The following is a 115,343-nucleotide window of genomic DNA, read 5'->3' as shown; positions in this document are numbered from 1 at the left end:
GGGCTACGCCACCGAGTGCCTGGTGCGCGAGCCCTTCGTGCTGGCAGTTCCCAGCAGCCATCGGCTGGCCAATGCCGAGACGGTCAGCGTGCACGACTTGGACGCCCAGCCCTTCCTGATGTACGCCCACTCGGCCTACCCGCCGTTCAACGAACTGCTCACCGGCCTGCTGCGCTCAGCGCGCGTGGCGCCGGAGTTTGTGCAGTGGCTGGGGTCATCCCTGACCATCCTCGCGCTGGTCAATGCCGGCATGGGCCTGGCATTGGTGCCACGTTGCGCCAGCAGTGTGGTGTTCAAGAACGTGGTGTTCCGCGATATCGACTTGGGCGAAGGGGCGCAGAGTGAGCTGCATTTGATCTGGCGCGAGAACAACGACAACCCAGCGTTTGCAATGTTGCTGGACGGAATTCGCAGTGCGGTCCGTCAAGAATGGGATCAGGCACGCTAGCTCAATCCTCTTGAATACTTGCCTGATCCTCCGACTTCTCGGATTTCGGATAGATAGCCCTTGCACCGTGGTCTAGAGTTCGACAATAAGCGGCCGCCGCAAGCTCATACTAAAAATGGCCGCATACACCGATGATCAGCAGGTGAGCCATGGAATTACGAATCAACCAGAAAACCTATCAGGTCGAAGCCGACGCTGACACGCCACTGCTGTGGGTGATCCGCGACGACCTGGGCCTGACCGGCACCAAATACGGCTGCGGCCTGGCCCAGTGCGGGGCCTGTTCGGTGCTGGTGGACGGTAATGTGGTGCGCTCGTGTGTCACGCCAGTGGCCGGAGTGGTCGGGCGTGAAATCACCACCATCGAAGCGATTGAAGACGATGAGGTGGGCAAGCGCGTGGTCGCGACTTGGGTCGAGTATCAGGTGGCGCAATGCGGGTATTGCCAGTCCGGGCAGGTAATGGCCGCGACTGCGCTGCTCAAACACAGCCCCGCCCCTAGCAAAGCGCAGATTGATGCGGCAATGATCAACCTGTGCCGTTGCGGCACCTATAACGCCATCCATGCGGCGGTCGACGCACTGGCCAAGCAGGAGAGCGTCTGATGAACATCCTCAATGAACTGCTCGAGGCACCGGTAAACCTGTCGCGCCGCCGCTTCTTGGCGAGCACGGCGGTGGGCGCGCTGGTGATCGGTTTCGGCCTGCCGCTTGGCTCGTCGAGGGTGCAGGCGGCCACGGCCAACGCCGCAGAACGGGGCACTCAGGTGCCAGCGTTTCTTGAAATTCGCCCGGACGGCACGGTGCGCCTGCTCAGTCCGTTCATGGAAGGCGGACAAGGCACCCACACCGCCATGGCGCAGATTGTCGGCGAAGAGCTGGATGCCGACCCCGCCACGTTCATCGTCGAAGCCGCGCCACCCGGCGAAGCGTATGTGGTGATGGACGACGGCCTGCGCATCACCGGCGGCAGCATGTCGGTGCGCATGAGCTACCCGACCATGCGCCGCCTGGGCGCCCTCGCCCGCGCGATGCTGCTGCAAGCCGGTGCCGCGCAGTTGGGTGTACCGGTTGCCGAACTGACCACCCAGCCTGGCCGGGTGGTACATACGGCTTCCGGCCGTTCGTTGGGCTACGGCGAATTGGCCAGTCGCGCTCTGGACATGCCAGTGCCCGACCCGGCCAGCGTCACGCTGCGCGACCCAAGCCAGTTCCGCTGGATCGGCAAGCCGGTCAAACGCCTGGATGCCTATGACAAATCCACCGGCAAGGCGCAATACAGCATCGACCTGAAAGTCGACAACATGCTTCACGCGGCGGTCCAGCATGCGCCACGCCTGGGCATGACCGTGGGCAGTGTGCGTAACCAGCCGCAAGTGGAAGCCATGAAAGGCGTGCATTCGGTGCACGTGCTGCCCGGCGCCGTGGCGGTAGTGGCTGAACGTTGGTGGCACGCCAAGCGTGCGGTTGAAGCGGTCCAGGTCGACTGGCAAGAAGCGGCTGCGGACTCGACACTGCGCGTCATGCCGGCAGACTTCTCCAGCGACAAGCACCGCGACTTCCTCGCTGCCCAGCAAGGCCCGGCCCGTGACGACGAAAACGAAGGTGACGTGGCCGCCGCCTTGTCAGGCGCCAAGACCAAAATCGAAGCGACGTATCACAACCAATACCTCAACCACGCCCAACTGGAGCCGCCGTCGGCACTCGCACGCTTCAACCCCGATGGCACCCTGGAGATCTGGCTGCCTAACCAGGCGCCTGACATGTTCCGCGCCGACATCGCCAAGCGCACCGGCCTCGACCTCGACAAAATCACCCTGCACTCGCCACTGCTGGGCGGCTTTTTTGGGCGACACTTTCTGTATGACTCCGCCAATCCCTTCCCCCAGGCCATTGCGCTGGCCAAGGCCGTGGGGCGTCCGATCAAGCTGATCTGGAGCCGTGAAGAAGAATTCCTGCGCGACGTGCTGCGCCCGCTGGCCGTGGTCAAGTTCCGCGCTGCGCTGGATGACAAAGGCTTCCCGGTGGCCATCGAAGCGGTCAGCGCGACCGAAGGCCCGACCGAAGCGCTGGCCGGCAAGCAGGGCGATAAAATCGACCCCACGGCCCTCGAAGGGTTGTCGGGCAAGCCCTACACCATTCCCAACAAACGCATCGCGCAGATCTACGTCAAAGGCGCGCCCATGCTCGGCTACTGGCGTTCGGTGGGCAACTCGCTCAACGACTTCTTCTATGAGTCGTTTCTCGACGAACTGGCGGACAAAGGCGGACATGATCCCTATGAGCTGCGCCTGCATCTGCTGCGCGACAACCCACGGCTGACCACGTTGCTGCGAGCGGCGGGTGAATTGTCCGGTGGCTGGAAGCGTGGCCCCTTCACCGCCGAGGACGGCACCCGACGCGCTCGCGGCGTGGCCATGGCCTCACCGTTCGGCTCCCACACGGCAGCGATCGCCGAAGTGTCCATCGAGAATGGAAAGGTCAAGGTGCACGATATCTGGCAGGCCATCGACCCGGGCAGCATCGTCAACCCGGCGATTGTCGAGGCGCAGGTCAATGGTGCCGTGGCGTTGGGCTTGTCCCAGACCTTGCTGGAAGAAGCGGTGTACGTGGATGGAAAACCACGGGCGCGCAACTACGACCTGTACCCGATCCTGGCGCCCGCACAGATGGCGCGGGTGCATGTACGGGTGGTCGAGAGTGGCGAAAAAATGGGCGGTATCGGCGAACCGCCGTTGCCCGCCGTGGCACCGGCCGTGGCCAATGCGGTGGCGCAGTTGACGGGCCAGCGCGTGCGCAGCCTGCCCTTGAGCCGACACACTTTCAGCTGACCCTCAGGAAACGCCCATGAACAACCGTCGATTCGCAAGAACCGCAGGCTGGCTGGCGCTGCCCTGCCTGGCTGCCGCAGGCCTGCTGGCCTGGTATGTCACCCGTGAACCTGCTACTGCGTTCGAACAGGAACAGGCGGGTGCCAGCTTCGAACCCGCCTTGGTCAGCCGTGGCGAGTATGTCGCCCGCCTCAGCGATTGCGTGGCCTGCCACAGTTTGGCAGGCAAGGCACCGTTCGCCGGGGGGCTGGAAATGGCCACGCCGTTGGGGGCGATTCACGCCACCAACATCACGCCGGACAAAAACACCGGGATCGGCACTTACAGCCTGGCTGACTTCGACCGCGCAGTGCGCCATGGCGTGGCGCCGGGTGGGCGACGGCTGTACCCGGCCATGCCCTACCCGTCCTACGTAAAACTCAGCGATGACGATATAAAAGCGCTGTACGCGTTCTTCATGCAGGGTATACAGCCGGCCAACCAACCGAATATCCCCAGCGATATTCCCTGGCCGCTGAATATGCGCTGGCCGATCGCGCTGTGGAACGGCGTGTTCGCCCCAACCGCTACTTATGCAGCCAAGCCAGACCAGGACGCACTGTGGAACCGTGGTGCCTATATCGTCCAAGGCCCCGGCCACTGCGGCAGCTGCCACACACCACGCGGCCTGGCCTTTAACGAAAAAGCCCTGGATGAATCCGGCAAGCCGTTCCTCGCCGGCGCCCTGCTCGACGGCTGGTACGCACCGAGCCTGCGCCAGGACCCCAACACCGGGCTGGGACGCTGGACTGAGCCGCAGATCGTGCAGTTCCTCAAGACCGGGCGTAACGCGCATGCAGTGGTCTATGGCTCAATGACCGAAGCCTTCAACAATTCCACGCAGTTCATGCAGGACGACGACTTGGCCGCCATCGCGCGCTATCTCAAGTCGCTGCCTGGCGACCCGCAGCGCGACGGCACGCCCTGGCAGTATCAGGCGGTGAGCACGAACCAGGACGTCCCCGGCGCCCGCACTTACGCGACCCGTTGCGCCTCGTGCCATGGCCTGGACGGCAAGGGCCAGCCCGAGTGGATGCCGCCACTGGCCGGCGCCACGTCGGCACTGGCCAAGGAAAGCGCCTCCGCGATCAACATCACCCTCAACGGCTCGCAACGTGTGGTCGCCGCCGGCGTTCCCGACGCCTACCGCATGCCGGCGTTTCGCGAGCAATTGTCCGACCAGGAAATCGCTGAGGTGCTGAGCTACGTGCGCGGCACCTGGGGTAATAACGGCGGTGCGGTTGAGGCGAAGGCGGTGGGCAAGTTGCGCGGGCATACCGACCCGGCGAGCAGCAGCCCGATCATCCTGCATATGCGCTGAATTCAGGACTTCAGGTTCTTCACGCTGGCAAACGTTGCCTCGCCCCGCGCCTGCTCCAACACGTTCATGGGCGCGGGCGCAGGCAACGTGTGCAGCACCGGCTTGAGCACGACGGATCGCTCGCTGTCCGTGACTGAACGCTCATCGCTGGGCGGTACGCCGAAGTATTCGCGGTAGCACTTGGAAAAGTGCGGTGTGGACACAAAGCCACAAAGCACGGCCAATTCCACGATTGAAATGGGTGTCTGCTTGAGCAACTGCCGCGCACGGATCAGCCGCAGCCTGAGGTAATAGCGCGAAGGCGAACAGTGCAGGTACTTCTGGAACATGCGCTCAAGCTGGCGACGCGACAACGCGACATACGCGGCCAGCTCGTCCAAGTTGATCGGTTCCTCCAGGTTCGCCTCCATCAATGCCACGATTTCCTGCAACTTGGGTTGCTGGGTGCCCAGCATATGCTTGAGGGGCACGCGCTGATGGTCCTGCTCGTTGCGGATCCGCTCGTACACAAACATGTCGGAAATGGCCGCCGACAGCTCATGCCCGTGATCCCGACCGATCAAGTGCAGCATCATGTCCAAGGGCGCGGTACCGCCCGAGCTGGTGAGACGGTCCCGGTCGAGGCTGAACAGGCTGGAACTGACAGTCACCCGTGGGAAGGCCTCCTGCATGGCGGCCAACCACTCCCAATGCACGCTGCATTCATAGCCATCCAACAAGCCGGCCCGCGCCAACACAAAGCTACCGGTACAAATACCGCCCAATCGCTTGGCGTAACGCGTCTGGCCGCGCAACCACTTGACCAGTTCGCCAGTCACGGTGCCCTGGATGCCGATGCCGCCACAAACAATCACAATGTCGGCGGGCAGCACGCCGAGTATCGAACCGTCAGGCGTGATGGGCACGCCGTCACTGGCCCACACAGGGTTGCCGTCCGGGCTCGCGGTATGCCACTTGTAAAGCTCCTGGCCAGACAGCTGATTGGCCATGCGCAACGGCTCGACTGCAGCCGCCAGTGACATCAAGGTGAACTGGTCCAGCAGCACGAAAACGATGCTGCTGACAGGACGGGCACTCATGGCTGCGAAGCTGCGGCCACTGTTTTTTGCGCGCGTTCAGGCTGCCGCGCGGTGAGCAAGCCGATCAGGGAAATTATCAAGGCCAGGCCGATTGTCGAGGACACTTCAGAACGGTGCTCGGGGGTCACCAGCATCACCGTCAATGCGGTACAGATGAACGCAATGACCAACCAGGTCAGCCACGGAAACAGCCACATCTGGAAGGTCAGCGTGACGTTGCGCTGTCGTAGGATCTTGCGCATGCGCAACTGGGAAATGGCGATCACCAGGTACACCAGCAAGGCGATGGCGCCCGAGCTGGCCAGCAGGAACTGGAACAACCCGGCCGGCGCGAAGTAGCTGAACAGGGTCACTCCCGCGCCCAGGATCGTGCTGGCGATCACCGCCGCCCTTGGCACGCTCGCCGCCGAGGTCTTCCTCATCAGCTGGGGTGCGTCGCCCCGCTTGCCCAGGGAAAACAGCATGCGCGAGGCGATGTAGATGGAGGAATTCATACAACTGGCCACGGCGATCAACACCACCCCATCAACCAGCAGTTTGGCGTGGGGAATGTTCATCAGCTCCAGTGCCCGTTGATACGACCCTACAGACGCCAACAGCGGGTCATTCCATGGCACCACGGAAATCACCACGAAAATCGACAACAGATAGAACACGCCGATGCGCCACATCACCGAGCGCGTGGCCCGGGCGATGTTCTGCGCCGGGTTACTGGATTCGGCCGCCGCGATGGTAACCGCTTCGGTACCGATGAAACTGAACATGATCGTGATGAAAGCCCCGACCACTGCCGACAGCCCGTTGGGCGCGAAACCGCCATGTTCCTCCATCAACCGGCTCAACCCACTGGCCTCCCGCTCGGGAATCCAGCCCATCAAAACCGCGAAGCCCAGACCGATGAAGCCGATGATCGCAATTACCTTGGCCATGGCGAACCAGAACTCGAACTCACCGTACTTGGACACGCTGAACAGATTGGTGACCACCAACAAAAAGATCGACAGCAAGGCAAACAGCCAAGCGTCGATCTGTGGGAACCACTGGTTGAGAATATGCCCGGCGGCCAGGGCTTCGATGGGGATCACCAGCACCCAGAACCACCAGTACAACCAACCGATGGTGAACCCGGCCCAGCGGCCGATGGCCTGGTCGGCATAGGTCGAGAATGACCCCGTATCGGGGTTGGCCACCGCCATCTCCCCCAACATGCGCATAACCAGCACCACCAGCGTGCCGGAGAACAGATAGGCCAGCAGCACCGCCGGCCCAGCCGCGGCGATCGCGTGTCCGGAACCGACGAACAACCCCGCGCCGATAATGCCCGCAATGGAAAGCATGGTGACATGACGCGGCTTGAAGCCCTGCGCCAACTGGCCGTTCGAATCGTTGGAATTCAGGCTATTCATTGTTTTTGTTGTTCTCGGTGATCGACGCCAGGGCGTACTGACTGAAGGGTCAGGCGATCATCATTTCTTAATGATGGGTCACCTTACGCGGCCTGACTTCACTGAAAACAGCCTGAAAGCGGCAGGGATTGGTCTGATATCGACATCGGTAAGCGCAGGCGATGATGTCAACGACGCCGATAACTTTTTTGCCCGGAAGGCGTGAGGCAGTAAACCCCACCCCTTGGTCCGGTGCAGTAAGCACCACTGCCGCAGCCGCAGCTATCTTTAAGATCTTGCAGCGGTTGCAACGCGGGCCGTGCCTGGCGATTGCCGATGTAGGCCGGACAACTTTTTTTCGAAGCACTGATGGAGCCGTCGTTGCACAGGAACGCGTCACCATCACAGCCCGCAATCCCACCCTTGCGACCTGAACAAGGCGTATTGGCAGCCAGGGTGATCGTGCTTGATAGCATCAAAACGAGGCCCAGCATCACTCTACGGTTGTAAGAACGAGACATTGCGGACACTCAAAAAGGGTGGCTTGATGCTATCAACCTTTGCCTGGCTTTAAAAATAGTCCGTTGTTCTATAAGACGCCTAACAGGTGAAATGGCTCAGATACTGCTTGCGACTGACGGCGTTTACAAAAAAGACACTTAAGCGTCTATTTCATAAATCGCAGGCAAAAAAAGCCACTCACCAGAGTGGCTTTTCTTGCCGGAGCAGGAAATCATTTAATTCTGGACGTGCTTTCGGAGCATCTCAAGGCCAAAAAATTGATCGAACAGCAGCCTTCGTGATGCCTGAACCCGTCGGCGCGACTGGATGCTCATCCCCCCCATGCAGTTATCAACGGACAGATAAGCTCAGGATTAACGTTTAGCCTTCAAAAGAACAGCCACACCGAGGACAGCGGAAAGAATAGAGCCCATAAGCACGCCAACCTTCACCTCATCGACCAAATGCGGGTTATCCGGGAAGGCCAGCGCCCCGATGAACAGGCTCATTGTGAAACCAATGCCGCACAGCAGCGCTACACCGTACAGCTGAGACCAATCACATTGCTCAGGCAGCTTGGCCAGCCCTGCGCGAATCGCCAGCGCAGCCAAACCAAACACGCCAATTTGCTTGCCTAACAATAGCCCAAGCGTTACTCCCAGAGGTACCGGGTCGATCAGGTTATTGGGCGAGATACCGGCAAGAGAGACACCCGCATTGGCAAAACCGAAGATGGGCACAACGGCGAAAGCGACCCACGGGTGCAGCTTTTCTTCCAAGTGGATGAGCGGCGATTTGCGCTCGCTGCTCGCCGCCCGCATCGGAATGCACAGTGCGAGAATGACACCTGCCAGGGTCGCGTGGATACCCGACTGAAGCATAAAGAACCACAGCAGACCGCCCGCTATCAGGTAAGGCCAGAGCCGGGTCACACCGAATCGGTTGAGCATCACCAGGAACACAATAACGCTCAGTGAGGCCAGCAACATGCTGACCGACAAGCCGCTGGTGTAAAACAGGGCGATGATCAGTACGGCGCCAAGGTCATCAAGAATCGCCAGCGCGGATAGAAAGATTTTCAACGAAATGGGCACACGTTTACCGAGCAGCGACAGTACGCCCAAGGCAAACGCGATATCGGTCGCTGCAGGAATAGCCCACCCCCCCAAGGTTTCGGCATTGCCCCAGTTGACCGCAATGTAGATCAAAGCAGGCACCAGCATACCGCCTACCGCGGCGAACCCTGGAAGTGCGCGCTGGCTCCAGCTCGATAATTGGCCAACCAGCATTTCACGCTTGATCTCCAACCCGACCAACATGAAAAAGACAGCCATCAGGCCATCATTGATCCAGTGCTCAATCGAGAGGCCAACGACTTTTACGTGCAGTGACGAGAAGTAAATGTCTGCCAACGGGGAGTTGGCGACGAGGAGTGCTATCGAAGCAGCGGCCATGAGTATCAGGCCACCCGCGGATTCCGCGGCCAGGAATCGGGAGAAAAAAGCACGCGTGTCGCGTGATTCACGATGGCCGTGGGTTTTATCCGGACGTGAAGATTTCAAGCTCATAGGCACAGCCACTCCGCGCGGCGGCCCGACCTGCGCTGAATTAAACCTGCCCTCCCGCGTTTTGCGGTGACACCCATGGGCGTATTCTACATGATACGTTCGTGCAAGCCCGCCTATCGGTTGTGCGCGTGCGCAACTGCCGGTTAGTATCCTGTGGTCTATCGACGACACGCCAAAGGAGTTACCTTGCCCCGTTCCAACTGGCTGCCTACGCCGCCATAGCGCACCGCCCCCTCGCACGCCCCTGACCGCCTCCTAGCTGCGGTCGTATTTTGCCGCGCCCGCTTTTTTGGCCGCAGCCACTCCACAACTCAATTGAAGACAGATACACACGCACTGCTCAGCGCCCACCGCTGCGCGGGATGTGGTACCTGCCATGGGTGAATCAATGTTTGAAAAGTTCAAAGTCGCTTGGCTGTCGAATATCCGAGCCGATGTTCTCGCGGGCCTCGTTGTCGCACTGGCCCTTATTCCAGAGGCTATTGCCTTTTCTATTATTGCCGGCGTCGACCCAAAGGTTGGCCTTTATGCCTCTTTCTGTATCTGCACTGTGATCTCGTTTGTTGGGGGGCGTGCGGCAATGATCTCGGCGGCCACCGGCGCCATGGCATTGCTCATGGTCAACCTGGTCAAGGATCACGGCCTTCAGTACCTCCTCGCCGCCTCGCTGACATGCGGCGTACTTCAAATCATCGCGGGCTATTTGCGGCTGGGCGAGCTGATGCGCTTCGTATCGCGATCAGTCGTCACAGGTTTCGTTAACGCCTTGGCGATCCTGATTTTCATGGCGCAGCTGCCAGAACTCACCGGGGTAACCTGGCCTGTTTACGCCATGACTGCTGGCGGACTGGCGATTATTTACCTGTTCCCAAGGCTGCCGGCCGTAGGAAAACTGCTCCCCTCGCCGCTCGTATGCATCATCGTGCTGACGGCGATTTCGATCTACATGGGCCTGAATATACATACGGTAGGCGACATGGGTTCGCTGCCTGATAGTCTGCCGATATTCTTGTGGCCAAGCGTGCCGCTAAACCTTGAAACACTGATGATTGTACTGCCGTACTCTGCCGCGCTGGCAGTGGTCGGTTTGCTGGAGTCGATGATGACAGCAACCATCGTCGACGACCTGACAGACACGAGCAGCGACAAGAATCGTGAATGCAAAGGCCAGGGTATCGCCAACATCACCAGCAGCCTCATTGGCGGCATGGCAGGGTGCGCGATGATCGGGCAGTCGATGATCAATGTTAAATCTGGCGGACGAACCCGCTTGTCTACGCTGAGTGCAGGCGTTTCACTGCTGATCATGATGATCTTCATGGGCGACTGGCTCGCCCGCATACCGATGGCCGCGTTGGTCGCCGTGATGATCATGGTCTCCATCAGCACCTTCAGTTGGGACTCCATCCGCAATCTCAAAGACTATCCGCTCTCAACGAACATCGTGATGCTGGTCACTGTGGTCGTGGTCGTCGCGACCCATAACCTGGCCTACGGCGTTGTCGCAGGCACCTTGCTGGCCGCCATGTTCTTCGCCAACAAGATCGGACATTACCTGGAGGTCACTTCTCAGCGTGACCCCGCACATGCCCATCGCACTTACTACGTCACAGGCCAGGTGTTTTTTGGCTCAGCGGACAGGTTCACTCATTCGTTCGACCTTAAGGAACGGCTGGAGACCCTGACCATCGATCTTCGAGAGGCCCACTTTTGGGATATCACTTCAGTCGCTGCGCTCGACAAGGTCGTGCTCAAGCTACGCCGAGAAGGGGTTCACGTGGATGTCATCGGGATGAACCAGGCTACGTCCACGATCGTGGATCGCTTTGGCGTTCACGACAAACCCGATGGCATAAATAAGTTGATGGGGCATTAAGCGGGCCCGCGCAAACCTGTTCATTGCACTCAAGCGAATAGATTGCAGCCGACAAAGACGTCATGTGGCGGTGACATATTCGATCGAAGGGCTATGCAATTGGCAGGTTTTGGCGGTTTTGTTCTAAAAGCTTGTTAGGATAACGGCGTTTATATCTCGTTTTACCATAGGAACAGCGGGGATAATCACAACTACACGTTAAGACGTGCCAACAACAAGGAGATTCTTATGGTTGAAAAGCCTACGGATGATCGGCCTAACACCCCTCACATTGCCAGTGAGGACGGTATTCCGGCTCCAAGTGGAGCTGCCAATCTGATCGACACCGACTATGTTATTGGTCAAGACAATATCAAGGGAGAGTTTTCGTTCTCGCTCGATATCCACGGCAAAGTCTTCATCATTTCAGCGGCCACCATCCTGCTGTTTGTGATTTTGACACTGGCCTTGCAGAATGAAGTAGAACCCCTCTTCAGCGCTATCCGGAACTGGTTAACCAGCCACCTCGCCTGGCTCTTCATGAGCATTGCGAACGTTTTTGTGGTGCTGTGCATTGCGCTGATTTTCTCCCCGCTGGGGAAGGTGCGTTTGGGCGGCAGAGATGCCAAACCCGATCACTCCTACGTCGGATGGTTTTCAATGCTGTTTGCCGCGGGCATGGGCATCGGCTTGATGTTTTATGGCGTCGCCGAACCCATGTCGCATTACGCGGCGTCCATGGGAGGCGTGACAGTCGATGCGAGCGGCGTGCGCACGGACTGGGCGCCGTTGGGCGGTGCAGCAGGCGATATGAAAGCATCCGCCGACTTGGCAATGGCCGCTACGATCTTTCACTGGGGACTTCATCCCTGGGCGATCTATGCCATTGTGGCGTTGTCCCTGGCGTTGTTTTCTTACAACAAGGGCTTACCGCTTTCGATACGCTCGATTTTCTATCCACTGTTGGGTGAGCGCGTTTGGGGCTGGCCGGGGCATATCATCGATATCCTGGCGGTATTCGCCACGCTATTCGGGTTGGCAACCTCTCTGGGCATTGGTGCAGAACAGGCTGCCGCGGGGATTGAATACCTCTTCGGGATACAATCGACGAACCTCAGTAAAGTCGTGCTGATCGTTGGCATTACCTTGATCGCGCTGTGGTCAGTCCTTGCCGGTTTGGACAAGGGCGTCAAAATGCTTTCCCAGATCAATATGGGACTCGCATTGCTCTTACTGGTGTTTATCATCGCAGTGGGACCGACCTTGGCCATCTTCACAGGGTTCTTCAAGAACCTGGTGACGTATGCTGAATACCTGCCGGCACTGTCAAATCCATTCGGCCGCACTGACACCCAATTCACCCAGGGCTGGACGGCCTTCTACTGGGCGTGGTGGATCAGTTGGTCGCCGTTTGTAGGCATGTTTATCGCGCGCGTCAGTCGTGGTCGCACCGTCAGAGAGTTTCTGATCTCGGTCTTGCTCGTTCCCTCAGTGGTGTCTGTGCTGTGGATGACAACGTTCGGCGGAACCGCCATTGACCAAACGACTTTACAGGGCCTGGTGGGCGTCAAGGACGCTGTGCTGGAGCTGAAGTTGTTCGCCATGCTGGGAGAGCTGCCGCTTAAAGAGATCACCTCCTTCCTGGGCATCGTTCTGGTCATTGTGTTTTTTATTACCTCCTCGGACTCAGGCTCCTTGGTAATCGACACGATCACCGCCGGCGGCAAGGTGGATGCGCCTGTGCCTCAGCGTGTGTTCTGGGCGGTCATCGAGGGCGTGATTGCGATTGCCCTCTTGTTGGGCGGCGGTCTTGTAGCACTGCAGGCAATGGCAGTGTCCACAGGGTTGCCTTTCGCAATCGTTTTAATGCTGGGATGCATATCCCTCGTGAAAGGACTGATGTCTGAGCCTCGTTAGCACTTAGGGCTTTCGCTGTCAGCGCACAGCAAACACACCCGTGACGCCATCGCCCGGGGCGATGGCGTCCGTCTGAGCAGGCGGGTATTAACGACAGAAAAAACCACCCCGGTAAGAACTTGGTACATGCATGCATGAACGCTCACGTTCTGGTTGTCAGCAGCGTTTGGTATTAGACACTTAAACGTAGCGCAGCACTTTAGTGCATCGACTGATGCCCGCAGACGACTGAGCAGAGCACCTATAGCGAGAGGCCAGATTAAGTTTATTACCGTCAGGTCGATAGACTGGTTACCTAGATCATTCCCTCGCGTTAGGAAGTTCGCATGAACCTTAGAAACCTCAACGTAGCACCCCGAGCTTCCTTGTTTTTCGCGTCGATCATTGCATTGGTCTTTGTGCTCGGCGCGGTCGCTGCTGTGCAAATGGGCAAGCTGCAGGACGCCGAAAAAGATGTCGAAAACAATTGGCTTCCAAGTATCCGACAAACGGCGTTGATGAACGTTGGCGCAATGCGGCTCAGACTTGAAACCCAGCGTGCACTTGCTGACCCTCAAGCAGTTCAATCGACGGTTGCGTCCTTCCCAGGCTACCGGAAGGCGTTCGCGGATGCGGTGCTAAATTATGAACCTCTGATCACGGGTAACGACGAACGCGCGCTTTATCAAGTAGTGACAGCGTCCGCCGATGCGTACGCCAAACAACTGGATATCCTCGAACCGTTGATGGCGCGCGGTGACATACCTGCCGCCGTCAACCTCGTGAGTACAGGTATACGGCCGTTGACGAATAGGATGGAGGGTGAAATCAAAGCCCTGACTGACTTCAACAACGACGGCGCCACAGCGGCTGGGCAATACGCAACCAATACTTACTCCGAAGGCATCTGGACAATCATTGGCCTTATTACCGTCGTCGTCGTCCTGACTGTCGGGTTGGCAATACTTCTGACCAAGAGCATTACGACCCCAATCGGTGCAGCGTTATCTGTGGCAGAACGCATCGCCGGCAGTGATCTCTCCAAAGAAGTGCACGTCAGCGGGAAGGATGAAGCCGGACGCCTGTTAAAAGCGCTGGCCCAGATGCAAGAGAACCTTCGCCGAACCATCATGCAAATCGGCGACTCATCTACACAGCTGGCCTCAGCCGCAGAAGAAATGACAGCGGTCACTGAGGAATCCAGTCGAGGTCTCATCTCCCAAAATGATGAAGTCAACCAAGCGGCCACTGCGGTAACTGAGATGAGTGCGGCGGTTGATGAGGTGGCCCGTAATGCGGAGTCGGCCTCGGAAGAGTCGCGTCGCACCCAGGGCTTCACTGAAACCGGTTTAGAGCGAGTCTCTCAAACGTTGAAGTCGATTGAAAAACTCAGCGGCAATGTTGAAGCCACGAGTGACAAGATTCAGGTTTTGTCACAGCGGGCTCAAAGCATCAACAAAGTCGTCGAAGTGATTCGTGCAATCGCAGAGCAAACTAACCTTCTGGCGTTGAACGCAGCGATTGAAGCTGCCAGGGCTGGTGAGCAAGGCCGCGGCTTTGCAGTCGTTGCTGACGAGGTCAGGGCGTTGGCGCACAGAACGCAGTCTTCCACTCAAGAGATCGAACAGATGATCTCTGCAATGCAGAGCGATTCAGCTGAAGCAGTGGAAGCCATGAGTAAAAGCAAAGAGCTGGCAACCCAATCCCTCGATGTGGCACAGGAGGCCAGCAGTTCACTCGATCAGATCGCCAAGGCCATTACGCAGATTAATGAGCGAAATATGTTGATCGCAACGGCGTCTGAAGAGCAGGCCCATGTTGCACGAGAAGTTGATCGTAATCTCGTCAGCATTCGAGAGCTTGCCGTGCAGAGTTCTGCGGGCGCCAGTCAAACAGCCAGCGCGTGCGGGGAAATGTCAAAGTTGGCGGTTGACCTTAATAGGATGGTGAATCGCTTCGTCGTTTGAAAAAATGACGCAGGACACGCGGTGTGTGCCTGGCGCGATGAGGGCTCTCAAACGGATCATGAGACACGCTGAGTGCTTGACTGGACGTCTTTGCAAGCTCAATGGCCGAGGTAATGGCAGCCCGCGCTTGCGGGCTGTTCCTCCCGCACATCGGTCCGGTTAGGGCCGATGCCTGAGCCAGGATGTCACAAGCATTCACCGCACTGAGTACCGCTGGCGAGTCAATGCGCACAGGAATATCGGTCGGACAGCCGTTAGCGTTTCACTATCAAGCGGTCACTCAGTTCCATAGCTCGCCAACAGGCGTGGACGCTGAGTAATAAGTCGCTACCTGCGCCTGCAACAGTTCTGCGGTTGCCAGGGCATCGGTTAATGCATGGTGCGCGTGATAAGCCGGAAGGCCAAGGCGCGCTCGGCTATCTGCCAGCCTTATGGACGGTTGTGAGCGCCCCATAAGTCGGGCGAACCACCCGCGCTTTTGCCGGTGCAGTCGGGCTTCCAACTGCATCGTATCGATGACCGGGAACTCAAACCCTTCCCCTAAATGCCTGCGCACTGCCTGATCCAAAAAGGCCCGTTCAATATTCCGATAATGGACCACCATCACTTTGCCTGCCATGGCCTCCAGCAATGGAGCCAGCACCTGCTCAAAGGTGGGCGCATCTGAAATTTCAGCATGGGTTATGTGATGAAACGTCACCGACTTTTCATTCAGCTCGGACGCTGGTTTTATTACCCAGTAAAGCGAGTTCCCACAATAAATGCGCTGCAGCGTAAACGGCATGACCCCGATGCTCACAACGCTGTCAGCTTGTGCATCAAGGCCGGTGGTTTCCACGTCCATGGCCAGCAGTTGCACGCTGTCAATGGAGGCCTGTGCAGAGACCGCGCCGGCTTGATAGAACTGTCGCAAGCGGCTGTTAACGGCATTGTCTGCCAGGGTCTCGAACCTCGAAGACCACTCCAGCATTTTATGATCGGGCTGCGCTTTCACGTGTTTCATGACGGCAGGCGACCCTTTGATGGATAGCGGAATCTTAAGAAATTCTGGCCATTACTCAAAACCTGAAACGCCTCTTTCAGGTTATGTCGCTCACTGCTGGAAAAGCGTTCCGGTTCGACGTAATTATTGAGCGCAGCGCCCTGCTCCAGTGCGTCAACCTGATGTCGAATTCGCACCATCGACAGGAACTCCAGCGCGTATCGCAGTTGCTTTAATGCTTCAGGCGGAATGACGTTGCTCTTCGCGATGGCATCCATGCGATCAAATGAATTCTGCGCGGTACTGCCACACGCGAGCGCATGAATGCGGATCAGGTCCGTCAGCGGTGCGGTGCCTCGACCCTTGAGGTTGATGATCCGTTTGTGCTGCCCGTCTGTCTCAACGACAAAAGTACGGAAAAAGCCCAATGGCGGCGTCCGGTTAAGCGCAATCCGAGCCATGGCACTCAAAAAAACAGGATGTGCGCTGGATTTTCGAGCGCACAGCACCTTAAGCTCTTGTACCAGTTCCACTTGGCCAAACACGCCGTCCAGGTCGAAAAAAATACAACTATTGAGCAACGTCGTCGGGTTAGGCTTTTCGATCCACTGATCAAAATAACTTCGCCATACCTTCAATGGCTGACGCCACTGGTCGTTCGTCGCCATGATCCCGCCTTTGCAATAGCTGTAACCGCACGCGGCCAGGCCATCACTCACAAACGTCGCCAACGCTCGGAAGTAAGCATCGTGCTGGAGCGGATCGAAGCCGTCGTCGAGCACCAGGGCATTATCCTGATCAGTCACCAATAACTGCTCATCACGCGCCATGGAACCCAGCACCATGAAGCAGTAAGGCACCGGAGGTGGCCCCAGCTTTTTCTCTGCCAGTTCCAGCAAACGCTGGGTAAAGGCACGGCCAATGCCGGAAATCGCGCTACCAATCATGTGCGCCGTCGCGCCGTCACGCACCATGCGGATGTAGGTGCCGCGCAGGTCACGCAAAAGCGATTTCAGACCGTCGACCGACGTCTGGTTAGAGATTCTGTTGACCAGGTACAGACTGCTGTGTGACTCGTAGCGGATGATATCCGACAGGTTGATCAGCCCGATCGGATGGCCATGGTGGACCACCGGCAGATGGTGAATATTACGGCGCAACATCACCAGCATCGCTTCAAACACTGAGTCGTCGGCGCCTATCGTTACCGGCTCGGCCGTCATGATGTCTCGGGCAGCCGTTTCGCCAGCGTTTCGGCCGGCCGCGACAACGCGTGTGCGAAGGTCCCGATCCGTCACGATTCCCTGGATTTGAGCCGCCTGCAAGCCCGCTGATGACATCACTAGCACGCAAGAAACGCTTTGTTCTGTCATGATTTTTGCCGCGTCGCCAACGCAGGTATCCGACGTGACCCATACCAAAGGCCGAGAGATAAGGCCGCGGCATTTGAGCTGAATAAGCTCACTCGCACGCCCCTGCGCCTCAACGGCAGTCTTGAGCCTGGAGTGCCCCTCAGCTTCAACGAAGTCGGCGAACGCATCATGCTGCGCACACAGGTCGGCGAAGACGTCGGCGGGTATGTAATAAATCAGGCTATCTTCCAAGGCTCTGGCGGGAAAACGCACCTTGTTACTGCGCAACAAACCGGCCTGACCGAAGAGGTCGCCTTCGACAAGTCGGTTGTAGAGTTCGCCATTGCGCCGGTAAATCTCCACCGCACCACTACGCACATAGTGCAAGTCATGAATGATCGCGCCCGCTTCAAGGATGTCACTGCCGGCCTTGAAATAACTCACTTCTACCCGCCGAGCGATGGCGTCTACCGATTCCTTTGGCAGCGTATCAAATGGAGCGAAACGGTAGAGGTGGTCGCTAATCTCCTGTAACTCGATTTGCATGAAACCTCGAAATGCTGAAAAGAATTAAACTTGCGAGCGCCCTACATCGCAAAGGGCAGTGGTCTTTCTGTGTCGCCCACCACATCACATCCCGATACGAGGAGCAAGCGCCACGTCTGATCTACGCTATGAGTGGCAACAACTGCTGCGTAACGGCTGGCCGTCATATTTACACTCCCGGCAGGCGCGGCATTCACTGAATGCACCGCGCAGGCGGCGGTTATTTCTGAACGCTCAGAGGTATTTGCGATCTGCATTGCCTAGGGTGCTTTCCTCATCCTGTGTTTTTGGAGCGGGTCAATGCTGAACATTATTGCGATCTTCCTTTGCATCACAGCAGTACTCGCCTATCTCAATCGGCGCTACGTCGGCCTGCCATCCGCCATCGGTGTAATGGGCATTGCCTTGGGCCTGTCACTGTTGAATATGGCATCCGATGCGCTGGGCTTTCATGCCTTGCATACCCTTGAGCAATCGCTGGTGGAGTCCATCGACTTTTCCGAACTGCTGATGCAAGGCATGTTGTCATTGCTGCTCTTTGCTGGCGCGTTGCATGTGGACCTGTCGGAGCTGCGGGCCTACAAATGGCAGGTTGCATCCTTGGCCGTGGTAGGGACAACGCTCTCGACATTGTTCATCGGCTTTGGGCTCTGGGCGCTGTTGTCCCTTACCGAACTGCAGCTACCGTTAGCTTATTGCCTGGTGTTTGGCGCGCTGATCTCCCCCACCGACCCCATCGCCGTGATGGGTATTCTGAAATCTGCCGGCGCGCCAAATAGCGTGGAGCTGGTCATTTCCGGTGAGTCACTGTTCAACGACGGTGTGAGTGTCGTGCTGTTTTCGCTGATCGTCGCAATGATTGCCAGCGGGGAGGCACCGTCGGTTAGCGGCGCATCGCAGCTGTTACTGAAGGAAGCCGGGGGCGGTGCCCTGTTAGGCGCCTGCGTGGGCTATATCACTTACAGAATGCTCAAGAGTATCGATAGCTATCAGGAGGAGGTGCTCATCACCCTGGCCGCGGTTCTCGGCGCCTATGCAGTCGCCACTCAGTTCCATGTTTCGGGCCCATTGGCGATGGTGGTGATGGGACTGATTGTGGGTAACCAAGGACGCTCCCATGCCATGTCCGAGCAGACTGAAAAAAACCTGGACATGTTCTGGGAACTGATCGATGAAATACTCAACGCAGTGCTGTTTGTATTGATCGGCTTGGAAGTCGTTCTGATCCAGTTCTCCAACCCATTGCTCACCACGGGCCTGCTGGTCATATTGCTGACGTTGTTATCACGATTGTTGACTGTAGGGGTTCCCATTGCGGTATTGGGTAAACGCTTCCGCCTACCGGAAGGTGCCTGGAGTGTGATGACCTGGGGCGGCCTGCGTGGCGGGATATCGGTGGCATTGGCGTTGTCGCTGCCCCCAGGCGCAGCTCGCGATATCGTGGTTTCCCTGACGTACCTGGTGGTCGTTTTTTCTATCCTGATCCAAGGCATGTCGATCGGTAAATTGGTCAAGCGAGTCATTCCTTGTGCAGCAACCAAAGACGCTGGATGAACCCTTGGCCCGGCAGAAGACTCCATTAAGGATAATCAACTCACCGCCTTCGTTTCCCTGAATCCTTGCGGTGGGTTCCATCGTGTTATTTGCAGAAGGGATAAAAAATGCTCGCACGCTGGCGCTGGGTGCTACACCAATTGACCAAACGGCTGTGGTTCAGGGCGAGTCTGTTTTCCTTGCTGGGCATTGCGACCGCGTTACTCGCCGTTGTCTTCAAGGACTACATTCCCGAGTCGTTGCCCGCCCGCATCGGTGCCGACGCCGTCGATAAGATATTGGGCATCATTGCCTCAAGTATGCTCGCGGTGACGACCTTTTCGTTAAGTACCATGGTCAGCGCTTACGCTGCAGCGAGCAGCGGCGTGACGCCGCGCGCCACTACACTGGTGATGGAAGACACCACGACACAAAATGCCCTGGCCACCTTTATCGGCTCATTCCTGTTCAGCCTGGTTGGGATCATTGCGCTGAGTACCGGCGCCTACGGTACAAAAGGGAGGGTTTTGCTATTCGCGGTAACCATCGCCGTGGTCATTCTGATTGTCTACACCCTTTTGCGCTGGATCGATCATTTGTCCAAGCTTGGCCGGGTGGGAGAAACCATTGACCGTGTCGAGCAGGCAACCATTGATGCCATTAACAATCGAGTCCAATGGCCGCATTTGGGGGCAGCCGCCTACCCTTGCGAGTCAGTGATCCCCCGTTCTGCGCTGATCATCACAAGCCTCCACACGGGGTACGTCCAGCACATTGACGTTCAGGCGTTAGGCGCGATCGCCAAAGCAGACGAGATACAGATATTTATGGACGTCCTACCGGGAAGCTTTGTGCATGTCGGCATGCCGCTCGCAAGAACCGTCAGCTTGAACAAGGCACGCGGGGAAGAACTGGCGTCGAGCAACGAAAAAATCATCGCTACCCTGGCTATAGGCGTGCGTCGAACGTTCGAACACGACCCCCGGTTCGGCTTGTCAGTGTTGTCGGAGATCGCCTCCCGCGCCTTGTCGCCGGCCGTCAATGACCCCGGCACCGCCATTGACGTCATTGGGCGCGGTGTCAGAAGCCTGACATGTTGGGGTAAACCTAAAGAACCCGCCGCGAAAATCGACGCTGACTGCCAACACGTTTACCTGAGCGGTTTGACCGTGGATGACCTGTTCGATGACTTCTTCGCACCGATTGCCAGAGATGGCGCGGGCCTGGTGGAGGTCGACCTGCGAATGATGAAGGCCCTTGTAAGCTTGGCACAGATAAACCCGACGATGTTCAGGGGTGCCTGTACCCGGCACGCAGAACGGCTGCTCAAGCACGCGAACACTGCGCTTGTACTCGAAGAGGACCGGCACACGCTCAGCGCAGCGGCGCGACCGCTGCTGCACTGACACTCTCTACGTGTTGGCTTTTTGCGCGGCGGCGCCACTGCCGTCCGATTGCAGAAAGCCACGCGCCAACTGCTGATAGAGCTCGGGGCCCATCCTGGCACTGACTGCTTTGGCAATCAGCGCAACAGCCATCAGACTGATGACCATGCCATGGCTGTCGATCATCTCCATCACGATGATTGCAGAAGTGATCGGCGATTGCGTGACTGCTGCCAGAAACCCCACCATGCACAGTGCAATGATGGGCTGTGCCGCCAGGGCGAAGTATTCAGCAACATTGGCCCCGACAGCAGCGCCTACCGCCAAAGAGGGGGCAAAAATACCGCCCGGTATACCGGAAAAATAAGTCACGACGGTCGCCAGAAAACGCGTAATCGGCGCGTGCCACGGCAAACCGACATCAGACACGATGATCTGGGAGGTGATCCCGTAACCGCTGCCAAAGGACATGCCACCGCTGAGCCAACCGAGAATCGCCACGATCATGCCGCAGCCACCTGCAAACCAGACTGGATGCAGGCGGCGCCATTCCCAGACGACAAAACGGCGATAGCGCTGTGGCCACAGGAGCATCCGACTGAACAATCCCCCCATAAGGCCACAGCCAATACCAATCGTCAGTATCGGAAGAACGATATCGAGATTGGCCTCTTGTACGTCGAAGTGCCCGAAATAGTTGTAGTTGCCCTGCAAGGCAATCGCGACCATCCCCGACAAGATGATCGTGCTGAGCAACACCCCGCTGGTGCGGGTTTCCAACTTGCGCCCCAACTCCTCTACCGCAAAGGCCACACCGGCCAAAGGCGTATTGAAGGCGGCGGCAATACCCGCTGCGCCACCGGCCAGGATGAGGTCTTCAGGGCGAATGATGCGTGCGTTGGGTAGGTAACGATGAAAGAAATGCATGATTGAAGCGGCGACTTGCACCGAAGGCCCTTCACGCCCCGCTGAAAAGCCACCGGTCAGGGCCAGGGTACCGAGGCCTATCTTGGCGAAGGCCAGACGCAATGACACCAACGTATGCACAGGCTTGCCTTGGTGGGCCAACCGTGTGGCGGCGATCACCTGGGGAATACCGCTGCCTTGGGCCCCTGTAAAAAAACGCGAGGTCATCCACACCACAAACATGCCGATCAGCGGCGTGTAGATAAACGGCAGCCACGGCCGGGCGGCGGCCTGTTGGGCGAACTGCATCAGCGCCAGGTCAGCCAGCCGGGCGAACATCACAACCAGCAACCCTGCGAGGGTAGCAGCAGCCCAGAGCGTCACTCGAGTACGCCATCGGATCGAGGCAAAACGACGACGTATCAGCAATATCGGTTTGATCACCCGAGCGGATTCCCCTTGTTGATATTCAATAAAATGTAATAACCAGATTAACGGGTTAAACGGTCAGGTCCAACCGGCAGTGACCCGATCACTACAACTCCGGCTCGCGTCTAACCGCTCGCTCGGCACCCTCACCCAGCCATTCTGATACATAGTATGACTGTCCGCTCGCCACTGCGGTGATCAATCAACTACAGTTGAGTCGCTCTGAATAAAAACAAGACAAGCCGGAGAGATTCCCATGCGAGTAAAGAACCGCTTCATCCTGCTGGCAGCCGCCGCAACCCTGACACTCACCACCGCGACACAGGCAGCCCCGGTATTCATTAACATCCTGACAGGCGGCACCAGCGGGGTGTATTACCCGATCGGGGTCGGCCTCTCCCAGATCTACAATGAAGGCATCCCCGGCGTAAAGACTTCGGTTCAGGCCACCAAGGCCTCCGTGGAGAACCTGAACCTGCTGCAATCGGGTCGAGGCGAGTTGGCACTGGCGCTGGGTGACTCGGTGGCGGATGCCAAGAACGGCGTCGAGGAGGCAGGCTTCAATACACCACTGACCAAGTTACGCGCCATTGCCGGCGCGTACCCCAACTACATTCAAATCGTGGCCAGCAAAGAGTCGGGGATCAAGACGCTGGCGGACCTTAAAGGCAAGACTATCTCAGTCGGAGCGCCGAAATCGGGTACCGAGTTGAACGCACGGGCGATTTTCAAGGCGGCGGGCCTGACCTACGCAGACATGGGCAAGGTGCAATACCTGCCCTTTGCCGAGTCAGTTGAGCTCATCAAGAACCGGCAACTGGATGCCACGCTGCAGTCTTCCGGACTGGGCATGGCCGCCATCCGCGACTTGTCATCGGTGATGCCGCTGAACTATGTGGCGATCCCCCCGGAAGTGGTGGCGAAAATCGGCAACGCGGCCTATCACAGCGCGGTGATTCCGGCCAACACCTATGATGGCCAACCTGACGCGGTGCCGACGGTTGCGATCACCAACATTCTGGTGACCCGCTCGGATGTACCCGATGAGCTGGCCTACCAGATGACAAAATTATTGTTCGAAAACCTCCCCCGCCTCGGTAACGCTCATTCGGCTGCCAAGGACATCACCCTGGAAAACGCCACCAAGAACCTGCCGATTGCACTTCATCCGGGTGCCGAACGCTACTACACCGAAAAAGGCGCGCTCTAGCCACGCACGGCGCAGCGGCACCCGATCGCTGCGCCAACGGTCCGCCCTTTTTCCATGCAGTGAGGCAGGCAGCTAATGAGTGAAGATCATCACGGCATCTCTGCGAACCCGCGAGACTGGCCAAAAACGCTGTTTTACGTCGCGTTGTTATTTTCGATCTTTCAGATCGTCACGGCAGCGTTTTCACCCTTTTCAAGCCAGGTACTGCGCGCGATACACGTCGGCTTTCTATTGTGGGTGGTTTACCTGAGCTATCCGGCCTATGGCAACAAGCGCCCCTGGCAACCATTGGCCTGGGTTCTCAGCCTGGCAGCCATTGCCACCGCCTTCTATCAATGGTGGTACGAGGCTGACCTGATCCAGCGCTCTGGGGACCTGACAACCGCGGACACGGTGATCGGCATTGTGCTGGTGGTGCTGGTGTTCGAAGCCGCGCGACGGGTGATGGGCATTGCCCTGCCGATCATATGCGGGTTGTTCCTGGCGTATGGTTTGTTTGGCGAGTATCTACCGGGTGAACTGGCCCATCGAGGTTATGGCTTCGACCAAATCATCAACCAACTGTCTTTTGGCACCGAAGGGCTGTACGGCACGCCCACCTATGTTTCGGCGACCTACATCTTCCTGTTTATCCTGTTCGGCGCATTCCTCGAACAGGCAGGCATGATCAAACTGTTCACCGACTTTGCGATGGGCCTGTTCGGCCACAAACTGGGTGGGCCGGCCAAAGTCGCCGTGGCCTCATCGGCGCTGATGGGCACTATTACCGGCTCGGGGATCGCCAACGTGGTGACCACAGGGCAATTCACCATCCCGCTGATGAAGCGCTTTGGTTACCGGGCTGCCTTTGCCGGCGGGGTGGAAGCGACCGCCAGCATGGGCAGTCAACTGATGCCGCCGGTCATGGGCGCCGTCGCCTTCATCATGGCCGAAACCATCAACGTACCGTTTGTGGAGATCGCCAAAGCGGCATTGATCCCCGCCATCCTGTATTTCGGTTCGGTCTTCTGGATGGTCCACCTGGAAGCCAAGCGCTCCAACCTCAAGGGGTTGCCCAAGGATCAATGCCCCAGTGCGTTGAACGCTGTGAAGGAGAACTGGTACCTGCTGATCCCACTGCTGGTATTGGTCTACTTGCTGTTTTCAGGGCGTACGCCGTTGTTTTCCGGCATGGTCGGACTGGCACTCACGGCTATCGTGATTCTCGGCTCGGCGATCATCCTGAGAGTACAAAGCTTTGGCTTGCGCTGCGCCTTCTGGATAGCGCTGGGCATCCTCTGTACCGGTTTTTTCCAACTGGGAATCGGCGTGATCTTTGCCGTGATTGCAGTGCTGGTGGCGGTCTGTGGGTTCATCAAGGGCGGGCACGAAACCCTGACCATTTGCCTGCACGCGCTGGTAGAAGGTGCACGCCATGCTGTACCGGTTGGCATCGCGTGCGCCTTGGTGGGCATCATTATCGGCGTGGTTTCACTGACGGGCGTCGCTTCGACGTTTGCGGGGTATATCTTGGCGATCGGCCGAGATAACCTACTGCTTTCGCTGATCCTGACGATGATTACGTGCCTGGTGCTGGGCATGGGGATTCCCACCATTCCCAACTACATCATCACCAGCTCGATCGCAGCGCCTGCCCTCTTGGAATTGGGCGTGCCGTTGATTGTGTCGCACATGTTCGTATTTTATTTCGGCATCCTCGCCGACCTGACGCCCCCGGTCGCCCTCGCCTGCTTTGCCGCGGCCCCCATCGCTAAAGAGACCGGGTTCAAGATCAGCCTGTGGGCGGTGCGAATTGCCCTGGCGGGGTTTGTCATACCGTTTATGGCGGTCTACAACCCGGCATTGATGCTGCAAGGTGGTAATTTGTGGATGACCGCGTACATGCTGATCAAGACCCTGTTGGCGGTCGGGCTCTGGGGAATGGCGTCCACCGGGTATTTGCAGCGCAAAATGCCCTTATGGGAGCGATTGCTGTGTGTGGTTGCTGGGGCCTTGCTGGTGGTGGCGTTACCGCTGACCGATGAATTGGGCTTCGCGCTGGGGATCGTGGTGATATTCCAGCATATCTGGCGGTCCCGTCGTGCCGAGCCAGCCCTCCCATGATCGGCGTGTGCCTGGGCCTGACGGGTGTGGTGTGGGCCCAGCTGTCGATTTCCCACTTCACGCTGGCCTGGGATCACACCATTGAAAAGATCCGCTGGGAGGAAGACTACCGCGTGACCGAGCAAGGGCTAGTGCTGGAAGAAGCACGTGTACGCGGCAACGGCGCAGGGATGGAGGTTCCAGACGACGCGCGACTGGAAAATGGCAGTTGGCACTACCGGCGCCTAGTGCCACCCTTGCAACCCTTGCGCCTGGGGCGAACACCGGAGGCTGGTGATTACCAGCTGTGTGTTGATGGCCAGTGTTCCGCCCTGAGTCATTGGGTGGGCGCGCCAACCACTCGCCATCCGTTCATTCAACTGTGGACGTGCAAAACCGACTGATGGCCGGATGACCACGTTCACCCTCATTTCCGCTCATCTCAGCCAACACGTTAGGGTGTTATCAGGAATATATCCATGTTGGCGAGGTGGGAAGGTTAAGGTGGGTTAAGAAATAGTTAGTGTTCGCACGCGCCTTAGATCAATAGGGTTCGCTGGCACTGGGTGTCGGCATTGAGTCGGGAACACCGAAAAACAGGTTCAAAGGGAGGACATCATGAGTAATGCGTTGGTCATAGAGGATGACCAAGTAACGGCGGAAATCATCGTCGCCGAACTCCAGCGCCACGGCTTCAGCTCAAAGTGGGCGGCCACCGGGCGCGACGGGCTGGCCCTGGCGATTGCAGGCGGCTACGACGCCATCACGCTGGATCGCATGCTGCCGGACTTTGACGGGCTGACGATTGTGAGCACCTTGCGCAGTCTTGGGATTCAGACGCCGGTCCTGATGATCAGCGCTCTTTCGGACGTGGATGAGCGCGTTCTGGGACTTCGTGCGGGCGGCGATGACTACCTGACCAAGCCCTTTTCGGCCGTCGAGATGGTCGCGCGCCTTGACGCATTGCTCAGACGCACCGCCGCAGACCCCAGCAACCCACACCTCAGTTGCGGCAACCTGCGACTGGACTTGGTGGAGCACAAGCTGACGCGCAATGACGAAGACATCCAGTTGCTGCCCACCGAGTTCAAACTGCTCAACTTCCTGATGCGCAGTGCCGGCCAACTGGTCACTCGCACCATGCTGTTTGAAGGCGTCTGGGGCTATCACTTCGACCCCGGGACAAACATCATTGATGTGCACATCGGTCGGCTGCGTAAAAAGCTGGAAAGCGACAAAGACTCACCTGTGATCCATACAATACGCGGTGCCGGCTATGTCCTCGCTACCAAAAAATGAGGAATGGCGCTCGTCCGGTAGTCGATTGATCGGGTTTTACGCGGTGTTCTTCGTGGCCTGGGGAGCACTCTTTACCGGTGTGCTGTACTGGGAAATCTCCCACTATCTGGGCACGGTTGCCGAGCGTACGTTGTTGCAACGCGCCCACTACTATCAAAAGGTCGACGACTCGAACCTGCTTGCTGAGTTGGCGGCGAGTGAGGCTTACTCGACCCCCGGGATCGACGCCTACGGGTTATTTGCACCCGATGGCACCCATGTCGCCGGCGACCTGCTGAAGCTGCGCTCCAACCTGCCCGACGATGGCCAGGTTCATTACCTTGAGCGCGGCTTGAGCATTGCGTTACCCAACACAGAAACCCGAAGCAGCTATGCCTTGCTGGCACGGCGCGCCGACGGGCATATCCTGATTTTGGCACGTGACGGCGGGTCGATTTCCGCCGTGGGTGGCATTATTGAGCAGGCCCTGATGTGGGGGTTGTCATTAACCCTTATCCCCGGTTTGATTGGCTGGCGCTTACTGCGACGTCGCCCATTGCGCCGTGTCAAACGCCTGCAGCTGTGTACCGAAAGTATCGTTTCGGGCAACCTGGCTGAGCGTTTGCCGTTGTCAACACGCCGCGATGAACTGGATATGCTGGCCAACGCTGTCAACACGATGCTCGATCACATTGAGCAGTTGATGCACGAGGTGAAAAGCGTCTGCGACGGTATTGCCCATGATTTGCGCACGCCCTTGACACGCTTACGCGCACGGCTCTATCAGCTCCAGAAATTGCCGCTGGCCCGTGAACATAAGCGGACCTTGAACCAGGCGTTTGAGGAGAGCGAGTCGATCATGGTGCGCTTTCAAGGACTGCTGCGGGTCGCCGAGCTTGAGGATATTCGTCGCCGTTCTGCCTTTGCGCCCTTCCCGATCATGACGTTGTTGAAACAGGCGCATGAGTTTTACGAGCCGATGGCACTTGACCGCGCCCAAACGCTTTCGCTGGACATTCCCAGCGATTGCGCCCAGGTGTATGGCGACTCTTCGTTACTGTTCGAAGCGCTGGTCAATCTGCTCGATAACGCCATTAAGTTTACTCCGGAGGGCGGCCATATCGAATTGCGGGGGAGCATCAAGGACTCAGCTGTCATTATTGAAGTCGTGGACGATGGTACCGGCATCCCCGAAGCTGACCGTACGCATGTCATTCGCCGGCTCTATCGCGGCGAGGGAAGCCAGATAAACCCAGGCCACGGCTTAGGCCTGTCATTAGTCGCCGCCATCGTGAAATTGCACGGATACACACTGGATATCCACCCTGGTGCCTCAGGCAGGGGAACACGCGTATTGATTCACTGCCCGATGTTCAGCGGTCAAGCCACGGATCGATTTGTACCTCAACATTAAATTTAACTTAATACTGGTTAATTTGAGCGCCTCTGCGCCCAGGCCTAGTTTGGCAGCACATATCGCTGACCCAAGGCCTTTTGCTTGTGAAATATCCGTTGTTCCTGCGTGTGTTAACCGTGCTCTGTGTAACACCACCGCTTCTTTGGGCGAATGCCGCTCTGGCTGCCAACGCAACCCTGGGGACAATGATCCCCGCTGCGCCGAAGCTGGGCGCCGAAGCCTGGATACTCATCGACGCGGAAACGAACAGGGTCATTACCAGCCACAACAGTGATGCACGCCTACCACCGGCCAGCCTGACCAAGTTAATGACGGCGTACATCACGACGCATGAGATTAAGGCCGGCCTGATCAGCGCAGATGATGAGGTCGTCGTGAGCGAAAATGCCTGGCGAACAGGTGGATCACGGATGTTTCTCAAGCCCGGCAGCTCTGCTTCGGTTCACGATTTGCTAAACGGCGTGATCATCGACTCAGGCAATGACGCAAGCGTTGCGCTGGCCGAACATATCGCTGGAAGCGAAGCCGGGTTTGTCGGAATGATGAACTCAACCGCTTCAACACTGGGAATGCTCAACACCCACTTTATGAACGCCACCGGCCTACCGGACCCGGAGCACTATTCTTCCGCACGTGACATGGCGACCCTGGCTCGAAAAGTCATCAACGAAGGGACCACCTACTACCCTCTTTACGCCAAGAAAACCTTCACCTGGAACGGCATTCAGCAATCCAACCGCAATACGCTTTTGTGGCGTAATTCCACCTACGACGGCTTGAAGACCGGGCACACAGAGGCAGCGGGCTACTGTTTGGTCGCCTCCTCACAGCGCGATGGGCAACGTTTGATCAGCGCAGTTCTGGGCGCCAGTAGCGCCCACAAGCGCACGGCAGAAACGGAAAAGCTGATGGGGTATGGCTTTCGCTTCTACGACACCCAAACCTATAAGAAAGGTGGCGAAGTACTCTCGCAGGTCGCGCTCTGGAAAGGCATACAACCCTACGTGAATGTGGGTTTGCTTGAAGACATGACCCTCACGCTGCCCAAGAATAAAAATCGAGACGTCGAGATGCGCCTGGCGTTTGATGGCCCCATCGAAGCCCCTATCACGGCAGGCACGGTCGTCGGAAGGCTCGACCTGTTCGACGCCGAGCATAAGCTGGGGAGTCGGTCATTGGTGGTCCTTGTGGACGCAGAGCAAGGTCATTGGTGGCAACGCTGGTGGGACACCGTGCATTTGTTTTTTACCCAGACGGTCCGCAGCTGGTTCGATGAGGCCCAGGTAACGTGAATAGTGAGGAGAGCGTCATGAACTCCGATGATCTACGCAAAGAACTCGCGCTATCAAAATTCTTCGAAGGCGATTCATCCCTCAATGACGCTGTACAGGGACTGAGTCAGGCTGAAAGGAAACTGTGTATCGAATCGGCCTTTGAGCAAGAGGCCGCAAGGCTTGGGGTAGAAGTGTGGGAGCTGACGCTGACAATGATTTCGCAGTCACCCCAAGAGCTGAAACGCCTGACCCTGGCGTTTCATCGGGAAGTGTCAGAAATGGTTGAGATGCCATGGAAGGATTACTGCACGCTGAATGGGATCACCGAGTAGCCTTTGGGCCGCATAAGCATCGGCGCTTCGCGTCGCGACGGCCCTGAGTGCTGACCGTCTATCCTGGCTCAAGCCTCTCAACAGTGAGCACTCAATATCTCCAGAATACCGGCGTGACGAGCACTAACACTGTCAGGATTTCCAGCCGTCCAAGTAGCATGCCTAGGGTCAATAGCCATTTGGCGGCATCCGGCAGTGATGAGAAATTACCGGCCGGCCCAATGATTGTGCCAAGCCCAGGCCCGACGTTACACACCGCCGTAGCGGCACCGCTCAACGCCGTTGTCCAATCCAGCCCAATCAGGCTCAGGCCCAAGGCAATCAGAGCAATCGTGATGGTGAAAAAGAATGAGAACGTCAAAAGCGAACGTAAGATCTCTTCGTCGATGGGGTGGCCATTGTACTTTTTCTGAATCACGGCGCGTGGGTGGATCAGTTGCTTCAAACTGCTCACCAGTAAAGTTGCCGCCACTTGAAAACGGAAGATTTTAAGACCCCCCGCCGTGGAACCTGAGCAGCCCCCCACAAAGGTCAAATAGAAAAAAAGCAACACCGAGAAACTGCCCCACACGGTGTAATCGCCGACGGCGACGCCGGTGGTGGTGACAACCGATGTCACATTCACCGCCACGATACGAAATGCATCCCACCAGCCGTAATCGCTGTGAAGACAAAGCCAAGTACCTACCGCCAGCCACGCGAAGACCAAGAACCCAATAAATCCACGAACCTGGTGATCCTTCAGCAGCGCGCGCCGATGGCCGCGCAATGTCGCGACATATAACGTAAAAGGCAGGCTACCCAGAATCATGATGGCAACTGCCACCCAGTGAATAGCAGGCTGTGTCCAATGCCCAAGCGAGGCGTCCGACGTCGAGAAACCACCGGTAGAGATCAACGACATGGCGTGATTGACGGCGTCAAATGGCGTCATCCCGGCAATCCAGAGCGCGAGCGTTCCGCCCCCCGTGAGTCCAAGATAGAGAAAAAGAATGTATTTGGCTGCCACATGGGAGCGCGGCGTCACTTTTTCCGACCAGTCTGAAGACTCTGTCTGGAACAGCCGCATGCCCCCTACTCGCAGCAGCGGAAGAATCGCCACGGCCATGCCGATAAAACCGATCCCACCCAGCCAGTGAAGCATCGATCGCCAGATCAACAGCCCCGGCGAGGCGGTGTCCAAACCACTCAACACCGTTGAGCCGGTGGTTGTGATGCCAGACATCGTTTCAAAAAAAGCGTCGGTGTAACTGATGTGACTGATAAACACCATTGGCAACGCCGCGAAGATACACACCACCACCCAACTGCCGGTCGTCAGCAGGTACATGTCCCTTGGGCGAAGTTGAGCGGTCTCTGGGCGCCCTCGCATGACCAGCAACAGGCCGCAGACGAACGTAATCAAGCTGGACCAAAGAAAGGCGGACAGATCGTCGCTGCGCTCATAGACCACCAAGGTGATCATGGGGATGGCCATGCTGATGGCCAACGTAATCAGAAACAGACCTAAGACAAAGCCGATGAGTCGTATTGCCGCGTGGGACATAAACAATAACCTGGCAAATTAGCGCCGCGCAGTATCGCGGCGCCAAAACGTCTCCACCCGTAAATTTCTCGTAAATTTTTTAGGGCCGACGGGTCGCTTCGTCAACCTTAGCCTATTCCAAAGACTGCGCGGTTTTGGCAATGCGTTCTTGGGTCATCACCAATGGGTGATCGGGTAGGCGATCCAACGGCAGTAATAACCAACGACACAGCTGCGGGCCGATTCAACGCAGCAGCTCCCCGAGGTCATATAAAATCCTGCCAACGGTAACTGACACCCACTCGAGCTCAGGAAACAGACGATGGCGAACATCGCCAGGGATTAAGGCGAGTAAACGGTTCTGCTGGGGGGTTGGCGTCTCCGACATATTCAGTAACCTTTTTTTCGGCACCCTTGACACGGTGCGAAGCACGCGAGTTCAGCGGCCAAGCAACGCCGACTTGAGCGTGCGCTCTACGCCAATACGGCAACCCCCACATTAGCGGCCTGACAGGCGCTTGAGTAGCCTCGGAAACTGCCCACAGACAAGCATGGGCGGTATGACTGGGCGGATACCAGGAGGCCCGTGCGCCCCCAGAGTCTGGCCCGTTTTAAAGCCGCAGATGTCGCGCAGGGGCAGAAGGTGCGAAAACGACTCAGTGGCGCTTTCCATTCTCACGCTGAGGCGCCTGCACTCAGTGATGTTTTTTTGCCTAGACTGGACGCTTAGCCGTATAACCAAATGCGCGTCAGAGCACAGGCCGCACAAAAACTAAAATAAGAGGAATCCCCCAAAATGTTCAAATCCATCTGCAAGGCACTCGCCTGCACGGTTGCTCTAGGGAGCATGAGTGCAGTCATGGCAGCTGATCCGATCATCATCAAGTTCTCACACGTCGTCGCCGACCATACGCCCAAGGGCCAAGGGGCACTGCTGTTCAAGAAACTGGTAGAGGAACGCTTACCCGGCAAGGTCAAGGTCGAGGTGTATTCCAACTCATCGTTGTTTGGTGACGGCAAAGAGATGGAAGCCCTGTTGTTGGGGGATGTGCAGTTAATTGCGCCGTCACTGGCCAAGTTCGAACAGTACACAAAGACCCTACAACTGTATGACCTGCCCTTTCTGTTTGATGACATCGCTGCGGTTGACCGTTTCCAGATGAGCCCGCAGGGCCAGGGGCTGCTTAAGTCCATGGAGAGTAAAAACATCACCGGCCTGGCCTATTGGCACAATGGGATGAAGCAGTTGTCGGCCAACAAACCGCTGCGTGTTCCTGGGGATGCCCGCGGCCTGAAGTTTCGGGTGCAGGCCTCTGCCGTGCTTGAGGAGCAGTTCAAGGCCCTGCGCGCCAACCCGCGCAAGATGAGCTTTGCCGAGGTGTATCAGGGCTTGCAAACCGGTGTGGTCAACGGTGCAGAAAATCCTTACTCGAACATCTACAGCCAGAAAATGCATGAGGTGCAGAAATACATCACCGAATCCAACCATGGTGTGCTCGATTACATGCTGATCACCAACACCAAGTTCTGGAATGGCCTGCCGCCGGACATTCGCAGTGAACTGGACAAGATTATTGTGCAGGTGACCGCGCAGGTTAACAAAGATGCCGAGCAGCTCAATCAGGACGCCAAGCAAAGCATCATTGCCGCCAAAACCACCGAAATCATTACCCTGACACCTGAACAACGCGAACAATGGCGCGTCGCGATGAAACCCGTCTGGAAAAAATTCGAAGCCGATATCGGCCCTGAGCTGATCACCGCAGCCGAAGCCGCCAACAAGGCTCAATGACCGGGAGGCAGGTGTTGCCGACGTGGTAGCACCTGCCAGTCATCACGATACGGGAGATGCCATCCATGCAGGCCTTTCGGCGCATCTGGGAACACTTCGAGGAAGGCTTCATTGTCTTCCTTTTGGCCGCGATGACATTGGTAACGTTCGTCTACGTCATTCTCAACAATCTCTATACGCTTTTCTACCGGCTTGCCGATAACTGGGAAGGCGCCAGCGACCTATTGTTCACCATCGGCGATGGCGTCATGAGCATGGCTCAAGCCATGACCTGGAGCACCTCACTCACCAAGGCGCTGTTCGGCTGGCTGATCTTCTTCGGCCTGTCCTATGGCGTGCGCACCGCCGGGCATATTGGCGTTGACGCGCTGGTAAAGCTGGCGAGTAAACCCGTCCAACGGCTCATTGGGATCTTGGCCTGTCTTTGCTGCTTGCTCTATGCCGGCCTGTTCAGCGTGGCCAGCTTCGAGTGGATTCATACCTTGATGTCGGCGGGAATAGGCGCCGAGGACCTTGGCCATTTCGGGATCATGCAATGGCACATAGGGCTGATTGTCCCGGTGGGTTTTGCATTGGTATTCATCCGTTTCGCTGAAATTTTCGTGCGCATCCTGCTGCACCGCCAAACCGGTCTCGGCCTGGCCGATGAAGCCGCCGACGTAATGAAACTGACCGAACACGAGGACAATAAACCATGACCATTGCCTTCCTGTTCGCGGCACTCTTCGCATTGATGTTCATTGGTGTGCCCATTGCCATTTCCTTGGGCCTGGCGGGCTCGCTGACCCTTGTATTTTTCAGCCCGGACTCCGTTCGCTCCCTGGCCATAAAGTTGTTTGAAACATCAGAGCACTACACCCTGCTGGCGATTCCGTTTTTCTTGCTTGCGGGCGCCTTCATGACCACCGGCGGCGTCGCACGCCGGCTGATCGACTTTGCCAACGCCTGCGTCGGCCATATCCGTGGGGGGTTGGCCATCGCCGCCGTATTGGCCTGCATGCTGTTTGCAGCCCTCTCCGGCTCCAGCCCCGCAACGGTTGCGGCGGTGGGTTCGATCGCGATTGCCGGCATGGTGCGCTCTGGTTACCCGCAGGCATTCGGCGCGGGAATCGTCTGTAACGCGGGCACACTGGGTATCCTGATACCGCCCTCAATCGTGATGGTGGTGTATGCCGCCGCCACCGAGACATCCGTTGGCAAGCTGTTCATGGCCGGCGTCATACCTGGCCTGTTGCTGGGGATAACGCTGATGGTGGCAATCTACATCGTCGCCGTTAAGAAAAACTTGCCGGCCCTGCCACGCGCAACCCTGCGTGAGTTTCTGAGTGCTGCGCGTAAAGCCGCCTGGGGATTGCTGTTGATGCTGATCATCCTGGGTGGCATTTACACCGGGATGTTCACGCCGACGGAAGCCGCTGCCGTGGCGGCGGTGTATTCGGCGTTCATCGCCTTGTTCGTCTACAAGGATCTGACGTTTCGCGAGACACCTAAAGTGCTGCTGGACGCTGCCAAGCTGAGCATCATGCTGATGTTCATCATTGCCAACGCCATGCTCTTCGCTCACGTATTAACCACCGAGCAGTTACCCCAACAAATCACGGCCTGGGTGATCGAGGCGGGGCTGACACCGGTGACCTTCCTGCTGGTGGTGAACATCGTCTTGTTGGTGGCAGGTGCCTTTATGGAGCCCTCGGCCATTATCCTGATCCTGGCGCCGATCCTTTTCCCGATCGCCATGGAACTGGGTATCGACCCGATTCACCTGGGGATCATCATGGTGGTCAATCTGGAGATCGGTTTGATCACGCCCCCGGTCGGTCTGAACTTGTTCGTGACGTCCGCGGTGACGGGCATGTCAGTGCCTGCCACCATCAAGGCAGCCATGCCCTGGCTGGTGCTCTTGCTGCTGTTCCTGGTGCTGATTACCTATGTACCCTGGATTACCCTGGCACTGCCCAACTGGCTGGGCATGAATTAATGCCCGCCCGCCCCAATCAGTCATCCTCCTCGCAGCGCCCTGAAAGGAAATCGCTATGATCGATATGAGCCACTTCACGCCGCTGAGTGCATGGGTCGGTGGCCTCTTGATCGGCTCGGGCGCCGTGCTGTTGATACTGTTCAACGGTCGCATCGCCGGCATCAGCGGCATCGTCGGCGGCCTGCTACGCCCGGGGACCGGGGACGTGGCCTGGCGAACGGCATTTGTGCTGGGGCTGCTGATGGCACCCGTGGCTTACCAACTTATCGCGCCATTGCCTGCGGTGCAGATCGACGCCGGTTATCCACTCGTGATCCTTGCCGGCCTGCTGGTCGGTATTGGCACGCGCTATGGGGCTGGGTGTACCAGTGGTCACGGTGTGTGTGGCCTGTCGCGTTTATCGCCGCGCTCCGTGGTCGCCACACTCGTGTTCATGAGCGCGGGTTTCATCACCGTTTATGTCGTTGGCCATCTCCTGGGAGGCCTTTGAGCATGCCGCTTTTTTATGCGTGGGTTGCCGGTTTGGTGTTCGGCATCGGCTTGCTGGTTTCCGGAATGACAAACCCGGCCAAAGTCATAGGTTTCCTCGACGTGAGCGGACGCTGGGATCCCTCACTGGCCTTTGTCATGGGCGGCGCCATTGCGGTGGCGGCAGTCGGTTTCAAATTCGCAAGAACGCGAACCCGATCGCTGCTGGGGCTGCCGATGAACCTGCCCACCGCTCGAAATATTGATCGGCGCCTGGTCATGGGTAGCCTTCTGTTCGGCGTCGGTTGGGGCGTGGCGGGTATTTGTCCGGGGCCGGCCTTGGTGCTGCTAGGCTCGGGCATTCCTGAAAGTGTGGTTTTTGTCATCGCCATGTTAGCCGGCATGGGACTCTTTGAATGGCTCGAGCGACGCAGACGTCGTGGAGCGTCGATCAGCGCCAGCGTAGATAAAGCCAACTGAATCAGCTTCGCCTTGGACAAATCGCTGTCTGTCGACCTCGACTGTGCTTCGATCAAGGCCTCTGCGCTGAATGAATCGTCACAACAGTTCAACCGGGAACGCGAGAATAGACCTGTGCCAGGTGGCCGCTGAACAGCATCCACAGCGCTAATACGCCAAGGACGACAAGCAGCACGGCAACAATCATCTCGAGCCTTTTGAACACAGGCTCAGTCGGCGAGTGCTCTTTGCGTGCCCAGATAAACACTCCGTTGCCTATGGCAAAGAACATGGCGCCGGCGAGCATGTATTCAAGGCCAGCGGCATAAACAAGCCAACACCCATAGACCGTACCCAACACACTGCTAACCAACGCCGTGGTTTTACCGGCCTTTGCGGTCGTCGGGTAACTGCCATTCGCGATGATTTTCCACAAGAAGCCCGTGGCGCCGATGTAGGCCGGCAATATCATCACGCCGGTGATGGAGAGCATCACGTTCCACGCGTTGTTCGAGAAGAACATCAGGATCATCGCCGCCTGCATGACGAAGGTGGAAACCCACAGCGAGACCGACGCAGAGCCCTGTTTGTTAGTCATGGCGAACGCCTGGGGAAATGTCCCGTCCTTGGCCGCAGCCCAGGGTAGTTCAGCGACAAGCAGGGTCCGTACCAGGCCGCCGATGTTTATGGTCTTGCCCCCCATGCCGGGCGCGGTGGTTGGACGTGGTAAACAGGCTCGGCCGGCTGGATGTAGCGCCTTGGTATGGAGTCGCCGTTAGGCCTGTTCACCCCGAGACCGGCTTTCGCCACACCCGCTACATCGCCGTAGCCGTAGCCGTAGCCGTAGCCGAACCGACCCTGGCTCGCTTCAATAGGCGTTCCAACTGGCGGATCTTCGAGGGCCAGAGATCGAGCCCATCGACAAACCGGTGTGGTGCCTCGATCGGGCCAAACATCACGACGGCGAACTCGACGCCAACGGCATAGCGCAGAACGCGGCCTGCTACAAAAACCAACCGCCCGGATTTGGCGTTGTGGGCCGCGCCTGGGCGCCACGTTTGCCGCTCGCCGCAACCTATGACGAAACCTGGACGCGGGAGCGTTCGCCAGGGTTGCCGCCGGATGCTGATTATCCTATGCACAGCGACGAATATAAAAATGCACAAACAAAAACGCCGACCATTTCTGATCGGCGTTTTCGTTAAAGTGGGTCGCGGGTTTGGCAGAGCATTCATTGATGATTACACCTAACTGGAGTCGGTGGTGACTCGCTAGTGAGGTCGGATTTAATGAGCAAATCAAATCAGCCGGCAGGCCTTTCGCTTCTGCCATCGGCGCACGAAACCACCCCAGCTCAATGGATCCATTAAAATCTATTTTGTCGATAATCGCCCAAAATAACCTGAAATTACTGATTTAAATATTGACTCGCAGCAGCTCCAGAAATTTAATGGATCCACTAAATAAGAATAATACCTCGCCTGGAGAGTTGCCATGTACCCCAAGAACACTTGGTATGTCGCCTGCACACCCGATGAAATCGCTCAAAAACCTCTGGGTCGGCAGATCTGCGGTGAAAAAATGGTGTTTTATCGGGGCCTGGAAGGCGTCGTGGCTGTCGAGGATTTCTGCCCCCATCGTGGCGCGCCGCTCTCGCTGGGCTATGTCGAAAACGGCAACCTGGTCTGTGGGTATCACGGCCTGGTCATGGGGAGCGATGGCAAGACGGTGGAAATGCCGGGCCAGCGGGTGCGCGGTTTTCCGTGCAACAAGACATTTGCGGTGGTGGAACGCTACGGCTTCATCTGGGTGTGGCCCGGCGATCAGGCCCAGGCGGACCCCGCGCTGATTCATCATCTTGAATGGGCCGTGAGCGATCAGTGGGCCTACGGCGGCGGGCTCTTTGATATCCAGTGCGATTACCGCTTGATGATCGACAACCTGATGGACCTGACCCACGAAACCTACGTCCACGCCTCCAGCATCGGCCAAAAGGAAATCGATGAAGCCCCACCCGTCACCACGGTTGAAGGCGACGAAGTCGTTACCGCCCGGCACATGGAAAACATCATGGCTCCGCCGTTCTGGCGCATGGCCCTGCGCGGCAACAACCTTGCCGAGGACGTGCCGGTGGACCGCTGGCAGATCTGTCGCTTCACCCCGCCCAGCCATGTGCTGATCGAAGTCGGCGTGGCCCACGCCGGCAAGGGCGGCTACCACGCAGCGCCGGAACACAAGGCTGCAAGCATCGTGGTCGACTTCATCACCCCGCAAACCGAGACATCAATCTGGTATTTCTGGGGCATGGCGCGCAACTTTAACCCTCACGATGAGGCGCTGACCGCCAGCATTCGCGAGGGCCAGGGGAAGATTTTCAGCGAAGACCTGGAGATGCTCGAACGTCAGCAGCAGAACCTGCTGGCCCACCCGCAACGCAACCTGCTCAAGTTGAATATCGATGCTGGCGGCGTGCAGTCGCGCAAGATCCTGGAGCGACTGATTGCCAAGGAACGCGCCCTCGAACCGCAACTGATCACGACCACCACCGCCTGAACGGCGCGACACTCTGCGAGGACCGAACATGATCGATGTGGTGGTGGTATCCCGTAATAACGAAACCCAGGACATTTGCAGCTATGAACTGGCCAGGGTCGATGGCCAGCCGCTGCCAGCCTTCAGTGCCGGCGCGCACATTGACGTGCATCTGCCGGATGGGCTGGTGCGCCAGTATTCGCTGTGCAATCACCCCGAGGAGCGTCATCGCTATCTGATCGGCGTACTCAACGACCCGGCTTCTCGCGGCGGCTCGCGCAGCTTGCACGAGCAAGTACACGAGGGCACCCGCCTGACGATCAGCGAACCACGCAATCTGTTCTCCCTGGCCCATGAAGCACGCCGTAGCCTGTTGTTCGCCGGCGGCATCGGCATCACCCCGATCCTGTGCATGGCCGAGCGCTTGGCCCATGCAGGTGCCGACTTCGACCTGCATTATTGTGCCCGCGCCAGTGAGCGAGCGGCGTTTGTGCAGCGGCTCAAGGCGTCGCCGTTTGCCGAGCGGGTGTTCCTGCATTTCGATGAGCAGCCGCACACGGCCTTGAATGCTGCCGAGGTGCTGGCCGGGGCCGCAGACGATGTGCACCTGTATGTCTGCGGCCCTGGCGGGTTCATGCAGCATGTACTCGACAGCGCACGCGCACAGGGCTGGCAGGAAGACTGCCTGCACCGCGAATACTTTAGCGCGGCACCGGTGGATAACAGCCTCGACGGGAGCTTTTCGGTGAAACTCGGCAGCAGCGGCCAGGTCTTCGAAATCCCCGCCGACAAGACCGTGGTCCAGGTCCTCGAAAGCCACGGTATCGAGATTGCCGTGTCCTGCGAACAGGGAATTTGCGGCACCTGCCTGACCCGTGTGCTGGAGGGCATACCGGAGCACCGCGACCTGTTCCTCACCGAGCAGGAACAGGCGCTGAATGATCAGTTCACGCCCTGCTGTTCACGCTCGAGGACCCCGCTGCTGGTGCTCGATATCTGACAGGTGTCACGACGTGGGCAAAATCACCTTCATGCGCGCGGCGGCGGTGGCTGAGCTGAAGATCTCGGCATAACGCAACGTCGCATTGGCGTGCTCGCGCATGATGGCTTCGGCCCGCGCGCCCTGACGATTGACCAGGGCGTCAAACACCGAATGGTGCTGCATGTGGGCATAGTTGAAGCGTCGGTACTCGCGGGCCATGTCCTCGCGATCCACCGCCAGCGCGGTCACCGATGCGAATGGCAGGTGATCATTGCGAGCCAGCGCATCCGCGATCGCCGGGTTGTGGCTGCCTTCGACGATGACCTGGTGAAAGCGCATGTTCAGGTCGTGGTAAACCTCAAGGTCATCTTCAGTCACGTAGCCTTTGTCGAACAGTTGGTCGCCTTCCACCAGGCAGCGCTCCAGCGCCGCACGCGCCGCATCCGACAGGCCATGCTCGGCGGCTTGCCGCGCAGCCAGGCCTTCCAGCACACCGCGCACTTCGACGGCGCCAGCAATGTCACTGGGGCTGACCGAGCGCACCTGATAGCCGCGCCCGCCAAACGGCACCAGCAGCCCTTCCTGCTCAAGGGTACGAAATGCCATGCGGACCGGCATGCGCGACACTCCAAAACGTTGCGCCGTAGGGATTTCCATCAGGCGCTCCCCCGCCACCAACTCCCCGCTGGCAATCATCTTGCGCAGTGCAACCAGCACCAATTGACCGGGCTTACTCATCCAGGCAACTTCCAGAAAACATTGCCGGCCATAGTACCGCAAGCATCCGATCCCGTCAGACGAACGCCAGCGCGGCGCGCGCGCCCTCTATGGCACCCAGGTGGTGCGCCAGCCGCGACGGCAGGTAATCGAAAAAGAACCCGGCGCTGTGCAGCTTGGCAGCACGCAACGGATCGTCTTCGGGCAATGCCCTGGAGACACGCGCAGCCCGCGCCCAGGCAAAGGCCAGTAACGCCACGCCACATAGCTGGAGGAAATCCGGCGCAGCCCGATAGGGGTATTCACTGTCTTCCTGCGAGCGTTCACGCAGGGCGCTGACCACACCGGCCAGCGAGTCGCACAGACTGCCCAATGCGTGGGAGAACCCTGCGCACTCGACATACTGCAAGCCCTGTCCGGCCTCGGCACGCAACTCGGCCAGCAGCAGGCCAAAGGCTCGGCCTTCATCCCCCAGCACTTTGCGCAGCAACAAGTCATTCGCCTGGATCTCGTTACTGCCCTCGTAGATCATCGCGATGCGGCTGTCCCGCAGGGTTTGCTCGATGGCGAACTCGGTGACGTAGCCGTAACCGCCAAACACCTGCAACGCATTGCTCGCCTGGCGAAAGCCCTGTTCGGTGAAAAACGCCTTGATGATGGGTGTCAGCAAAGGCGCCAAACGGGCGGCCGACAAGTCCTGGCCATGCTCGGCCTGATCAAGCAGGTGCGCCGCCCAATAGCCGATGGCGCGCATACCCTCGCTGGTGGTGCGCAGCTCCAGCAACACGCGGCGCATGGCCGGGTGATAACGGATCGGGTCAGCGGCCTGGGCCGCCACACCTTCGGGCCTTGACGGTGCACGCATCTGCACACGCTCGGCGGCGTACTGCCGAGCATTCTGCCAAGCTGCCTCGACATGCCCCAGGCCTTGCAGGCCGACATGCAGGCGCGCCGAATTCATCATCACGAACATCGCCGCGAGGCCCTGATTGGCCTCGCCGATCAGCCAGCCCTGGGCGGCGTCGAATACCAGGGAGCAGGTGGCGCTGCCCTTGATGCCCATCTTGTGTTCGATGCCGTCGCAGTGCACGCCATTGGCACGGCCGTCGTCCAGTTGCTTGGGCACCAGGAACAGTGAAAGGCCGCGACTGCCCGGCGGCGCATTGGGCAAACGCGCCAGCACCAGGTGCAGGATATTGGCCGTGAGGTCGTGCTCACCGCCGGAGATAAACAGCTTGCTGCCGTTGAGGCGATAACTGCCATCCGCCTGGGGTTCAGCGCGACAGCGCAGCAAGCCGACATCGCTGCCGGCCTGAGGCTCGGTCAGGCACATGGTGGGCAAGGCCTGGCCACTGACAATCTCGGGCAGGTAGCGTGCCTGCAGCCAGGGAGCGGCGTGGGTCTTGAGGCACAGGTAGGCGCCATGGGCGATCCCGGTGTACATGGCCCAGGCGTGGTTGCTGGCGTAGAGCATCTCTTGCAGCGCCGCATCAAGTAGTTGCGGCAAGCCCTGCCCGCCCTGCTCCTCAGCGCACGCCAGCGCCGGCCAGCCACCGTCGACATAGGCGCGATAGGCTTCGACGAAGCCGTCCGGGGTGCTGACCCGGCCCGCCTGCCAGCGGCAGCCCTGGCGATCACCGTTGCTGTTCAACGGTGCCAATACGCCCTGACTGAAGCGTGCCGCCTCCTCCAGCACCTGTAGCGCCAGCGGCAGGTCCAGGGCCGCGAACGCCGGGTGGTGCTGCCAGGTTTCGGGCGCCTGCAACCAGTGTTCAAGGACAAACTGCATATCGCGCAAAGGCGCCTCGTAGCTCCACATCGGGACACCTCATCGACTAAAAAACAATCAAGCGCGGTAGACAGGGTTCTCGATCAGCAACGCCATGCCCTGCCCGCCGCCCACGCACGCTGCGGCAATCCCATAGCGCAGGTTGTGCTGGCGCAGTTGTCGGGCCAGGGTCATCACCAGGCGCAGGCCGGTGGCAGCCAGTGGATGCCCCAGCGCAAGCGAGCCGCCGTGGACGTTGAGGCGGGTGCTGTCCAGCTCCAGTTCATAGGCCACCGCCAGTACCTGGGCGGCCTGGGCTTCGTTGATCTCGAAGCGGCCGATGTCACCCAGGTTCAACCCGCTGCGTTGCAGCAGCAGGCGGATCGCCGGTGCCGGGCCGATGCCCATGAACTCGGGGGCCACACCGACCACCGCGCTGGCCAACAGACGCGCCAGGGCCGGACGCGTGCAGGCCGAGGCGCGCCCCACCAGTGCGGCGGCTGCGCCATCGACCACGGCGCAACTGTTGCCGGCGGTTTGTACACCGCCAGGGTGCACGGCGCGCAAGCGTGCCAGGGCTTCAAGGTCGGTGGGACGTGGGTGGCTGTCCGTGCTGACGGCACTGGCCCGACGCGCCAGGCTGATGCCCCTGGGCTGATACCCCTCAAGCTCGAACACCTGGTTGTCGACCGTGACGATTTCTTCCGCCCACGCGTCGTCACGCTGCGCCTGCAACGCTCGCTGATGACTGTCACAGGCGTGGCGGTCCACGGACTTGCGGCTCAGGCCATAACGGCGCGCCAGGTTATCGGCGGTGGCGATCATGTCCAGGCCAGGGGCCGGGTCATAAAGGGCCTCCCAGAGAAAATCCTTAAATTGCACCTCGCCGCCGAGTCGAAACCCATCCCGATGGGTGTAGGCCGCAATCGGGTTGCGCGACATGGATTCACTGGCCACACACAAGGCCAGTTGCACGCCATCCCGCAGTTGCACAGCGGCCTGGCGCAACAGCTCGAAACCGGTGGCGCAGATGCGCTGCACCCCCAGTGCCGGTGCCGCTTGCGCCACACCGCTGTACAAGCCGATATGCCGTGGCAGCAAGTAGGCATCGAAGCTGGCCTGGGCCATGGAGCCGGCCAGTACGCTGTCCACTGCCTGCGGCTCAATACCCGCCCGGGCCAATACTTCACGGCCAACCTTGATCCCCAGGTCAGTGGGTGAGACCTGAGACAGTGCTCCACCCAGGTCAATCCAGGGGGTGCGCACGGCCTCGAAAATCGCCACATCGGCAAATGCCGAATACTGCCCGTTCAAGGCTTGGGCTCGGCACGCAACAGCGTGGTGTCTTCGCCGCGATACAACGCCTCGACCTTGGCGGCGCGCCATTGCAGTACCGCCCGCTGGTTGATCGAACCTTTGTCGGTGATTTCCCCACGATCGATGGACGCCGGCTCGTCGAGCAGGGCAATCCATTCCAGGCGACTGGCATTGCCGGTGGCCTCACGATTGAGGCGTTGCAACCAGTCGCCGAACCACTGGCGCACCGGCGCGCTGCCCAGCACTTGGGCGTCGCTGGCGTCGGCGTCCAGGCCCGCTAGCCGACGGCATTCGTGGAGCCTGGGGAACACCAGTGCTGCGAGGCACTCGCGGTCGGGCGCGGCAATCACCAGGTCCTGCACATAGGGCGAGCCGTCGAGCACCGCGCGATTGCGCAACGGACCAACGCTGACAAACACCCCGGAAGAGAGCTTGAAATCCTCGGCAATCCGCCCATCGAACATCAGGCCCAGTTGCGGCTGCTGAGGGTCGGCGAGCTTGATCGCATCTCCTGAACAGTAGAACCCCTGCTCGTCGAACACCTCGGCGGTTTGCTGGGGCGCCCGCCAATACCCCGGCATGATATGCGGCCCGCGAAAGCGTCCTTCGAACTTGCCGTCCACCGGCACCAGGCGCACCTCGCAGCCCGGCGCGGGCAAACCGATATAACCGGCCATGGACAACGGCCCGGTGGTGAACGTGCAGGACGGTGCGGCTTCGGTCATGCCCAGCCCGGCCATCATGCGGATGCGTTCACCGCAGTGCTGTTCGGCCACGCGGTCGAGGCGATCCCAGATACGTTGGGAAAGGCCGGCGGCGGCGAAGAAGAACAGTTTCATGCGCGCAAAAAAACGCTCGCGCAACTCGGCGTCCTGTTCCAGGGCGTTGACCAGCTCTTCCCAGCCCTTGGGTACCGTCAGGTAAGCCGTGGGCGAAACCTCCTTGAGGTTGCGCAGGGTCTCGGCAAAGCCTTGGACCGTGGGTTTGCCGTCGTCGAGGTAAAAGGTGCCGCCGTTGTAAAGCACGATGCCGACGTTATGGCTACCGCCAAACGTATGGTTCCACGGCAGCCAGTCCACCAGTACCGGCGGTTCCTCACCGAACACCGGAAATGTCTGCAACAGCATTTGCTGGTTGGCGCAGAGCATGCGCTGGGTGGTGATCACGGCCTTGGGCAATTTGGTCGAGCCCGAGGTGAAGAGAAACTTGGCGATGCTGTCAGGCCCGGTGGCCTTGAACGCCGCTTCAGCCTCTGCGCCACCTGGTGTGTGCAGCAGGCTGGCGAAGCTTATTTGGCTGCGCCCGGGCACTTGGCCGCGCACGCAGATCAGCGGGGTTTCGGCCGGCAATACGGCGTCGATCGCACGCCGGTAGGCCGGCGCATCGCTGACGAACACCAGCCCGGGTTGCAGCAAGTCGCAGACATGCCGCAGCTTGGCGAAATCCTGGGACAACAACGAGTACGCGGGCGATACCGGGCAGTAGGGAATGCCGGCGTACATCGCGCCGAGGGCGACCTGCAAGTGCTCGATGTCGTTGCCCGACAGCAAGGCCAGCGGCTTGTCCGCCGACAGCCCGTAACTCAGCAGGCCCTGGGCAATCGCGCGCACGCTGTCGAGCATCTCGCGGTAGCTGACACGGCGCCAATCACCGCCGGCCTGGCGTGCCGCGATAAACGTTTGCTCGGGCCGCACCCGCGCCCAATGCACCAGGCGATCGAGCAAGCGCGCCGGCAACTCGGCCAGGGGTTCCAGGGAGCGCATGTGCAGCACGCCGTGTTCTTCAGTGACCGCCACCGGTGCGTGGCCGATGGAGACCTCGCGGTATCGCGGTGCGGGCTGGGGTTGCGGTCGAAATTCGGAACTCACAAGGATGTCCTCCAGCAAGGCGGATCACAGCCGCCTTGTTATTGTTATGTCGCGGCGCCTGCTCAGATCGGGTAATGCCGTGGCCCGTTCTGCAAGGTCACCCAGCGCAATTGCGTGAAGTGCTCAATGGACGCCTTGCCACCAAAGCTGCCGTACCCACTGGACTTGACCCCACCAAACGGCATCTGCGCCTCGTCATGCACCGTCGGGCCGTTGATATGGCAAATACCCGACTCGACCCGCTGCGCCAGCGCCAGCGCGCGCCCGGTGTCTCGACTGAAGATCGCCGCCGACAGGCCGAACTCGGAATCGTTGGCCAGGCGCAACAAGGCTTCATCACCCTCACCACGCAGCAGTACGGCCACCGGTCCAAAGGACTCTTCGCGGTACAAGCGCATCTGTTCGGTGACACCATCGATCAGGGTCGGCTGCAGGATGCTGCCCTCCAGTTGGCCGCCTACCACCAGCCGCGCGCCCTTGGCCAGAGCATCGTCGATCAGGGCCTTGATGCGTGTGCCGGCGCTGGCGTCCACCAGGGAACCCAGTACCGCATCCGCCGCCGCTGGATCACCCGCACGCAGGGTCGCAACCTTGGCCGCCAGCTTGGCGCTGAACGCATCGGCGACCTTGGCATCGACGATCAGGCGTTCGGTGGACATGCAAATCTGGCCCTGGTTGAAATAGGCGCCAAAAGCCGCCGCCGCCACAGCAGCGTCAAGATCGGCATCGTCGAGCACCAGCAACGGCGCCTTGCCACCCAGTTCCAGCAACGCCGGCTTGAGGTGACGCGCCGAGAGCTCGCCGACAATGCGCCCGACATGGGTCGAGCCGGTGAAGTTGACCCGCCGCACCGCCGGGTTGGCGATCAGCCGCTCGACAATCGCGGCGGCATCCGCCGGGGCATTGCTGATGACATTGACCACGCCATCGCCCAGGCCTGCGTCTTGCAATACCTGGCCAATCAGGCGGTGCACCGCCGGGCTTAATTCCGAGGCCTTGAGCACCACGGTATTACCGCAGGCCAGCGGCATGGCGATGGCGCGAGTGGCGAGGATGACCGGAGCGTTCCACGGCGCGATGCCCAGCACCACACCGCAAGGTTGACGCAAGGCCATGGCGAAACTGCCGGGGACATCGGAGGGGATCACCTCCCCCGTGATCTGGGTGGTCATCGACGCCGCTTCGCGCAGCATATTGGCCGCCAGGCGCACATTGAAGCCATACCAGTTGGGCATGGCGCCGGTCTCGCCGGCGGCAGCGATGAATTCGCTGCTGCGCGCCTGCAATTGCTCGGCAGCGTTGAGCAAGCGGGTGCGGCGTTCGTTGGGCGCCAGCGCCGCCCACGCGGGGAACGCGGCGTGAGCGGCGGCGACGGCGGCGTCGGCATCTTCCAGGGTCGCGGCGGCCACCCGAGAGACCACTTCACCGGTCACCGGGTTGCGACGTTCGAAGGTTCGACCGTCACGGGCGTGGCACGACTGGCCGCCGATCAACAGGGGCACGTCCAGCATGGTGATTCCTCTTTTTTGTCTTTATCGGGAATACGTTCAAGCAGAGTACAACGGCGCGGCCAGGCGGCCGCGCCCTTCAGCGTTTATACGCCTGCAGGCCAGGCTTGATGCTCTTGTCGTCGAGGAACTGCTTCATGCCCTGCTCGCGACCGCCTTCGGTGTCGAGCAGGCGCGACTGATCGAGCTTGGCGTAGAGGTAATCCTCGTTCTGCTCCCAGGTCAGTTCGCGGCAACGCTTGAAGCCATGCTTGGCGGCACGCAGCACCACCGGGTTTTTCTCCAGCAGGTTACGCGCCAGCTCGATGGTCACTTCGCGCAGTTGAGCCAGCGGCACGCTTTCGTTGACCAGGCCCATTTCGGCGGCTTTCTGCCCGCCAAAGGTCTTGCCGGTCATGATGTAGTACAGCGATTGACGATGGCCCACGGTATCGGCCATGGCCTTGCTCACCAGGTTGCCCGGCGGGATACCCCAGTTGATTTCCGAGAGGCCGAAGGTCGCTTCGTCGGCGCAGATTGCCAGGTCACAGGCCACCAGCGGGCTGAAGCCACCGCCGAAGCACCAGCCATTGACCATGGCGATGGTCGGCTTGGCGTACATGCGCAGCAGTTTCCATTGCCATTGCGAGGCTTCGCGGCGGATTTTTTCCTGGAGGATTTCCGGGCCGGCATCCACCTCGCGAAAGTATTCCTTGAGGTCCATGCCGGCGGTCCAGGCTTCCCCGGCGCCGGTCAGTACCAGCACGCCGGCGGCAGGGTCCTGCTCCAGGGTTTCCAGGACGTCGATCATTTCCCGGTTCAGGGTCGGGCTCATGGCGTTGCGTTTTTCCGGACGATTGAGAATGACCCAGGCAATGCCTTCTTCGATCTCAACCTTGACAGTGGTCCAACGGCCTTCGTAATTGCTCATGGCGGTACGCTCTTGTTCTGGGTGTGAAGATGATTCGAAATTAAACCGCAAATATAGTTATGTCAATTAACTATTAATCTGAATAACCAATATTTCACGTGATTAAACCCCTTACGTTGCAGGCGCCGTAAAAACCCGGCGTAGCCATAGCCCGCCAATACCGGCAAACTAGATAGCCTTCTTAACCTCCACCTTCTGAGGATTGCACTGCCAATGGCCAAGCCTTCCAACATCGCCACCGCCAGCCAGGGCCTGCCCGACAACGATGAGGGACGGCCGCCGCTGGATTCAGCCCTGGACGATCTGATCGGTTACGCCATGCGCCGCGCCCAGCTCAAGCTGTTCCAGAACCTGATCGGTCGGTTATCGGACCACGACCTGCGCCCTGCGCAGTTCTCGGCCCTGGCGATCATCGAGCAGAACCCCGGGCTGATGCAGGCCGACCTGGCACGTGCCCTGGCCATCGAGCCACCCCAGGTGGTGCCGTTGCTGAACAAGCTGGAAAGCCGCGCCCTTGCCGTGCGGGTACGCTGCAAGCCGGACAAGCGCTCCTACGGGATCTTCCTCAGCAAGACCGGCGAAACCCTGCTCAAAGAGCTCAAGGCAATCGCCGCACAGAGCGACCTGGACGCTACCGCCGCCCTCGACGGCCAGGAGCGTGAAGCGCTGCTGCGCTTGCTGAAGAAGGTCTATCAGGACTGATCGGCTTACCAGAGCGCCACGGTGTAGAGCACCAGGAAACGGGTCTGGTTTTCATCGCGAAAGGCCGCGCCGCTCGGGAAGTCATTGCGGTAGATCGACTTGCGCGCCATAAACCCGACGTCCTTAAACGGGCCGCTCTGAATCACATACCCCAGTTCCATCTGGAACTCGCGCTCCTTGCGATCCTCGGCATTCAAAGCCGCCAGTTCGATATGGTCGCCACGCACATACCGCAGCCGAGTCTTCAGCCCCGGCACACCCGATGCCGCGAAGTCATAGTCGTAGATGGCTTGCCAGGTGCGCTCCTTGGCGTTGAGAAAGTCTGAACTCATGGTCAGTTCGCTCATGCCCATCAACTCTGTTCCCGAGATATAGGGCGTGGCCGTCTCCCCGCTTGAGTGCATGTAGCCAAGGCTGACGCGATGGCCGCCCAGGCGGTAGCCAAACAAGGCCGAGAGGTTGCGGTTATCGACGTTGCCCGCCTTGGCACTGCCATCCTCACGGCTGAAAAAACTGCGCAGGTCGCTGGTAAGCACGCCATCGCCTACCGGCAGGTTGTGCAGCAGCGCCAGGGTGTCCTGCTGGTAGAGGTCCGCGATCTGCGAATGGTAGGCGCGCAGGCTGAAATCTTTATTGACCTGGTAATCACCGCCCACGTAAGCCAGGTGCGACGTGGTGGCGGTGGCGTTGAAACGCCGGTTGGGTGAGGCGACAGTCATGGATTGGTAGTCGGTGGAGTCGCGTTTGTTGATGCGATCGATATAGCCAGTGTTGAGTGTCAGGCCATCGATGTCCTTGGAGCTCAACGTGGTGCCGCGAAACGTTTGCGGCAGCAGCCGCGACGGACTGGCAAAGGCAAACGGCAGGAAGATCGACACATCGCCGGCCTTGACCGTGGTTTGCGCAAACCGCAGCTTGGCGGTTGGGGCCAGGCGCGAGTACTCGTCGGCGGCGCGTTTGTCGCTGGCCGACACCGGCAACAATTCGGTACCGCTGCGGTCCGGCGAAGAGTCGAGCTTGACCCCCATTAACCCGCGTACATCCAGGCCAAAGCCCACTGGGCCAGGGGTGTAACCCGATTCCAGGTTGAGGATGAATGCCTGGGCCCATTCCCGCGCGGCGGTCTTCGCACCGTCGTCCTTGTAGTCACGGTCCAGGTAGTAATTGCGCAAGGTCAGGGTGCCGTGGCTGTCGTCGATAAAGCCTGCAGCCCACAGCGAACCGGGCAGCACGCTCAAGGCCAGCAAAGCCATCAGCCGGCGTGGAGTGTTGTTCGACACACAGGAGACAGACGCCGCTGCAGCGGCGTCCTCCATAGGGAGTTCTGGCATGTTCGATGTCCATTTTTGTTGTTTTTTTGGTTTGGCACACGCTCGGCCTTGTCAGCCTCGCGAGCCAAGAATGGAAACAGCCGGCGGCACTCGTCAACTGCATATGACCGATAATCGAACATTAATAAAACTATCTATTTTTTGGCCAAGCCAATATCGACATCTCAATTGATTGAATTTAATGACTTTATTTTGTTTTTTTGCGGACTTTATTCCACGATTCATTTTTTAGTTATATTTGTTATCTTAATATCCAGCAGCCACTCAAGCTCGCCACCACAACAAAAACAACAATGAGGTTTGCCATGAACAGTCCATCGCGTCGTTCGACGCTGACTATTGCGTTGTGCTTTATCGTTGCGCTGATCGAAGGGTTCGATCTGCAAGCCGCCGGCACCGCCGCCGCGGGGTTACGTCAAACCTTCGCCCTGGATCCGAAGATGCTCGGCTGGGTGTTCAGCGTCGGAATCATCGGGCTGCTGCCGGGGGCGTTCTTCGGCGGCTGGGTTGCCGACCGGATCGGGCGCAAGAAAATCCTGGTCAGCGCGGTGCTGCTGTTCGGGCTGTTTTCCCTGAGCACCGCCTTTGTCGACAGCTACTCAAGCTTGTTGCTGGTGCGTTTCCTCACCGGCCTGGGCCTGGGCGCCGCGTTGCCCAACCTGATCGCCCTGTGCGCCGAAGCGGTGACCGAGCGCAACCGTGGCACGGCCATCAGCGTGATGTACTGCGGGGTGCCGCTGGGGGGAGCATTGGCCGCGGTAGTGGCGATGTTTTCCAGTGAGCACTGGCAGACCACGTTTATCATCGGCGGCCTGGCGCCCTTGCTGGCCGTGCCGTTGATGATCCTGCTGCTGCCTGAATCCAGCGCCTTTCGCCAACAACTCGACCACACGCACGGCGCCCGCCCCTCCACCGGCCAGGCGCTGTTCGGCGAAGGCCGCGCCCGCACCACACTGGCCTTGTGGCTCAGCTACTTCTTCACCCTGACCGTGATGTACATGCTGCTTAACTGGCTGCCGTCGCTGTTGCTGGAACAGGGTTTCAGCAAACCCCAGGCGGGCATGGTGCAGATGCTCTTCAATATCGGCGGCGCCCTGGGTTCGCTGCTCGGCGGCGTGTTGCTGGACCGCTGCAATGCCCTCAAAGTGGTGCTGTCGGTGTATGCCGGGTTGCTGGCGGCGCTGGCCGGGGTGGGGTTGTCGGTGGGCATCGTGCCCATGGCCATCGCCGGCTTTGCCGCCGGCTTGTTCGTGATGGCTGCGCAGTTGGTGCTGTACGCCTCGGCACCGCCCTCCTACCCCACGTCGGTGCGTGCCACCGGCGTCGGTGCCGCCGTGGCCGTTGGCCGCCTGGGTTCGGTGGCCGGCCCCCTGGCGGCCGGGCAACTCCTCGCCGCCGGCGCCGGCACCGCGGGGGTACTGCTGGCGACGTCCCCCGGGGTGGTGATTGCCGCACTGACCATCATCAGCGTGATGGTGCGTAAGGCGCCAACTAGAACTTATGCAGCCAATTGAGCACCAGTTTGTTGCCCTCGGTGCGGTTTTCCGCCTGCTGTTCAAAGTAAGCGTTTACCGATAGCACATCTTCCTTGCTGAACGCATAGATCAGGCCTGGGCCAATGGCCCAGACCTTCTCCCGGCGCCCGCTCACGGCGTGTCCATCGACCTGGGTGTCGGTGATTTGCTTCAACCAATAGCCGTTGACCCCCACGCTCAGTTGCTGGCTCAAGGCATATTGCAGCGTCAGGTTGGCATGCAATGCCTGGCCGGCCTGGGTATCGGAAACATCCCCAAAGCCTGCCTGCGGATCATCATTCTTGCCATTCCACAGGTACATGAAGCGCCCGCTCGCCGACCATTTCGGGCTGAACCAGTACGTCGCCGCGTAATACGGGTTGAATGACCAGAAGTTGCTGCCGGGGTTGATCGAGCGATTGCGGTCATAGGCCCCCACCGGGATCGAGACATCAGCCTCGACACGCTGGGTCAACAGCGGGCTGCCATCAGCGCGGTTCAGGGTTGGCAGTTGCAGGAAGGCACCGACAGTCAGGTCACCGAAGCCAGCACGGGAACTCAGCGCCGCATTGTTCAACCCATCGTCGACATTCACATGGGCCAGCGAGGTGTTGATCAGGGTGAATCCGGGCATCGCGCCATTGGCCAGGGGTTGGCCGACGTAGATGATCTGCGTGGTAGGCGCCACCACTTCCACGTCCTGCTTGGGCAGCGCCAGCTTGTTGCCGTTGGCATCATTGAAGCGGCTGGCCCGGGAGTACGTCAGGTATTCCTCCAGGTACCAGCCCGGGCCGGCCGGGGCCGGTGAGCCGTCGTAGAAACTGGTGCTGCCGAGGTTGAGTCCGGGCAGGTCGTAAGCGTGTGCAATCGGTGACAGTGCGACAAAAGTCGTGGCCGCAACCGTCCGCAAGATAGGCTTGAGCATCTTGTATGTCCTGTATTTTTGTTGTTGTTCAAGACCCCCGGCACGGTGGATCCGCGCCGGGGTTTACCGCTGTTGCAACCCCTACACGTAGGTCGCCGCCAACCCGCCGTCCACCGGCAGATTGACCCCGCTGACCCAGCGCGCGGCGTCCGAGCAGAGGAAGGCAATCACCGCCGCCACTTCATCGGCCAGGGCTGGACGGGTCATGCGCTGGCTGTCCTCGGCCACCCGCTGCGGCCCGAGCATGCTGACGAAATCGCCGAGAATCGGAGTAAACACCGGCCCCGGCGCCACGCAGTTGATACGCACCGAGTGATCGCGAAACCAGCCCTGGGATTGTTGGAAGCTCCACACGATCAGCGCTTCCTTGAAGTACTGATAACAGCTGGCCGGCTCCACCGGATTGGCCGCCAGCCACTGCTGCCCGGCCTCGAAGCTGGGCGTCTCGGCCAGGGCCTTGTGCAGCGCCAGCCGTTGCGGCCATTGCGCGCCGAGCACCGAGGCAACATTGACGATGCTGCCGCCCGCCGGCATGCGTGGCAGCAACGATTGAGTCAGGTGCCGCAGCCCCAGGTAATTGACCGTGGCCACCGCTTGCACGGGCGCCGTACCGGGCACCCCGGCGATGTTACACAGCCCGTCGACCCGCGATGGCAGGCGCGCCACCAGTGCATCAATGCTGGCAGGGTCACCCAGGTCAGCCTGGAAGAAGCCATCCAGGGTCAGTTGCGGTTCATGGCGATCAACACCGATCACCGTAGCGCCCTGGAAGCGCGCGAGCCGCGCCAGTTCGGCGCCAATGCCTGAGGCGACGCCGGTGACAATCAGGGTTTTGTTGTGCAGGTTCATGTTCAAGCCCTCTTATTTTTGTATAGGCGTGGGTGTATCAAATCGATGAGCCAGGGCTCAGAACGACCACGGCTCAGAACGGATAGACGGGCGGAGTATTTTTCACCGTGACCCACTGCCACTGGCTGTACTCGTCCCAGTCGGCCGGCCCGCCGACGCTGCCGCCATTGCCGGAGGCACCGCGCCCGCCGAACGGGTTGATGCATTCGTCGGCCACGGTCTGGTCGTTGATGTGCAGCAGGCCGCAGTCCAGCCGCTCGCCGATGGCCATGGCGCGCCCGACCGAGGGCGAGATGATGGCGGCCGAGAGGCCGTACTCCGTGCGGTTGGCCAGTTCGATAGCCTCCTCGTCGGTGGTAAAGCTGACCACCGTGGCCACGGGGCCGAACATCTCTTCCTCAAAGGCGCGCATGCCCGGGCGCACGCCACTGAGCACGGTGGGCTGGTAGAACAACCGGTCATAGTCGCCACCCGCCTCCAGCCGTGCACCGGCCTGCAGGCTGTCGCTGACGATCTCGTGCACGCGCTGCAATTGCCGTTGGTTGATCAACGGGCCGAGCGCCGCTTCACCCCGGGCGGCGTTGCCCACGGTGAGCGCCCGGGCCTTGTCCACCAGCTTGCGGGTGAGGCTTTCGGCGATGGATTCATGCACGAGAATCAGCCCGGTCGCCATGCAAATTTGCCCCTGATGCAGCCAGGCGCCCCACGCAGCATTGCTCGCGGCCAGATCGAGGTCGGCGTCTTCGAGAATGATCAGCGGGTTTTTGCCGCCCAGTTCCAGCGCGACTTTTTTCAGCTGTCGCCCGGCCACTTCAGCAACTTTGCGCCCCGCCGCAGTGGACCCGGTGAACGCAATCATCCGCACATTAGGATCGCGGCACAGCGCTTCCCCCGCCGGCGCCGCGCCGGGCAACACCTGCAACAGGCCCTTGGGCAAGCCCGCCTCTTCGAACAGCCGGGCAATGAGAAACCCTCCGCTGACCGGGGTCTGCGGGTCGGGTTTGAGCACCACTGCATTGCCCGCCGCCAGCGCCGGGGCCACTGAACGCAGCGACAGCACCAGCGGAAAGTTGAACGGTGAAATCACCCCGACCACGCCGTGGGGCTGGCGCCGGGCATAGGACAGTCGGCCTGCTGCACTGGGCAGCACCACCCCGTAAGGTTGGGACAACAGCCCCGCCGCCTGATGCAGCAGCACAATCGCTTCGCGCACTTCGTGTTCGCCCTTGAATAACGCGCCCCCGGTTTCCCGGGCGACGTACAGCGCCAGTTCGGCGAAGGACCGCTGGGCCAGGTCCGCCGCCCTGCGAAACACCTCGGCGCGTTCCCGTGGGCCGAGTGCAGCCCAGGCCGGCTGCGCCAGGGCCGCGCTGCGGCAGGCGATGGCGATGTCGGCCGGGTTGGCCATGGCGCAGCGCATCAGGGGTTCGCCGGTGGCGGGTTCAATCACGTCAATCACAGATCCCGAAGCGGGAATCCAATCGCCGTTGAACAGGCATGCGGACGCGATGGCCCGCTGTAGAAAGGGGGTGGTTTCAGACACTGACATTGGCAACTCCCGGTTCTTGTAATTGTCATCGTCTGCACAAGGTGCAAACGCCGCATCAAGCGTTGAGCAAAGGCTGTGCCGCTTGCACGCAACGACGCGCATATAAACCGGCGAAGGCTCTGGGTCGAGGCCTGCCACGAAGCGTTCACACGCCTGGGGCGATCGCCCACAAAAAACCCGGGTTCTGCCACTTGTTCAATTGATAAGGTTATGTTTTATAACTATCTGAGCAATTGCTCATATCGATCACTCGCTTTGCAGGGGCATAACAATGACTAATCCCCACAGCGCGCTACGCGACGACCGGGTGGCCACCGCGCCCTACCCTCCGCGTGGCGACAGTCGCCAACTCAGTGACAGCAGCTCGCCCACCACGGCGGAACTGGCCGACTGCCTGTTCTTTTCCCCTGAAGATGGGCGCATCTGGCTCAACGATCAACGCATGTTGTTGCTGCACAGTTCGTCGTTCGGCGCCCTGCGCGCCGAGGTCATCGAGCGCCTGGGACTGGACCAGGCTCGGGGTCTGTTCACCCGCACCGGTTATGCCTCCGGCGCCCGGGATGCGCGCTTGATCCGCGAGCGTTGGCCGCAGGCCGATGCCGCCGCTGTGTTTCGCGCCGGCACACACCTGCACACCCTGGAAGGCATGACCAAGGTCGAACCGCTGCACTTCAAGTTCGATGCCGACTCAGGGTTCTATGAAGGGGAATTTCTCTGGCACCACTCGTGCGAAGCCGATGAACATGTAGGGGCCTACGGCATCGGCCAGGACCCGGTGTGCTGGACTGAAACCGGCTACGCCATCGGCTTCGTCAGTGGCCTCTTCGGGCAAATGGTGATTTTCCGCGAAGTGGAATGCCGTGGCATGGGCCATCGCCGTTGCCGCGTGATTGGCAAGACGGCCGAGCAATGGGGTGATGTCGAGCAGGACCTGCGCTACCTGAATGTGTCCCAGGCCGTCACCGGCCCTGCCGCCCCCACGCTCGCAGGCCCCGTGGGCAGCAGTGGCGGAACCCGCCAGCCCCAACCGTTGGTGGGCGCCAGTGCCGCGTTCAACGCGGCGATGCAAGCGCTGCAAAGGGTTGCACTGACGCCCGCGACGGTGCTGATCAGCGGTGAGTCCGGCGTGGGCAAGGAGATGTTTGCGCGCCAGCTGCACCAGCTCAGTCGTCGCCATGACAGCCCGTTTGTGGCACTCAATTGTGCCGCCATCCCGGATAACCTCGTGGAGGCCGAACTCTTCGGTGTCGAACGCGGCGCCTATACCGGCGCGACGCACTCGCGCCCCGGGCGATTCGAACGGGCCCAGGGTGGCACCTTGTTCCTGGATGAAATCACCAGCCTCAGCCTGCCCGGGCAAAGCAAGTTGCTGCGAGCCTTGCAGGAACGGGAAATCGAACGGGTCGGCGGGGTGCGCGGGATCAAGGTGGATGTGCGCGTGGTCGCCGCCACCAATATCGACCTGCGTAAAGCCGTGGCAGACGGGAGCTTTCGCGAAGACCTGTTCTACCGGCTGAACGTATACCCCATCGCCCTGCCCCCGCTGCGTGAACGCCGGGACGACATCCCGCTGCTGATCAATGCGTTCCTGACGCGCTTCTGCCAAGACTACGCCCGGACCCCGGCAGGCCTGACCATGCGCGCCCTGAAGACATTGCTGCGCTACGACTTCGCGGGCAATGTGCGCGAGCTGCAAAACCTCATCGAACGCGGCCTGATCGCCAGCGACGAAGGCCAAGCCATTGACTTGGGGCATCTGTTTCGCAACGAACCGATGCCCGCCGAGCCCTATGGCCTGAACGACCAAGGCAGCCTGTCAAATACCGGGCAGGCGCCCCGCTCGACGCTGCTGGATACCCTCGACCAGTTGGACCAGGGGTTTTCCATCGAAGGCCTTGAATCGCGCCTGATCAATGAAGCGTTGCAACAAAGCGCCGGCAACCTGGCCGCGGCCGCCAGGCTCGTGGGGCTCAGCCGGGCTCAATTTGCTTACCGTATGAAGAAGCATCAGCGGCAAACCCCTTGAATGGCAATGAGTGCTTTAAAAGCTTTACCCAATTAAGTATTTTGCAGGGGTCTGGGGCCAACACGCGCCCCTCTTTTAATTCGTGACAAGGATCTCCTGTGAGCGGACTGCGTGAACGTCAGAAAGCCGAGCGCCGGCAAGCTATCAGTAAAGCCGCGATCGAACTGTTTGAGCGCCAGGGTTTCCAGAACACCACCATCGAACAGATCGCCAGCCAGGCCGGGGTGTCGCCGCCGACGGTGTTCAAGTACTTCGGCAACAAGCAGGAAATCATCTTGGAGATCCTGCACCACGCCGATCAACGCGCGATCACCGACACCCGCAGCCTGATCCACAAAATAGACGACCCGGTCGAAGCGCTCTGCCACTTGGAACGCCTGCTCACGGGCTATGCCCTGGAAGTCATGCACCCCAGCCTGTGGCGTGAACTGCTGCCGCTGATCCTGTTCGGTGGCAGCAACGAACTGCCCGCGGGTTATCGGGCCATGAACGATGCGCTCAGGGCCGAAATCAGCGAACTGCTTCGGGAATTGCAACGGGCCGGCAAGCTGCGCCCGCAACTCGATGTGGAGTTGGCCGCGTTCCTCTTGAATGACTACTCGCACCTGCAACTGTTCAGACTGGTGAACCAGGAACACCCGGATATCGACGCGCACTCAACCCAGGTCAGGCGTATCACCGAGCTGCTGTTCTACGGCATGCAGGCCTGACAGCTTCTGGGGTCGGGCCTCAGTAAAAGCGATAGCAACGAATCATCACCTGGTCGGCGCACGGATAATGCACCAGGCCGATAAAACTTGATCGGGTGAGCCAGTCCAACCGCCCCCTGGGCACCTGGAACACCGGGGTGCAGGTGCAGCGGTACTCCGTCTCAGGAATCGGCCACTGACCATCGCGCTCCAGCTGGCGCCCGTCCTCAGTCATGCTCAGCACACCCCGGTTACGGATGTTGATCACCTCGCCTTCGTCGGTCCTAACGCTGTAGCGGGCATCCAGTTGACCGATGCCATCCTGGCGCAAAAGAAAAAAATCTTCTCCGCCCGCCAGGACCTGGCCGCTGATGCCGACTCCATCGAAATCCCCGCCCAGAATCGGGTAGTTACAGCGCAGACCTTCAACGCTGTCGCCCAGCATCACACCTGGCCCTATCGCGACGCGAAGGGTCAGCACCCGCTGCAAGTTCGGGGCAATGTCCATCCGTTCAGTCATGGCAAGCTCCAAGCCCGGCGCGCACGCACCGGGCCACACTGATCAGCGGTTGCTCTTGATGGCGGTCCACGTGCGGGTACGGATGCGCTCCACGGCGGCCGGAATCGGCTCCAGGGCAAACAGGGTCTTGCGCGCTTCGTCCGGCACATACATGTTGGGGTCGTTACGGATGCTGGCGGCCACCAGCGCGGTGGCGTCCTTGTTCGGGTTGGGGTAGCCGATCTTGTTGCTGATGCGCGCAATCACGTCCGGGCGCAGGATGTAATTGATGAACGCATGGGCCTCCGCCAGATCGGGGGCCTTCGCCGGGATCATCATCACGTCCGACCACATCGGCGCGCCTTCCTTGGGCAGTGCCATCTCGACCTTGACGCCCTTGCCAGCGGCATCTGCCAGTCGTGTGGCCAGTGCGATACCGCCGGACCAACCCACGCCCACACAGATATCACCGTTGGCCAGGTCCATGCCGTAGCGCGACGAGTTGAAGTAACTGACGTAAGGGCGAATCTTCATCATCACGGCCTGGGCTTGCACATAGTCCTCACGCTTCTGGCTATTAGGATCGAGGCCCTTATAGTGCAAGGCAATCGGCAGGATCTCGTTGCCGGCGTCGAGGAAACCCACGCCACAACTGGCGAGCTTGGCGAGGTTTTCTTCCTTGAAGATGATGTCCCAGCTGTTCATCTGCACGTCGGGGCCGAGGGCTTTGCGCACCTTGTCGACGTTGTAGCCGATCAGCGTGGTGCCCCACAGGTAAGGTGCGGCGTAGCGATTGCCTGAGTCACCTGCGGTTTCCAGGGTTTGCATGAATTGCGGGTCCAGGTGCTGCCAGTTCGGCAACTGCTTGCGGTCCAGCGGCTGCACGGCACCGGCCGTGATCAAGCGTCCCAGGTTGGCGGAGCCGGGAAACACCACATCATACCCGGAGTTGCCCGTCAGCAGCTTGGACTCCATGGTTTCGACGCTATCGAACACATCGTAAATCGGGCGAATGCCGGTTTCCTCCTGGAAGCTCTTGAGCACTTCGGGTGGCAGGTATTCGATCCAGTTGTAGATCCGTACGGTTCGTTCTTCAGCCAGGCAAACACCACTGATGAGCAACGAGGCGACAGTGCCCAGCACGGTGTTACGCAAAAATCTGTTCATGATCAAAACACTCCAGCGCGGCCGCGATGGCTCGCAGCACTTAATAGCGGTAGGTGAAATACAGTTCCAGCGCACTGAACATCTGGTCGTTGCCGAACACCTGTTTGGCGGCGGCCAGTGGCTTGACCCAGTTGTACGACAGCGACGTATAGAACGACGGCGTGGGTGTCCAGTCGAGGAAAACCACACTTTCGTCAGCAAAGCGCCGATCACTGACCGGTGCGCCCATGTAGTTTTTCTCGTCCAGCCAGAACTGATAGTGAATCGCGCCGAGGGTCAGGGTTTCGTTGAGGTGGGTCTTGAGGGAGAACTGCTGGACGTTTTCGTTGCTGTTGAACAACAGGTAGTTGCCGACCACGTCCCCGACCAGCCACGTGCTCCAGTCGACGAAGCCTTTGCTCAGTGGGTCCCAGGCTTTTTGCCGGTTGTCGGTGAGGTTGTCGTCGCCGGAAAAGCTCGCGTAGCGGTAGCCAAGGACCGGCGTCAGCGGCAAGGTGTTGAAGGCATAGTCGGCCTGGGCATACCAGGCGTTGGCATCGTAGTCGACCCCCTCGCCGCTGCCGCGCTCCAGCGCGTACTCGGCATTCAGCGTCAGCGCCTGTACACCGGGCACCTTGGCGTTGAGTGCCCGCAGGTTGTACACCTGCATCCCGTCCCGGCGGCGCGGGAGCGTACTGCCTCTGGGGCCAAGGGCATTGACCTTCATGGCCATGGCGCCGAGCGTCACCTGGTCATCAACGTTGTAATCCACGTTGACGCCGGTCATGCGGAAATCGCCCAAGTCATCATCGGTGCGTAAGGTGAAGGCCTGGGACTTCAGCGCGCCATGATCCCAGGCAAGGATCGCCGAATCCTTGAAGGCGGTTCGCGGGCCGAGCCAGTAGGCGCCATCCTTGTACTGGTCGAGGTTACCGTCCATGACGATGAACCCCGTACCGATCATGTAGTTCTGGCGGCCGGCGGTGAGCGTCCACTCGCCGGCGCGAAAACCGCCGTAGAGTTCTTCGGCTGCGGCCTTGCCATCGGAGCTGCGGCTGAAGCCACCCGCGTCGCCATCGCCGAAGGTGCTCGCTGCCACCAGGGAACCGCCCGCGAGCAGGCTAAAATCCGGTTGCAACGCATACTCGAGTTTGACCCCCGGTTTTACGTAGACCTCTTGCCAGTTGATCCGGGCGCCGCCGTTTTTACCGTTGCGCGCATCGACCTGGCCGCTGCCGAAGTTGACACCACGGGTAAACAACGTCGCCCCGCCTGCCGTGAGATTGACTTCGCCCTTGAGATCGCCGTCCTCAAAGGTGTAGCCCGCGAATGCGACGTGGGTGGTCAAGGGTAAGCCGACCGCCAACAGCGCTCGAGAGAAACGCTTGCTGAATACCATAAGAAGCTCCTGTGGAATTATTGTTGTTACAGGGCAGTCAATGGCGACGCAGGGCGCCGCCAACACTTGGGCAAGCCAGGTGAATAGAACGCAAAACTCTTATTTTTTGCCGTGGGTCAGTGGCTCAAGTGGGCGGCGATCGCGCGCAGCATGCGCACGCTGTCGGTATCGAACGGGCTGACCGCATCGGTGAGCGAAGATTGCTTGACGATCACTACGCCGGACGGCTTGTCGATGAACAGGTACTGGCCGTGAATACCCCCGGCCATCAGGGCCTGGCTGTGGTCGTTGAACACGTACCACTGGCTTCGATAGGACGCACCGGGCGTCCAGTGGGAGAACTCGGCATTTTGCGCGTAGACCGCCGGATCCGCGCCGGCGGTGATACGGGCCAGCGTCTCGGGCGACAGCAGCTCAACGCCGTCGTGGCGACCGTTGTTGGCCAGCAGGCGACCGAAACGCGCCATGTCTCTCAAGGTGGCGCTGAAGCCCGCTCCGGCCACGTTACGGCCCCAGGGATCGGCCAGGAAATAGCCGTCGCGTTCGCACCCCAGGCGCCCCCAGACCTCCTCCAGCATCTGACTGCACGCCTTGCCCGAGGCACGCTCCATGACCCACGCCAAGGCTTCGGTGGTGGCCGTCACATAATGGAAAAACCTACCGTGGCTGCCGCGCTTCTTGAGGGAGGGCAAGTACTGGTACAACGATTCGAACTGCGCGTACTGCGCCGGTGCCGGTTGAAAGCCGCAGGCATAGCCGTACTGCGAGCTTTCTGAATTGGGGTCGTCATACACTTCGCTGTAGTCGATGCCCACCGCCATGTCGAACAATTGGCGCACCGTGGCATCGCCAAACGCGCTGCCCGCCAGTTCAGGCACGTAGTAAGCGGCCGGCCGCTCGGGCTTGAGCACACCGCGCGTCACCAGCTGTTCACCCAAGGTACCGATCAGCGACTTGGTTACCGAGAACATGATATGCCGGTCACAGGCGTGCTGACCGTTGAAGTAACGCTCGAACAACACCGTGTCACCCTGCATCACCAAAAAGGCGTCGGTCTGGCTGGCGACAAGGTGCTCGATCACACGGATGCCCAGCCCGCTCTCACTGTCGAAACACAGTTGATCCAGAGCGCGGGGAGCCTCCTGGAGCTGAGCGGTAGGCCCTGGCCCCGCCGACACATCAATGCTGGGGCGCAGTCGCGCCAGATGACGGAAGCCCCACTGATTGAAGGGCGCGCGCATCCAGTTGTTCCACGTTACCCGGTGTTCCAGCGCGGCCGGAAAACCCTGCATCAGCAGCGGGGCCACGCGAGTGGCCAATGAAGACTCATTGGCCTCGACGTAAGAAGTCGCAAGGGAGAATTGGGCTTTATGACTCATCGGGATAACCCTGAAGATGACTCTGCATGAAGCAGATGCAGAGAAATAATTACCCCATATAATATTTTAGTCAATAAAACTTTTTACCAAAAAAACAAATTTTGCTGCACGCTTGGATAAGCTCTACGCCGTCCTGATAAGCCCCTGCAACAGGGTCAAATTTTGAAATGCCCCATGCCTACCGATCCCATGCACCTCATCGACGGTCTTGCGCCCCTGCTGCGCCTGCCCGGCGCTGAACCGCATTCCCGCGTCGTAGGGCAGCGGCAGGTGTGACACGTCCCCCAGCAGCGGCCCAAGGTCACGCTTCTGCCGGACGATCCCGGATACAGAGAGCCTGCCAAAGCCCATGCCGTGGTACCTCTGCTGCCGATGGATACGCGGATTGATGCACTGAAAACTGCGCACATAAGAACTGGATCGGAGTGTTTTCAGGGAGGTGCGCAGCAAAAGTCATAGAACGACTTTTTCTGGACGAAAAAAATGGACCTCTTTTCAGAGGTCCATTCTTAATATGTGGAGCGGGAAACGAGACTCGAACTCGCGACCCCGACCTTGGCAAGGTCGTGCTCTACCAACTGAGCTATTCCCGCGTCTTGGTGGTGCGCATTCTATAGAAATATCAGAACCCGTCAACCCCTTGATTCAAAAAAGTTTTATTTCTTTTCAATGGTGGTGCGCAGATGCGGCCAGGCGGCGCGCAGATACTGGAGCATGGACCACAAGGTTAGGCCGGCGGCGATGAGCAGCAAGGCGTAGCCGCTCAAGACCCAGAAAGAGAAATCCGACGGGTTGGCCAGCAGAATCACCAATGCGAGCATCTGCGCAGCGGTTTTCCATTTGCCCATGTTGGAGACGGCAACGTGGGCGCGGGCGCCGATTTCTGCCATCCATTCGCGTAGGGCCGACACCACGATCTCGCGGCCGATGATCACCGCGGCCGGTAGGGTCAGCCACAGGTTGCCGTGTTCCTGAACCAGTAGGACCAGGGCGACGGCCACCATGAGCTTGTCGGCCACAGGGTCGAGGAACGCGCCGAACGGCGTGCTCTGCTCCAGCCGACGTGCCAGGTAGCCATCGAGCCAGTCGGTGGCGGCGGCAAACGCAAACACCGAGCTGGAGGCCATATGACTCCATTCGTACGGCAAATAGAACAACAGAATGAAAATGGGGATAAGCAGGACGCGTAGAACGGTGATCAGATTAGGGATATTCATCGGCACAACTGGCTACGAGGTGGAAAGGGCATTCTATTCGCTATGCAGGTTCGCATAAATCAACTCAGCGAGCTTTTTACTGATACCGGGTGCTTTGGCTATTTCGTCAATGCTGGCACGGGACAGCTCCTGCAAGCCACCAAAATGTTTTAGCAAGTCGCGACGCCGTGTCGGCCCAACCCCCGCCACCCCTTCCAGGGTTGACGTTCGCCGGGTTTTACCACGGCGGGCGCGGTGGCCGGTAATGGCGAAACGGTGGGCTTCGTCGCGGATCTGCTGGATCAAATGCAGCGCAGGCGAGTCACCCTTCAAGGTGAACTCGTGGGCGGCATCATTCAAGTACAACGTTTCGAAACCGGCTTTGCGTGTGGCGCCCTTGGCCACGCCGAGCAGGATCAGGTCGGGCACGGCCAGTTCGTTGAGCACGTCGCGAGCCATCGACAGCTGGCCTTTGCCACCGTCCACCAGCAGGATATCGGGCAGTTTGCCCTCGCCGTCCTTCAGCTTGCTGAACCGCCGCGTGAGGGCCTGGTGCATGGCTGCATAGTCATCGCCAGCGGTGACACCTTCAATGTTGTAGCGCCGGTAATCGGATTTGATCGGCCCTTCCGGCCCGAACACCACGCAGGAGGCCACGGTGGCCTCGCCGCTGGAGTGGCTGATGTCGTAGCACTCCAGGCGCTGTGGGGGCTCGTCCAGGTTGAGAACTTCGGCCAGGGCGTCAAAGCGTGCTGCGACATGCTGTCGATTGGCCAGGCGTGCTCCCAGGGCCTGTTCGGCATTGGTCACGGCCAATTGCTGCCAGCGCGCTCGGGTGCCGCGTACGCGGTGGCTGATGTCCAACTCGCGGCCGCGCAGTTCGTGGATCGCCTCGATCAGCGTGGGGAAGTCTTCATGCACCACGTTGACGATCAGCTCCGCTGGCAGGTCGCGCTCGGGGCTGCTGACGTAGTACTGGCCAAGGAACGCCGCCATGACTTCGGCGACCTCCTCGTCGATACCGGTCTGCGGGAAGAAATTCTTACTGCCCAACACCCGCCCGCCACGCACGCTGATCAGGTGCACACAGGCACCGCCCGGGTTGACGAAGGCTGCGATCACGTCCACGTCGCCGGAGCCGCCTTCCATGCTCTGCTGGTCCTGCACGCGACGCAGCAGGGAGATCTGGTCGCGCAGTTCGGCGGCCTTCTCGAAATCCAGGGTGCTGGCGGCTTGCTCCATGGCGCTGGAGAGTTCGTCGGTGAGCGCATTACTGCGTCCTTCGAGGAACATCACCGAATGGCGCACATCCTCGGCGTACTCGGCCGGTTCAACCAGGCCCACACAGGGTGCCTTGCAGCGTTTGATCTGGTACTGCAGGCACGGCCGGGTGCGGTTCTTGTAGAAGCTGTCTTCGCACTGGCGCACAAAAAAGGTCTTTTGCAGCAGGCTAAGGCTTTCGCGGATCGCGCCGGCGCTCGGATAGGGCCCGAAATACTTACCCTTCGACTTCTTCGCGCCACGATGAATGCTCAGGCGTGGGAAATTACCGTCGGATAAATACACGTAGGGGTAGGATTTATCGTCACGCAGCAGAATGTTGTATGGCGGCCGCCATTCCTTGATCAGCGTCTGCTCGAGCAGCAACGCCTCGGTTTCATTAGCGGTGATGGTGGTTTCGACCTGGGCGATACGCGCCACCAGTGCAGCGGTCTTGGGCGCGAGACCGCTCTTGCGAAAGTAGCTCGCCAGACGGTTCTTCAGGTTCTTGGCTTTGCCGACATACAGCAGGCGCGCCTCACTGTCGAACATGCGGTACACGCCAGGGCGGCCACTGCAGGTCGAGAGGAAAGCACTTGGATCAAACAATGTGGTCATGTCAGGCGCTGGCGTCCACCATGCCGTGGCGCACCGCGAGCAGGGTCAATTCAACATCACTGCTGATGGCGAGCTTCTCGAAAATGCGATAGCGGTAGGTGTTGACGGTCTTGGGCGACAGGCACAGTTTGTCTGAAATCGTCTGCACCTTCTGGCAACCGACAATCATCAGGGCGATCTGGATTTCCCGCTCCGACAGCGCATCAAAGGGCGAGTCGCTGGTGGGCTGGAAGGATTTGATGGCCAGTTGCTGGGCAATCTGCGGACTGATGTAACGCTGGCCCGCAAATACCAGGCGAATCGCTTGCACCATCTCCGCCAGGCCTGCGCCCTTGGTCAGGTAACCGGCCGCACCCGCCTGCAACAGGCGTGTCGGGAACGGGTCTTCTTCACACACGGTCACCACCACGACTTTGATGTCCGGGTGGCTGCGCAACAACTTAGTCGTGGCGCCAAGACCACCGATACCGGGCATCTTGACGTCCATCAGCACCACATCGGGTTTCAACTCCCGGGCCTTGATCAGGGACTCTTCCCCGGACTCGGCCTGGCCGACTACTTGCAGGCCATCGATGTCAGCCAGCATTCGTGTAATGCCTGTACGAACGAGATCATGGTCATCGACTACTAGCACCCTAATCAAGCAGACACCTCGCGATATGGTCTTATAGGTTGCTGAACACCTTAGCAAAAAACCTAGGCGCAGACCTAGCTGCAAGCGTCATATATATAGCGTTAGCACACAGTAGCCGCCCAGTGTGGGCCGGGCGGCTCAATTTTCTGGGCAACAGGTCAGGAATTCCGGGGCTACGGCTTGGTTTTACCGTTAAGCGCCACACAATGCTCGGCAAGGCTAGACGTCAAACGACGGATTGCAGCCTGGTCTTCCTTGAACATCGCACGGTAGTCACCCAGCACTTTTTCTTCAATCTGGCTGAGATTCTCAAGTTGCAGGGGCGTGGTTTCACCGGTCAGCACGTACAACACGTCTACACCTCTTTCGGCGACACGCGACAAGTAGTCGGCTTTGGGCGCTCGCCCTCCGTTTTCGTACTTACCCTGTGCATTGGCTTCAACGCCGCCTATTTCACCAAATACTTTTTGCGACAGGCCAAGTCGCTCCCTTTCTTGTCTCAAACGCGAACTAATTCCACTCATTTGAATACGCATTCCTGTTTGACACGTTGAAGCGACAACAAGAAAGTCGCCTCCTGTACCCAGTATGCGCTTATTAAAATGGACCATAGGGATTAGCTCGATTGACAGGCACGCTCCATGCGCCAGAAGCAATCATCTTCACCCACAATGTTCAGCCCGCTGCGCTGATAGAGCTGCCTGGCAGGATTACTCTTGAACACCGTCAAGCGTAACAAACCCAAGAATTGAGCCTTGGCGGCCATCTGCTCCAACACCCAACTGCCCGCGCCCAGCCCGCGACACGCCTCGAGCATATGCAACTCGCGGATATAGAGCGCGCGACTGTCGCGGCTCAGGCTGATAAAGCCCAGCACGACGTCATCATTGCAGATCAGCCAGTTTTCACGGCCCGCCCAGGCAACATCAAAGCCATCGTTGGACCACACCAAGCCATATTGCACGTAGTAGCGGCTCATGGCTTCGAACGTCAACGTCCGCGCGAATGGCAGGTCGTGGTCCGTCGCCGCGCGTAAGTGGAACGCCATTTAGAGAGCTACCACTTGGCCAGCCCACACGGCGCCAACACGACGGGCAATCACCAGCGCGTCGCCAACACCGGGAGCGGCGGCCAGCAAACCGCCATCAGCCGCCCAGATGGCGCTGCGACCGGCGCAAACATAGCCCCCGGACGGGCCGCCATGGTTGGCCATCAACACCAGCAGGCCATGCTCAGCCGCATAGCCCTGGAGTAACGCGCTGTCCGTTGCGTAGCCGCCCTCGCTAACCAGCACGCCAGCGGCGTAGACAGTGGCGCCCGCCTCTGCCGCCAGGCGCGGATGACTGGCGTGTGAGAAGTCCGCGCACACGGCCAATGCTATCTGCTCATCCTCACACTCGAGGGCCGCACCGCCCTGGCCCGGGACGAACGCAACCTCTTCGCCTGGGTGCAAATGCTGCTTGGTATAGAGCGCCAGGGAGCCATCCGCGCCCAGTACCAGCGCGCCAATCAACACACCGGCATCGGGTGCGAGGCGGACAGGCATTCCCACTACCGCCGTTAATCGCAACGCCCGGGCTAGTTCACGCAGCGGCGCGAGGACTGGGTCATCTGGCGTAATCGCCAAACCGGCAGCCAATGACGGCTCGTACCCGGTCAACGAAAGCTCGGGAAATACAAGTAATTGCACGTTATGCTCGGCCGCCACGTGCATGAACGCCAGGTGCCGTTCGATATTGGCCGGCACATCACCCGCAATGGAAATGGATTGAGCCGCAGCAAGGGTCAGGGCAGTCATGGTCGCGTCCAAGCAATTATTGTCGAAGTGTTACAAGCATATCCCGGCCGATAGCAGTAAGTACCCCGGCACGATAGAAATTTCTGATTGAATCCCCCCGTGTGCCTCTAGTAAGCTGCCCCCATCATTTGGAGACATACCGTGTTGCAACTCACCCACACTCACGTTTGCCATGCTGCCAGCGCCCCGCGCCCGGTATCGGCTACCCGTGTGAACGGTTCGAGCGCTGCGGTATGCTTTTATTTTGGGTATTGGTTTAGCCACTGGCGCGCCTGATACCTGAAATCGGCGCCCACTACTCAAGGGGTCGCCTACCAGAGAAATCTAACCCCCGGTCGGCTCCCCGACCGGGGGTTTTGTTTTTTCAGGCCTCCATCAATTTTGCAAGAACACTTAAAGGACTCACGACATGAACTACGCCACCTATTACCGCTACGACACTTCCACTGCATGGCGATTTAGCAAGCTCCGTTCGGGACAGCCTGCCGCCTCCGATCGGTCACCTATTGGTGGCAAGCCAACACACGCAGCCGATACGGCCAATTGTCGAACACCCCAGTAGGGCAGAGCGCGCGGGAATAGCCCGCCGCTTGCCCAGGAAGCCTTGAATATGAACACTGCCATTGCCGCCCTGCCCCTCTCTGCCCTGACCAGCGCCAATGAAGCCCTGACCCAGCGCCTGCCCAGTTCCCTTGATTTAAAGCTCAAGCTGCCGCTCAGCCCGTTCCTCAACGAGCAGGTCCATGCCCATCGCCAAGCCGTACGCGGCATCCTCAATGGCGACGATTCACGTTTGCTGGTGATTGTCGGCCCGTGCTCGATCCATGATCCGGAAGCGGCCATGGAATACGCGCGCAACCTGAAGAAGCTCGCGCTTGAAGTCAGCGACCAGATGCTGCTGGTGATCCGCGCCTACGTCGAAAAACCGCGCACCACCATCGGCTGGAAAGGCCTGGCCTACGACCCTCATTTGGATGGCAGCGATGACATGGCTGCCGGACTTACGCTGTCGCGCGAACTGATGCGCGAAATGCTGCGCCTGGGCCTGCCAGTAGCCACCGAGCTGCTGCAACCCATGGCCGCCGGCTACTTCGATGACCTGCTCAGTTGGGTCGCGATTGGCGCGCGCACCACCGAATCGCAGATCCACCGCGAAATGGCCAGCGGCCTGGGCATACCCGTGGGTTTCAAGAACGGCACCGACGGCGGCGTGGCGATAGCCTCTGACGCGATGCGCTCGGCCTCACACCCGCACCGCCATTTCGGCGTCGACAGCCAGGGCCACCCGGCGATCATCCAGACCCCGGGCAACCCCGATACTCATCTGGTACTGCGCGGCGGTCACCGTGGGCCGAACTACGATGCGCAAAGCATGGCGCAGGTGAAACACGACTTGGCCAAATCCAAGGTGGCGGCGCGGATCATGGTCGACTGCAGCCATGCCAACAGCGGCAAGGATCCGTTGCGTCAACCGGCCGTATTCAACGACGTACTGGAGCAACGCCTGCAGGGCGACACCGCGCTGATCGGCATGATGCTCGAAAGTCATCTGTTCGAAGGTTGCCAGCCGTTGAGCGCGTCCATGAAGTACGGCGTGTCAGTGACCGATGGTTGCCTGGGCTGGAGCAGCACCGAGCAACTGCTGCGCAGTGCGGCGGAGCGGTTGCGCGGACAACGAAACATCACTGACTGATGAAGATCGATGTGTGGGAGCTGTCTTGCCTGCTCCCACATTTGATCAATGCTCGGTTCAGAGACGTGGGTACAACGCCTCATCAAACTGCTCAAGTTTCGGAAACACCAAGGGCTGCTCATCCGCCAATCCTTGCCGCCGTATCTCATACCCCAGCAGGAAATCCTGGTGCGCCTCAGCGCTGATATACGGAGCGTGCCACGCCACAAACGGCGCCAATACGTCATAGCCCCCATACGCCAGCATCCCGCGCAGAATCGGTCGCAACATATCCGCGCGCCCTAGCCGAACATATGCTCAGGCCCTCCCAAGGTGACCGTGAGCAGCGCCCGGCCCTCTTCGTTGGCGGCTTTGCCAGTACCTTCGGCGATGGGATCACCTCGCGCACCGGGCTGGCGAATAAGGGGGCGGCATCGTACCTGCGGGAATCAGCCTGCGCCGGTCACTCCCTGGATTACTTCGGGCATATCCGCCAGGACCTGTTCACCCTCGGCGCCCTGCTGCCCCCCCCAGCGCGCAAATGTTGAGCGATGCGCTGGATGCCGACCTGGCACGCGCCCATACTCGTGACCTGGGGTAAAGAGTCCTTTTCGGATTCGGCGGTTTTTCCAGAGGAACGACGAGCGGATACTCGACTCCATTGTTTACACCCCTTCAGGAGTTACTGATGTCTATCCCAACGCAAAACGTTCCGGCCTTCGGCCTAGGCACCTTCCGCCTGCAAGGCCAGGTGGTGATCGATTCGGTCAGCACCGGCCTGGAACTGGGCTACCGCGTCATCGACACCGCGCAGATCTATGAGAACGAAGCAGACGTCGGACAAGCCATTGTCGACAGCGGCATACCGCGCGATGAGCTGTTTATAACCAGCAAAATCTGGATCGCCAATTTCGCCAAAGGCAAGCTGATTCCAAGCCTGCGTGAAAGCCTGAGCAAACTGAAAACCGACTATCTGGACCTCACCCTGATCCATTGGCCATCGCCGGAAGACCAGGTGCCTGTCGCCGAATTCATGGGCCAACTGCTTGAAGCCAAACGCCTGGGCCTGACCCGCCAGATCGGCATCTCCAACTTCACCGTCGACCTGATGAAGCAAGCGATTGCCGCCGTTGGTGCCGAGAACATCGCCACCAACCAGATCGAGATGCACCCCTACCTGCAAAATCGCAAGGTCGTGGATTTTGCCACCGCTAACGGTATCCAGATCACCTCATACATGACCCTGGCCTACGGCGAAGTGCTCAAAGACCCGGTGATTGAGCAAATCGCCGAGCGCCATCAGGCTACCCCGGCGCAAGTGACGTTGGCCTGGGCCATGCAACTGGGCTACGCGGTCATCCCATCGTCGACCAAACGTGCCAACCTGGAAAGCAACCTCAAGGCCTTGCAACTGACCTTGAGTGCGGCCGACATGGCGCAGATTGCCGAACTGGAGCGCGGCCATCGCCTGACCAGCCCGAAAGGTATCGCGCCACAGTGGGACTAGGCCACAGGCGCGCGCGATAACTCCCGCAGCCAAGGCAAAACCCGCAGGCCGGTGGTGGCTGCGGGTGGGTCGATGATGTCCATGAAGTGTTCGAGGTTGACGTTATCCGGCATGCCGGGCAGCCGTACCAGCACCGCCGGCGTTGCATCGGCGGGGGTGTTCAGATCCAGGCTCAGGTCCTGGTGATCGTAGACCAGCACATGATGTGCCTGGGGTTGGGGCCCGCAAGCGTGGACCGCCAGCCCCGCACTGATGATCAGCACGTCAAAAGGTTGGGCCGGGATAGCAGTGAGTAGCTGGACCTCTTCGAAGGTCTGCACCGGTACGATCCGGTGATACCCCAACTGGTTGAGCATTTTCTCGATGTACAGGCGTTGCAGGTGCTGCTCATCGGCAATCAGGATAGTCAGTGCTTTGTTTGGCATGGCAAACCCCTGGGCAGGCAGTGCTCGTCAGTGAGCGAGGCCCATTTTCCAGACATATACCGAAGACAAAATCAGGCTTATTACCCTTCCATGTAGGCGTTCTCCCAAATCCGCCGAATGGCTATCCAGCTCAGTCAAGCCTGCTTGCTGTGCTGGCTCAGGCTGTGGTGCAAACCATCGATGGCCGCGTCCAGCGCCTGTATCGCAGGCGCCAATGCCTGGTGGTCATGTCTTTCACACGCCCCTTCCAAGGCTTCGCAACAGGCGACCAAACTGTGGGCCTTGACCATGCGAGCGCCCCCTTTAACGCGATGAGCCAGGTCATGCAACTTGGCGATATCCGCGTGATCTTTCAGCGTCGACAACAGCACGCGATCGTCTGCAAGACTGATGAGCAATGGCATCAGTAACTCGTTAAGCGCGGCAGTGTCACCGCCTGTCAGCGCAGTCAGCGTACTCAGGTCGTACACCGACTCGACCTCACCCTTCACGGCTGCTGCGGTGCGAGGAGCCAGCGCCGCACGCAAATCATCAAGGCCGGTCGGTTTGAACAGGCAACCATCCATGCCCGCCTGCCTGCAGCGCTCGGTTTCCTCCGGCTGGGCGTTGGCGGTGAACCCCAGCAGCAGGCACGGCACCAGACCACGCTGACGCTCTTGGGCACGGATATCACGTGCCAGCGTGTAACCGTCCATAACCGGCATATTGCTATCAGTGATGACGCCATCAAAATGCCCGGCCTGCCACAGTGCAAAGCCCTCGGCGCCATCTTCGGCCGTGACGATGTGATGCCCAAGGAAGCTCAGTTGACGAGTCAGTAACAAACGGTTGGCCGGGTAGTCGTCGACCACCAGAAGGTTCAACGCCTGCGTCGGTGGAACACCTGCGACGGAAGTCGAAACCCGTGCTGCGCGGGTCAACGCCAGCGCCAACGTCACGTCCACCCGCGTCCCCTTGCCCAGCACACTGCTCAAGTGCAGTTGACCGCCCATCATCTCGCACAGGTTGCGACTGATCGCCAACCCGAGTCCGGAACCACTGCGCGCCGACTGGTCGTTGTTACTCCCCTGGATAAATGGGTTGAACAAACGCTGCTGATCTTCAGCACTGATGCCAACCCCCGTGTCTTCGACATACAACCGTAGGTTCAAGTGGTCCCCGGCCAACGCCGGGGCGCACTGGGCACCCAGGCGCACCTGACCGGTGGCGGTAAACTTGATGGCATTCCCCAGCAGATTGGACACCACCTGCTTGAAGCGCAAAGGGTCGATGAGCACCGGGCGGTCAATCATCGGATCGAGATCCACTTGCAGCTGCAAACCTTTGTCCCGCGCCAGCCCCTCAAACACACGCGCCACAGATGCCAACAACTCGTGGAGATTGGCCGGCGCGAGGGTCAGGGACAGGTGGCCGGATTCTATCTTCGCAATGTCTAGAATATCGCCGATCAATTCCAGCATGCTTCGGGATGCCATCGACGCCACCTCCAGCGCATCCTGATCGACGCGGCCCTGCTCGGCGTTTTTCTGGGCCAATTCGATCATGCCTATCACGGCATTCATCGGCGTGCGGATCTCATGGCTCATGGTCGCGAGGAATGTGGTCTTGGCACGGTTTGCCGAGTCTGCGTCCTCCTTGGCTGTCTGCAACTGGCTCAACAGCCGCTGGCGCTCGCTCACATCCACCCAACCTGCAATCATGCCTACAACGTGGCTATTGCTATCTCGGTACGGCAGCATCCACTGGTAGATGGTTAGCACACCGCCATCGGGAACCTTGAGTACGCGATCCTGGATCTGCGGCTCCCCCCGTGCCATCAAGCTCAAGTATTCGGCGTGGAACGACTGCGCCTGGGGCGGGTTGCCCGTATCGGTTTGCACCACGGTCTTGCCGATCACGTCCTCCAACTTAAAGCCAAATACATCGAGGTAAGCGTTATTACAGGCCATTAACCGGCCCTGGCGATCGCGCACGTAAATCGGGTGCGGAGTGCCGTCGATCAGAACGCTCATGAACCGCATCTGGTCGCTCAGGGCCCGTTCGGCCTGTGTGCGCTTGTGAATCAGGTTACGCAGGTAGAGCACCCAGCCCAGTGTGATCAGCAGCAGCAGCGCGGCCAGGCCAAACCCTTGGATAATCACGTTGCGATGGCTGATCCAGTAGCTGTCTTCGATGATGATCTCACTGCGCCAACGGTTGGTCAGTTCGTCCATTTCTTCAGGCGTGATACATAACAGCGCCTTTTCGAGGATCGAATACAGCTCCAGTTGGCTGCGATTGACACCGAAGGCAATGCGCGCTGGCTCCGTACCGACGGTGCTGGTGATACGCAAGCGATCACGGTAATGGCGCGCAATCATGTAGCGTGCACTGATCAGCGAAATAACGTTCGCATCGACGCTGCCCTTGGCGACCAGATCCATGGCCTGCTCGGGGTTCTCGACATTGACAAACTCGATGCCTGGATAGTCCCGGGCAATCTGCACGGAGAGCGTGCTACCGGCGAGCAATGCCAGGCGTTTTCCAGGCATGTCCTCCAGCGTCACCAGGCGTTCGTCACCGGTACGCGCCACTAACACATAGGGATTGGACAGATAAGGCCGAGTGAAGCGCAGCTTTTCGGACCGCTCGACGCTGGGCGTGATCACCGCCAGCATATCCACTCTGCCGGTACTGACCTCTTCAATCTGCTGAGGCTGCGAACTGCCTGGCACCACTTCGAACTTCAAGCCCGTAAGCAAGCTGACGCGCGACAATACCTCGTCACTCAAGCCCACAAACTGCCTTTGCTCATTAAAAAAAGACAACGGCACGAACTTATCGAGCACTGCAACTTTCACCCGTGGGTGCTTCTGCAGCCAACGCTGCTCACTCTCACTCAAACGCAAACGGTCGGCAGCCAGGAAACCGCTGTCACCGGCACTCCAGCGGCGCAGGATCTCCATCTGCTGGTTGGCCGGGATAACGGCCAGCGCTTCGTTGATGATATTCAGCAGGCGCTCGTTGTCCTGGTTGAAGGCAAACCCGAACGGGTTGACCTCCAGTGCGGAAAAATCTGCCATGCGGACGTTATTGAGGTGGTTCTTGTTGATCAGATAGCGGGTGCTGATAGCGTCGCCCAAGTAGACATCCGCCTGACCGAACGCCAAGGCGCCGATAGCCTGGTGCGTCGAGCCGTACAGCTGCAGTTGCGCGTGGGGGTAAAAGGCCTGGACAGCGTCAGGCTGCATATAGTGGTAAAGCATCGCGACGCGCTTTCCAGCCAGGTCGGCGCTCAATGAATGACTGTCACCCGAGCGGGTCACCAGCACGGGTTGATCACTAGCGTAGGAACGCGACAGTATCAGTGCCTTATCGGCCGCTTCGTAACCGTTGGCAGACCCGACTAAATCCACCTCACCGAGTTTGAGCGCTTCGATGACTTCATCACGAGTGTCGTAGCGTCGAACCTCAATAGGAATGTTTAAAATCAGGCTGATCAGCCACGCATAGTCAGCTGTAATGCCTTCAAAGTCGTTTCCGTTGGACCGGTCGAAAGGTATGTAGTCAGGTGCTGACACCCCCATCACCAACATCCGTTGCTCGCGCAGCCAGCGCCAGTCACTTTCCTCAAGTTCCAGACGTGGGTTTTCCAGCGTTGAATGGCCGAACAGCCGCAGTGTATGTGGCTCATCCAGAGCCATCGCTGCACAGGGCAACAGCCCCATCAGCAGGATGGCCATGAAAATCAACAGCCGGGAGATGGTCATTTCAGATCAGATGATTGCGCTGGGCAAACTTGGACAGGTGCACCACCGAGGACATACGCAGCTTCTCCTTGAGTCGTGTCTTATAGGTGCTGATGGTCTTGTGGCTCAACAACATCTCCTCAGCGATTTCCTTGTTGCCCTGGCCCAGCGCCAGTTTTTGCAATACCGTCAATTCGCGATCCGACAGCGCGTGCACCAGTTCTTGCTCGGTGGTCTGCAAATCATCACGGCGCACCGAACTGGTGGCCACACTGGGGAAGCAGCTGTAACCGGACCTGATCGCCCTGATCGCCTTTTGCAACTCGTCCAGTTCACCGGTCTTGTTAACAAAGCCCATGGCTCCGGCGCGCATGCAGCGGGTAGAAAAGAACACCGCCAGGTACGAAGTCAGCACGAGGATTTTACAGGGCAGTTCCAACGCCTTGATCCGGCTGATCACCTCCAGCCCGCCAAGCTTGGGCATCGCCAGGTCAAGGATGACCAGGTCCGGACATTTCTCACGAGCAATCTGCATGGCGTCTGCACCGTTGCCTGCTTCATATATTTCAAAGAATCCTTCCTGCTTCAACAGGTACTTCACGGTGGCACGTATAAAAGGGTGATCATCCACAATTAAAGCTTTGCTCATAAGACTCCCCGAGGGATCAGTACGCTTACATATCACACGGGACCTATCTACCTGTGAAAAGTAACAGTTCCGACAAACGGTGCTGATTACTCTGCTTGACACTTCAGGCAGTACAGACCCCTACTTTTGATAAAGCACGGTAAACACGTAGAGCCGCGCCCTTGTTCCTGAGGCGCAAGCGCGCAACCTTAGCAACGTCGCGCCTTATCAAATGAAGGGATCATCTCGATTGCTTGTAGGATTTTTCCTCGTAGTAGCATAGTCAGCTTTGCGCGGGACAGAGCCTGGCAGCCGGGGGGGGCTACTCGGTGGTACTCGGACTCCAGAACGCCTGCACCACCAGAGTCGACATCGATATCCTTTCCACCAGCGCGTCCAACTCGTCACCGTCGACCGACGTCACGGCCAGGGTGGCTTCGATTTCTACTTCCTCCGTGCCAAAGGGGCGCACGTCAACATCGCTGGCTGGGTAATTGCAACGCGCCAGCTCAGCTTCCAACAAGGCCAGCACGGCTTTCTGCTGGGTACGTCGAGCGATTACATACAAGATATTGGTCACCTCCGCCGACACCACATCCAGCGGCTGGCGGTTGATAGTGTTAACGATCGGCCGCAGCAAGGTATTGGCCGCCAGCACGAACAGCGTGCCCAGCAGCGCTTCGAGGATCAGGTCGGCACCCGCGCAGGCCCCCACTGCCGCCGACGCCCAGAGCGTGGCGGCGGTGTTGAGCCCGCGCACATTGCCTTCTTCACGCATGATCACACCGGCGCCGAGAAAGCCGATGCCCGACACGACATACGCCACTACGCGCACCGCACCTTCCGCACCGCCGAGACGGTTGGCCATGTCGACGAAAATCGCCGCGCCCACCGCCACCAGCACGTTGGTGCGCAGACCTGCAGTGCGCTGGCGGTATTGACGCTCGAAACCGATCAGGCCGCCAAGGATGAATGCCGCAGTGAGGCTGACCAGGGTGTCGATCAGGGAATTGAGGTTGATGTTGTTGATTGCTTGCAAAGGAAATCGTCCCTGTTTATTGCCAGCCAAACTTACGGATGTAGTAACCCTTCACCGCCTGGGTCAGGGCCATGTACGCCAGCAGGATCACGGGCAGGAACACAAAGTACAGCGATGGCAGCACCTGCAATTTAAAGTAATGCGCCAACGGCCCCATCGGCAGGAAAACCCCCACGGCCATGATCACACCGGTCATCACCATCAACGGCATCGCCGCACGGCTTTGCAGGAACGGGATTTTCGGGGTGCGGATCATGTGCACGATCAGCGTCTGGGTCAGCAGCCCCACCACAAACCAGCCGGACTGGAACAGGGTCTGGTGGTCGGGGGTGTTGGCATCGAAGACATACCACATGAGTGCAAACGTGGTGATGTCAAAGATCGAACTGATCGGCCCGAAAAACAGCATGAAGCGGCCGACATCGCCCGGTTGCCAGCGTTGTGGCTTGGCGAGCATGTCTTCATCGACGTTATCGAACGGAATCGCGATCTGCGAAATGTCATACAGCAGGTTCTGCACCAGCAAATGCATCGGCAGCATCGGCAGGAACGGGATAAATGCACTGGCCACCAGCACCGAGAACACGTTGCCGAAGTTGGAACTGGCGGTCATCTTGATGTACTTGAGCATGTTGGCGAAGGTACGCCGCCCCTCCAGCACGCCCTCCTCCAGGATCATCAGGCTTTTTTCCAGAAGGATGATGTCGGCGGCTTCCTTGGCAATATCCACCGCGCTGTCCACCGAAATACCGATGTCGGCGGTACGCAACGCCGGCGCGTCGTTGATGCCATCGCCCATAAAGCCCACCACATGTCCGTTAGCCTTGAGCAGGCGCACGATGCGCTCCTTGTGGCTCGGCGTCAGCTTGGCGAACACGTTGGTGGTTTCCACGGCCTCTGCCAGCTCGGCGTCGGTCATGTCCTCGATATCGTTGCCCATCAGCAGGCCTTGTTGCTCCAGGCCCACTTCACGGCAGATTTTGGCGGTGACCAGCTCGTTGTCACCGGTCAGCACTTTTACCGCAACGCCATGGGCTTTGAGCGCCTTGAGGGCGGGAGCAGTGCTTTCCTTCGGTGGGTCGAGGAAAGCCACGTAGCCGATCAGCGTGAGGTTTTGCTCATCCGCCAGGCTGTAAGTGTCGCGCCCCGGCGTCATGGGTTGCGCGGCCACGGCCACCACGCGCAGGCCTTCTTCGTTGAACGCAGCGGTGACCTGGCGAATACGTGCCAGCAGTTCATCGGTCAGCGCCTCGTTGGTGTCGCCATGGCGCACGTTGTTGCACACAGAGAGAATTTCCTCCACAGCGCCCTTGCAGATCAACAGGTGCGGCAAGCCTTCCTCGGCCACTACCACCGACATGCGGCGACGATTGAAATCGAACGGGATCTCATCGACCTTGTGGAACGCGGTGCCGACTTTCAGCTCGCGATGCACCTCCACGTGCTCCAGCACTGCCACGTCCAGCAGGTTTTTCAGGCCGGTCTGGTAGTAGCTGTTGAGGTAGGCCATTTCCAGCACATCGTCGGACTCTTCGCCCCACACATCCACATGGCGCGCCAGGAAAATCCTGTCCTGGGTCAACGTGCCGGTCTTGTCGGTGCACAGCACGTCCATGGCGCCGAAGTTCTGGATCGCGTCCAGGCGCTTGACGATGACCTTTTTGCGCGACAGAAACACCGCACCCTTGGCCAGGGTGGAGGTGACGATCATCGGCAACATTTCCGGGGTGAGGCCCACGGCAATCGACAATGCAAACAGCAGCGCCTGAGTCCAGTCACCCTTGGTGAAACCGTTGATAAACAGCACCAGTGGTGCCATCACGAACATGAACCGAATGAGCAACCAGCTGACGTTGTTAACACCGTGCTGGAACGACGTGGTCGCGCGGTCGGTGGCCGTCACACGCTGGGCCAACGCGCCGAAATAAGTGCTGTTACCGGTGGTCAGGATCACCGCCGTCGCCGCGCCGGACACCACGTTGGTGCCCATGAACAGGATATTCTCCAGGTCCAGCGGATTGCGGGTGTTGGCGTCCTGCTGGTGGGCGAACTTCTCCACCGGCATCGATTCCCCGGTCATCGCCGCCTGGCTGACGAACAGGTCCTTGGCGCTGAGCACACGGCAGTCGGCCGGGATCATGTCGCCGGCCGAAAGTACAATCAGATCGCCGGGAACCAACTGCTTGATCGGTAACTCGATGCGCTTGGCCTCATCGCGACGCAGCACCGTGGCGGTGTTACTCACCATGGCCTTCAGGGCATCGGCGGCCTTGTTGGATTTGGCCTCCTGCCAGAAACGCAGCAACGTCGACAGCACCACCATGGAAAAAATCACCGTGGCGGCCTTCACGTCTTCGGTCAGCCAGGAGATGACCGCCAACAGGGTCAGCAACAGGTTGAACGGGTTCTTGTAGCAGTGCCACAGGTGCACCCACCAGGGCAGCGGTTGCTCATGCTCGACTTCGTTGAGGCCGTATTGCACGCGCAGGGCATCGGCCTCTTGGGTGTTCAAACCTTCGCAATGACTGCCTAGCGTGCCGAGCAATTGCACGGCACTGTTGTTGGCCGAGACCACGAGGGTTTGCGCCAGAGTCGGCGGTACTTCGCGGCTGACACTGGCGTCAGTCACCGTTTCGAGCATCGCCAGGCGGCGGAAATGCCGGGCAATATGCCGGGTCCGCAGGAAGCCGGCGAAGAACTCTTTGAGCAGCGTGAAGTTCATGGTGTTACTCCTGCGCGAGGAAACACTCGTGCAGGTACGGCCGTCTGCCCCGCGCCATTTTATAGGCACAGTCAGCTTGGCCCGCCCACCGTAAAGGCAGGCGCGTCCGTAGCATCCCGAGGTGATTCAGGTGCTGGTCAGCGTCGATGAGAGGGATTCGGGCAGGCGCCAGGATTGGCTGCTGCCGGGATGCCGCTTCTCGCTTTTATTGGCGAGACAACGGCATCAGAAGAATGCGCGTTACCTTGCCAAGCCTGTGCCGGCTACCAGAACCGGCCGACTACTGTCACTCGAACAAGTACCCACTGAGGGTCTCCGCTATTGATGAAAACGCGCGAAGCTTACGCCTCGAGTTCAGGAGCGTAAACCGCAGAAAAGTGTCTGCGTGAGGAATAAGAAGATTCTTCAGGGAGGGTTCAGGAACGCATCTTCCTGAACCCTCCAGATATCTAAATGTGGGAGCGGGCTTGCTCGCGAAGACGGTGTATCAGCCACTGCAGATGTCGACTGAGCTACCGCATTCTCGAGCAACCCCACATTTCGGACAGCGTACATCAGTTGCTACGCGGTACCCGGTCTATCCCTCGCCACCAGCCTCAAGTAATCCTCAACCGCCCCACCCGCCAGCGCCTTGACCTGAATCGACACCCGGTTCACCTGCCGTCCCATCGTGACGCCCTCCCGCGTACTTACCTGCGCATACCCAAGCCTGGGCCAGAAACGCTCGGCTTTGATATTGCCGATAACCACCGTCAACCGCAGCCATTGGGCGCCCTTCTTCGCAGCCCATTTTTCAAGGTCCGCATGCAGTCGTTGCGCAAGGCCAGTGCCATGCAGGCAGGAATCGACCAGCAGCAGCCCGATATGCCAGACACCGCTCGCCAGCAAGTCCGCCGCAATGTTCACCACCGCGACCCATTGGTCGTCAGCATCGCGATAACCCAGCCAATACATCCGGCGGCACGTCCATCCTGTGGGCAACTGCCCGTGCAACTCCTCGCGCGCTTCAGTCGGCGTGGCGGGCTCGCCGTTCACCGCAATGAAGTAATCCGGCGCTCGCTCGAAAAAACGTTGCAGCTCGGCCTCGTCGCTAGCGCACAGCTCAACCACCCGAATACCTGCAACAGAGCAACCGGGCAACACGTGCTCATCAACATCCCTGTTCATCCGCCCTCAATCATCCCGCGTCAGCACTTCCAACAACTCAATCTCAAAACACAGATTACTGTTGGGCTTGATATGCGCGCCCATCGACCGTTCGCCATACGCCAGATGCGCCGGCACGAACAAGGTCCGAACACCGCCCACCTGCATGCCCATCAGCCCCTGGTCCCAGCCCTTGATCACCCGCCCGGTGCCGATCACACACTGGAACGGTTTGCCGCGCTCCCAGGACGAATCGAATACCGTGCCGTCTTCCAGGGTGCCGGTGTATTGGGTAGTAATCAACGCGCCCTTGACCACGGCTTTGCCAGTGCCGGGGCGGATGTCGGTGATTTGGAGTTCGTCGTGGCTCATGGCGGTTCTCATTGAGGACGCAAAGGATGGCGTTTTTCCCAGAATCAAGCGGGTTTGGCAAGCTTCAAACGCAACACTGACAGTTTCTACGCGCCGCAGCGCCTTTCAGGATCAGAGGGCTCTCTCTGCGCTTGCTGCCTGAAATTCACTTACAAAAAAACACGATGTCCCCTCCCCCCAAAACACCTTCAGCTTATTTCTCGCGCCCAGTGCTAACGCTCAACCTATGAAGCGTTCATTACGCTGAATAGGGAATATCAGAATGACCATCGGTTCCGGCTTCAACTACCCCGCAGACATCGCCCAGCGCCAGCATCGAGAAAAGCGCTCTACCGAGAAGAAATGGAGGGCAACATTTCCTAATCCACCCGACCTGTGCTTTGACTACCGCGCGTTGGTTGAACAGGTAAACGGGATTGCCCAGGCCACTGAACCCAATCATAAGATCTGCGTTATTGGCGCTGGCATTACCGGCCTGACGACTGCACGCGAGCTTTACAGGTGCGGGTTCACAAACATTACCTTACTCGAAAAATCCAAGCGTATTGGCGGCCGACACCTTACCGCCCTTGGGAACAATCACACCAACACCCCAGGCAGGCCCCCTTTCGAGATGGGTGCAATGAGGATGCCGTTCTTCAACAAGACAAATGAGCCTCCCAAAGACGGTCGCTCACTGATGGCCTATTACGCTAACGAATTCGATTTGCGCCATTCAGACTTTCCAAACCCGGGCAGCCCGGCCGTCCGCTCAACAGGTATATTCCTCAGAGAAGGGAGCATAGATAACAGCAGTGAACCCACCCTGCTGATCTGGAAAAACGCCGATGGAAAAACAGCCCCGCCAGGGCAAACGCTGGGCCACGTTTTCGCGAAATGGAAGACATTTGCCGAGCGTATGACGCTGTGCGTCTCCGAAAATTACGGCTCCGAACGCTGGGAGGACATGTGGGCATCGATAGTAAGAAAATACGAAGGTATGTCCTTTCGGGACCTGGTCAAGTTGCCAAGTATTGATACGTGGCACCACAGGGATCCTGGAAACTTTGGCGGCCTGGGTATGAGTGCCCAGGAATCTGCAGTGTTCTACGCCATCGGAATAGGTGATGGCAGTTGGGGCGCCTTCTATGACGTCTGCGCGCTTTACCCTCTGCGCACGGCGATATTTGGATTCAGCAGTCATCTGCAGTTGATCCACGGACGGGTTGACGCAGACGGTACGCCCATGGACGCACCGTACTTGAATGCTAAAGAGACGCTGGACTCCAGAGGGCTGAAATTCAACAAACCAAACTATATTGGCCTTGGATCGCTGGCGGAATCGCTGCTCTTCATAAAACCCGACGAGACCGATGATTCTTTGTACGAACACCTTTTAAAGCGCCCATCCGGTTTACTGACCAGCAGTGCAGTGACAACACTGAAAAAACTCAAGAACGGAAAAATACGGGTGTATTACAGCTGGAATGCCACACAAAAAGACAAAACAGAAAACGTATTTATCGATTGTGACGCTGTCGTAATGACACTCCCCTCCTGGCTGATCGAGACACAATTATCAATTGAAAACTTCAGCCAGGAGACACTCCCATTCAACATCATAGAAGCCTATAAGACCGCCCACTGGGAAACCAGCTGCAAAGTCTACGCGCCACTAAAAAAGTCGTTTCTCTCAGAGAACAAGAACATACCTCAAGCGATCGTTACGGACAGCTGGGTACATGATGTATATACCTACCGCTACCACAATAATAATACCTATGACTGCATCCTCCTCAGCTACACGTGGGAAGACGACGCGACCAAGCTATCGGTATTTGACGACGAACAACTGGTCGATAAATGCATAAAAGAGCTTGACCGAATCCTCTTGAAGTCCACAAACATCAAAGAAAAAATATCACCTTATATAGGACATAAACAGGCCGTCGTTCAACGCTGGATGAACGACAAGCACTCGCTGGGTTGTGCAAAGCTCTATCGCGCAGGCACCTACTACGCCGCGGTGTCCTTAATGAAATACAACAGGGACTTCTCCCACAAATCGGGACTTTATCTCTGCGGCGAGTCGTTTTCCGTTGATGCTGGCTGGACTGAGCCTTGCTTCAGAGGCGCCGTCGACACCGTGATAAACATCTGCAATAAAACACGCGCCAATTTCAACGGCGGCTTTGACATGCAGGACTACCCAGCCTACAAAACCGAGCAACAAAGGAAATAGACTACGCAGCAACGAGAACCGTCTGACTTTCAATTAAACATATTGTCGCCTCTTATAAACATCCAACCATTTTCCGGTTGTATAACAATAAGAGGTCACCTCAATGAGCGAACCAGTAAGCCCTGCACGCGTAGCGGTCATTCAACTTGATCCACAGGTCGGCATGGCCAACCGCGCCAATAATCTGAGTCAGAGCCTCGCACTGGCGGCCGAAGCCGCGAACGGCGGAGCCAACCTGATCGTGCTGCCCGAGCTCACCAATTGCGGGTATTTCTTCAGCAGTCGCCAGGATACTTTTGATCACGCAGAACGAGTGCCAGACGGTACCAGCGTGCAGGCGTGGATAGATTTTGCCTGCAGGCACCAGGTGTATCTGGTAGCAGGCCTATGTGAAATAGACGGTATGCAGCTATTCAATACGGCCGTGCTGTTAGGTCCCGAAGGCTACATCGGAAAATACCGCAAAGCGCATTTGTGGAACCTGGAAAAGCTATGGTTCACCCCCGGCGATACAGGCTTTCCGGTATTTGAAACGCCGATCGGCCGTATTGGCTTGCTGATTTGCTGGGACATCTGGTTCCCGGAGGTACCGCGCATTCTCAGCCAGCAAGGCGCAGATATTATTTGCAGCCTGAACAACTGGGTGTGGACGCCACCGCCGCTATTCGACGACGCGGGAAAATGCATGGCGTCATACCTGACGATGACCGCCGCCCACGTCAACAACGTGTTTATCGCTGCCGCCAGCCGCATTGGCGAGGAGCGAGACGCCCGTTACCTCGGATGCTCATTGATTGCCGGAACCAATGGCTGGCCGATTGGCGCTGTCGCTTCGGCCAATCGCCAGGAAATTTTGTTCGCCGACATTGATATCACCAGCGCCCGCAGTGCACCGATCTGGAACAGCCTCAACGATTTGCAACGTGATCGACGCAATGATCTCTACGATCAAATGCTCGGTTACGCCCAACACCCTGCCCTGCCGCGCTGATTGGAGGGTTGACTATGGGTAACCTCTTAGAAAAACCACGAACCCCCTGGCCCAACATTGACAAGACTGTTGTTGTCATTGCGCTGACCAGCGCTCTGATCATTGTGTGGTTAGCGTTCACCGGGCCCTGGCCTGGCTACACCGATATGGTGCAAAGCCTCCCACACCCTGTTGCCTGGCTGCGCTGGGTACTTGGCGATATCAGCGAGGTCGCTTTCTACAAACATGAACTGGCGTCGCTCGGCCTGCTGGGAGGTGCCTACCTGGCCTGGTGGGCCAGCCGAAGGGGTAAGGCCTGGCAAGGTTTCTCCATTTCCTATGGGACCGGATTATGGCCTTGGCTGATAACCAGCTCGTTGCTCGGCCTGCTACTCAGCAACCTGCTGTGGGGATGGGCTGTCACCGCTCAGACGTGGCAACCGACGTTCGCGGCGTTCGTCTCGTTGCCGGCGGCAATGGTGCTGATGTTTGGCGGCGGGTGGAAGGTCACCCTCACTGGCGCAGCACTGGGCGCTGTGCTCGTTACGCCGATGTGCCTGTTGATCGTCAACTTTGTCTGCGTGCCGCTGGGGTTGCCGACGGTGATTGGCAATGTGATGGGCATGGCTATCGGTAGCGTGATCGCGTTTATGCTATGCCGTCGGATGCCCTCTGTGGTGCGCTCGGACTTTACCCCACCGGCCAAACCGGAGCCTGCCGCTCCTCCCACTTATGGCGTGACTTGGAGCCTGCGCCGGGTGCTGGCAGATTTCTCCGAAGCGCCGTTTTTTGGAAACGAGCTAGCCAGTCTGGGTCTGTTGGCGGGAGTCCTCTTGGCGTACGCCCTGAATCCCGTGAGCCCGGCGTACGGCTCAGGCCTCATATTGCACCTGATCGGCGCGCAAGCACTGACGTCTGCGCTGGGTGTGGTCATCTGGCGACGTGAGTGGATCAAGCGAGGATGGTATCCCACCTATGTTCCCTTGGTGTCAGTAGTACCGGCTGCCGTATTGACCCATGGAGGAAGTTGGATGGTGATGGGATCAAGTGCGCTGCTCGGTGCATTGATTGCTCCACCTTTAGCGTGCGCCATCGCGGGGAGGTTGCCGGCCCACTTCCACCCCTACATCGGTAACGTGCTCTCAATGGCGTTGAGTACGCTGATCATCGTGCCAGTCGTGGGATGGTTAGTGGTTTAGCAAAAGCGTGGTGAGAGGTCCCCCTCTCACCACCCTCATCACAACACGTCAGGCCAACGGTACGCGACGATTAGTCAGCGCCATACGTCCCACAAAGAAGCTCAGCGCCGCCCCCCAACAGCAGCATCGCCAAGGTGCTCCAGGCCGCACGGGAAACCTGCTTGGCAGCCACTTCACGGGCTTTCTGTTCAGCCTGTTGCTTCAGCTCTTCGACCTTCTGCATGGCTTGCTGATAAGCCTGGGCGTAATTGTCGACGATCTGCGTGGCTTCTTCCTTACTCTTGCCGGTACGCGCCGCCACGAAGTTGACCAGCGCTTCTTTATCCGCCGCGTTCAGCGCAGGTTCACCGGACGCTATCACGCGTTCAAACCACTCCTTCACTTGGTCGCCCGCCTGCGCAGGATTGGTCGCTGCATCCGTCGCCGCGGCAATACCGCTGCTGGCAGCCAACAAGCCTTTACCCACCATGTTGCCGGCGGTGCCGAGCACACTAAGGACCAGGTAGGTCACCAGGGCAATTGCACTACCGGCCAACACCGCGCTTCAGGACACGCGAAACAGCGAGCGATCGGTTTCATAGACAGTGGTCATACAGAGGTACTTCGCACGTTATGGGAGCACGACGATGTGCCTTGTTGAGTAGGCGTGTGGCGAAACGATAGCTGTTCAGTCGTGGCGCAAATGCACCAGATTGCCTGATGCATTTGCACTCCGTCCCCCTCACTTTCTCTGCACTATCCTGAAGCGTGCATGTCGGAGTTTTTATGCGCTTTTTTCCGGAGAAATCATGAGCCAGGACGTCCTCGCTAAAGAAACCAACCGCCGCCAACTGCAGCAGATCATTTCCGGGTTATCCGATGGGATCATTCTCGCCGAGGTCGACCAGACCATCCTGTGGGCCAACGAAGCCGCACTGACCATGCACGGCGTGGGCGACGTGATGGGGCTAGGCGCGGATGCGCAGGCGTATGCCGAGCGCTTCACGCTGCGCTATCGCAACAATCACCCACTGCTGCCGGAAAACTATCCCCTGGCCCGTGCTGCCGCTGGCGACGAATTCAGCGACGTCGTGGTGGAGGTGATTCCAAACGCCGATTCGGACAAAACCTGGGTACACCGCCTGCGCAGCCTGGTGATCGCCGACTCGCATGGCGAACCGGAGCTGCTGGTACTGATCCTCAGCGACGCTACCGAATGGGCCAGTGCCGAGCAGCGCTTCGAGAAAACCTTCAACGCCAACCCGGCGCCTGCGGTGATCTGCCGTCTGAGCGACTTGCGCTATATCAAGGTCAACCAAGGCTTTCTGGAGATGACCGGTTACAACCGCGACCAAGTCATCGGCAAGTCCGTCTATGAGCTGGACGTACTGGAGCAGGCCGAGCGCAAGGGCCTGGCGATCCAGCGCTTGGGCGATGGCGCGACCATACCGCAGATGCAGGCCGAACTGAGATTGCCCGAAGGCGGCAGCAAACTGGTGATCGTCGCCGGCCAGCCGCTGGACATGAACGAAGAGGCCTGCATGCTGTTCTCCTTCACTGACCTGGAGCCTCGGCGCAAGGCCGAAACCGCGCTGCGCCAGAGTGAAGAACGGTTTGCCAAATCATTTCGCCTGACCCCGGTGCCGACGTTGGTCTGCAGCGCCGCCAACCGCCAAGTGGTGGATGTGAATGAGGCGTTCATGACGATCACCGGGTACACCAGCGAAGAATTGATCGGCAAGGTCATCGAAGACATTGGTTTTATCGACAGCGCAACGGCTGGCGCCCTGTTGTTCACCACCCTGGAAAAAGCCGGAAGCGTTGACGGCCAGGATTTGAAGGTGCGCAAGAAAGGCGATGAGGTTATCGACTGTGTCGTGTCCGCCGACACCGTGATCATTCAGGATGTGCCCTGCTACCTGCTGGTGCTGATGAACATCACCGAACGCAAGCGCTCGGAGCTGGAACTGGTGGCCGCCATCGAGGAAGTCATGCAAGACGCTTCATGGTTCAGCCAGACACTGATCGAGAAACTGGCGAACGCCAAAAGCGTCAACAGCCCCAACCTGCCGAATGTCGCGTTCACCGACCTCACGGCCCGCGAGCGGGATGTTTTGGGGTTGATCTGCGAAGGGCTGGCTGACAAGGAAATTGCCTCGCGCCTCAAACTGGCGCCCAACACGGTGCGTAACCATGTGGCCACGGTGTACTCCAAGCTGGGAGTGCATAGTCGTAGTGCAGCGATCGTTTGGGCCCGCGAACGCGGACTGTTTGCCCGCGAGTTGCGGCTCAAGAACAAGTGAACGCGGTGCAAATGCACTAGTGCGTCTAGTGCGAATTCAACTTATGACGCGGGCAAGTAAACCCTAACCTTCAGGGCGTGGGCACAAGGCTTTGATCGTGTGCCACCGCATTTACACCCTGAAGGAACCCACATGTTTACCCTCTCTCAACTGCGCAATTGCATCGAAGAAGGTCTGTCGCCACTGACGTGCGAATTCACCCTGTGCCGGGACGCGTCGCTGACCCTCAAGGTCTACGACGCGGAGACCGGCCGGGTCGACCTGGTTGTCACCGGGATCAGCACGAACCGGCTGCAGACCCCGCAAGAAGTCGAAAAAATGGTGGAAGAGCTGCGTTACGAACTGCAATGCAACACCGTGGGCAAGCTCACGCTGGATGATTTACCTTCAGCGACGCACCCATGAAATAGAACACCCCGCCCGCAATGATAAACGCCCCCAGCATGTAGAACATGTAGTGGGCCGGCAGGCTGGCCAGCACCAGCCCACACAACACCGGCCCAAGGGCAGCCCCCAGGTTGGACAGGTTCTGCGCCCCGTAGTACATGCCGCGCAGGTGGTCCGGGGCGATGCGGTCGATAAACATGTACTCGGCCGGAAACACGATGATCTCCCCCACCGTGAACACCGCCATTGCCAATACCCACCACAGCACGCTGGTGGACAGCGCAAAACCAATGATCCCCAGCATGAACATGCCCAGTCCTGCGATCAGCCACTGGCCCAAGTAGCGATGCGAGATGCGCCGCCCAATCACATACTGCAGGGCAATCACCAACACGGCGTTGGTGGTCAGCACGGCGCTGACCACGGTGTAGGTGTATTCGGCGGTGGTGGTGGTGACCAAATATTGCGACAGCCATGCAGTGAACTGACCGAATACCACGGCGCTGAGCACGCCGCCAACGGTGAAGCAGACCAGGCGACGATCGCGCAACAGCACGCGGCCAACGGCAAGAAAGGGCACCGGCTTTTGCGTGGCATCAACGGTCGCCAGCGTGCGGTCACCCCAACGCCAATACAGCAGGAAAAACCCTACACCCAATAGCGCCGAAAGGATAAACGGCAAGCTGATGTCCAGCTTGGCAATCATCGCCCCGAAAAAAGGCCCTACGGCATAGCCGATATTGGTCAGGGTGTACTTGATGGAAAACACTTCGCTGCGTGCCTCTTCGGGCAACAAGCTGGCAAAACCGGCTTTGACCGCGATATCGATCACCGCGTAGGCCAGGTTGATCAGGATCAGGCAGCTGTAGAACGCCCAGATATTCTGCGCGAGCAGCGTGCCGATAAAGCCCAGTACAAACAGCACGCTCATGCCGAGCAGCAATCGGTAGCTGTTGATACGGTCGACCAGGAAGCCGCCATACACGCTGAGCAGCGAGCCGACAATCAGCGAACTGCCGATCACCAGACCGACCTGAGTGATATCGAGGGCAAAGTGGCTGGTGAGGTAAATCACCAAGTACGGAAACGTGATCGCCTTGGCCAACGTGAGCATCAACGTGGCGGACAGCAACAGGTTAACGGTGCGGGGGTAGTTTCTTATTGTGGCAAGCATCCTGCTTTCTTTCCTGGAAGGTAACGCGGCCTTTACGGCCGGCTACCTTAACTCAGGAACAGGGCAAGAAAGCAAGGTCATTTCTTGACGGGAGTGATCTCAAGGATGGTGCCGTTAGTGGTCTTGAGCAGGACGAATTTATCGCCCACCCGCGCCCACTGGCTGTCTTCTTCAGGCTGCTTGAGGCCGCGTTTTTTCCAGTCGCTGACGGCTGATTCCTTGCGCATCAACATATCCGGTGCGCGGTCGCCCTCTTTCAAGTCACGGGCGTTGATATTCGAAGGTTGCACGGTTTCCTGGGGGGTATCACCGGCGTGCACGACAAAGCTGGCGGTGGACAGGCTGGCGGCAACCAGCAGGCAGGCGATTAGGGACTTGGACTTCATGGGTGCTCCTTCAATTAATGGCGCTTACCCAGGTTCGGACCGCTGGCGGGTCTGATCATTCAATCAAGCCTTGGCACGGAGTGAGCTAGGCAACTGCCACAGGTGTGCCTTGATGGAACACCATCCGCCACTGCCCCTCTTCAGCTCGCCATACCGAGCTGCGCAGCGAAGCCCCACCTGCGTGCCGATGAGAGCGATAGGTCACCAGAGCCACACCTTCAGTCAGCCTTTTCACCGTGAAATCAGTTATACAGCGCGCAGAAAACACCTCATCCTGCAGTCCGGAAATCACCTCTGCCTTGCTGCCCCACACATTTCCACTGGCACCAAACTCAACAAAATCATCCGCCAATAGCTCCGCCAACCGCGTCGCATTCTAACGGGTAGCCGTTTGCTGCAGCGCCTGTTCAAGCTCAAATAAGTGCGCGTCTAAATCCATTCCATTGCCTCCATGAAATAAATCCTGTAATTTTTCATGAAATTTATCAAAATAAATTTCATGACCCCACAAGAAGAACTCTCCACCCTGGCCGCACTGATCCACGATCTGCGCAAGCACAAGAAGCTTACCCTCGCCCAGCTCGCGCAGAAAATCGAGCGATCCGTGGGTTTCCTGTCCCAGGTCGAACGCGGCCTGTCGCGCCCGACCGTGGCCGATTTGACCGCCATCAGCCATGCCCTCGACGTGCCCACCACCTACTTCTACAGCCAGCCCAAACCCAAGGCGGTGGACTGGATCACCCGGCCCAACGAGCGGCGCACGGTGTATTACGCCAATGGCATCACCGACATCCTCGTCTCGCCCAGCATGAACGGCGCCTTTTCGATGCTCGACAGTCTGTTGGCTCCCGGAGCCAACAGCGGTGAACAAACCATGAGCGACCGCGCCGAGCAGGCCGGCTTTGTACTGGAGGGCGAATTGACGCTGTGGGTCGACGGTGAGACCGATCCGGCCACCCTCGGCCCCGGCGACAGCTTCCACCTGGCCAGCTTCGCCCATTGCCGCTACGCCAATCTGACCGACCTGCCCGCCCGCGTGTTGTGGGTTTACAACTAGGAGCTGCACCCGTGAAAAGCCATGCCACCACGTTACTGGCCGAAGTACGGACCTTTCGCCAGAACCATCCCGACGTGCGTTACGTAGACTTGATCGCCTTGGACATTCCAGGGCACTTCTACGGCAAGCGTTACCCCATCGAGATGCTGGAAAAAGTCGCCGCCGGCAGCCCGCTGAAGCTGCCACAGAACGCCGTGCTGCTGGGGGCTCAGGGGGGGCTGTTCAAGATTGGTGACTATTGCTTCAACGACGGCGACCCGGATGCCAACCGCCGTCTGGTGCCGGGCACGCTCAAGCCGGTGAGCTGGGAGTCGCAGCCGCTGGGCCAGATGCTGATTACCTCAGACGGTACCGAAGCGCCCATCGAATTCGAACCTCGCGAAGTGCTGGCCAAGGTGCTGGAACGCCTGCAACACAAGGGCATTCACCCGGTGGTGGCGTTCGAGTTGGAGTTCTACCTGTTCGACAAGAAACTCGACAATGGCCTGCCGCAATGCGCCCGCGACCCACTGAGTGACGACCCCGACGACCAACCCAACCTGCATATCGAACGGCTATCGCGTTTCAGCGAAGTGCTCGACGACATGGCGCAAACCGCCAAGAACCAGGGCATCGACATCACGGTGATCACTGCCGAAATCGGCCCCGGCCAGTTCGAAATCAACTTCGGTCACCAGGGCGACGGTATGCGCGCCGCCGACTGGGCCGCCCTGTTCTGTCGCAGCACCCGCGGCGTAGCGCTCAAGCACGGTTACCGTGCGAGCTTCATGGCCAAACCCTACCTGCAATTCCCCGGGAGCGGCATGCATGTGCATGTCAGCCTGTATGACGGCGCGGGCAATAACCTGCTGGCGGCGCACCAGCAGCAGCCATTGCGCCATGCCGTGGCCGGCTGCCTGGAATTGTTGCCGCACTGCATGCCGATCTTTTCGCCCAACCACAACGCCTTTCGCCGCCTGGGCGGCACGGTCAACGCGGCAACGCGCGCCAGTTGGGGCTTTGAAGACCGTGATGCGTGCGTGCGCATCCCCGAGTCCGACCCGCGCAACCTGCGCGTAGAGCATCGCCTGGCGAGTGCGGATGCCAACCCGTACCTGGTGCTGGCGGCGATCCTGGTGGGCTTGGAGCACGGTCTTGAAGCCAAGCGCGAACCCATCGCCCCACTGAACGAAGATCGCACCAGCGGTACCGACTTCCCCCTGGAAATGCTCGACGCCGTGCGCGCCATGCAACATCAACCGGTACTGCGCGATAAGCTGGGCGCCGAATTTGTCGACGTGTACTGCGAGAACAAACGCCAGGACCACTTGGCTTTCCAGCAAGAGATCCCTGCGCGGGAATACCGCTGGTTTCTCTAAACATCCCCTATGGAATCACCGATGACTGACCAAAGCGCCCCGGCCCTCAAGGAAATCTTCAACATCGAACGCCTGCACCACATCGCCACGCAAATGACGGCGGTGTACCCGGCCTTCGACGCCAAGGGCTTCCTCCAGCACGCCAAGTCCGGGCTGACGGAGTTGTCGGTGATGCAGCGCATGGCGCGGGTCAGCGAGAGCCTGCATGCAGTGATCCCGCTGGATTATGCGCAAACCCTCAAGCTGCTTTACGCCCTCGCCCCGCGCCTGAACAGCGCGTTCGTCAGCCTGTTCCTGCCGCACTTCGTGGCGAATTACGGGCGGGATGACTTCAAGCGCTCCATGGCTGCACTCCAATACTTCACCACCTTTGGCTCCGCCGAATTCGCCATCCGCCACTTCCTGCTGGATGACTTCCAGCGCACGTTGGCGGTGATGCAGACATGGTCGCTGGATGACAACGAACACGTGCGCCGCCTCGCCAGCGAAGGCTCGCGGCCGCGTCTGCCGTGGTCGTTCCGCCTGGCCGAAGTCCAGGCGAACCCTGAACTGTGCGCGTCGATCCTCGACAACCTCAAGGCCGACGGCAGCCTTTATGTGCGCAAGTCTGTGGCCAACCACCTCAACGACATCACCAAGGACCACCCGGAGTGGGTGCTCAGCCTGATCGAGGGCTGGAACCTGGACAACCCGCACACCGCCTGGATCGCCCGCCACGCCTTGCGCAGCCTGATCAAGCAAGGCAACACCCGGGCGCTGACGATCATGGGCGCCGGGGCCAGGGCCGAGGTGAAGATCCATGACCTCAAGGTGACACCGGCGGTGATCAACCTGGGGGAACGGATCGAGCTGTCCTTCAGCCTGGAATCAACCGCCGCCGCCCCACAGAAACTGGTGGTGGATTACGCGATCGACTATGTGAAAAGTGCCGGGCACAGCGCGGCAAAGGTGTTCAAACTCAAGACGCTTACCCTCGGCGCTGGGGAACACCTCAGCATCCGGCGCGAGCAGCATATTCGCGAGCTGACCACGCGCAGGCATTACCCCGGCAGGCATAGCGTGCACGTGGTGGTGAATGGAGAGCGGTTGGGCAGCGCAGAGTTCGAGTTGCGCGCCTGACAGGTTTGAGTGAACCTGCACAGTTCCCACCGTCTTGATCCGGTCAGTCAGATCTCGCCGAGGAGCAAGCTTTGCTCCCGCGCGCACAACTCCACCACGTAATCCCACAACACCCGCAACCGCACTGACTTGTGCAACTCCCGCCGCGAACTGATCCAGTAGCTGCGCTGAATTCCCTCCCCCGGCAGCAAAGCCACCAGCTCCGGATCAGCCGAGGCCATGAAACACGGCAACACCGCAATGCCCAACCCTGAGCGTGCCGCCTGGTGCTGGGCTATCACGCTGGTGCTGTGGAACACCACTTTGGGGTTGCGGCAGAAGCTGCTGAGGAACTTCAGTTCCTGGCTGAACAGCAGGTCGTCGACGTAATCGATCCACGAATGCACCGCGAGGTCTTCGCGCTTTTCGATCGGCGGGTTACGGTCCAGGTAGGCGCGGCTGGCGTAGAGGGCCAGGCGGTAGTCGGTGAGTTTGCGGGTGACCAATTGATCGACGCTGGGCCGTTCAAGGTGGATGCTGATTTCCGCCTCGCGGTTGAGGATGCTGACAAAGCGCGGCACTGCCACCAGCTCCACTTCCAGTCCGGGGTAGCGTTCGAAAAGCCCACCCATGCGGCTGGCCAGGAACATCACGCCCAGCCCTTCGGCGACGCCCAGGCGGATCTTGCCCAAAGGCGCGGCGGAGTGGGTCAGTTCGTCTTCAGCCAGCAGCGCGACGTTTTCCATGGCTTCGGCGTGTTTGAGCAAGGCTTCGCCGGCAGGGGTCAGCTCGTAGCCTTGGGCATGCTGTACGAACAGCGCAGTACCGAGGCTTTTCTCGATCGCCTCGATGTGCCGTGCCACGGTGGCATGGGTGGTTTTCAGGCGTTGCGCGGCGGTGAGTAGGCGGCCGCTGCGCTGCAACTCAAGAAAGTACCGCAGGTCATTCCAATCGAACATGGCGCCTCCATTGCGTGACACGGGGTCGTGCTGTTTAAAAACGAACAGCAGCTGGGTAAAAACTAACATTTTTAAGACGAAAACTAACAACTAGGATGGAACCAATAAGAAAAACAAGCGAGACCTTCAGATGCCCATTGCAACTGCTGAATACGATTACATCGTCGTAGGCGCCGGCCCCGCGGGCTGCCTGCTCGCCAATCGTCTGTCCGCCAACCCCGCTCACCGCGTGCTACTGCTTGAAGCCGGCGGCCGCGACAATTACCCCTGGATCCATATCCCCGTCGGCTACCTGTTCTGCATCGGCAACCCGCGCACCGACTGGTGCTTCAAGACCGAAGCCCAGGAAGGCCTGCAAGGCCGTGCACTGAGCTATCCACGCGGTAAGGTGCTGGGCGGCTGCTCATCGATCAACGGCATGATCTACATGCGCGGCCAGGCCCAGGATTACGACGGCTGGGCGGCAGAAGGCAACGCCGGCTGGGCCTGGAAAGACGTGCTGCCGTTGTTCAAACAGAGCGAAAATCATTTTGCCGGTGACTCCCAATTCCATAGCAATGGGGGTGAGTGGCGAGTCGAACAACAGCGCCTGCACTGGCCGATCCTCGACGCCTTTCGTGACGCGGCGGCGCAAAGTGGCATCGCGCCGATCAGCGACTTCAATCAGGGCGACAACGAAGGCTGCGGCTATTTCCAGGTCAACCAGAAAGCCGGTGTGCGCTGGAACGCGGCCAAGGCATTTCTCAAGCCGATCCGTCAGCGCCCCAATCTCACCGTGCTGACCGAAGTGGAAGTAGACCGCGTGCTGCTGGAAAACGGCCGAGCCTCACAGGTGGTTGGTCGTCAGCAGGGCCAGCAGGTGAGCTGGAAGGCGCGCAAAGAGATTGTGCTGTGCGCCGGCTCCGTCGGCTCGCCGGGGATTTTGCAGCGCTCGGGGATAGGGCCCTCCAGCGTGCTCAAGCCGCTGGGCATCGACGTGCTGCATGAACTGCCGGGCGTGGGCGGTAACCTGCAGGATCACCTGCAATTGCGGCTGATCTACAAGCTGGAAAACGCCCGCACCCTCAACCAGATCGCTGGCACCGTATGGGGCAAGATGGGCATGGGCCTGCGCTACCTGTACGACCGCAGCGGCCCGCTGTCGATGGCACCCAGCCAGCTCGGCGCGTTTGCCCGCTCGGGCCCGGAACAAACCTCGGCCAATCTTCAATACCATGTGCAACCGCTGTCGCTTGAGCGCTTTGGCGAGCCGCTGCACGCGTTCCCGGCGTTTACCGCGTCGGTCTGCGACCTGCGCCCGCAAAGTCGCGGACGTATCGACATTCGCTCGGCCAACCCGGCGGACGCACCGCTGATCCGCCCCAACTACCTCAGCCATCCGCAAGATTTGCGCGTGGCCGCCGATGCCATCCGCCTGACGCGCCGCATCGTCGCAGCCCCGGCCCTGAGCCCATTCAAGCCGGTGGAATACCTACCGGGCGATTCACTGCAAACCGAGGACGAACTGCACGAAGCCGCCGCGCGCATCGGCACGACCATCTTCCACCCGGCCGGCACCTGCCGCATGGGCAGCGATAAAGACGCGGTGGTCGATGCCCAACTGCGCGTGCATGGTGTGCCTGGATTGCGCATCGCCGATGCGTCGATCATGCCGCGCATTACGTCCGGCAACACCTGTTCACCTACGCTGATGATCGCGGAGAAGGCCGCGCAGCTGATCCTTTCGCCGAATACAAGGAGTCTCGCCCCGGAGAAAGAACTGGTTCATGCAATCTGAATAGCGGCGCTGAAACTGGCGCCGACAGTGGAACAACAATAAATAATCACTGTGAGGGCTAACCGATGTCAGAACATGCTCAACCCCTGGGCTCGGCGGTCACCACCGCCAGTACCCGCAACGACTCAAAGAAAGTCATCTTCGCCTCGTCCCTCGGGACGGTGTTCGAGTGGTATGACTTTTTCCTCTACGGCGCCCTGGCGGCGGTGATCAGCAAGCAGTTCTTTGCCGGGGTCAACGACACCACGGCGTTCATCTTTGCCTTGATGGCCTTTGCCGCCGGCTTTGTGGTGCGGCCGTTCGGTGCGTTGGTATTTGGCCGCTTGGGCGACATGATCGGGCGTAAATACACCTTTCTGGTCACCATCATTTTGATGGGCCTGGCGACCTTCTGCGTCGGGCTGCTGCCGACTTACGCCAGCATTGGCATTGCGGCACCGATCATTCTGATCCTGCTGCGCATGCTGCAAGGCTTGGCACTGGGCGGCGAATACGGCGGCGCGGCGACTTATGTGGCCGAGCATGCACCAGCCGGCAAACGCGGGCTCCACACCAGTTGGATTCAATCCACCGCGACCATCGGCTTGCTGCTGTCGCTGCTGGTGGTACTGGCCTGCCGTTACTTCACCGGTGACCAGTTCGAAGTCTGGGGCTGGCGGATTCCGTTCCTGTTTTCCATTGTGCTGCTGGGTATTTCCACGTGGATCCGCATGAGCCTGCATGAGTCGCCAGCGTTCCTGAAAATGAAAGAGGAAGGCAAGACCAGCAAGTCGCCGATCCGCGAGTCGTTCGGCAAATGGGAAAACCTCAAGGTGGTGCTGATCGCGCTGTTCAGCATCAACGGCGGGCAAGCAGTGACCTTCTACGCGTCCCAGTTCTACGTGCTGTTCTTCCTCACGCAGTTCCTGAAGATGGACCCTGCCCTGGCCAATATGCTGTTGATCATCAGCGTGGTGATTGGCGCGCCGTTCTTTATCTTCTTTGGCTGGCTGTCAGACAAGGTGGGGCGCAAGCCGGTGCTGATGCTCGGCCTGCTGCTGGCAACCGCGCTGTACTTCCCGATCTTCAAGAGCCTGGCGCACTACACCAACCCGGCAATGGACCAGGCCAGCCGCCAGGCCCCAATCACCGTACTGGCCGACCCGTCCACCTGTACTTTCCAGTTCGACCCGGTGGGCAAGGCGAAATTTGACAGCCCGTGCGACAAGGTCAAGACCTTCCTCGTCAAGCAAGGCCTGCCCTACAGCAGCGCTGCCGCACCGGCGGGCAGCCCGGTGCAGGTGAGTGTGGGCGACGTGCGTATCGATGGGTTTGACGAAAAAGCCCTGCGTGGCGCCGTGACCCTGGCCGGTTATCCGTCTTCGGCGGATATGGCCCAGGTCAACAAGGTGATGGTAGTGGTGCTGATCGTGGCGCTGATCCTGATCGCCGCCATGTGCTACGGCCCACTGGCAGCGCTGATGGTGGAACTGTTTCCGACGCGTATCCGCTACACCTCAATGTCGCTGCCCTACCACATTGGTAACGGCTGGTTTGGCGGGTTCCTGCCGACCGTATCGTTTGCCTTGGTGGTGTACACCGGCGATATCTTCTATGGCTTGTGGTACCCGGTGGTGGTGACCGGGGTGAGCCTGATTGTGGGGTTGATTTGCCTCAAAGAAACGCGGCACGTGGACATTGATAACAACTGAATAAGCTTCAAGGGGCAAGCGACAAGCAGCAAGTAAAAGCCAATGGGCTCTTTCTTGCAGCTTGTCGCTTGAAACTTTCAGCTGTACATCCATACAGATAATGGTTGCCGGAACGCCGCTTACTAAGCATCCTGCACAGCATCAACCCGATCTGATGTGATGACCATGCGGCTGTACCTCTGTGAAAAACCCTCCCAGGCCAAGGATATCGCGGCCGTGCTCGGCGCCAACCGGCGCGGCGATGGGTGCTGGCTGGGCAATGGGGTCACCGTCACTTGGTGCATCGGCCACCTGCTGGAAACCGCCCCGCCGGATGCCTACGACGCCAAGTACAAGCGCTGGGTGCTGGCCGACCTGCCGATCGTCCCGGAAAAATGGAAGATGCGGGTCAAGCCCAAGACCGCCAGCCAATTCAAGGCGGTCAAGCGTTTGCTGGGAGAAGCGCAGGCGTTGGTAATTGCCACCGACGCCGACCGTGAAGGCGAGATGATTGCGCGCGAACTGGTGGAGCATTGTCGCTATCGCGGGCCGATCCAGCGGCTGTGGCTGTCGGCGCTGGACGATGCCTCCATTCGCAAGGCCCTGGCGTCCCTCAAGCCAGGCACCGAGACTTTCAGCCTGTATCATTCGGCCCTGGGCCGCTCCCGCGCCGACTGGCTGATCGGCATGAACATGAGCCGCCTGTTTACATTGCTTGGGCGCCAGTCGGGTTATCAAGGCGTGCTGCCAGTAGGCCGCGTGCAAACACCGACCTTGCGCCTGGTCGTGGACCGCGACCGCAGCATTACCGACTTCGTACCGGTGGCTTACTGGGCCATCGATGTCGACCTGCACCATGAGCGCATGACCTTCACCGCCCAATGGCGTGCGGCCGAGGACACCTGTGATGACCAGGGCCGCTGCCTCAACCCGCAAGTGGCGCGGGACGCCGCTGATGCCATGCGCAATGCCGCCAGCGCACGGCTGGTGAAGTTGCGTACCGAGCGCATGCGCGAAGTGGCGCCCCTGCCCTTCGACCTGGGCACCCTGCAGGAAATCTGCTCCAAGAAACTCGGGCTCGGCGCGCAGGAAACCCTGGATATCGCTCAGTCGCTGTATGAAACGCACAAAGTCATCACCTATCCGCGCAGCGATTGCGGCTACCTGCCGGTAAGTCAGCACAGTGAAGCACCGAAGATCCTAGCCGCACTCGGGCGCGCCGATGCAGCGGTGAACGAGTTGATGCCGCATATCGATGCCCAGCGGCGCTCGCGGGCATGGAACGACGCCAAGGTGAGCGCCCACCACGGCATCATTCCTACCGGCGCCGGCAATGACGTGGGTCAACTCTCCGGCAAGCATCGTGCGGTCTACACCTTGATTCGCGCGCGTTACCTGGCGCAGTTTCTGCCCAACCATGAATACGATCGTACCCAGGCGGATTTTGACTGTGCCGGCCAAGCGTTGCGCGCAGTGGGCAAAGTGGTGATCGAGCCTGGCTGGAAACGCGCCTTGCCCGAAGCCCTGGCGCCAGCCAAGGGACGTGAGGCGCCCGTCCCCCAAGCGCTGCCGACATTGGTGCAGGGCCAGGATTACGCGGTGGCCAAGGTCAACCTCAAGGACTTGTGGACCCAACCGCCCAAGCCCTTTACCGAAGGCGACCTGATCAAGGCAATGAAAAACGTCGCCAAGCTGGTGGAAGACCCGCTGCTCAAGCAAAAGCTCAAGGACACTACCGGTATTGGCACCGAAGCCACCCGCGCCGGGATTATCCAGGGCCTGCTGGACCGTGGTTACCTGGTGAAGAATGGCAAGGCGCTGTCGGCTACCCCGGCGGCATTCAGCCTGATCGACGCGGTGCCCCGCGCCATCGCCGACCCAGGCACTACCGCGATCTGGGAGCAGGCCCTGGATATGGTGCAAAGCGGCGAAATGAGCCTGGAGGAGTTCGTCGCCAAACAGGCAGCCTGGATGAGCAAGCAAGTCGCGCGCTGCAATGGCATGCGCATGACCATCACTGGCCCGGCCAGCCCGGCAGGCAAAGGCGCCGCGCCGTGGAAAAAGAAACGCAAAAGCGCGCCACGCAAAACCGCAGCCAGCCCCAAGCGGGCAAGAAAGCCGACAAATGCCGGGTAAACACCGAAAAAATCCGGCGAATGACGTTTTTCGACGGGTTTAACGCCGCTTTGGACCTTGCCCTCGCGCGGGCCGTCTAGGATTCTTAAGGAGACTTGGACTTCCTAACAACAACACCGGAGTGGCCGCCATGAAAACCGTTGCACAAGTGCTCAAAGCCAAGGACCAGAAAAACCAGGACGTCCATACCATCAAACATGACCATACCGTGTTTGAAGCACTGGTGCGGATGTCGGAGAAAAACGTCGGGGCCTTACCGGTCGTCCAGGATGGCGTGGTGGTAGGCATCATCAGTGAACGTGATTACGCACGCAAAATCATGCTTAAGGGACTATCGTCGGTCACCACAAAAGTCCATGAGGTGATGAGCTCTCCGGTGATAACCGTCGACACCCACAAGAGCGTCGATGAGTGCATGAACATCATGACCGACAGTCACCTGCGCCACTTGCCTGTAGTGGAAGAAGGCAAACTGCTGGGCCTGCTGTCCATCGGTGACTTGGTGAAAGAAGCCATTGCCGAACAGGCTGACCTGATCAAACAGCTGGAGCAATACATCCGCGGCGAATAGGGGAACCCATGCTCGACACGCTGGAACATCAAGAGGATCACCTCGACACCCTGCACCGAGCCATGGCCGAACGGCGTTTTGTGGTGCTGACCGGTGCGGGGATCAGCACGTCGTCGGGCATTCCCGACTACCGCGACAGCGAAGGCGTGCGTCGAGGTAAAGCGCCAATGATGTATCAAGAGTTCCTCGCCACCCCGCAGGCGCGGCGCCGTTATTGGGCGCGGGCGATGCTCGGGTGGCCGAGGGTACGCATTGCGCAACCGAACAAGGCCCACCTGGCGCTGGCGACACTGCAGCATCGGGAGCGCGTCAGCGGTCTGATCACCCAAAACGTCGATACCCTGCATGATCAAGCCGGAAGCGATGAAGTGATCGAACTGCACGGCAGCCTGCACCGGGTACTGTGCCTGGATTGCCTGCAGCACAGCAGGCGTGATGTGATCCAGCACGTGATGGAAATCGAAAATCCCTACCTGGCCGGCGTCGATGCCGTGCAAGCGCCCGATGGCGACACCTTGCTGGACCCGGCCTTCGAAGAGCGCTTCCAGGTCCCCCGCTGCCCCCATTGCAACGGCGAACGCTTGAAGCCGGACGTGGTGTTTTTTGGCGAAAACGTGGCCCCGCCGACAGCGGCCAAGGCAATGGCTGCGGTGGAACATGCGGAAGGTTTGCTGGTAGTGGGTTCGTCGCTCATGGCCTATTCGGCGTTTCGTCTGTGCAAAGCGATGGTCGAGCAAGGCAAACCGGTGATCGCCATCAACCTGGGCAAGACTCGGGGGGATGAGCTGCTGCAGGCGAAGATCGAAGCGTCCTGCGAGCTGCTGTTGCCGTTATTGGCTGAACGATTGCAATAGCAAAAACACTGCAATTCAAAAATGTGGGGCGGGCGTGCTGGCTCCCCCATGGGTGATGCGGTGAATTAGCGACGGAAAGCCTACGACCCACCCTTCCAAAAAATGACGCCCAAGTCACGTTTCTCCGCATTACCCCGCCCCCACAACAAATTATGTAGTGACCAAAAATAATCACTACATAATCGTTGACGTAACGTTTTTGTCCTTGCATTATCGAGACGTCTCCCGGATCGGGAGCGTTGGCAACAAGTGTTTTGAAAGAGCTCGTCTGACCGCCGAGCTGTTTTTTCCGGATGTGCACTGCCCACAAGGCGGATTGATGAAGCTGACCGGCCGAGAGGATCGGTACAAGGAGCGCAAGTGCTGCTTGTCTTCGTTGAGAAAGCATTGCGTAGCAGTTCATCAGCAAGACTACATGCATCAGGTTCAAGACCCTGCCCGTATTCGGCAGACAGTCGCTGACGCCCGGTTTTCAAAACCGGAGACAACTAAGCAGTTTTAACGAATCAATTGATAGATCGCCAACTGGTCAAGGGGCTTACACATGAATCTGAACAACCAACCCACTATCGATGAATTGGCTGAGATGTTCGCAGCGCAAAAAGACACGCTCGACGACCATATCCTGTGGATTGGCAAATCGGGCGAAGTCCAAATTGACTGCCTGGCGCCCCATACCGAAGAAGCCGAGTTCGACCGCAATAACCGTGAACTGGCGGCACGCCTGAAGATGTACCGCCGTGGCCAGGGTTATGTTGGCAAGAAGGCTGCTGCCGATCGCAACTTTATCGAACAGGTCTTCCACACACTTAATACCGAATGGCAGAACCTCAACGGCCAATCGCAGATTAAAGTGATTGATAGATACTGCTGATAACACAGCCTTAAACATTTAAGCCCGCTCGTTAATTCGAGCGGGCTTTTTAATACGTGTTTTATAACAACGCGGGTAATCGTCCCTTCCCCGCCTCATCGCAAAAAATATCAAACAGCACCTGCGCTGCCGCCGAAAGTTCATGCCCTGGCTTGGTCAGCACCCCAATCGGCCGTTCAATCACCGGATTGCTCAAGGTGATGCAATGGGCACCCGCCTCGACCATCTGCCGCGCGCACAATGCAGGTACGGCACTGACACCCAAACCATTCGCCACCATCTTGCCCACTGTCGCCAGTTGATGGCTCTCCAGTGCTACGGGCAACTTCATCTGCAAGGCGCCCAGGTGTTCTTCCAGCATCACCCGCACCGTCGAAGGCCGTTGCAGCGTAATGAACGGCTGCTCCAGCAGGGTTTTCCAATCGATTTCTGTGCATTGCGCCAAGACTGAGTCACCCGGCACAACCGCAATAAACCGGTCCAGGTACAGCGGGGTAAACGCCAACGATGATCCTTCGGAGGGCTCGAATGCCACGCCCAGCTCCACCTGGCGATCGCGGACCATCTCCAGCACCTGCTCATTGATCAAGTCATGCACGGTCACATTTACCTGAGGGTAACGCGCGCGGAATATTTTCAGGATCGGCGGCAGCAAATTGCCGGCAAACGACGGCATCGCCGCCACCGTGACGCGCCCGCGCTGCAAGGTGAAGCGCTGGCGCAGTTCGTCTTCGGCGTTGTCCCAGTCGGCAATCAGTCGGCGCGCCAGGGGCAACAGGGATTCGCCTTCAGGGGTCAACGCAACGTTACGCGTATTGCGACTGAACAGGCGCCCGCCCAACCCTTCTTCCAGCCCCTTGATGGTCAGGCTCAGCGCCGATTGGGAAAGATGCAGGCGCTCGCAGGCGGCGGCAAAACTCAGGCTCTGGGCCACGGCGAGAAACGCCCTCATCTGTTTAACGGTCATGGGTAAGCTCCAAGTGACAAGTTGAAAGCTGCAAGTTAAAGCGGCCGCTGACTAGGCTTGAAGCTTGCGGCTTGAAGCTAATTATTCTGTTTTCTAAATCAATCAACCTAAAAAAACAACTTAACAAATCAATCCGTCAGAGCAACACTCGGTTCATTGGCTGGCCCACAAACAATAATAGAGGTGCATATGGCAGGTTTCGATAAACGCGTGGCGTCCTACGAGGAAGCATTGGCAGGCCTTGAAGACGGCATGACCGTCCTCTCCGGCGGTTTTGGCCTGTGCGGCATTCCGGAAAACCTCATCGCCGAGATCAAGCGCAAAGGCACCCGCAACCTGACCGTGGTTTCGAACAACTGCGGCGTCGACGGTTTTGGCCTGGGCGTGCTGCTGGAAGAAAAGCAGATCAGCAAAGTGATCGCGTCCTACGTCGGTGAAAACGCCTTGTTCGAGAAGCAATTGCTCAGCGGCGAAATAGAAGTGGTGCTGACCCCCCAAGGCACCCTGGCCGAGAAAATGCGCGCAGGCGGCGCCGGCATCCCAGCCTTCTTTACCGCCACCGGCGTCGGCACCCCGGTTGCCGAGGGCAAGGAAACCCGCGAATTCAACGGTCGCCCGTACCTGATGGAAGAATCCATCACCGGTGACTTCGCCATCGTCAAAGGCTGGAAAGCCGACCATTTCGGCAACGTCATCTACCGCCACACCGCCCAGAACTTCAACCCGCTGGCAGCCACCGCCGGCAAGATCACCGTGGTCGAAGTCGAGGAAATCGTCGAACCGGGCGAGCTGGACCCGGCGCAGATCCACACCCCTGGCATCTACGTCGACCGGATCATCTGCGGCACGTTCGAGAAGCGCATCGAACAGCGCACCGTGCGCAAATAATCCGCCTCCAGCCCGAACAATAAGGACTCATAAAATGGCTCTTACCCGCGAACAAATGGCTCAACGCGTCGCCCGCGAAATGCAGGACGGTTTCTACGTCAACCTCGGCATCGGCATTCCGACCCTGGTGGCCAACTACATTCCCGAAGGCATGGAAGTCATGCTGCAATCGGAGAACGGCCTGCTCGGCATGGGCCCGTTTCCAACCGAAGACACCATTGACGCCGACATGATCAACGCCGGCAAGCAAACCGTCACCGCACGCATCGGTGCGTCGATCTTCTCCTCCGCCGAGTCCTTCGCGATGATTCGCGGCGGCCACGTCGACCTTACCGTGCTCGGCGCATTTGAAGTGGACGTACAGGGCAACATCGCCTCGTGGATGATCCCCGGCAAGCTGGTCAAAGGCATGGGCGGTGCCATGGACCTGGTGGCCGGTGCAGAAAACATCATCGTGATCATGACCCACGCGTCCAAGGATGGTGAATCCAAGCTGCTCAGCCAGTGCAGCCTGCCGCTGACCGGTGCGAACTGCATCAAGCGTGTGCTGACTGACCTGGCGTACCTGGAAATAGAAAATGGCGCTTTTGTCCTCAAGGAACGCGCACCTGGCGTCAGCGTGGAAGAGATTGTGAGCAAGACCGCCGGTAAACTGATCGTCCCGGACCACGTTCCAGAAATGCACTTCCAGTGAGGACAGAGCTCATGCAAGACGTCGTGATTGTTGCTGCCACCCGCACCGCCGTTGGCAGCTTCCAGGGTTCGCTGGCGAATATCCCGGCCCCCGAACTGGGCGCCGCCGTGATCCGTCGCTTGTTGGAACAGACCGGCCTGGACCCGGCCGAAGTGGATGAAGTGATCCTCGGCCAGGTGCTCACCGCGGGCAGCGGCCAGAACCCGGCGCGCCAGGCCTCGATCCTCGCCGGCCTACCCCATGCGGTGCCAAGCCTGACCTTGAACAAGGTCTGCGGCTCTGGCCTCAAGGCCCTGCACCTGGGCGCCCAAGCCATCCGTTGCGGTGACGCCGAGGTCATCATTGCCGGCGGCATGGAGAACATGAGTTTGGCCCCGTACGTACTGCCCGCCGCGCGCACTGGTTTGCGCATGGGCCATGCCAAGATGCTCGACAGCATGATCACCGACGGCCTGTGGGACGCGTTCAACGACTACCACATGGGCATTACCGCCGAGAATCTGGTCGATAAGTACGGCATCAGCCGTGAAGCCCAGGATGCGTTCGCCGCCGCCTCACAGCAAAAAGCGACTGCTGCGATCGAAGCCGGCCGCTTTGTGGATGAGATCACCCCGATCCTGATTCCCCAGCGCAAAGGCGACCCGGTAGCCTTCGCCGTGGACGAACAGCCGCGCGCCGGCACCACCGCCGAGTCCCTGGCCAAGCTCAAACCTGCTTTCAAGAAAGACGGCAGCGTCACCGCCGGCAACGCGTCCAGCCTGAACGATGGCGCTGCTGCGGTGCTGCTGATGAGTGCCGCCAAAGCCAAGGCCCTCGGCCTTCCGGTCTTGGCGCGCATCGCCAGCTACGCCAACGCCGGCGTCGACCCGGCCATCATGGGTATCGGCCCAGTCTCGGCCACCCGCCGCTGCCTGGACAAAGCCGGTTGGGGCCTGGGCGACCTGGACCTGATCGAAGCCAACGAAGCCTTCGCCGCGCAATCCCTGGCGGTAGGCAAAGAACTGGAATGGGACGCCAACAAGGTCAACGTCAACGGCGGCGCCATCGCCATCGGCCATCCGATTGGCGCCTCAGGCTGCCGCGTGCTGGTGACCCTGCTGCATGAAATGATCAAACGCGACGCCAAGAAAGGCCTGGCGACGCTGTGCATCGGCGGCGGCCAAGGCGTGGCCCTCGCTCTCGAACGCAACTGATTCAAAGAGCAACAGGGAGGAGGCTCGGTTCCACGAAAACCGGGCCTTTTCTTTTCGCGGTACGCCTGAAAAAACACAGTTCAAATGTGTGCGGGCTTGCTCGCTAGCTACTGCGCGGCACCGCAAACACCGCACTCGCCCGCGCCACCACCTTCTCCCCCACCTGCAGGCTCACCGTGGCAAACGCCATCTGCCGCCCGCGTTTGTGATGTTCCATGCGCACCACGATCCACTCCCCAACCTGCACCGCCCCCAGGTAATCCAAGGTCATGCTCGCGGTAATCAGCGGCAGTGGCGGCTCAATGGAAAACGCCATCGCGTAGCCCATGCCGACATCTGCCAAGGTCGCCAACACGCCGCCATGCACCGTGCCGCGTCCATTGGCGTGGCGATTGTCGGCACGCAGGGCGATTTCCAGGTGCACGCCGTCACCCCGGCAATACGCCGGGCCAAGCAGATCAAGCAATGGGCTGCTGCGGGGCAGCGAAACGAAACCTTCGGGCACTGAGTGGGCGATCATGGCGAACGCTTCCTTGAACTGAAGATTGAGGTGTACGCCACGCCACAAGCAGCGGCCATTACCATCCATCACGCAAATCCCCCGCGATGCTTTGCGTTAATCCACCAGACCCGCTTTAATCGCCGTAAAATCCCCCCGTACCCCGCAAGGAACAGCAATGCGCCATCTGGACGGCAAGCCCCATCCGCTTCGCACCGGCTTAATAATCTTGGTCGCCGGCCTGGCCCTGGTTGGCTGCTCGCCCAAGGACCACTCCCGCGCCAGGGTGATCAACGGCGAGCAGAGCCGTGCCGGTGCGCAATTGGCCTACGAGCACGAGCTGAGCCTGGCCCTGCCCGGCGCCCTGCTCGCGCCGCGCATGCAGGCGACACGCGAGGCCTGCGAAACAGCACGCTTTGGCGCGTGCAATATCCTGGGCATCACCGAAGACGGCAACGGTGGCCAGATCATTCTGCGTATCGCGCCGACGGGTGTGGAGTCGATGGTCGCGATGGCCGCTGAAGGTGGCAAACTCGGCCAACGCATCACCACCGCCGAGGACCTGGCCGATGCGGTCGCCGACTTACGCCGCCGGCAGGACCGCCTGCTGGCCCAGCAACAACGCCTGGATGAATTGGCCAAACGCAAGGACATCACGGTCAGTGACCTGATCGCCCTGAGCAAGGAACAGGCGGGTATAGAGAACGAATTGCAGGCGCTCGCCCAAGTCGCTGCCGGCCAGCAACGCCGTCTCGACACCAACCACGTGACCCTGAACTTCCGTTCCCTTGACGGCGCGAACCAGCCGTCACGGTTCAGTCGGATGTTCAGCAACCTGGGGGACAATATGGTCGAGGGCACTGCCGACGCCCTGGAACGCTCAAGCTATGTGCTGCCGTTCGTGATCCTGGCGTTCCCGGTGGTGTGGTTGTGGGTGTGGCTGTGGCGCCGCTTTGTCAAACGCCGCATCTGATCAGCGCTTCATGCAACGCTGATACCGCTCATCCACCCGCTTGGCAAACCACGCCGTCGTCAGGTTGCGGGTGATCTTCGGACTCTTGAGCACGATGCCCGGCAGGATCGCCCGTGGCATCGGCTTGCCGGCGGCTTTGTCCGCGAGTGCGAACACGCGTTTGTACAGAGCGGTCTCTTCAAAATCCAGTTGCTTACCCTGATCCAGCTGGCTGCGGATGCTCGGATTGCGCATATCCAGCTTCGCGCCCAGGGAACGCACTGCCAACTCGGTGGTGCCGGGTAGCAATGAGCCGTACCGTATCAAATCCCCATCCAGCGCCAACTCGGTGCCCGAGGCACGGCTGACGGCGGCCTGGAACGCGGCATTGCGACTGGCATACCAACCGGCATTGAAGTCGGCGAAGCGGTACACAGGCTGGTCATAGTTCACCGGGTAACCCAGCAAATGCGCGATACCGAAGTACATGCCGCCACGGCGGGTGAAGACTTCACGGCGAATAGTGCCGTCCACCGTGTAGGGATAACCCCGTGCCTGTTTCTGCGCAAAGTCGATGCTGACCTGCATCGGGCCTGCGGTATGCACCGGGTTGAAACCACCGAATAACGTGTTGCCCAGGGGCACCATGCTGATGAAGTCATCAAAGATGCCACTCAGGTCCCTCTCCGTGCGTGCGGCGCTCAGGCGATCGGCGTATGTGCTGCCCGTGGGCGAGCGCAATTGAAGTGCGCTGCGTACGAAAAAGGCTGGCACATGGACCTTACCGGCACGCCGCAGGATTTCATCCTGGGCGATCTTGCCCATGTTCGGCACGGGCGGATCGACTTGGTAAGTGGATTCCTGTTCGGTCACCGCCAGCACGGCGCAGATATTTTCCGTACTGGGGTAGATTTTCTGGGTGTCGAAGGCGGTGTAGATGTCCTGGGCCCAACCGTTGCGGTCCGAGACGTTAGCCGGCAGCAAGCGCACGATCTGCGCCTTCACCTCAGCCTCGCTGCGCTCCGGCTGTTGCGGGTTGCGGGTTGTAGAGCAACCGGCCAGCACCAGCAACGTGGCAAGGCACAGGATCAGGCGGCTTGAATACATGGGGTTTCCTTGGATGACGGCGGGCCGGGCGTTGCAGATATCGACCGGTAAGTCTAACCAGGGTTCGCCGCGCTGGCGTGCTCGCCAGGCAATCACAAACGTGACAGGATCTGTCATCGACCATTCTTACACGGAGTTTGAATGCCATGCTCAGCCTGAACTTCCTCATCACCTGCCTGATCGTCGTGCTGATTCCCGGCACCGGCGTGATTTTTACCGTGTCCACAGGCCTCACCGCCGGCAAGCGCGCCAGTGTGTTCGCCGCGCAGTGATCGAGTCGCCACGGGTGCAGAATTGGCTGCGCCGCAGTTTCGCGGCGGCCTTTGCGGGGTTGGGCTTGAACCTGGCGTTTGCGCAGCGCTGATAAACACTGCAAGCCCACACACATTTAGACTTGCGGTGTTTTCTAGATCCCGGCCAGTGCCAGGTCCATCGCGAAGTAGGTGAAGATCAAATCCGCACCCGCGCGCTTGATCGACCCCAAGGTCTCACGCACCACACGATCCTCATCAATCGCGCCAGCCTGGGCGCCGAACTTAATCATCGCGTACTCGCCACTGACCTGATAAGCCGCCACCGGCAAACGCGAGGCTTCGCGGATATCGCGGATGATATCGAGGTAGGCGCCGGCCGGCTTGACCATCAACGCATCGGCACCTTCCTGTTCGTCCAGCAGCGATTCGCGCACGGCTTCGCGGCGGTTCATTGGGTTCATCTGGTAGCTTTTGCGGTCCCCCTTGAGCGCGCTGCCGCCGGCTTCGCGGAACGGGCCGTAGAGGGCCGAGGCGAATTTGGTGGAGTAAGCCATGATCGGGAGGTGGGTGAAACCGGCGTCGTCCAAGGCGCGGCGGATTGCCTGGACCTGACCGTCCATCGCTGCCGAAGGGGCGATCACATCAGCGCCCGCACGGGCAGCGGCCACGGCTTGCTTGCCGAGGTTGACCAGCGTCGCGTCATTGTCGACATGCGCACCGTGCATCACGCCGCAGTGGCCATGGTCGGTGTATTCACAGAAGCAAGTGTCGGACATCACGATCATTTCCGGCACCGCGTCCTTGATGATCGAGGACATGCGCGAAACCAGGCCGCGTTCTTTCCAGGTGTCGCTGCCGTTGGCGTCCAAGTGGTGGGACACGCCAAAGGTCATCACCGACTTGATGCCGGCACGCGCATAGCGCTCGATTTCACCGGCCAGTTTTTTCTCGGGGATGCGTAACACGCCCGGCATGCTGGTGATGGGCACGAAGTCGTCGATTTCTTCTTCGACGAAAATCGGCAGTACCAAGTCGTTGAGGGTGAACTCGCTTTCCTGAAACAAGCCACGCAGCTCCGGGGAGCGGCGCAGGCGGCGTGGACGGGCTTGGGGGAACTGGCTGGTCATGGCAATCCTGGATAAAGGTCAAAACTTTGGGGCGAAGCTTATGCCCCCAGGCACCGGCAACACAAACCCGGAGGGCCCAATAGTGTATTGCGAGGGCCGTAACAATTTATTGATCTAGAGCTGTAAACGCCCTTCGATACACACCGCCACAGCGCCACCCACCCAGATTTCCTCACCCTGGCGTTCAATGCGAATACGCCCCGCACGCCCCAGCGCAGTGCCCTGGCTGACCATATAGCGCTCAGGCGCCAGGCCTTCGGCCAGCAGCCATTGCGCGACACCGGCATTCAAGCTGCCGGTGGCGGGGTCTTCCGGGGCGCCGTCGCCCGCGATAAAGGCGCGAACTTCAAATTGCGCATCCACGTCGTCCCTCGCGGGATCACAGGGGGCGATCACACCCACGGCCAAACCGAGCAGTTGTGAGTAATCCGGTTGCAGATCCAGCACCTGATTGCGATCAGCCAGCATCACTGCCAACCATCCCGCGCCGTTGTCGACCCACTGGCTACGCAGGATGGCCTCTGGCGCCAAGCCCAACGCCAGGCGAACGCGCTCTATGACAGGCGCTTCCACCGGCCCGGCGCGCAACAAAGGCGGTGCGATAAACGCCAGCTCATCATGCTGGCGACGGATACGCACCAAGCCGATTTCGCACTCTTGGATTATTTCCTCACCTTTGGGAATACCGCCCGCCTGCAGCCATGCGTGGCAACTGCCCAGTGTCGGGTGCCCGGCAAAAGGCAGTTCCTGCAAGGTCGTGAAAATCCGCACCCGGTAGTCCGCCTCGGGGTCGCGCGGGGTCAGCAGGAACGTGGTTTCGCTCAGGTTGGTCCAGTTGGCAAAGTCCGCCATCTGCTGGTCGGTCAGGCTATCGGCGCCGAACACCACCGCCAATGGGTTGCCTTTGAGCGAAACGCTGGTGAAGACATCCAGCTGTTTGAAATCGAAAGTCGGCATGCTCAGCTCGGAATACTAAGGCCACGGATCACCGCCGGCCGTGCGACGAAACCGTCCAGCGCGCGCAGTACATTGGGGAAGTCGGCGATGCCCACTAGGTCACCGGACTCGTAGAAACCGATCAGGTTGCGGATCCACGGGAAGGTGGCGATGTCGGCGATGCTGTAGTCGTCACCCATGATCCAGGTGCGGCCCAGCAGGCGTTTTTCCAACACGTCCAGCAGGCGCCTGGATTCGGCAGCGTAACGGTCGCGGGGGCGCTTGTCTTCGTAGGCTTTGCCGGCAAATTTATTGAAAAACCCCAACTGGCCAAACATCGGGCCGATGCCCCCCATCTGAAACATCAGCCACTGAATCGTTTCATAGCGGGTGGCGGGGTCTTCGGAGAGCAGTTGGCTGGTTTTTTCCGCCAGGTAGATCAGGATCGCGCCGGACTCGAACAGCGCCAGTGGCTGGCCGCTGGGACCATCGGGGTCGATGATCGCGGGGATCTTATTGTTGGGGTTCAGGGACAGGAACTCGGGAGACAACTGGTCCTGGGTCTCGAAGCTGATTTTATGCGCTTCGTAAGGCAGCCCCAGCTCTTCGAGCATGATCGAGACTTTTACCCCGTTGGGTGTCGGCAGCGAGTACAGCTGCAAGCGCTCGGGATGCTGGGCGGGCCATTTGCTGTTGATCGGGAAGGCAGCGAGTGAGTTCATCGGGGAGCTCCTGAACAGAAAGGCTCCATGATAGACATCTGTTCCGTGTCCTGCATGGGTCATCAATACGCAACAACCGCTGGCTAATTATCCCGTCTGGGCGAACCAATAGGCCCTCGCGCACTCTTAAGTGCGCTTAAACGGTGAACGGAGGCGAACCGCAATACTGACAGGGAACACCGCAGGACGCCGGATGCGTCACTGGGGCCGGGCTTGTCCGCCTTAATCCGATGCACTGAAGACTCGACAATAATGACCATCAAGCCGTTGTGCCTTGCGCTACGCCTAAAACGATATTCATACATCATGTTGCCGCTGTTGCTCGTAGGCGGCGCTATCGGCCTGACCCTGGAATCGCGCGTCAGTAGGGCCGAACAGGTGAACGGCGTACAAACCCTGGTGTTCCTGCGCCATGGTGAAAAACCGGCAGGCGGCCTGGGCCAACTCAATTGCCAAGGCCTCAACAGAGCAATGAACCTGGCCACCCTGCTGCCGGAAAAATTCGGCAATGCCGACTTCGTATTTGCGGCCAACCCCACACGTAATGTGGAGGAAGGTGAGCTGGACAATTCCTACAGCTACATTCGCCCCCTGATGACCATCAGCCCCAGCGCGATCAAGCTCGGCCTGCCGGTCAACATCAAATTTTCCGCGAACGACACCAGCGCCCTCGCCGATGAGCTGGTGGAAGACAAGTACCACAACGCCACGATTTACACCGCTTGGTCCCACGGCTATCTGCCGGAGTTGATCAACAAGGTGGCGAGTGAAGCGTCGGGCGAAAAGCACACCATCACCGACGATTGGTCGGGCAGCGACTACGACACCCTGTATGTGCTGACGCTGACCTGGCACAACGGCAAGGCCTCGCTGCTGAGCCGCAACTACAAGCAAGGCTTGAACAACGGTGAACAGACCTGCCCGAACCCCACGCAGGTGAGTGCCGATAGCTGACAGCGTATGATATGCCGCTATCGACTCACCTGCGGATCATCCCCATGCCTAACCTCACTTCCTCCCAGCCCAACCGGGGCTGGTCTATCTGGTGGAAACCTGCACTGTTCCTGCTGGTAGCCTGCGTTGGCCTCTACTATGTGAAGTGGTCCCCCTACTACCTCAAGGCCTTCGTTGCCGCCGATAACCACAGCATCGGCGCCTCGATTCTCAACGATCAACAACGCTCGCCATTGGCGGCGGCGCTGGCCTATGCCCAGGTGTATTTCCTGGCGATCTGGAAGGCCGCTGTGCTGGCGGTGATTCTTGGCTCATTGCTGCAAGTGCTGATCCCCCGCGACTGGTTGCTGCGCCTGTTTGGCCGCGCCGGACTCGGCTCCACCCTGCGCGGCGGGCTGTTTGCTTTGCCGGGGATGATGTGCAGTTGCTGTGCGGCGCCGGTCGCGGCGGGTATGCGGCGTCAGCAAGTATCGGTGGGGGCCGCGCTGGCATTCTGGATCGCCAACCCGGTGTTGAACCCGGCCACCCTGGTGTTCATGGGTTTTGTCCTGGGCTGGGGCTTTACCGCCCTGCGGCTGGTGGCGGGGATTGTGCTGGTGGTGGGTGTCTCTCTCGTGGCGCAGCGCATTGCGCGGTCTGAACAGGTGCCGGCAGCCGCACTGGATGCGATAGCCGAGGTCAATATTGTCGACTCGCAACCGTTCCTGAGCCGCTGGTTACGCACCCTGTGGCAGCTGTTTTGGAGCACAATTCCGATCTATATCCTGGCGGTGCTGGTCCTGGGCGCGGCGCGAGTCTGGCTATTCCCCCATGTGGACGGCGCCATGACCAACAGCCTGATGTGGCTGGTGCCACTGGCAATCGTCGGCACGCTGTTTGTGATTCCAACCGCCGCAGAGATTCCCATCGTACAAACCATGATGACCCTGGGCATGGGCACCGGCCCGGCCGTGGCGTTGCTGATGACCCTGCCCAGCGTGAGCCTACCGTCGCTGCTGATGCTGCGTAAGGACTTTGATGCAAGGGTGCTGATTACGGTGGCCGGGTTGACCATGCTGGCGGGGGTGGTGTGTGGGCTGATCGGGGCGCTCATCCTGTAGTTATTCAGTGGGGCTGATGGCCCTTTCGCGAGCAAGTCGAATCGTCGCCCCCCCACGCGCCCATCCAGACCGCGTTTACCCTGTAGGAACACGGTCAACATGTGGGAGTGACTTGCTCGCGAATAGGCCCTTGAATATCACCCATTCACCCTGTTACGCAGATACTCCACTACTGCCCTCTGCTCTCCCGCGAACTCGACCCGCGCGCCTTTGCTCTCCCGCTGAAACGCATACATCGGGTCGTAATACTCGCGCAACAAGGCTTCGATCCACACGCGATGCAAATCCACTGCACCGCTACGCGCCTGTTCCGCCAGCGCGTCCTGCAGGATCGCCTGCAGCCGCTGGAAGCGCTCCCCACCCAGGCGCTTGTGGATGTTGGCCAGGCTCTGGGTCAGACGCCCGGCAAACACCGCGTGGCCCTGCTCGCCAAACAGCGCGATGAACTCGGCACACAGGTCCACCACGTAATCGCGCAAGATGCGCTCGACCCGCCCTTCGACGCTGTCCTCAAGCCATACCATCGGATACGTCTGCATGCCTTTGTACAACGGCAACGGCAGCGCGCAACTGCCGATCATGCGGCTTTCGTCCTCGATCACGAACTGCTGGACCCCCCCTGCGCGTTTTTTCAGCAGGTCCACCGCCAAGCGGTTTTCAAAGTCGATGTTGGACGGCTGCGCCGTGGCGCGCTTGCCGAAGCTGGAACCACGATGGTTGGCATGGTTTTCCAGGTCCAGGGCATTGTGTAACTGGCCGAGCACCTCGGTCTTGCCAGTGCCGGTCATGCCGCCGAGCAATACGAAATCACACTGCGTTGCCGCTTGCTCGAGCGTCTCCAGCAAAAAGGTGCGCATGGCTTTGTAACCGCCGCCCACACGCGGGTACTCAATGCCCACCTCAGTCTTGAGCCATTGCTGCACGATCTGCGAGCGCAAACCACCGCGAAAACAATACAGGTAGCCATGGGGATTGGTCTTCGCGAACAGCGCCCACTGATCGATGCGTTCAGCCTTGATTGCCCCGGACACCAGCTCGTGGCCCAGCACGATTGCGGCCTGCTGGCCTTGCTGTTTGTAGCAGGTACCGACCCGCTGACGCTCGTTATCGCTCATCAGCGGCAGGTTGACTACACCCGGGAAGGCACCTTTGACGAACTCTACCGGCGCGCGGGTATCCATCATCGGTCGGTCATTGAGGAAGATATCGCGGTAGTCGGTGATGTCAGCGGCCATCAAAACACCTCTACCGCGTGGGTCTGTCGCTCAACCAGTTCGCCGATAGGCTCAAGGGCCAGGCCCAGTTCGGCGGCGGCGACATGAAACTCGGCGTCACCCTCGGGGGTGACCGCGATCAACAGGCCACCGCTGGTCTGTGGGTCACACAGCACACGCTTATGCAACTCCTGCAGGCGCCCGAGCCTGGCGGAGTAACTGTCGAAGTTGCGCAGGGTGCCACCCGGCATGCAACCTTGATCCAGGTAGTCCTCAATCCCCGGCAGACGTGGGACTTTGTTGTATTCGATGCGGGCCGTCAGGCGGCTGCCGTCGGCCATTTCCACCAGATGGCCCAGCAAGCCGAAACCGGTGACATCGGTCATCGCCGTGACACCCGTCAATTTGCCGAAACGGCTGCCAGGTGTGTTCAGCGTACACATCCAGTCACGCGCCAGGCCGATATCCGCCTCACGCAGTTTGCCCTTCTTCTCAGCGGTGGTCAGGATGCCGATGCCCAGGGGTTTGGTGAGATAAAGCCGGCAACCCACGGTTGCGGTGTCATTGCGTTTCATATGGCGCTTTTGCACGATGCCGGTGACGGCCAGCCCGAAGATCGGCTCCGGGGCATCGATGGAGTGGCCCCCCGCCAGTGGGATTCCGGCTTCGTCGCACACGGAACGGCCGCCACGGATCACTTCCCGGGCAATCTCCGGTGCCAGTACATTGACCGGCCAGCCGAGAATGGCGATGGCCATCAGCGGGTCACCGCCCATGGCGTAGATGTCGCTGATGGCGTTCGTCGCTGCAATCCGCCCGAAGTCGAAGGGATCATCGACAATCGGCATGAAAAAGTCAGTGGTGGAGACCACGCCGCGCTCATCGTCGATGGCGTACACCGCTGCATCATCGCGCGAAGCGTTGCCCACCCACAGCTTGGGGTCGAGGTTCTGCGCGCCGCTGCCGGCAAGGATCACCTCCAATACCTGGGGCGATATCTTGCAGCCACACCCCGCGCCATGGCTGTACTGGGTAAGACGAATCGGCTCGTTCATGTATGACCTCACGCTATCAAGTGCGCGAATTCTAACAGACAGCAAAAGGCCGGCTGAGCTCTTGTGAGCGCAGCCGGCCTTTTGGTTTCAGCCGTTACTGCCGGGCCGCCAGCAAACGCTTGTGGCGGTTGCGCCTGGCAATGTTCAGACATTCGATGGCCGCGGAGAACGCCATGGCCGCGTAAACGTAGCCTTTAGGCACATGGGCACCAAAGCCTTCGGCGATCAGGGTCATACCGATCATGATCAGGAAGCCCAGGGCCAACATCACCACGGTCGGGTTATCGTTGATGAACTTGGCCAACGGCTCGGCCGCCACCAGCATCACGATCACCGAGGTCACCACGGCAATGATCATGATCGGCAAGTGCTCGGTCATGCCCACGGCGGTGATGATGCTGTCGATGGAGAACACCAGGTCAAGCAACAGGATCTGCCCGATGGCCGCGGCGAAACCGATGGCTACCGTATTGCCGACGCTGGCCTTCTCTTCGGGCTCGGGGTCCATGCTGTGAT

At 59.5% G+C, this 115,343-nt stretch carries 99 protein-coding genes, 1 tRNA gene and 7 pseudogenes (1 of these 107 running past the window's edge); 53 read left to right on the top strand and 54 right to left on the bottom strand.

Translation table 11 applies throughout. From position 1 onward, the window contains the following. The 4 genes from AACY44_RS21555 to AACY44_RS21540 form a co-directional block, all read left to right on the top strand. Positions 1-448, top strand: the end of a protein-coding gene (locus tag AACY44_RS21555) for a LysR family transcriptional regulator (RefSeq protein ID WP_065876275.1). It extends 461 nt beyond the left edge of the window; the window shows 448 of its 909 coding nt (coding positions 462-909); its start codon lies beyond the left edge, outside the window; its stop codon occupies positions 446-448. Positions 449-597: 149 nt separating this feature from the next. Continuing rightward, the gene (locus AACY44_RS21550; protein WP_339419389.1) at positions 598-1,053 is read left to right on the top strand and encodes a (2Fe-2S)-binding protein; all 456 of its coding nucleotides are present in this window, start codon (positions 598-600) and stop codon (positions 1,051-1,053) included. After that, positions 1,053-3,278, top strand: a complete 2,226-nt coding sequence (locus AACY44_RS21545; RefSeq protein WP_339530994.1) for a xanthine dehydrogenase family protein molybdopterin-binding subunit — start codon at positions 1,053-1,055, stop codon at positions 3,276-3,278. The genes AACY44_RS21550 and AACY44_RS21545 overlap by 1 nt, the downstream gene beginning before the upstream one ends. 16 nt (positions 3,279-3,294) lie before the next feature. Then, entirely contained in the window at positions 3,295-4,638 is a 1,344-nt protein-coding gene (locus AACY44_RS21540) for a c-type cytochrome (RefSeq protein ID WP_339419391.1), read from the top strand. Between the two features lie 2 nt (positions 4,639-4,640). Here the strand turns inward: AACY44_RS21540 and AACY44_RS21535 are convergent, their stop codons facing one another. The 4 genes from AACY44_RS21535 to nhaA form a co-directional block, all read right to left on the bottom strand. Then, positions 4,641-5,717, bottom strand: coding sequence for a GlxA family transcriptional regulator (locus AACY44_RS21535; RefSeq protein WP_339428061.1), 1,077 nt, complete (start codon positions 5,715-5,717; stop codon positions 4,641-4,643). Beyond that, positions 5,714-7,123, bottom strand: coding sequence for a GABA permease (gabP, locus tag AACY44_RS21530; protein WP_339419395.1), 1,410 nt, complete (start codon positions 7,121-7,123; stop codon positions 5,714-5,716). The genes AACY44_RS21535 and gabP overlap by 4 nt, the downstream gene beginning before the upstream one ends. A 167-nt stretch (positions 7,124-7,290) precedes the next feature. Beyond that, positions 7,291-7,596: a YdcA family protein gene (locus tag AACY44_RS21525; protein WP_339419505.1), complete on the bottom strand. Its 306-nt coding sequence runs from the start codon at positions 7,594-7,596 to the stop codon at positions 7,291-7,293. 381 nt (positions 7,597-7,977) lie between these two features. Then, the gene (nhaA, locus tag AACY44_RS21520; protein ID WP_339419396.1) at positions 7,978-9,171 is read right to left on the bottom strand and encodes a Na+/H+ antiporter NhaA; all 1,194 of its coding nucleotides are present in this window, start codon (positions 9,169-9,171) and stop codon (positions 7,978-7,980) included. A gap of 388 nt (positions 9,172-9,559) precedes the next feature. Between nhaA and AACY44_RS21515 the strand changes: the two genes are divergently transcribed. From AACY44_RS21515 to AACY44_RS21505, 3 genes are all read left to right on the top strand, one after another. Continuing rightward, a complete protein-coding gene (locus AACY44_RS21515) occupies positions 9,560-11,047 on the top strand; it encodes a SulP family inorganic anion transporter (protein WP_339428062.1) in 1,488 nt (495 codons plus the stop codon). 228 nt (positions 11,048-11,275) lie between these two features. After that, positions 11,276-12,943 carry a BCCT family transporter gene (locus tag AACY44_RS21510; protein ID WP_339419398.1) on the top strand — a complete coding sequence of 556 codons (1,668 nt, stop codon included), beginning with the start codon at positions 11,276-11,278 and terminating at the stop codon, positions 12,941-12,943. A gap of 326 nt (positions 12,944-13,269) precedes the next feature. Then, positions 13,270-14,889 carry a methyl-accepting chemotaxis protein gene (locus tag AACY44_RS21505; RefSeq protein ID WP_339436243.1) on the top strand — a complete coding sequence of 540 codons (1,620 nt, stop codon included), beginning with the start codon at positions 13,270-13,272 and terminating at the stop codon, positions 14,887-14,889. An 82-nt stretch (positions 14,890-14,971) separates the two neighbouring features. On the opposite strand, the pseudogene AACY44_RS21500 reads toward AACY44_RS21505, so the two are convergent. From AACY44_RS21500 to AACY44_RS21490, 3 genes and pseudogenes are all read right to left on the bottom strand, one after another. Continuing rightward, positions 14,972-15,115, bottom strand: a pseudogene (locus tag AACY44_RS21500) (helix-hairpin-helix domain-containing protein); the annotation flags it as partial. A 54-nt stretch (positions 15,116-15,169) separates the two neighbouring features. Beyond that, complete coding sequence (locus AACY44_RS21495; RefSeq protein ID WP_339425983.1) at positions 15,170-15,892, bottom strand: 3'-5' exonuclease; 723 nt, start codon at positions 15,890-15,892, stop codon at positions 15,170-15,172. Then, the gene (locus AACY44_RS21490) at positions 15,889-17,769 is read right to left on the bottom strand and encodes a DUF294 nucleotidyltransferase-like domain-containing protein (protein ID WP_339436242.1); all 1,881 of its coding nucleotides are present in this window, start codon (positions 17,767-17,769) and stop codon (positions 15,889-15,891) included. Before AACY44_RS21490 ends, AACY44_RS21495 begins: the two co-directional genes overlap by 4 nt. A gap of 300 nt (positions 17,770-18,069) precedes the next feature. Between AACY44_RS21490 and AACY44_RS21485 the strand changes: the two genes are divergently transcribed. Together AACY44_RS21485 and AACY44_RS21480 are read left to right on the top strand one after the other, a co-directional pair. Beyond that, positions 18,070-19,323: a cation:proton antiporter gene (locus tag AACY44_RS21485; protein WP_339419406.1), complete on the top strand. Its 1,254-nt coding sequence runs from the start codon at positions 18,070-18,072 to the stop codon at positions 19,321-19,323. Positions 19,324-19,430: 107 nt separating this feature from the next. After that, complete coding sequence (locus AACY44_RS21480; protein ID WP_339419408.1) at positions 19,431-20,708, top strand: DUF2254 domain-containing protein; 1,278 nt, start codon at positions 19,431-19,433, stop codon at positions 20,706-20,708. Between the two features lie 6 nt (positions 20,709-20,714). Here AACY44_RS21480 and AACY44_RS21475 read toward each other — a convergent pair whose 3' ends face one another. Further along, complete coding sequence (locus AACY44_RS21475) at positions 20,715-22,037, bottom strand: chloride channel protein (RefSeq protein ID WP_339419410.1); 1,323 nt, start codon at positions 22,035-22,037, stop codon at positions 20,715-20,717. A gap of 241 nt (positions 22,038-22,278) precedes the next feature. On the opposite strand from AACY44_RS21475, the gene AACY44_RS21470 reads away from it, so the two are divergent. The 7 genes from AACY44_RS21470 to AACY44_RS21440 all read left to right on the top strand — a co-directional run bounded on the left by AACY44_RS21470 (position 22,279) and on the right by AACY44_RS21440 (position 29,615). Next, positions 22,279-23,232, top strand: coding sequence for a TAXI family TRAP transporter solute-binding subunit (locus tag AACY44_RS21470; protein WP_339439200.1), 954 nt, complete (start codon positions 22,279-22,281; stop codon positions 23,230-23,232). Between the two features lie 75 nt (positions 23,233-23,307). Further along, positions 23,308-25,335: a TRAP transporter permease gene (locus tag AACY44_RS21465; RefSeq protein WP_339419414.1), complete on the top strand. Its 2,028-nt coding sequence runs from the start codon at positions 23,308-23,310 to the stop codon at positions 25,333-25,335. Further along, positions 25,332-25,718, top strand: coding sequence for a DUF1850 domain-containing protein (locus AACY44_RS21460; RefSeq protein ID WP_339419416.1), 387 nt, complete (start codon positions 25,332-25,334; stop codon positions 25,716-25,718). Before AACY44_RS21465 ends, AACY44_RS21460 begins: the two co-directional genes overlap by 4 nt. A 214-nt stretch (positions 25,719-25,932) precedes the next feature. Beyond that, the gene (locus tag AACY44_RS21455) at positions 25,933-26,613 is read left to right on the top strand and encodes a response regulator transcription factor (protein WP_083359030.1); all 681 of its coding nucleotides are present in this window, start codon (positions 25,933-25,935) and stop codon (positions 26,611-26,613) included. Beyond that, positions 26,591-28,006: a sensor histidine kinase gene (locus AACY44_RS21450; RefSeq protein WP_339439198.1), complete on the top strand. Its 1,416-nt coding sequence runs from the start codon at positions 26,591-26,593 to the stop codon at positions 28,004-28,006. Before AACY44_RS21455 ends, AACY44_RS21450 begins: the two co-directional genes overlap by 23 nt. Before the next feature lie 86 nt (positions 28,007-28,092). Further along, complete coding sequence (locus AACY44_RS21445) at positions 28,093-29,301, top strand: D-alanyl-D-alanine carboxypeptidase family protein (RefSeq protein ID WP_370468051.1); 1,209 nt, start codon at positions 28,093-28,095, stop codon at positions 29,299-29,301. 17 nt (positions 29,302-29,318) lie between these two features. Beyond that, positions 29,319-29,615 (top strand): DUF6388 family protein, encoded by a 297-nt coding sequence (locus AACY44_RS21440; protein WP_339419421.1) that lies wholly within the window; start codon positions 29,319-29,321, stop codon positions 29,613-29,615. A 91-nt stretch (positions 29,616-29,706) separates the two neighbouring features. On the opposite strand, the gene AACY44_RS21435 is transcribed toward AACY44_RS21440, so the two are convergent. Both AACY44_RS21435 and AACY44_RS27795 read right to left on the bottom strand, forming a co-directional pair. Then, positions 29,707-31,161: a TrkH family potassium uptake protein gene (locus tag AACY44_RS21435; protein ID WP_339419423.1), complete on the bottom strand. Its 1,455-nt coding sequence runs from the start codon at positions 31,159-31,161 to the stop codon at positions 29,707-29,709. Between the two features lie 136 nt (positions 31,162-31,297). Continuing rightward, positions 31,298-31,384 (bottom strand): annotated as a pseudogene (locus AACY44_RS27795) (Crp/Fnr family transcriptional regulator); the annotation flags it as partial. A gap of 552 nt (positions 31,385-31,936) precedes the next feature. Here AACY44_RS27795 and AACY44_RS21430 point away from each other — a divergent pair. The 5 genes from AACY44_RS21430 to AACY44_RS21410 all read left to right on the top strand — a co-directional run bounded on the left by AACY44_RS21430 (position 31,937) and on the right by AACY44_RS21410 (position 35,858). Further along, the gene (locus tag AACY44_RS21430) at positions 31,937-32,932 is read left to right on the top strand and encodes a TRAP transporter substrate-binding protein (protein WP_370467854.1); all 996 of its coding nucleotides are present in this window, start codon (positions 31,937-31,939) and stop codon (positions 32,930-32,932) included. Positions 32,933-32,997: 65 nt separating this feature from the next. Continuing rightward, a complete protein-coding gene (locus AACY44_RS21425; RefSeq protein WP_339419425.1) occupies positions 32,998-33,630 on the top strand; it encodes a TRAP transporter small permease in 633 nt (210 codons plus the stop codon). Continuing rightward, the gene (gene dctM, locus AACY44_RS21420; RefSeq protein WP_339493487.1) at positions 33,627-34,910 is read left to right on the top strand and encodes a C4-dicarboxylate TRAP transporter large permease protein DctM; all 1,284 of its coding nucleotides are present in this window, start codon (positions 33,627-33,629) and stop codon (positions 34,908-34,910) included. The genes AACY44_RS21425 and dctM overlap by 4 nt, the downstream gene beginning before the upstream one ends. A gap of 55 nt (positions 34,911-34,965) precedes the next feature. After that, on the top strand, positions 34,966-35,400 hold the full coding sequence (locus AACY44_RS21415; protein WP_339419429.1) for a YeeE/YedE family protein: 435 nt from the start codon (positions 34,966-34,968) through the stop codon (positions 35,398-35,400). A 2-nt stretch (positions 35,401-35,402) separates the two neighbouring features. Beyond that, positions 35,403-35,858 carry a YeeE/YedE family protein gene (locus AACY44_RS21410; RefSeq protein WP_339530990.1) on the top strand — a complete coding sequence of 152 codons (456 nt, stop codon included), beginning with the start codon at positions 35,403-35,405 and terminating at the stop codon, positions 35,856-35,858. An 88-nt stretch (positions 35,859-35,946) separates the two neighbouring features. Here the strand turns inward: AACY44_RS21410 and AACY44_RS21405 are convergent, their stop codons facing one another. Further along, positions 35,947-36,498, bottom strand: a complete 552-nt coding sequence (locus AACY44_RS21405; RefSeq protein WP_445261930.1) for an amino acid permease — start codon at positions 36,496-36,498, stop codon at positions 35,947-35,949. A 268-nt stretch (positions 36,499-36,766) separates the two neighbouring features. Here AACY44_RS21405 and AACY44_RS21400 point away from each other — a divergent pair, with 268 nt between their 5' ends. The 3 genes from AACY44_RS21400 to AACY44_RS21390 all read left to right on the top strand — a co-directional run bounded on the left by AACY44_RS21400 (position 36,767) and on the right by AACY44_RS21390 (position 39,369). Then, positions 36,767-37,042, top strand: a complete 276-nt coding sequence (locus tag AACY44_RS21400; RefSeq protein WP_339419435.1) for a DUF2169 domain-containing protein — start codon at positions 36,767-36,769, stop codon at positions 37,040-37,042. A gap of 289 nt (positions 37,043-37,331) precedes the next feature. Then, a complete protein-coding gene (locus tag AACY44_RS21395; RefSeq protein ID WP_339419437.1) occupies positions 37,332-38,390 on the top strand; it encodes an aromatic ring-hydroxylating dioxygenase subunit alpha in 1,059 nt (352 codons plus the stop codon). 28 nt (positions 38,391-38,418) lie between these two features. After that, the gene (locus AACY44_RS21390; RefSeq protein WP_339419439.1) at positions 38,419-39,369 is read left to right on the top strand and encodes a PDR/VanB family oxidoreductase; all 951 of its coding nucleotides are present in this window, start codon (positions 38,419-38,421) and stop codon (positions 39,367-39,369) included. A 6-nt stretch (positions 39,370-39,375) separates the two neighbouring features. Here AACY44_RS21390 and AACY44_RS21385 read toward each other — a convergent pair whose 3' ends face one another. The 6 genes from AACY44_RS21385 to AACY44_RS21360 all read right to left on the bottom strand — a co-directional run bounded on the left by AACY44_RS21385 (position 39,376) and on the right by AACY44_RS21360 (position 47,439). Then, entirely contained in the window at positions 39,376-40,089 is a 714-nt protein-coding gene (locus tag AACY44_RS21385) for a GntR family transcriptional regulator (RefSeq protein WP_339419441.1), read from the bottom strand. Positions 40,090-40,144: 55 nt separating this feature from the next. Next, positions 40,145-41,887 carry an acyl-CoA dehydrogenase gene (locus AACY44_RS21380; RefSeq protein ID WP_339419443.1) on the bottom strand — a complete coding sequence of 581 codons (1,743 nt, stop codon included), beginning with the start codon at positions 41,885-41,887 and terminating at the stop codon, positions 40,145-40,147. Positions 41,888-41,914: 27 nt separating this feature from the next. Further along, positions 41,915-43,150 (bottom strand): thiolase family protein, encoded by a 1,236-nt coding sequence (locus AACY44_RS21375; protein ID WP_339530989.1) that lies wholly within the window; start codon positions 43,148-43,150, stop codon positions 41,915-41,917. After that, entirely contained in the window at positions 43,147-45,021 is a 1,875-nt protein-coding gene (locus tag AACY44_RS21370) for a feruloyl-CoA synthase (protein ID WP_339419447.1), read from the bottom strand. Before AACY44_RS21370 ends, AACY44_RS21375 begins: the two co-directional genes overlap by 4 nt. A gap of 62 nt (positions 45,022-45,083) precedes the next feature. After that, entirely contained in the window at positions 45,084-46,532 is a 1,449-nt protein-coding gene (locus AACY44_RS21365; protein ID WP_339419449.1) for an aldehyde dehydrogenase, read from the bottom strand. Positions 46,533-46,608: 76 nt separating this feature from the next. Further along, complete coding sequence (locus tag AACY44_RS21360) at positions 46,609-47,439, bottom strand: p-hydroxycinnamoyl CoA hydratase/lyase (protein WP_010567568.1); 831 nt, start codon at positions 47,437-47,439, stop codon at positions 46,609-46,611. Between the two features lie 213 nt (positions 47,440-47,652). On the opposite strand from AACY44_RS21360, the gene AACY44_RS21355 reads away from it, so the two are divergent. After that, a complete protein-coding gene (locus AACY44_RS21355) occupies positions 47,653-48,141 on the top strand; it encodes a MarR family winged helix-turn-helix transcriptional regulator (protein ID WP_339419453.1) in 489 nt (162 codons plus the stop codon). A gap of 5 nt (positions 48,142-48,146) precedes the next feature. Here AACY44_RS21355 and AACY44_RS21350 read toward each other — a convergent pair whose 3' ends face one another. Further along, positions 48,147-49,472, bottom strand: coding sequence for an OprD family porin (locus AACY44_RS21350; protein ID WP_339428064.1), 1,326 nt, complete (start codon positions 49,470-49,472; stop codon positions 48,147-48,149). 305 nt (positions 49,473-49,777) lie between these two features. On the opposite strand from AACY44_RS21350, the gene mhpT reads away from it, so the two are divergent. Then, complete coding sequence (gene mhpT, locus AACY44_RS21345) at positions 49,778-50,986, top strand: 3-(3-hydroxy-phenyl)propionate transporter MhpT (protein WP_339419456.1); 1,209 nt, start codon at positions 49,778-49,780, stop codon at positions 50,984-50,986. On the opposite strand, the gene AACY44_RS21340 is transcribed toward mhpT, so the two are convergent. The 3 genes from AACY44_RS21340 to AACY44_RS21330 all read right to left on the bottom strand — a co-directional run bounded on the left by AACY44_RS21340 (position 50,964) and on the right by AACY44_RS21330 (position 54,309). Next, positions 50,964-51,911 carry a SphA family protein gene (locus tag AACY44_RS21340; protein WP_339428065.1) on the bottom strand — a complete coding sequence of 316 codons (948 nt, stop codon included), beginning with the start codon at positions 51,909-51,911 and terminating at the stop codon, positions 50,964-50,966. The genes mhpT and AACY44_RS21340 overlap by 23 nt on opposite strands. Positions 51,912-51,992: 81 nt before the next feature. Beyond that, positions 51,993-52,760, bottom strand: a complete 768-nt coding sequence (locus AACY44_RS21335; RefSeq protein ID WP_339419458.1) for a coniferyl-alcohol dehydrogenase — start codon at positions 52,758-52,760, stop codon at positions 51,993-51,995. A gap of 73 nt (positions 52,761-52,833) precedes the next feature. After that, the gene (locus AACY44_RS21330; RefSeq protein WP_339419460.1) at positions 52,834-54,309 is read right to left on the bottom strand and encodes a benzaldehyde dehydrogenase; all 1,476 of its coding nucleotides are present in this window, start codon (positions 54,307-54,309) and stop codon (positions 52,834-52,836) included. Positions 54,310-54,580: 271 nt separating this feature from the next. Between AACY44_RS21330 and AACY44_RS21325 the strand changes: the two genes are divergently transcribed. Both AACY44_RS21325 and AACY44_RS21320 read left to right on the top strand, forming a co-directional pair. Next, the gene (locus AACY44_RS21325; RefSeq protein WP_339493490.1) at positions 54,581-56,335 is read left to right on the top strand and encodes a sigma 54-interacting transcriptional regulator; all 1,755 of its coding nucleotides are present in this window, start codon (positions 54,581-54,583) and stop codon (positions 56,333-56,335) included. 98 nt (positions 56,336-56,433) lie between these two features. Then, positions 56,434-57,045: a TetR/AcrR family transcriptional regulator gene (locus AACY44_RS21320; RefSeq protein ID WP_339419463.1), complete on the top strand. Its 612-nt coding sequence runs from the start codon at positions 56,434-56,436 to the stop codon at positions 57,043-57,045. Positions 57,046-57,064: 19 nt separating this feature from the next. On the opposite strand, the gene AACY44_RS21315 is transcribed toward AACY44_RS21320, so the two are convergent. The 11 genes from AACY44_RS21315 to AACY44_RS21260 all read right to left on the bottom strand — a co-directional run bounded on the left by AACY44_RS21315 (position 57,065) and on the right by AACY44_RS21260 (position 66,953). Continuing rightward, positions 57,065-57,544 (bottom strand): DUF3237 domain-containing protein, encoded by a 480-nt coding sequence (locus AACY44_RS21315; RefSeq protein ID WP_339419464.1) that lies wholly within the window; start codon positions 57,542-57,544, stop codon positions 57,065-57,067. Positions 57,545-57,586: 42 nt separating this feature from the next. After that, positions 57,587-58,690: a polyamine ABC transporter substrate-binding protein gene (locus AACY44_RS21310; RefSeq protein WP_339419465.1), complete on the bottom strand. Its 1,104-nt coding sequence runs from the start codon at positions 58,688-58,690 to the stop codon at positions 57,587-57,589. Positions 58,691-58,730: 40 nt separating this feature from the next. Beyond that, a complete protein-coding gene (locus tag AACY44_RS21305) occupies positions 58,731-60,068 on the bottom strand; it encodes an alginate export family protein (protein ID WP_339419467.1) in 1,338 nt (445 codons plus the stop codon). Between the two features lie 116 nt (positions 60,069-60,184). Then, entirely contained in the window at positions 60,185-61,447 is a 1,263-nt protein-coding gene (locus tag AACY44_RS21300) for a serine hydrolase domain-containing protein (RefSeq protein WP_339419469.1), read from the bottom strand. A 517-nt stretch (positions 61,448-61,964) separates the two neighbouring features. Further along, a tRNA-Gly gene (locus tag AACY44_RS21290) sits at positions 61,965-62,040 on the bottom strand. Positions 62,041-62,103: 63 nt separating this feature from the next. After that, complete coding sequence (pgsA, locus tag AACY44_RS21285; RefSeq protein ID WP_339419471.1) at positions 62,104-62,664, bottom strand: CDP-diacylglycerol--glycerol-3-phosphate 3-phosphatidyltransferase; 561 nt, start codon at positions 62,662-62,664, stop codon at positions 62,104-62,106. Between the two features lie 33 nt (positions 62,665-62,697). Further along, a complete protein-coding gene (gene uvrC, locus AACY44_RS21280; RefSeq protein WP_339436230.1) occupies positions 62,698-64,521 on the bottom strand; it encodes an excinuclease ABC subunit UvrC in 1,824 nt (607 codons plus the stop codon). A 1-nt stretch (position 64,522) separates the two neighbouring features. Then, positions 64,523-65,164: a response regulator transcription factor GacA gene (gacA, locus tag AACY44_RS21275; protein ID WP_003190387.1), complete on the bottom strand. Its 642-nt coding sequence runs from the start codon at positions 65,162-65,164 to the stop codon at positions 64,523-64,525. A gap of 164 nt (positions 65,165-65,328) precedes the next feature. Beyond that, positions 65,329-65,679 (bottom strand): helix-turn-helix domain-containing protein, encoded by a 351-nt coding sequence (locus AACY44_RS21270; RefSeq protein ID WP_339419476.1) that lies wholly within the window; start codon positions 65,677-65,679, stop codon positions 65,329-65,331. Between the two features lie 92 nt (positions 65,680-65,771). Next, positions 65,772-66,203 (bottom strand): GNAT family N-acetyltransferase, encoded by a 432-nt coding sequence (locus AACY44_RS21265; protein WP_339419477.1) that lies wholly within the window; start codon positions 66,201-66,203, stop codon positions 65,772-65,774. Beyond that, complete coding sequence (locus AACY44_RS21260; RefSeq protein ID WP_339419479.1) at positions 66,204-66,953, bottom strand: carbon-nitrogen hydrolase family protein; 750 nt, start codon at positions 66,951-66,953, stop codon at positions 66,204-66,206. Positions 66,954-67,563: 610 nt separating this feature from the next. On the opposite strand from AACY44_RS21260, the gene AACY44_RS21255 reads away from it, so the two are divergent. Further along, positions 67,564-68,646, top strand: coding sequence for a 3-deoxy-7-phosphoheptulonate synthase (locus AACY44_RS21255; RefSeq protein WP_339419481.1), 1,083 nt, complete (start codon positions 67,564-67,566; stop codon positions 68,644-68,646). Positions 68,647-68,703: 57 nt separating this feature from the next. Here AACY44_RS21255 and AACY44_RS21250 read toward each other — a convergent pair. Beyond that, positions 68,704-68,978 (bottom strand): annotated as a pseudogene (locus AACY44_RS21250) (NAD(P)H-dependent oxidoreductase); the annotation flags it as partial. Between AACY44_RS21250 and AACY44_RS21245 the strand changes: the two are divergent. Both AACY44_RS21245 and dkgB read left to right on the top strand, forming a co-directional pair. Then, positions 68,970-69,205 (top strand): annotated as a pseudogene (locus AACY44_RS21245) (ABC transporter substrate-binding protein); the annotation flags it as partial. The pseudogenes AACY44_RS21250 and AACY44_RS21245 overlap by 9 nt on opposite strands. Positions 69,206-69,313: 108 nt before the next feature. Continuing rightward, positions 69,314-70,132, top strand: coding sequence for a 2,5-didehydrogluconate reductase DkgB (gene dkgB / locus AACY44_RS21240; RefSeq protein ID WP_339419483.1), 819 nt, complete (start codon positions 69,314-69,316; stop codon positions 70,130-70,132). On the opposite strand, the gene AACY44_RS21235 is transcribed toward dkgB, so the two are convergent. From AACY44_RS21235 to AACY44_RS21205, 7 genes are all read right to left on the bottom strand, one after another. Beyond that, positions 70,129-70,557 carry a chemotaxis protein CheY gene (locus AACY44_RS21235; protein ID WP_339428068.1) on the bottom strand — a complete coding sequence of 143 codons (429 nt, stop codon included), beginning with the start codon at positions 70,555-70,557 and terminating at the stop codon, positions 70,129-70,131. The genes dkgB and AACY44_RS21235 overlap by 4 nt on opposite strands. Positions 70,558-70,691: 134 nt before the next feature. Continuing rightward, on the bottom strand, positions 70,692-74,306 hold the full coding sequence (locus tag AACY44_RS21230) for a transporter substrate-binding domain-containing protein (protein ID WP_339419487.1): 3,615 nt from the start codon (positions 74,304-74,306) through the stop codon (positions 70,692-70,694). 1 nt (position 74,307) lies between these two features. Further along, positions 74,308-74,934: a response regulator transcription factor gene (locus tag AACY44_RS21225; RefSeq protein WP_339419489.1), complete on the bottom strand. Its 627-nt coding sequence runs from the start codon at positions 74,932-74,934 to the stop codon at positions 74,308-74,310. A gap of 301 nt (positions 74,935-75,235) precedes the next feature. Continuing rightward, positions 75,236-75,952: an MgtC/SapB family protein gene (locus AACY44_RS21220; RefSeq protein WP_339419491.1), complete on the bottom strand. Its 717-nt coding sequence runs from the start codon at positions 75,950-75,952 to the stop codon at positions 75,236-75,238. Between the two features lie 16 nt (positions 75,953-75,968). Continuing rightward, entirely contained in the window at positions 75,969-78,674 is a 2,706-nt protein-coding gene (gene mgtA / locus AACY44_RS21215) for a magnesium-translocating P-type ATPase (RefSeq protein ID WP_339428070.1), read from the bottom strand. A gap of 561 nt (positions 78,675-79,235) precedes the next feature. Further along, a complete protein-coding gene (locus AACY44_RS21210; RefSeq protein ID WP_339436227.1) occupies positions 79,236-79,841 on the bottom strand; it encodes a GNAT family N-acetyltransferase in 606 nt (201 codons plus the stop codon). 6 nt (positions 79,842-79,847) lie between these two features. Continuing rightward, entirely contained in the window at positions 79,848-80,192 is a 345-nt protein-coding gene (locus AACY44_RS21205) for an FKBP-type peptidyl-prolyl cis-trans isomerase (RefSeq protein WP_339419495.1), read from the bottom strand. 262 nt (positions 80,193-80,454) lie between these two features. On the opposite strand from AACY44_RS21205, the gene AACY44_RS21200 reads away from it, so the two are divergent. The 3 genes from AACY44_RS21200 (at position 80,455) to AACY44_RS21190 (ending at position 84,582) form a co-directional block, all read left to right on the top strand. Further along, entirely contained in the window at positions 80,455-82,413 is a 1,959-nt protein-coding gene (locus tag AACY44_RS21200) for a flavin monoamine oxidase family protein (protein ID WP_339428075.1), read from the top strand. A gap of 103 nt (positions 82,414-82,516) precedes the next feature. Then, the gene (locus AACY44_RS21195) at positions 82,517-83,404 is read left to right on the top strand and encodes a nitrilase family protein (protein ID WP_339428076.1); all 888 of its coding nucleotides are present in this window, start codon (positions 82,517-82,519) and stop codon (positions 83,402-83,404) included. Between the two features lie 14 nt (positions 83,405-83,418). Next, entirely contained in the window at positions 83,419-84,582 is a 1,164-nt protein-coding gene (locus AACY44_RS21190; protein WP_339530985.1) for a hypothetical protein, read from the top strand. Positions 84,583-84,630: 48 nt separating this feature from the next. Here AACY44_RS21190 and AACY44_RS21185 read toward each other — a convergent pair. Then, positions 84,631-85,120: pseudogene (locus AACY44_RS21185) on the bottom strand (hypothetical protein). 250 nt (positions 85,121-85,370) lie between these two features. Here AACY44_RS21185 and AACY44_RS21180 point away from each other — a divergent pair. After that, positions 85,371-86,864: a helix-turn-helix transcriptional regulator gene (locus AACY44_RS21180; protein WP_339530984.1), complete on the top strand. Its 1,494-nt coding sequence runs from the start codon at positions 85,371-85,373 to the stop codon at positions 86,862-86,864. A 132-nt stretch (positions 86,865-86,996) separates the two neighbouring features. Then, positions 86,997-87,269 carry a DUF1652 domain-containing protein gene (locus AACY44_RS21175; protein ID WP_339420138.1) on the top strand — a complete coding sequence of 91 codons (273 nt, stop codon included), beginning with the start codon at positions 86,997-86,999 and terminating at the stop codon, positions 87,267-87,269. On the opposite strand, the gene AACY44_RS21170 is transcribed toward AACY44_RS21175, so the two are convergent. From AACY44_RS21170 to AACY44_RS21160, 3 genes are all read right to left on the bottom strand, one after another. Further along, on the bottom strand, positions 87,232-88,425 hold the full coding sequence (locus tag AACY44_RS21170) for an MFS transporter (protein WP_339530982.1): 1,194 nt from the start codon (positions 88,423-88,425) through the stop codon (positions 87,232-87,234). The genes AACY44_RS21175 and AACY44_RS21170 overlap by 38 nt on opposite strands. Before the next feature lie 77 nt (positions 88,426-88,502). After that, positions 88,503-88,811 carry an RcnB family protein gene (locus tag AACY44_RS21165; protein WP_339420135.1) on the bottom strand — a complete coding sequence of 103 codons (309 nt, stop codon included), beginning with the start codon at positions 88,809-88,811 and terminating at the stop codon, positions 88,503-88,505. An 85-nt stretch (positions 88,812-88,896) separates the two neighbouring features. Further along, entirely contained in the window at positions 88,897-89,175 is a 279-nt protein-coding gene (locus AACY44_RS21160) for a nuclear transport factor 2 family protein (RefSeq protein WP_339530980.1), read from the bottom strand. Between the two features lie 135 nt (positions 89,176-89,310). Here AACY44_RS21160 and AACY44_RS21155 point away from each other — a divergent pair, with 135 nt between their 5' ends. The 3 genes from AACY44_RS21155 to AACY44_RS21145 are packed head-to-tail and all read left to right on the top strand — an operon-like array spanning position 89,311 to position 92,345. After that, positions 89,311-89,868 (top strand): helix-turn-helix domain-containing protein, encoded by a 558-nt coding sequence (locus AACY44_RS21155; RefSeq protein WP_339420132.1) that lies wholly within the window; start codon positions 89,311-89,313, stop codon positions 89,866-89,868. Positions 89,869-89,879: 11 nt separating this feature from the next. After that, positions 89,880-91,226 (top strand): glutamine synthetase family protein, encoded by a 1,347-nt coding sequence (locus AACY44_RS21150; RefSeq protein WP_339420130.1) that lies wholly within the window; start codon positions 89,880-89,882, stop codon positions 91,224-91,226. Positions 91,227-91,247: 21 nt separating this feature from the next. Further along, positions 91,248-92,345: a DNA alkylation repair protein gene (locus AACY44_RS21145; RefSeq protein ID WP_339438953.1), complete on the top strand. Its 1,098-nt coding sequence runs from the start codon at positions 91,248-91,250 to the stop codon at positions 92,343-92,345. A 47-nt stretch (positions 92,346-92,392) separates the two neighbouring features. Here AACY44_RS21145 and AACY44_RS21140 read toward each other — a convergent pair whose 3' ends face one another. Further along, entirely contained in the window at positions 92,393-93,283 is an 891-nt protein-coding gene (locus tag AACY44_RS21140) for a LysR family transcriptional regulator (protein WP_339428082.1), read from the bottom strand. Positions 93,284-93,413: 130 nt separating this feature from the next. On the opposite strand from AACY44_RS21140, the gene AACY44_RS21135 reads away from it, so the two are divergent. The 6 genes from AACY44_RS21135 (at position 93,414) to AACY44_RS21110 (ending at position 101,165) form a co-directional block, all read left to right on the top strand. Next, positions 93,414-95,060: a GMC family oxidoreductase gene (locus AACY44_RS21135; protein WP_339420127.1), complete on the top strand. Its 1,647-nt coding sequence runs from the start codon at positions 93,414-93,416 to the stop codon at positions 95,058-95,060. 65 nt (positions 95,061-95,125) lie between these two features. Continuing rightward, a complete protein-coding gene (locus tag AACY44_RS21130) occupies positions 95,126-96,751 on the top strand; it encodes an MFS transporter (RefSeq protein ID WP_339420126.1) in 1,626 nt (541 codons plus the stop codon). A gap of 165 nt (positions 96,752-96,916) precedes the next feature. Then, a complete protein-coding gene (locus AACY44_RS21125; protein WP_339420124.1) occupies positions 96,917-98,866 on the top strand; it encodes a DNA topoisomerase III in 1,950 nt (649 codons plus the stop codon). A gap of 130 nt (positions 98,867-98,996) precedes the next feature. Next, on the top strand, positions 98,997-99,437 hold the full coding sequence (locus tag AACY44_RS21120; RefSeq protein WP_339420123.1) for a CBS domain-containing protein: 441 nt from the start codon (positions 98,997-98,999) through the stop codon (positions 99,435-99,437). Positions 99,438-99,445: 8 nt separating this feature from the next. Continuing rightward, positions 99,446-100,291: an NAD-dependent protein deacetylase gene (locus AACY44_RS21115; RefSeq protein ID WP_339420122.1), complete on the top strand. Its 846-nt coding sequence runs from the start codon at positions 99,446-99,448 to the stop codon at positions 100,289-100,291. A 544-nt stretch (positions 100,292-100,835) separates the two neighbouring features. After that, the gene (locus AACY44_RS21110; protein ID WP_339420121.1) at positions 100,836-101,165 is read left to right on the top strand and encodes a hypothetical protein; all 330 of its coding nucleotides are present in this window, start codon (positions 100,836-100,838) and stop codon (positions 101,163-101,165) included. 61 nt (positions 101,166-101,226) lie between these two features. Here AACY44_RS21110 and AACY44_RS21105 read toward each other — a convergent pair whose 3' ends face one another. Continuing rightward, positions 101,227-102,132, bottom strand: coding sequence for a LysR family transcriptional regulator (locus AACY44_RS21105; RefSeq protein WP_339420119.1), 906 nt, complete (start codon positions 102,130-102,132; stop codon positions 101,227-101,229). Positions 102,133-102,321: 189 nt separating this feature from the next. On the opposite strand from AACY44_RS21105, the gene AACY44_RS21100 reads away from it, so the two are divergent. From AACY44_RS21100 to AACY44_RS21090, 3 genes are read left to right on the top strand one after another with little or no spacing between them, the layout of a single operon-like run. Then, positions 102,322-103,020, top strand: a complete 699-nt coding sequence (locus tag AACY44_RS21100; RefSeq protein ID WP_339420117.1) for a CoA transferase subunit A — start codon at positions 102,322-102,324, stop codon at positions 103,018-103,020. Positions 103,021-103,054: 34 nt separating this feature from the next. Continuing rightward, positions 103,055-103,714: a CoA transferase subunit B gene (locus tag AACY44_RS21095; RefSeq protein ID WP_065872325.1), complete on the top strand. Its 660-nt coding sequence runs from the start codon at positions 103,055-103,057 to the stop codon at positions 103,712-103,714. An 11-nt stretch (positions 103,715-103,725) separates the two neighbouring features. Next, positions 103,726-104,907: an acetyl-CoA C-acetyltransferase gene (locus AACY44_RS21090; RefSeq protein WP_339420116.1), complete on the top strand. Its 1,182-nt coding sequence runs from the start codon at positions 103,726-103,728 to the stop codon at positions 104,905-104,907. A 103-nt stretch (positions 104,908-105,010) separates the two neighbouring features. Here AACY44_RS21090 and AACY44_RS21085 read toward each other — a convergent pair whose 3' ends face one another. Beyond that, entirely contained in the window at positions 105,011-105,427 is a 417-nt protein-coding gene (locus AACY44_RS21085; protein WP_339420141.1) for a PaaI family thioesterase, read from the bottom strand. A gap of 157 nt (positions 105,428-105,584) precedes the next feature. Between AACY44_RS21085 and AACY44_RS21080 the strand changes: the two genes are divergently transcribed. After that, positions 105,585-106,379 carry a DUF4349 domain-containing protein gene (locus AACY44_RS21080; RefSeq protein WP_339493499.1) on the top strand — a complete coding sequence of 265 codons (795 nt, stop codon included), beginning with the start codon at positions 105,585-105,587 and terminating at the stop codon, positions 106,377-106,379. Here the strand turns inward: AACY44_RS21080 and AACY44_RS21075 are convergent, their stop codons facing one another. Continuing rightward, entirely contained in the window at positions 106,380-107,465 is a 1,086-nt protein-coding gene (locus AACY44_RS21075; protein ID WP_339420113.1) for a DUF1615 domain-containing protein, read from the bottom strand. Positions 107,466-107,611: 146 nt separating this feature from the next. On the opposite strand from AACY44_RS21075, the pseudogene AACY44_RS27790 reads away from it, so the two are divergent. Together AACY44_RS27790 and AACY44_RS27785 are read left to right on the top strand one after the other, a co-directional pair. Beyond that, positions 107,612-107,731 (top strand): annotated as a pseudogene (locus tag AACY44_RS27790) (LysE family translocator); the annotation flags it as partial. Next, a pseudogene (locus AACY44_RS27785) lies at positions 107,725-107,829 on the top strand (LysE family translocator); the annotation flags it as partial. The pseudogenes AACY44_RS27790 and AACY44_RS27785, both read left to right, overlap by 7 nt. A 42-nt stretch (positions 107,830-107,871) precedes the next feature. Here AACY44_RS27785 and hemB read toward each other — a convergent pair. The 3 genes from hemB to AACY44_RS21055 form a co-directional block, all read right to left on the bottom strand. Then, positions 107,872-108,846 (bottom strand): porphobilinogen synthase, encoded by a 975-nt coding sequence (gene hemB / locus AACY44_RS21065; protein WP_339420111.1) that lies wholly within the window; start codon positions 108,844-108,846, stop codon positions 107,872-107,874. A 114-nt stretch (positions 108,847-108,960) separates the two neighbouring features. Further along, a complete protein-coding gene (locus tag AACY44_RS21060) occupies positions 108,961-109,803 on the bottom strand; it encodes a PhzF family phenazine biosynthesis protein (protein WP_339438946.1) in 843 nt (280 codons plus the stop codon). 2 nt (positions 109,804-109,805) lie between these two features. Next, positions 109,806-110,504 carry a glutathione S-transferase N-terminal domain-containing protein gene (locus tag AACY44_RS21055; protein WP_339428086.1) on the bottom strand — a complete coding sequence of 233 codons (699 nt, stop codon included), beginning with the start codon at positions 110,502-110,504 and terminating at the stop codon, positions 109,806-109,808. Between the two features lie 252 nt (positions 110,505-110,756). Here AACY44_RS21055 and AACY44_RS21050 point away from each other — a divergent pair, with 252 nt between their 5' ends. Next, on the top strand, positions 110,757-111,458 hold the full coding sequence (locus AACY44_RS21050; protein ID WP_339420108.1) for a histidine phosphatase family protein: 702 nt from the start codon (positions 110,757-110,759) through the stop codon (positions 111,456-111,458). A 44-nt stretch (positions 111,459-111,502) separates the two neighbouring features. Beyond that, positions 111,503-112,558 carry a permease gene (locus AACY44_RS21045; protein ID WP_339420107.1) on the top strand — a complete coding sequence of 352 codons (1,056 nt, stop codon included), beginning with the start codon at positions 111,503-111,505 and terminating at the stop codon, positions 112,556-112,558. Positions 112,559-112,695: 137 nt separating this feature from the next. Here the strand turns inward: AACY44_RS21045 and mnmH are convergent, their stop codons facing one another. From mnmH to AACY44_RS21030, 3 genes are all read right to left on the bottom strand, one after another. Beyond that, positions 112,696-113,793, bottom strand: coding sequence for a tRNA 2-selenouridine(34) synthase MnmH (gene mnmH / locus AACY44_RS21040; protein WP_339420105.1), 1,098 nt, complete (start codon positions 113,791-113,793; stop codon positions 112,696-112,698). Then, complete coding sequence (gene selD / locus AACY44_RS21035; RefSeq protein WP_339420104.1) at positions 113,793-114,827, bottom strand: selenide, water dikinase SelD; 1,035 nt, start codon at positions 114,825-114,827, stop codon at positions 113,793-113,795. The genes mnmH and selD overlap by 1 nt, the downstream gene beginning before the upstream one ends. 94 nt (positions 114,828-114,921) lie before the next feature. Then, positions 114,922-115,343 (bottom strand): TerC family protein (locus AACY44_RS21030; RefSeq protein ID WP_339530977.1); only part of this gene is annotated, 422 nt, incomplete at its 5' end.

Origin of the sequence: Pseudomonas sp. RA_15y_Pfl1_P11, assembly GCF_963970975.1 — a bacterium.
In the GTDB taxonomy this organism is placed as follows: domain Bacteria; phylum Pseudomonadota; class Gammaproteobacteria; order Pseudomonadales; family Pseudomonadaceae; genus Aquipseudomonas; species Aquipseudomonas tritici.
Note: the sequence above shows the minus strand (reverse complement) of the source record. Positions and strands in the feature narration are given on the sequence as shown.

What these genes read in the sequence shown, in the direction of transcription:
- AACY44_RS21550 (WP_339419389.1), top strand. Translation starts at nt 598, where the DNA reads ATGGAATTACGAATCAACCAGAAAACCTATCAGGTCGAAGCCGACGCT.
- AACY44_RS21545 (WP_339530994.1), top strand. Translation starts at nt 1,053, where the DNA reads ATGAACATCCTCAATGAACTGCTCGAGGCACCGGTAAACCTGTCGCGC.
- AACY44_RS21540 (WP_339419391.1), top strand. Translation starts at nt 3,295, where the DNA reads ATGAACAACCGTCGATTCGCAAGAACCGCAGGCTGGCTGGCGCTGCCC.
- AACY44_RS21535 (WP_339428061.1), bottom strand. Translation starts at nt 5,717, where the DNA reads ATGAGTGCCCGTCCTGTCAGCAGCATCGTTTTCGTGCTGCTGGACCAG.
- gabP (WP_339419395.1), bottom strand. Translation starts at nt 7,123, where the DNA reads ATGAATAGCCTGAATTCCAACGATTCGAACGGCCAGTTGGCGCAGGGC.
- AACY44_RS21525 (WP_339419505.1), bottom strand. Translation starts at nt 7,596, where the DNA reads ATGCTGGGCCTCGTTTTGATGCTATCAAGCACGATCACCCTGGCTGCC.
- nhaA (WP_339419396.1), bottom strand. Translation starts at nt 9,171, where the DNA reads ATGAGCTTGAAATCTTCACGTCCGGATAAAACCCACGGCCATCGTGAA.
- AACY44_RS21515 (WP_339428062.1), top strand. Translation starts at nt 9,560, where the DNA reads ATGTTTGAAAAGTTCAAAGTCGCTTGGCTGTCGAATATCCGAGCCGAT.
- AACY44_RS21510 (WP_339419398.1), top strand. Translation starts at nt 11,276, where the DNA reads ATGGTTGAAAAGCCTACGGATGATCGGCCTAACACCCCTCACATTGCC.
- AACY44_RS21505 (WP_339436243.1), top strand. Translation starts at nt 13,270, where the DNA reads ATGAACCTTAGAAACCTCAACGTAGCACCCCGAGCTTCCTTGTTTTTC.
- AACY44_RS21495 (WP_339425983.1), bottom strand. Translation starts at nt 15,892, where the DNA reads ATGAAACACGTGAAAGCGCAGCCCGATCATAAAATGCTGGAGTGGTCT.
- AACY44_RS21490 (WP_339436242.1), bottom strand. Translation starts at nt 17,769, where the DNA reads ATGCAAATCGAGTTACAGGAGATTAGCGACCACCTCTACCGTTTCGCT.
- AACY44_RS21485 (WP_339419406.1), top strand. Translation starts at nt 18,070, where the DNA reads ATGCTGAACATTATTGCGATCTTCCTTTGCATCACAGCAGTACTCGCC.
- AACY44_RS21480 (WP_339419408.1), top strand. Translation starts at nt 19,431, where the DNA reads ATGCTCGCACGCTGGCGCTGGGTGCTACACCAATTGACCAAACGGCTG.
- AACY44_RS21470 (WP_339439200.1), top strand. Translation starts at nt 22,279, where the DNA reads ATGCGAGTAAAGAACCGCTTCATCCTGCTGGCAGCCGCCGCAACCCTG.
- AACY44_RS21465 (WP_339419414.1), top strand. Translation starts at nt 23,308, where the DNA reads ATGAGTGAAGATCATCACGGCATCTCTGCGAACCCGCGAGACTGGCCA.
- AACY44_RS21460 (WP_339419416.1), top strand. Translation starts at nt 25,332, where the DNA reads ATGATCGGCGTGTGCCTGGGCCTGACGGGTGTGGTGTGGGCCCAGCTG.
- AACY44_RS21455 (WP_083359030.1), top strand. Translation starts at nt 25,933, where the DNA reads ATGAGTAATGCGTTGGTCATAGAGGATGACCAAGTAACGGCGGAAATC.
- AACY44_RS21450 (WP_339439198.1), top strand. Translation starts at nt 26,591, where the DNA reads ATGTCCTCGCTACCAAAAAATGAGGAATGGCGCTCGTCCGGTAGTCGA.
- AACY44_RS21440 (WP_339419421.1), top strand. Translation starts at nt 29,319, where the DNA reads ATGAACTCCGATGATCTACGCAAAGAACTCGCGCTATCAAAATTCTTC.
- AACY44_RS21435 (WP_339419423.1), bottom strand. Translation starts at nt 31,161, where the DNA reads ATGTCCCACGCGGCAATACGACTCATCGGCTTTGTCTTAGGTCTGTTT.
- AACY44_RS21430 (WP_370467854.1), top strand. Translation starts at nt 31,937, where the DNA reads ATGTTCAAATCCATCTGCAAGGCACTCGCCTGCACGGTTGCTCTAGGG.
- AACY44_RS21425 (WP_339419425.1), top strand. Translation starts at nt 32,998, where the DNA reads ATGCAGGCCTTTCGGCGCATCTGGGAACACTTCGAGGAAGGCTTCATT.
- dctM (WP_339493487.1), top strand. Translation starts at nt 33,627, where the DNA reads ATGACCATTGCCTTCCTGTTCGCGGCACTCTTCGCATTGATGTTCATT.
- AACY44_RS21415 (WP_339419429.1), top strand. Translation starts at nt 34,966, where the DNA reads ATGATCGATATGAGCCACTTCACGCCGCTGAGTGCATGGGTCGGTGGC.
- AACY44_RS21410 (WP_339530990.1), top strand. Translation starts at nt 35,403, where the DNA reads ATGCCGCTTTTTTATGCGTGGGTTGCCGGTTTGGTGTTCGGCATCGGC.
- AACY44_RS21395 (WP_339419437.1), top strand. Translation starts at nt 37,332, where the DNA reads ATGTACCCCAAGAACACTTGGTATGTCGCCTGCACACCCGATGAAATC.
- AACY44_RS21390 (WP_339419439.1), top strand. Translation starts at nt 38,419, where the DNA reads ATGATCGATGTGGTGGTGGTATCCCGTAATAACGAAACCCAGGACATT.
- AACY44_RS21385 (WP_339419441.1), bottom strand. Translation starts at nt 40,089, where the DNA reads ATGAGTAAGCCCGGTCAATTGGTGCTGGTTGCACTGCGCAAGATGATT.
- AACY44_RS21380 (WP_339419443.1), bottom strand. Translation starts at nt 41,887, where the DNA reads ATGTGGAGCTACGAGGCGCCTTTGCGCGATATGCAGTTTGTCCTTGAA.
- AACY44_RS21365 (WP_339419449.1), bottom strand. Translation starts at nt 46,532, where the DNA reads ATGCTGGACGTGCCCCTGTTGATCGGCGGCCAGTCGTGCCACGCCCGT.
- AACY44_RS21360 (WP_010567568.1), bottom strand. Translation starts at nt 47,439, where the DNA reads ATGAGCAATTACGAAGGCCGTTGGACCACTGTCAAGGTTGAGATCGAA.
- AACY44_RS21355 (WP_339419453.1), top strand. Translation starts at nt 47,653, where the DNA reads ATGGCCAAGCCTTCCAACATCGCCACCGCCAGCCAGGGCCTGCCCGAC.
- AACY44_RS21350 (WP_339428064.1), bottom strand. Translation starts at nt 49,472, where the DNA reads ATGCCAGAACTCCCTATGGAGGACGCCGCTGCAGCGGCGTCTGTCTCC.
- mhpT (WP_339419456.1), top strand. Translation starts at nt 49,778, where the DNA reads ATGAACAGTCCATCGCGTCGTTCGACGCTGACTATTGCGTTGTGCTTT.
- AACY44_RS21340 (WP_339428065.1), bottom strand. Translation starts at nt 51,911, where the DNA reads ATGCTCAAGCCTATCTTGCGGACGGTTGCGGCCACGACTTTTGTCGCA.
- AACY44_RS21335 (WP_339419458.1), bottom strand. Translation starts at nt 52,760, where the DNA reads ATGAACCTGCACAACAAAACCCTGATTGTCACCGGCGTCGCCTCAGGC.
- AACY44_RS21330 (WP_339419460.1), bottom strand. Translation starts at nt 54,309, where the DNA reads ATGTCAGTGTCTGAAACCACCCCCTTTCTACAGCGGGCCATCGCGTCC.
- AACY44_RS21325 (WP_339493490.1), top strand. Translation starts at nt 54,581, where the DNA reads ATGACTAATCCCCACAGCGCGCTACGCGACGACCGGGTGGCCACCGCG.
- AACY44_RS21315 (WP_339419464.1), bottom strand. Translation starts at nt 57,544, where the DNA reads ATGACTGAACGGATGGACATTGCCCCGAACTTGCAGCGGGTGCTGACC.
- AACY44_RS21310 (WP_339419465.1), bottom strand. Translation starts at nt 58,690, where the DNA reads ATGAACAGATTTTTGCGTAACACCGTGCTGGGCACTGTCGCCTCGTTG.
- AACY44_RS21305 (WP_339419467.1), bottom strand. Translation starts at nt 60,068, where the DNA reads ATGGTATTCAGCAAGCGTTTCTCTCGAGCGCTGTTGGCGGTCGGCTTA.
- AACY44_RS21300 (WP_339419469.1), bottom strand. Translation starts at nt 61,447, where the DNA reads ATGAGTCATAAAGCCCAATTCTCCCTTGCGACTTCTTACGTCGAGGCC.
- pgsA (WP_339419471.1), bottom strand. Translation starts at nt 62,664, where the DNA reads ATGAATATCCCTAATCTGATCACCGTTCTACGCGTCCTGCTTATCCCC.
- uvrC (WP_339436230.1), bottom strand. Translation starts at nt 64,521, where the DNA reads ATGACCACATTGTTTGATCCAAGTGCTTTCCTCTCGACCTGCAGTGGC.
- AACY44_RS21270 (WP_339419476.1), bottom strand. Translation starts at nt 65,679, where the DNA reads ATGAGTGGAATTAGTTCGCGTTTGAGACAAGAAAGGGAGCGACTTGGC.
- AACY44_RS21265 (WP_339419477.1), bottom strand. Translation starts at nt 66,203, where the DNA reads ATGGCGTTCCACTTACGCGCGGCGACGGACCACGACCTGCCATTCGCG.
- AACY44_RS21260 (WP_339419479.1), bottom strand. Translation starts at nt 66,953, where the DNA reads ATGACTGCCCTGACCCTTGCTGCGGCTCAATCCATTTCCATTGCGGGT.
- AACY44_RS21255 (WP_339419481.1), top strand. Translation starts at nt 67,564, where the DNA reads ATGAACACTGCCATTGCCGCCCTGCCCCTCTCTGCCCTGACCAGCGCC.
- dkgB (WP_339419483.1), top strand. Translation starts at nt 69,314, where the DNA reads ATGTCTATCCCAACGCAAAACGTTCCGGCCTTCGGCCTAGGCACCTTC.
- AACY44_RS21235 (WP_339428068.1), bottom strand. Translation starts at nt 70,557, where the DNA reads ATGCCAAACAAAGCACTGACTATCCTGATTGCCGATGAGCAGCACCTG.
- AACY44_RS21230 (WP_339419487.1), bottom strand. Translation starts at nt 74,306, where the DNA reads ATGACCATCTCCCGGCTGTTGATTTTCATGGCCATCCTGCTGATGGGG.
- AACY44_RS21225 (WP_339419489.1), bottom strand. Translation starts at nt 74,934, where the DNA reads ATGAGCAAAGCTTTAATTGTGGATGATCACCCTTTTATACGTGCCACC.
- mgtA (WP_339428070.1), bottom strand. Translation starts at nt 78,674, where the DNA reads ATGAACTTCACGCTGCTCAAAGAGTTCTTCGCCGGCTTCCTGCGGACC.
- AACY44_RS21210 (WP_339436227.1), bottom strand. Translation starts at nt 79,841, where the DNA reads ATGAACAGGGATGTTGATGAGCACGTGTTGCCCGGTTGCTCTGTTGCA.
- AACY44_RS21205 (WP_339419495.1), bottom strand. Translation starts at nt 80,192, where the DNA reads ATGAGCCACGACGAACTCCAAATCACCGACATCCGCCCCGGCACTGGC.
- AACY44_RS21200 (WP_339428075.1), top strand. Translation starts at nt 80,455, where the DNA reads ATGACCATCGGTTCCGGCTTCAACTACCCCGCAGACATCGCCCAGCGC.
- AACY44_RS21195 (WP_339428076.1), top strand. Translation starts at nt 82,517, where the DNA reads ATGAGCGAACCAGTAAGCCCTGCACGCGTAGCGGTCATTCAACTTGAT.
- AACY44_RS21190 (WP_339530985.1), top strand. Translation starts at nt 83,419, where the DNA reads ATGGGTAACCTCTTAGAAAAACCACGAACCCCCTGGCCCAACATTGAC.
- AACY44_RS21180 (WP_339530984.1), top strand. Translation starts at nt 85,371, where the DNA reads ATGAGCCAGGACGTCCTCGCTAAAGAAACCAACCGCCGCCAACTGCAG.
- AACY44_RS21175 (WP_339420138.1), top strand. Translation starts at nt 86,997, where the DNA reads ATGTTTACCCTCTCTCAACTGCGCAATTGCATCGAAGAAGGTCTGTCG.
- AACY44_RS21170 (WP_339530982.1), bottom strand. Translation starts at nt 88,425, where the DNA reads ATGCTTGCCACAATAAGAAACTACCCCCGCACCGTTAACCTGTTGCTG.
- AACY44_RS21165 (WP_339420135.1), bottom strand. Translation starts at nt 88,811, where the DNA reads ATGAAGTCCAAGTCCCTAATCGCCTGCCTGCTGGTTGCCGCCAGCCTG.
- AACY44_RS21155 (WP_339420132.1), top strand. Translation starts at nt 89,311, where the DNA reads ATGACCCCACAAGAAGAACTCTCCACCCTGGCCGCACTGATCCACGAT.
- AACY44_RS21145 (WP_339438953.1), top strand. Translation starts at nt 91,248, where the DNA reads ATGACTGACCAAAGCGCCCCGGCCCTCAAGGAAATCTTCAACATCGAA.
- AACY44_RS21140 (WP_339428082.1), bottom strand. Translation starts at nt 93,283, where the DNA reads ATGTTCGATTGGAATGACCTGCGGTACTTTCTTGAGTTGCAGCGCAGC.
- AACY44_RS21135 (WP_339420127.1), top strand. Translation starts at nt 93,414, where the DNA reads ATGCCCATTGCAACTGCTGAATACGATTACATCGTCGTAGGCGCCGGC.
- AACY44_RS21130 (WP_339420126.1), top strand. Translation starts at nt 95,126, where the DNA reads ATGTCAGAACATGCTCAACCCCTGGGCTCGGCGGTCACCACCGCCAGT.
- AACY44_RS21125 (WP_339420124.1), top strand. Translation starts at nt 96,917, where the DNA reads ATGCGGCTGTACCTCTGTGAAAAACCCTCCCAGGCCAAGGATATCGCG.
- AACY44_RS21120 (WP_339420123.1), top strand. Translation starts at nt 98,997, where the DNA reads ATGAAAACCGTTGCACAAGTGCTCAAAGCCAAGGACCAGAAAAACCAG.
- AACY44_RS21115 (WP_339420122.1), top strand. Translation starts at nt 99,446, where the DNA reads ATGCTCGACACGCTGGAACATCAAGAGGATCACCTCGACACCCTGCAC.
- AACY44_RS21110 (WP_339420121.1), top strand. Translation starts at nt 100,836, where the DNA reads ATGAATCTGAACAACCAACCCACTATCGATGAATTGGCTGAGATGTTC.
- AACY44_RS21105 (WP_339420119.1), bottom strand. Translation starts at nt 102,132, where the DNA reads ATGACCGTTAAACAGATGAGGGCGTTTCTCGCCGTGGCCCAGAGCCTG.
- AACY44_RS21100 (WP_339420117.1), top strand. Translation starts at nt 102,322, where the DNA reads ATGGCAGGTTTCGATAAACGCGTGGCGTCCTACGAGGAAGCATTGGCA.
- AACY44_RS21095 (WP_065872325.1), top strand. Translation starts at nt 103,055, where the DNA reads ATGGCTCTTACCCGCGAACAAATGGCTCAACGCGTCGCCCGCGAAATG.
- AACY44_RS21090 (WP_339420116.1), top strand. Translation starts at nt 103,726, where the DNA reads ATGCAAGACGTCGTGATTGTTGCTGCCACCCGCACCGCCGTTGGCAGC.
- AACY44_RS21085 (WP_339420141.1), bottom strand. Translation starts at nt 105,427, where the DNA reads ATGATCGCCCACTCAGTGCCCGAAGGTTTCGTTTCGCTGCCCCGCAGC.
- AACY44_RS21080 (WP_339493499.1), top strand. Translation starts at nt 105,585, where the DNA reads ATGCGCCATCTGGACGGCAAGCCCCATCCGCTTCGCACCGGCTTAATA.
- AACY44_RS21075 (WP_339420113.1), bottom strand. Translation starts at nt 107,465, where the DNA reads ATGTATTCAAGCCGCCTGATCCTGTGCCTTGCCACGTTGCTGGTGCTG.
- hemB (WP_339420111.1), bottom strand. Translation starts at nt 108,846, where the DNA reads ATGACCAGCCAGTTCCCCCAAGCCCGTCCACGCCGCCTGCGCCGCTCC.
- AACY44_RS21060 (WP_339438946.1), bottom strand. Translation starts at nt 109,803, where the DNA reads ATGCCGACTTTCGATTTCAAACAGCTGGATGTCTTCACCAGCGTTTCG.
- AACY44_RS21055 (WP_339428086.1), bottom strand. Translation starts at nt 110,504, where the DNA reads ATGAACTCACTCGCTGCCTTCCCGATCAACAGCAAATGGCCCGCCCAG.
- AACY44_RS21050 (WP_339420108.1), top strand. Translation starts at nt 110,757, where the DNA reads ATGACCATCAAGCCGTTGTGCCTTGCGCTACGCCTAAAACGATATTCA.
- AACY44_RS21045 (WP_339420107.1), top strand. Translation starts at nt 111,503, where the DNA reads ATGCCTAACCTCACTTCCTCCCAGCCCAACCGGGGCTGGTCTATCTGG.
- mnmH (WP_339420105.1), bottom strand. Translation starts at nt 113,793, where the DNA reads ATGGCCGCTGACATCACCGACTACCGCGATATCTTCCTCAATGACCGA.
- selD (WP_339420104.1), bottom strand. Translation starts at nt 114,827, where the DNA reads ATGAACGAGCCGATTCGTCTTACCCAGTACAGCCATGGCGCGGGGTGT.